General features: G+C 72.9%; 92 protein-coding genes, 2 tRNA genes and 1 riboswitch (2 of these 95 cut by a window edge). Of the genes, 59 read left to right on the forward strand and 35 right to left on the reverse strand.

Annotated features, from left to right (window positions below; genetic code table 11):
- The 4 genes in view from shc to OG753_RS33740 are tightly spaced (at most 5 nt apart) and all read left to right on the forward strand, a layout consistent with a single transcriptional unit that may run on beyond the window.
- Positions 1 to 790 carry the 3' end of a squalene--hopene cyclase gene (shc, locus tag OG753_RS33725; protein WP_405792907.1) on the forward strand. It extends 1,241 nt beyond the left edge of the window, so only the last 790 of its 2,031 coding nucleotides appear in the window; its start codon lies off the left edge, out of view; it ends in the stop codon at positions 788 to 790.
- A complete protein-coding gene (locus tag OG753_RS33730; RefSeq protein ID WP_405791251.1) occupies positions 790 to 1,458 on the forward strand; it encodes a 1-hydroxy-2-methyl-2-butenyl 4-diphosphate reductase in 669 nt (222 codons plus the stop codon). The genes shc and OG753_RS33730 overlap by 1 nt, the downstream gene beginning before the upstream one ends.
- Before the next feature lie 5 nt (positions 1,459 to 1,463).
- Complete coding sequence (hpnH, locus tag OG753_RS33735; protein WP_327265394.1) at positions 1,464 to 2,495, forward strand: adenosyl-hopene transferase HpnH; 1,032 nt, start codon at positions 1,464 to 1,466, stop codon at positions 2,493 to 2,495.
- Positions 2,492 to 3,910: an aspartate aminotransferase family protein gene (locus tag OG753_RS33740; protein WP_327265395.1), complete on the forward strand. Its 1,419-nt coding sequence runs from the start codon at positions 2,492 to 2,494 to the stop codon at positions 3,908 to 3,910. The genes hpnH and OG753_RS33740 overlap by 4 nt, the downstream gene beginning before the upstream one ends.
- A 48-nt stretch (positions 3,911 to 3,958) precedes the next feature.
- On the opposite strand, the gene OG753_RS33745 is transcribed toward OG753_RS33740, so the two are convergent.
- Positions 3,959 to 4,750, reverse strand: coding sequence for a tyrosine-protein phosphatase (locus OG753_RS33745; protein WP_327265396.1), 792 nt, complete (start codon positions 4,748 to 4,750; stop codon positions 3,959 to 3,961).
- Positions 4,751 to 5,042: 292 nt separating this feature from the next.
- Positions 5,043 to 5,239, forward strand: a riboswitch (cyclic di-AMP (ydaO/yuaA leader).
- A gap of 4 nt (positions 5,240 to 5,243) precedes the next feature.
- On the opposite strand from OG753_RS33745, the gene OG753_RS33750 reads away from it, so the two are divergent.
- The 10 genes from OG753_RS33750 to OG753_RS33795 all read left to right on the forward strand — a co-directional run bounded on the left by OG753_RS33750 (position 5,244) and on the right by OG753_RS33795 (position 13,370).
- The gene (locus tag OG753_RS33750; protein ID WP_405791252.1) at positions 5,244 to 6,203 is read left to right on the forward strand and encodes a LysM peptidoglycan-binding domain-containing M23 family metallopeptidase; all 960 of its coding nucleotides are present in this window, start codon (positions 5,244 to 5,246) and stop codon (positions 6,201 to 6,203) included.
- Between the two features lie 163 nt (positions 6,204 to 6,366).
- Entirely contained in the window at positions 6,367 to 7,152 is a 786-nt protein-coding gene (locus tag OG753_RS33755) for an SGNH/GDSL hydrolase family protein (protein WP_327265398.1), read from the forward strand.
- Between the two features lie 97 nt (positions 7,153 to 7,249).
- On the forward strand, positions 7,250 to 8,491 hold the full coding sequence (locus OG753_RS33760) for an MBL fold metallo-hydrolase (protein ID WP_327265399.1): 1,242 nt from the start codon (positions 7,250 to 7,252) through the stop codon (positions 8,489 to 8,491).
- Between the two features lie 288 nt (positions 8,492 to 8,779).
- Positions 8,780 to 10,660 (forward strand): ATP-binding protein, encoded by a 1,881-nt coding sequence (locus tag OG753_RS33765; protein WP_405791253.1) that lies wholly within the window; start codon positions 8,780 to 8,782, stop codon positions 10,658 to 10,660.
- Between the two features lie 35 nt (positions 10,661 to 10,695).
- The gene (locus tag OG753_RS33770; RefSeq protein WP_327266989.1) at positions 10,696 to 11,130 is read left to right on the forward strand and encodes a roadblock/LC7 domain-containing protein; all 435 of its coding nucleotides are present in this window, start codon (positions 10,696 to 10,698) and stop codon (positions 11,128 to 11,130) included.
- Entirely contained in the window at positions 11,127 to 11,540 is a 414-nt protein-coding gene (locus OG753_RS33775) for a DUF742 domain-containing protein (RefSeq protein ID WP_327265401.1), read from the forward strand. Before OG753_RS33770 ends, OG753_RS33775 begins: the two co-directional genes overlap by 4 nt.
- Positions 11,518 to 12,168 carry a GTP-binding protein gene (locus OG753_RS33780; protein ID WP_405791254.1) on the forward strand — a complete coding sequence of 217 codons (651 nt, stop codon included), beginning with the start codon at positions 11,518 to 11,520 and terminating at the stop codon, positions 12,166 to 12,168. Before OG753_RS33775 ends, OG753_RS33780 begins: the two co-directional genes overlap by 23 nt.
- The gene (locus tag OG753_RS33785) at positions 12,165 to 12,746 is read left to right on the forward strand and encodes a GAF domain-containing protein (protein WP_327265403.1); all 582 of its coding nucleotides are present in this window, start codon (positions 12,165 to 12,167) and stop codon (positions 12,744 to 12,746) included. The genes OG753_RS33780 and OG753_RS33785 overlap by 4 nt, the downstream gene beginning before the upstream one ends.
- Positions 12,747 to 12,816: 70 nt before the next feature.
- Complete coding sequence (locus OG753_RS33790; protein ID WP_327265404.1) at positions 12,817 to 13,179, forward strand: MmcQ/YjbR family DNA-binding protein; 363 nt, start codon at positions 12,817 to 12,819, stop codon at positions 13,177 to 13,179.
- A gap of 117 nt (positions 13,180 to 13,296) precedes the next feature.
- Positions 13,297 to 13,370, forward strand: a tRNA-Pro gene (locus OG753_RS33795).
- A 93-nt stretch (positions 13,371 to 13,463) separates the two neighbouring features.
- On the opposite strand, the gene OG753_RS33800 is transcribed toward OG753_RS33795, so the two are convergent.
- Entirely contained in the window at positions 13,464 to 13,913 is a 450-nt protein-coding gene (locus OG753_RS33800) for a hypothetical protein (RefSeq protein WP_327265405.1), read from the reverse strand.
- Between the two features lie 155 nt (positions 13,914 to 14,068).
- Positions 14,069 to 14,875, reverse strand: a complete 807-nt coding sequence (locus OG753_RS33805) for a helix-turn-helix domain-containing protein (protein ID WP_405791255.1) — start codon at positions 14,873 to 14,875, stop codon at positions 14,069 to 14,071.
- A 424-nt stretch (positions 14,876 to 15,299) separates the two neighbouring features.
- Between OG753_RS33805 and OG753_RS33810 the strand changes: the two genes are divergently transcribed.
- The 4 genes from OG753_RS33810 (at position 15,300) to OG753_RS33825 (ending at position 20,917) form a co-directional block, all read left to right on the forward strand.
- Positions 15,300 to 16,718: an AMP-binding protein gene (locus OG753_RS33810; protein WP_327265407.1), complete on the forward strand. Its 1,419-nt coding sequence runs from the start codon at positions 15,300 to 15,302 to the stop codon at positions 16,716 to 16,718.
- Positions 16,715 to 17,629 (forward strand): hypothetical protein, encoded by a 915-nt coding sequence (locus tag OG753_RS33815; protein WP_405791256.1) that lies wholly within the window; start codon positions 16,715 to 16,717, stop codon positions 17,627 to 17,629. Before OG753_RS33810 ends, OG753_RS33815 begins: the two co-directional genes overlap by 4 nt.
- A gap of 106 nt (positions 17,630 to 17,735) precedes the next feature.
- On the forward strand, positions 17,736 to 19,340 hold the full coding sequence (locus OG753_RS33820; protein WP_405791257.1) for a phospholipase D family protein: 1,605 nt from the start codon (positions 17,736 to 17,738) through the stop codon (positions 19,338 to 19,340).
- Positions 19,341 to 19,471: 131 nt separating this feature from the next.
- Entirely contained in the window at positions 19,472 to 20,917 is a 1,446-nt protein-coding gene (locus OG753_RS33825; RefSeq protein WP_327265410.1) for a glyceraldehyde-3-phosphate dehydrogenase, read from the forward strand.
- A 201-nt stretch (positions 20,918 to 21,118) separates the two neighbouring features.
- Here the strand turns inward: OG753_RS33825 and OG753_RS33830 are convergent, their stop codons facing one another.
- The 3 genes from OG753_RS33830 to OG753_RS33840 all read right to left on the reverse strand — a co-directional run bounded on the left by OG753_RS33830 (position 21,119) and on the right by OG753_RS33840 (position 24,105).
- Positions 21,119 to 22,309 (reverse strand): MFS transporter, encoded by a 1,191-nt coding sequence (locus OG753_RS33830; RefSeq protein ID WP_327265411.1) that lies wholly within the window; start codon positions 22,307 to 22,309, stop codon positions 21,119 to 21,121.
- Positions 22,310 to 22,365: 56 nt separating this feature from the next.
- Complete coding sequence (locus OG753_RS33835; RefSeq protein WP_405791258.1) at positions 22,366 to 23,400, reverse strand: NUDIX domain-containing protein; 1,035 nt, start codon at positions 23,398 to 23,400, stop codon at positions 22,366 to 22,368.
- Between the two features lie 81 nt (positions 23,401 to 23,481).
- Positions 23,482 to 24,105 carry a LysE/ArgO family amino acid transporter gene (locus OG753_RS33840; RefSeq protein ID WP_327265413.1) on the reverse strand — a complete coding sequence of 208 codons (624 nt, stop codon included), beginning with the start codon at positions 24,103 to 24,105 and terminating at the stop codon, positions 23,482 to 23,484.
- Positions 24,106 to 24,174: 69 nt separating this feature from the next.
- Between OG753_RS33840 and OG753_RS33845 the strand changes: the two genes are divergently transcribed.
- The 7 genes from OG753_RS33845 to OG753_RS33875 all read left to right on the forward strand — a co-directional run bounded on the left by OG753_RS33845 (position 24,175) and on the right by OG753_RS33875 (position 31,934).
- The gene (locus OG753_RS33845) at positions 24,175 to 25,083 is read left to right on the forward strand and encodes a LysR family transcriptional regulator ArgP (protein ID WP_327265414.1); all 909 of its coding nucleotides are present in this window, start codon (positions 24,175 to 24,177) and stop codon (positions 25,081 to 25,083) included.
- A gap of 30 nt (positions 25,084 to 25,113) precedes the next feature.
- On the forward strand, positions 25,114 to 25,506 hold the full coding sequence (locus tag OG753_RS33850; protein WP_327265415.1) for a TOBE domain-containing protein: 393 nt from the start codon (positions 25,114 to 25,116) through the stop codon (positions 25,504 to 25,506).
- A 189-nt stretch (positions 25,507 to 25,695) separates the two neighbouring features.
- Positions 25,696 to 26,778 (forward strand): magnesium/cobalt transporter CorA, encoded by a 1,083-nt coding sequence (corA, locus tag OG753_RS33855; RefSeq protein WP_327265416.1) that lies wholly within the window; start codon positions 25,696 to 25,698, stop codon positions 26,776 to 26,778.
- 131 nt (positions 26,779 to 26,909) lie between these two features.
- Complete coding sequence (locus OG753_RS33860) at positions 26,910 to 27,725, forward strand: chitosanase (RefSeq protein ID WP_327266990.1); 816 nt, start codon at positions 26,910 to 26,912, stop codon at positions 27,723 to 27,725.
- A 412-nt stretch (positions 27,726 to 28,137) separates the two neighbouring features.
- Complete coding sequence (locus tag OG753_RS33865; RefSeq protein ID WP_327265417.1) at positions 28,138 to 28,491, forward strand: DUF805 domain-containing protein; 354 nt, start codon at positions 28,138 to 28,140, stop codon at positions 28,489 to 28,491.
- Positions 28,492 to 28,713: 222 nt separating this feature from the next.
- On the forward strand, positions 28,714 to 30,933 hold the full coding sequence (locus tag OG753_RS33870) for an NADP-dependent isocitrate dehydrogenase (protein WP_405791259.1): 2,220 nt from the start codon (positions 28,714 to 28,716) through the stop codon (positions 30,931 to 30,933).
- A gap of 224 nt (positions 30,934 to 31,157) precedes the next feature.
- The gene (locus tag OG753_RS33875; protein ID WP_405791260.1) at positions 31,158 to 31,934 is read left to right on the forward strand and encodes a hypothetical protein; all 777 of its coding nucleotides are present in this window, start codon (positions 31,158 to 31,160) and stop codon (positions 31,932 to 31,934) included.
- A gap of 19 nt (positions 31,935 to 31,953) precedes the next feature.
- On the opposite strand, the gene OG753_RS33880 is transcribed toward OG753_RS33875, so the two are convergent.
- Positions 31,954 to 32,415, reverse strand: a complete 462-nt coding sequence (locus OG753_RS33880; RefSeq protein WP_405791261.1) for a hypothetical protein — start codon at positions 32,413 to 32,415, stop codon at positions 31,954 to 31,956.
- 422 nt (positions 32,416 to 32,837) lie between these two features.
- On the opposite strand from OG753_RS33880, the gene OG753_RS33885 reads away from it, so the two are divergent.
- Together OG753_RS33885 and OG753_RS33890 are read left to right on the forward strand one after the other, a co-directional pair.
- Positions 32,838 to 34,505 (forward strand): endo-1,3-alpha-glucanase family glycosylhydrolase, encoded by a 1,668-nt coding sequence (locus OG753_RS33885; RefSeq protein WP_405791262.1) that lies wholly within the window; start codon positions 32,838 to 32,840, stop codon positions 34,503 to 34,505.
- 196 nt (positions 34,506 to 34,701) lie between these two features.
- Entirely contained in the window at positions 34,702 to 35,898 is a 1,197-nt protein-coding gene (locus OG753_RS33890; protein ID WP_405791263.1) for an aminotransferase class V-fold PLP-dependent enzyme, read from the forward strand.
- On the opposite strand, the gene cobF is transcribed toward OG753_RS33890, so the two are convergent.
- Entirely contained in the window at positions 35,885 to 36,637 is a 753-nt protein-coding gene (gene cobF, locus OG753_RS33895; protein WP_327265423.1) for a precorrin-6A synthase (deacetylating), read from the reverse strand. The two genes, OG753_RS33890 and cobF, sit on opposite strands and share 14 nt — an antisense overlap.
- 18 nt (positions 36,638 to 36,655) lie before the next feature.
- On the opposite strand from cobF, the gene OG753_RS33900 reads away from it, so the two are divergent.
- Genes OG753_RS33900 through OG753_RS33915 form a run of 4 tightly spaced genes read left to right on the forward strand, consistent with a single transcriptional unit; the run spans position 36,656 to position 39,918 of the window.
- A complete protein-coding gene (locus OG753_RS33900; protein ID WP_405791264.1) occupies positions 36,656 to 37,411 on the forward strand; it encodes a (Fe-S)-binding protein in 756 nt (251 codons plus the stop codon).
- Complete coding sequence (locus OG753_RS33905; protein ID WP_405791265.1) at positions 37,408 to 38,892, forward strand: lactate utilization protein B; 1,485 nt, start codon at positions 37,408 to 37,410, stop codon at positions 38,890 to 38,892. Before OG753_RS33900 ends, OG753_RS33905 begins: the two co-directional genes overlap by 4 nt.
- Positions 38,889 to 39,518: a lactate utilization protein C gene (locus tag OG753_RS33910; RefSeq protein ID WP_405791266.1), complete on the forward strand. Its 630-nt coding sequence runs from the start codon at positions 38,889 to 38,891 to the stop codon at positions 39,516 to 39,518. Before OG753_RS33905 ends, OG753_RS33910 begins: the two co-directional genes overlap by 4 nt.
- 4 nt (positions 39,519 to 39,522) lie before the next feature.
- A complete protein-coding gene (locus tag OG753_RS33915) occupies positions 39,523 to 39,918 on the forward strand; it encodes a VOC family protein (protein WP_327265427.1) in 396 nt (131 codons plus the stop codon).
- Here OG753_RS33915 and OG753_RS33920 read toward each other — a convergent pair.
- Positions 39,898 to 40,380 (reverse strand): DUF309 domain-containing protein, encoded by a 483-nt coding sequence (locus tag OG753_RS33920; RefSeq protein WP_405791267.1) that lies wholly within the window; start codon positions 40,378 to 40,380, stop codon positions 39,898 to 39,900. The genes OG753_RS33915 and OG753_RS33920 overlap by 21 nt on opposite strands.
- A gap of 109 nt (positions 40,381 to 40,489) precedes the next feature.
- Here OG753_RS33920 and OG753_RS33925 point away from each other — a divergent pair.
- Positions 40,490 to 40,563 (forward strand) — tRNA-Pro (locus OG753_RS33925).
- Between the two features lie 490 nt (positions 40,564 to 41,053).
- On the opposite strand, the gene OG753_RS33930 is transcribed toward OG753_RS33925, so the two are convergent.
- Positions 41,054 to 43,144 (reverse strand): CHAT domain-containing WD40 repeat protein, encoded by a 2,091-nt coding sequence (locus OG753_RS33930; protein WP_405791268.1) that lies wholly within the window; start codon positions 43,142 to 43,144, stop codon positions 41,054 to 41,056.
- A gap of 26 nt (positions 43,145 to 43,170) precedes the next feature.
- Complete coding sequence (locus OG753_RS33935; protein WP_327265472.1) at positions 43,171 to 43,860, reverse strand: hypothetical protein; 690 nt, start codon at positions 43,858 to 43,860, stop codon at positions 43,171 to 43,173.
- 103 nt (positions 43,861 to 43,963) lie between these two features.
- Here OG753_RS33935 and OG753_RS33940 point away from each other — a divergent pair, with 103 nt between their 5' ends.
- The 3 genes from OG753_RS33940 (at position 43,964) to OG753_RS33950 (ending at position 46,494) form a co-directional block, all read left to right on the forward strand.
- Complete coding sequence (locus OG753_RS33940) at positions 43,964 to 44,287, forward strand: CU044_2847 family protein (protein WP_327265473.1); 324 nt, start codon at positions 43,964 to 43,966, stop codon at positions 44,285 to 44,287.
- Positions 44,288 to 44,552: 265 nt separating this feature from the next.
- On the forward strand, positions 44,553 to 45,836 hold the full coding sequence (locus tag OG753_RS33945) for a hypothetical protein (RefSeq protein WP_405791269.1): 1,284 nt from the start codon (positions 44,553 to 44,555) through the stop codon (positions 45,834 to 45,836).
- 130 nt (positions 45,837 to 45,966) lie between these two features.
- Positions 45,967 to 46,494 carry an SMI1/KNR4 family protein gene (locus OG753_RS33950; RefSeq protein ID WP_405791270.1) on the forward strand — a complete coding sequence of 176 codons (528 nt, stop codon included), beginning with the start codon at positions 45,967 to 45,969 and terminating at the stop codon, positions 46,492 to 46,494.
- Positions 46,495 to 46,567: 73 nt separating this feature from the next.
- Here the strand turns inward: OG753_RS33950 and OG753_RS33955 are convergent, their stop codons facing one another.
- Positions 46,568 to 46,936 carry a hypothetical protein gene (locus OG753_RS33955; RefSeq protein ID WP_405791271.1) on the reverse strand — a complete coding sequence of 123 codons (369 nt, stop codon included), beginning with the start codon at positions 46,934 to 46,936 and terminating at the stop codon, positions 46,568 to 46,570.
- A 172-nt stretch (positions 46,937 to 47,108) separates the two neighbouring features.
- Between OG753_RS33955 and OG753_RS33960 the strand changes: the two genes are divergently transcribed.
- Positions 47,109 to 47,756 carry a GNAT family protein gene (locus OG753_RS33960; RefSeq protein WP_327265477.1) on the forward strand — a complete coding sequence of 216 codons (648 nt, stop codon included), beginning with the start codon at positions 47,109 to 47,111 and terminating at the stop codon, positions 47,754 to 47,756.
- 39 nt (positions 47,757 to 47,795) lie between these two features.
- Here OG753_RS33960 and OG753_RS33965 read toward each other — a convergent pair whose 3' ends face one another.
- The 3 genes from OG753_RS33965 to OG753_RS33975 all read right to left on the reverse strand — a co-directional run bounded on the left by OG753_RS33965 (position 47,796) and on the right by OG753_RS33975 (position 50,723).
- A complete protein-coding gene (locus OG753_RS33965; RefSeq protein ID WP_405791272.1) occupies positions 47,796 to 48,725 on the reverse strand; it encodes a DUF4436 domain-containing protein in 930 nt (309 codons plus the stop codon).
- Between the two features lie 49 nt (positions 48,726 to 48,774).
- A complete protein-coding gene (locus tag OG753_RS33970) occupies positions 48,775 to 49,932 on the reverse strand; it encodes an agmatine deiminase family protein (protein ID WP_327265478.1) in 1,158 nt (385 codons plus the stop codon).
- Positions 49,933 to 50,117: 185 nt separating this feature from the next.
- Entirely contained in the window at positions 50,118 to 50,723 is a 606-nt protein-coding gene (locus tag OG753_RS33975; RefSeq protein WP_405791273.1) for a TetR/AcrR family transcriptional regulator, read from the reverse strand.
- 119 nt (positions 50,724 to 50,842) lie between these two features.
- Here OG753_RS33975 and OG753_RS33980 point away from each other — a divergent pair, with 119 nt between their 5' ends.
- From OG753_RS33980 to OG753_RS34030, 11 genes are all read left to right on the forward strand, one after another.
- Positions 50,843 to 52,585, forward strand: coding sequence for a serine/threonine-protein kinase (locus tag OG753_RS33980; RefSeq protein ID WP_405791274.1), 1,743 nt, complete (start codon positions 50,843 to 50,845; stop codon positions 52,583 to 52,585).
- A gap of 115 nt (positions 52,586 to 52,700) precedes the next feature.
- Positions 52,701 to 53,876, forward strand: coding sequence for an agmatine deiminase family protein (locus tag OG753_RS33985; RefSeq protein WP_327265481.1), 1,176 nt, complete (start codon positions 52,701 to 52,703; stop codon positions 53,874 to 53,876).
- 122 nt (positions 53,877 to 53,998) lie between these two features.
- Complete coding sequence (locus tag OG753_RS33990; RefSeq protein ID WP_327265482.1) at positions 53,999 to 54,580, forward strand: helix-turn-helix domain-containing protein; 582 nt, start codon at positions 53,999 to 54,001, stop codon at positions 54,578 to 54,580.
- A gap of 539 nt (positions 54,581 to 55,119) precedes the next feature.
- The gene (gene ureA, locus OG753_RS33995) at positions 55,120 to 55,830 is read left to right on the forward strand and encodes an urease subunit gamma (protein ID WP_405791275.1); all 711 of its coding nucleotides are present in this window, start codon (positions 55,120 to 55,122) and stop codon (positions 55,828 to 55,830) included.
- A complete protein-coding gene (locus OG753_RS34000; protein ID WP_327265484.1) occupies positions 55,827 to 57,563 on the forward strand; it encodes an urease subunit alpha in 1,737 nt (578 codons plus the stop codon). The genes ureA and OG753_RS34000 overlap by 4 nt, the downstream gene beginning before the upstream one ends.
- 129 nt (positions 57,564 to 57,692) lie before the next feature.
- On the forward strand, positions 57,693 to 58,718 hold the full coding sequence (locus OG753_RS34005) for an agmatine/peptidylarginine deiminase (RefSeq protein ID WP_405791276.1): 1,026 nt from the start codon (positions 57,693 to 57,695) through the stop codon (positions 58,716 to 58,718).
- An 87-nt stretch (positions 58,719 to 58,805) separates the two neighbouring features.
- Positions 58,806 to 60,497 carry an ABC transporter substrate-binding protein gene (locus tag OG753_RS34010; RefSeq protein ID WP_405791277.1) on the forward strand — a complete coding sequence of 564 codons (1,692 nt, stop codon included), beginning with the start codon at positions 58,806 to 58,808 and terminating at the stop codon, positions 60,495 to 60,497.
- Positions 60,494 to 61,456 (forward strand): ABC transporter permease, encoded by a 963-nt coding sequence (locus OG753_RS34015; protein WP_405791278.1) that lies wholly within the window; start codon positions 60,494 to 60,496, stop codon positions 61,454 to 61,456. The genes OG753_RS34010 and OG753_RS34015 overlap by 4 nt, the downstream gene beginning before the upstream one ends.
- The gene (locus OG753_RS34020) at positions 61,453 to 62,307 is read left to right on the forward strand and encodes an ABC transporter permease (protein WP_405791279.1); all 855 of its coding nucleotides are present in this window, start codon (positions 61,453 to 61,455) and stop codon (positions 62,305 to 62,307) included. Before OG753_RS34015 ends, OG753_RS34020 begins: the two co-directional genes overlap by 4 nt.
- Complete coding sequence (locus OG753_RS34025; protein ID WP_405791280.1) at positions 62,304 to 63,311, forward strand: ABC transporter ATP-binding protein; 1,008 nt, start codon at positions 62,304 to 62,306, stop codon at positions 63,309 to 63,311. Before OG753_RS34020 ends, OG753_RS34025 begins: the two co-directional genes overlap by 4 nt.
- Positions 63,301 to 64,125, forward strand: a complete 825-nt coding sequence (locus tag OG753_RS34030; RefSeq protein WP_405791281.1) for an ABC transporter ATP-binding protein — start codon at positions 63,301 to 63,303, stop codon at positions 64,123 to 64,125. The genes OG753_RS34025 and OG753_RS34030 overlap by 11 nt, the downstream gene beginning before the upstream one ends.
- 46 nt (positions 64,126 to 64,171) lie before the next feature.
- Here the strand turns inward: OG753_RS34030 and OG753_RS34035 are convergent, their stop codons facing one another.
- Positions 64,172 to 64,807, reverse strand: a complete 636-nt coding sequence (locus OG753_RS34035; RefSeq protein WP_401702084.1) for a TetR/AcrR family transcriptional regulator — start codon at positions 64,805 to 64,807, stop codon at positions 64,172 to 64,174.
- Positions 64,808 to 64,965: 158 nt separating this feature from the next.
- Here OG753_RS34035 and OG753_RS34040 point away from each other — a divergent pair, with 158 nt between their 5' ends.
- The 4 genes from OG753_RS34040 to OG753_RS34055 all read left to right on the forward strand — a co-directional run bounded on the left by OG753_RS34040 (position 64,966) and on the right by OG753_RS34055 (position 71,088).
- Complete coding sequence (locus OG753_RS34040; RefSeq protein ID WP_405791282.1) at positions 64,966 to 66,123, forward strand: agmatine/peptidylarginine deiminase; 1,158 nt, start codon at positions 64,966 to 64,968, stop codon at positions 66,121 to 66,123.
- A gap of 181 nt (positions 66,124 to 66,304) precedes the next feature.
- The gene (locus OG753_RS34045) at positions 66,305 to 68,119 is read left to right on the forward strand and encodes an ABC transporter ATP-binding protein (protein WP_405791283.1); all 1,815 of its coding nucleotides are present in this window, start codon (positions 66,305 to 66,307) and stop codon (positions 68,117 to 68,119) included.
- Positions 68,120 to 68,226: 107 nt separating this feature from the next.
- The gene (locus tag OG753_RS34050) at positions 68,227 to 68,964 is read left to right on the forward strand and encodes a carbonic anhydrase (RefSeq protein WP_405791284.1); all 738 of its coding nucleotides are present in this window, start codon (positions 68,227 to 68,229) and stop codon (positions 68,962 to 68,964) included.
- Positions 68,965 to 69,126: 162 nt separating this feature from the next.
- On the forward strand, positions 69,127 to 71,088 hold the full coding sequence (locus OG753_RS34055; RefSeq protein ID WP_327265495.1) for an FAD-dependent oxidoreductase: 1,962 nt from the start codon (positions 69,127 to 69,129) through the stop codon (positions 71,086 to 71,088).
- Positions 71,089 to 71,095: 7 nt separating this feature from the next.
- Here OG753_RS34055 and OG753_RS34060 read toward each other — a convergent pair whose 3' ends face one another.
- Positions 71,096 to 73,048 (reverse strand): CASTOR/POLLUX-related putative ion channel, encoded by a 1,953-nt coding sequence (locus tag OG753_RS34060; RefSeq protein WP_405791285.1) that lies wholly within the window; start codon positions 73,046 to 73,048, stop codon positions 71,096 to 71,098.
- A gap of 80 nt (positions 73,049 to 73,128) precedes the next feature.
- The gene (locus OG753_RS34065) at positions 73,129 to 73,713 is read right to left on the reverse strand and encodes a hydrolase (protein ID WP_327265497.1); all 585 of its coding nucleotides are present in this window, start codon (positions 73,711 to 73,713) and stop codon (positions 73,129 to 73,131) included.
- A 116-nt stretch (positions 73,714 to 73,829) separates the two neighbouring features.
- Between OG753_RS34065 and OG753_RS34070 the strand changes: the two genes are divergently transcribed.
- Positions 73,830 to 74,390: a DUF6434 domain-containing protein gene (locus OG753_RS34070; RefSeq protein WP_405791286.1), complete on the forward strand. Its 561-nt coding sequence runs from the start codon at positions 73,830 to 73,832 to the stop codon at positions 74,388 to 74,390.
- A 100-nt stretch (positions 74,391 to 74,490) separates the two neighbouring features.
- Here the strand turns inward: OG753_RS34070 and OG753_RS34075 are convergent, their stop codons facing one another.
- Positions 74,491 to 75,153, reverse strand: coding sequence for a response regulator (locus tag OG753_RS34075; protein WP_389869139.1), 663 nt, complete (start codon positions 75,151 to 75,153; stop codon positions 74,491 to 74,493).
- Positions 75,128 to 76,300, reverse strand: a complete 1,173-nt coding sequence (locus tag OG753_RS34080; RefSeq protein ID WP_405791287.1) for a sensor histidine kinase — start codon at positions 76,298 to 76,300, stop codon at positions 75,128 to 75,130. Before OG753_RS34080 ends, OG753_RS34075 begins: the two co-directional genes overlap by 26 nt.
- A 175-nt stretch (positions 76,301 to 76,475) precedes the next feature.
- Between OG753_RS34080 and OG753_RS34085 the strand changes: the two genes are divergently transcribed.
- Positions 76,476 to 78,746, forward strand: coding sequence for an MMPL family transporter (locus OG753_RS34085; RefSeq protein WP_327265501.1), 2,271 nt, complete (start codon positions 76,476 to 76,478; stop codon positions 78,744 to 78,746).
- 97 nt (positions 78,747 to 78,843) lie between these two features.
- Here the strand turns inward: OG753_RS34085 and OG753_RS34090 are convergent, their stop codons facing one another.
- Positions 78,844 to 79,407, reverse strand: a complete 564-nt coding sequence (locus tag OG753_RS34090; RefSeq protein WP_405791288.1) for a dihydrofolate reductase family protein — start codon at positions 79,405 to 79,407, stop codon at positions 78,844 to 78,846.
- Here OG753_RS34090 and OG753_RS34095 point away from each other — a divergent pair.
- On the forward strand, positions 79,301 to 80,545 hold the full coding sequence (locus tag OG753_RS34095; RefSeq protein ID WP_405791289.1) for an enoyl-CoA hydratase/isomerase family protein: 1,245 nt from the start codon (positions 79,301 to 79,303) through the stop codon (positions 80,543 to 80,545). The genes OG753_RS34090 and OG753_RS34095 overlap by 107 nt on opposite strands.
- Positions 80,546 to 80,639: 94 nt before the next feature.
- On the opposite strand, the gene OG753_RS34100 is transcribed toward OG753_RS34095, so the two are convergent.
- Complete coding sequence (locus OG753_RS34100) at positions 80,640 to 82,901, reverse strand: ATP-binding cassette domain-containing protein (RefSeq protein WP_405791290.1); 2,262 nt, start codon at positions 82,899 to 82,901, stop codon at positions 80,640 to 80,642.
- Between the two features lie 95 nt (positions 82,902 to 82,996).
- On the opposite strand from OG753_RS34100, the gene OG753_RS34105 reads away from it, so the two are divergent.
- A complete protein-coding gene (locus tag OG753_RS34105; RefSeq protein WP_327266994.1) occupies positions 82,997 to 83,782 on the forward strand; it encodes a TetR/AcrR family transcriptional regulator C-terminal domain-containing protein in 786 nt (261 codons plus the stop codon).
- Between the two features lie 83 nt (positions 83,783 to 83,865).
- Here OG753_RS34105 and OG753_RS34110 read toward each other — a convergent pair whose 3' ends face one another.
- From OG753_RS34110 to OG753_RS34155, 10 genes are read right to left on the reverse strand one after another with little or no spacing between them, the layout of a single operon-like run.
- A complete protein-coding gene (locus OG753_RS34110) occupies positions 83,866 to 84,789 on the reverse strand; it encodes an SDR family oxidoreductase (RefSeq protein ID WP_405791291.1) in 924 nt (307 codons plus the stop codon).
- 9 nt (positions 84,790 to 84,798) lie between these two features.
- The gene (locus OG753_RS34115; RefSeq protein ID WP_405791292.1) at positions 84,799 to 86,049 is read right to left on the reverse strand and encodes an MFS transporter; all 1,251 of its coding nucleotides are present in this window, start codon (positions 86,047 to 86,049) and stop codon (positions 84,799 to 84,801) included.
- A 20-nt stretch (positions 86,050 to 86,069) separates the two neighbouring features.
- Positions 86,070 to 87,350: an alkaline phosphatase family protein gene (locus OG753_RS34120; protein ID WP_405791293.1), complete on the reverse strand. Its 1,281-nt coding sequence runs from the start codon at positions 87,348 to 87,350 to the stop codon at positions 86,070 to 86,072.
- A gap of 44 nt (positions 87,351 to 87,394) precedes the next feature.
- The gene (locus OG753_RS34125) at positions 87,395 to 88,414 is read right to left on the reverse strand and encodes a galactokinase (RefSeq protein ID WP_405791294.1); all 1,020 of its coding nucleotides are present in this window, start codon (positions 88,412 to 88,414) and stop codon (positions 87,395 to 87,397) included.
- Complete coding sequence (locus OG753_RS34130) at positions 88,411 to 90,300, reverse strand: methyltransferase domain-containing protein (RefSeq protein ID WP_405791295.1); 1,890 nt, start codon at positions 90,298 to 90,300, stop codon at positions 88,411 to 88,413. Before OG753_RS34130 ends, OG753_RS34125 begins: the two co-directional genes overlap by 4 nt.
- Positions 90,297 to 91,469 carry a nucleotide disphospho-sugar-binding domain-containing protein gene (locus OG753_RS34135; protein WP_327266996.1) on the reverse strand — a complete coding sequence of 391 codons (1,173 nt, stop codon included), beginning with the start codon at positions 91,467 to 91,469 and terminating at the stop codon, positions 90,297 to 90,299. The genes OG753_RS34130 and OG753_RS34135 overlap by 4 nt, the downstream gene beginning before the upstream one ends.
- Positions 91,470 to 91,471: 2 nt before the next feature.
- Positions 91,472 to 92,356, reverse strand: coding sequence for an alpha/beta fold hydrolase (locus OG753_RS34140; RefSeq protein WP_405791296.1), 885 nt, complete (start codon positions 92,354 to 92,356; stop codon positions 91,472 to 91,474).
- Between the two features lie 7 nt (positions 92,357 to 92,363).
- Complete coding sequence (locus OG753_RS34145; protein ID WP_383193158.1) at positions 92,364 to 92,684, reverse strand: acyl carrier protein; 321 nt, start codon at positions 92,682 to 92,684, stop codon at positions 92,364 to 92,366.
- Positions 92,674 to 97,404 (reverse strand): beta-ketoacyl synthase N-terminal-like domain-containing protein, encoded by a 4,731-nt coding sequence (locus OG753_RS34150; protein ID WP_405791297.1) that lies wholly within the window; start codon positions 97,402 to 97,404, stop codon positions 92,674 to 92,676. The genes OG753_RS34145 and OG753_RS34150 overlap by 11 nt, the downstream gene beginning before the upstream one ends.
- Positions 97,397 to 104,368 (reverse strand): SDR family NAD(P)-dependent oxidoreductase, encoded by a 6,972-nt coding sequence (locus OG753_RS34155; RefSeq protein WP_405791298.1) that lies wholly within the window; start codon positions 104,366 to 104,368, stop codon positions 97,397 to 97,399. Before OG753_RS34155 ends, OG753_RS34150 begins: the two co-directional genes overlap by 8 nt.
- Before the next feature lie 535 nt (positions 104,369 to 104,903).
- Between OG753_RS34155 and OG753_RS34160 the strand changes: the two genes are divergently transcribed.
- The 3 genes from OG753_RS34160 (at position 104,904) to OG753_RS34170 (ending at position 108,531) form a co-directional block, all read left to right on the forward strand.
- A complete protein-coding gene (locus OG753_RS34160; RefSeq protein WP_327265513.1) occupies positions 104,904 to 105,797 on the forward strand; it encodes a LysR family transcriptional regulator in 894 nt (297 codons plus the stop codon).
- An 88-nt stretch (positions 105,798 to 105,885) separates the two neighbouring features.
- Positions 105,886 to 107,178, forward strand: coding sequence for a putative Ig domain-containing protein (locus OG753_RS34165; RefSeq protein ID WP_405791299.1), 1,293 nt, complete (start codon positions 105,886 to 105,888; stop codon positions 107,176 to 107,178).
- 84 nt (positions 107,179 to 107,262) lie between these two features.
- Positions 107,263 to 108,531: a cytochrome P450 gene (locus tag OG753_RS34170; RefSeq protein WP_405791300.1), complete on the forward strand. Its 1,269-nt coding sequence runs from the start codon at positions 107,263 to 107,265 to the stop codon at positions 108,529 to 108,531.
- A 42-nt stretch (positions 108,532 to 108,573) separates the two neighbouring features.
- On the opposite strand, the gene OG753_RS34175 is transcribed toward OG753_RS34170, so the two are convergent.
- A complete protein-coding gene (locus tag OG753_RS34175) occupies positions 108,574 to 110,163 on the reverse strand; it encodes a molybdopterin-dependent oxidoreductase (protein ID WP_405791301.1) in 1,590 nt (529 codons plus the stop codon).
- Positions 110,164 to 110,367: 204 nt separating this feature from the next.
- On the opposite strand from OG753_RS34175, the gene OG753_RS34180 reads away from it, so the two are divergent.
- Positions 110,368 to 111,615 carry an MFS transporter gene (locus tag OG753_RS34180; protein WP_405791302.1) on the forward strand — a complete coding sequence of 416 codons (1,248 nt, stop codon included), beginning with the start codon at positions 110,368 to 110,370 and terminating at the stop codon, positions 111,613 to 111,615.
- 61 nt (positions 111,616 to 111,676) lie between these two features.
- On the opposite strand, the gene OG753_RS34185 is transcribed toward OG753_RS34180, so the two are convergent.
- Positions 111,677 to 114,001, reverse strand: coding sequence for an alpha-N-acetylglucosaminidase (locus OG753_RS34185; RefSeq protein WP_405791303.1), 2,325 nt, complete (start codon positions 113,999 to 114,001; stop codon positions 111,677 to 111,679).
- 19 nt (positions 114,002 to 114,020) lie between these two features.
- Positions 114,021 to 115,343: the 3' portion of a ricin-type beta-trefoil lectin domain protein gene (locus OG753_RS34190; RefSeq protein WP_405791304.1), read on the reverse strand. 354 nt of this gene lie beyond the right edge of the window; only the last 1,323 of its 1,677 coding nucleotides appear in the window; its start codon lies beyond the right edge, outside the window; the stop codon is at positions 114,021 to 114,023.

Here is a 115,343-nt window from a genome sequence, read left to right on the forward strand (position 1 = left end):
GGTGGTCCTCGCCCTGCGCCGGATCAAGCACCCGGAGCCGGCCCGTGTCGAGGCGGCGATCGCCCGCGGGGTGTCCTGGAACCTCGGCATGCAGTCGAGGAACGGGGCGTGGGGCGCCTTCGACGCCGACAACACCAGCCCCTACCCGAACAAGCTGCCCTTCTGCGACTTCGGCGAGGTCATCGACCCGCCCTCGGCCGACGTCACCGCCCACGTGGTGGAGATGCTCGCCTTCGAGGGCCGGGCGGGGGACGCCCGCACCCGGCGCGGCATCGCCTGGCTGCTCGCCGAACAGGAGGCGGCCGGCGGCTGGTTCGGCCGCTGGGGCACCAACTACGTCTACGGCACCGGATCGGTGGTCCCGGCCCTGACCGCCGCGGGCCTCGCCCCGGGGCATCCCGCGATCCGGCGGGCCGTGCGCTGGCTGGAGTCCGTACAGAACGAGGACGGCGGATGGGGCGAGGACCAGCGCTCCTACAAGGACCCGTCCTGGGCCGGGAAGGGCGCCTCCACCGCCTCGCAGACGGCGTGGGCGCTGATGGCCCTGCTGTCGGCCGGCGAGCGCGACGGCAAGGCCGTCGAGCGGGGCATCGCCCACCTGGTGGAGACCCAGAGGGAGGACGGCACCTGGGACGAGCCGTACTTCACCGGCACCGGCTTCCCCTGGGACTTCTCCATCAACTACCACCTCTACCGGCAGGTGTTCCCGCTCACGGCGCTCGGCCGCTACCTGTACGGGGAACCGTTCGCCCCGGCCGGGGTGCACCCGGCCGCCGCCGGGGAGGTGTGATGTCCGCCGCGGGCGGGGACCGGGCCGCGGGCGGCCCCGGCCCGCTCCTGGTGGCCTGCGCGCTGCGCATCGAGCAGGTCGCGCTGCGCAGCGCGACCCGCGGCCCGGACCGCGGCCGGAGCGGCGGGCACACCCTGCTGCGCACCGGGATGGGCCCGCGCGCGGCCGGGCGGGCCGTCGACCGGGCACTGGAGCGGCCGGGAATGGACCGGGCCGCCGTCCTCGCGACCGGGTTCTGCGCCGGTCTGGTACCCGGCATGCACCCCGGTGACCTCGTCGTCGCCGAGGAGACCCGGGACCCGCAGGGAACCGTCACCTGCACCGGCAGCGCCCTGCTCGCAGAGGCACTGGCCCGGGCCGCTCCGGGCCGGACCGTGCACACCGGCGCGCTGACCGGATCCGACCACGTCGTCCGCGGCCAGGAGCGCGCACAGCTGCGCGCCACCGGCGCCATCGCGGTCGACATGGAGTCCGCGGCCACCCTGTGGACCGCCACCCGGGGCGGCGGCCGTCCGGTTGCGGCCGTCCGGGTGATCGTGGACGCTCCGGAGCACGAGCTCGTCCGTATCGGCACGGTTCGCGGGGGAATATCGGCCTTCCGTGTCCTGCGTGCCGTACTGCCCGCGTTTCATGAATGGCACCGTTCGTTGCTGCTCCCCAGGAGGTGAGCCAGATGGCCATGCCGCTGCGCCAGTCCATCAGGGTCGGGACGTATCTTCTCGAACAAAAGCTCCGCAAGCGCGAGAAGTTCCCCCTGATCGTCGAACTGGAACCGCTCTACGCCTGCAACCTGGCCTGTGAGGGGTGCGGGAAGATCCAGCACCCGGCCGGGGTCCTCAAGCAGCGCATGCCGGTCGCTCAGGCGGTCGGCGCCGTGCTGGAGTCCGGTGCTCCCATGGTGTCCATCGCGGGCGGCGAGCCCTTGATGCACCCGCAGATCCACGAGATCGTCCGTCAGTTGGTGGCGCGCCGGAAGTACGTGTTCCTGTGCACCAACGCGATGCTGCTGCGCAAGAAGATCGAGAAGTTCACGCCTTCCCCGTATTTCGCCTTCGCCGTACACATCGACGGCCTGCGCGAGCGCCACGACGAGTCGGTGGCCAAGGAGGGCGTCTTCGACGAGGCGGTCGCGGCCATCAAGGAGGCGAAGCGGCGCGGATTCCGCGTGACCACCAACTCCACCTTCTTCAACACCGACACCCCGCAGACGATCATCGAGGTGCTCAACTACCTCAATGACGACCTCCGGGTCGACGAGATGATGATCTCGCCCGCCTACGCCTACGAAAAGGCGCCCGACCAGGAGCACTTCCTGGGAGTGGAACAGACCCGAGAACTCTTCAGGAAGGCCTTCGCGGGCGGCAACCGGCGCCGCTGGCGGCTCAACCACTCCCCGCTCTTCCTGGACTTCCTGGAAGGAAAGGTCGATTTCCCCTGCACGGCCTGGGCCATTCCGAATTACTCCCTCTTCGGCTGGCAGCGACCCTGCTATCTGATGAGCGACGGCTACGTACCGACGTACCGCGAGCTCATCAACGACACCGACTGGGACAAGTACGGCCGCGGGAAGGACCCGCGCTGCGCGAACTGCATGGCGCACTGCGGCTACGAGCCCACCGCCGTCCTCGCCACCATGGGCTCCCTCAAGGAATCCCTGCGCGCGGCCCGGGAGACGATCGCCAGCAACCGGGACAAGTCGGCATGAACGCGCGGCCACGGGAGGAGGAGGGCGGCCGGGGCAAGGGCTTCGACCTCGGCGCCCTGCTGGCCGAGCGCGGCGCGGAACGGTACGAGCTGCACGCCCGGCACCTCAACCACCAGCTGCCCCGGATGCTGCACACCATCGGCTTCGACAAGGTCTACGAGCGGGCCGAGGGAGCGCACTTCTGGGACGCCGAGGGCAACGACTACCTCGACATGCTGGCCGGGTTCGGAGTGATGGGTCTGGGCCGGCACCACCCGGTCGTCCGCCGGGCCCTGCACGACGTCCTGGACGCCCAGCTCGCCGACCTCACCCGCTTCGACTGCCAGCCGCTGCCCGGGCTGCTGGCCGAGAAGCTGCTCTCGTACAGCCCCCACCTGGACCGGGTCTTCTTCGGCAACAGCGGCACCGAGGCGGTGGAGACGGCCCTGAAGTTCGCCCGGTACGCCACCGGGCGCCCCAGGATCCTCTACTGCGACCACGCCTTCCACGGGCTCACGACGGGCTCCCTCTCGGTCAACGGGGAGGGCGGCTTCCGGGACGGCTTCGCACCACTGCTCCCCGACACGAGGATCACGCTCGGGGACCTCGCGGCCCTGGAGCGGGAGCTGAAGCGCGGGGACGTCGCCGCACTGATCGTCGAGCCGGTCCAGGGCAAGGGGGTGCTGGCCGCCCCGCCCGGCTTCCTCCTCGCGGCGCAGGAGATGCTGCACCGGCGCGGGGCGCTGCTGATCGCGGACGAGGTGCAGACCGGCCTCGGGCGCACCGGGGACTTCTACGCGTACCAGCACGAGCCGGGCGTGGAACCGGATCTGGTGTGCGTGGCGAAGGCGCTCTCGGGCGGGTACGTCCCGGTCGGCGCGACCCTGGGCAAGGACTGGATCTTCAAGAAGGTCTACTCGTCCATGGACCGGGTGCTCGTGCACTCCGCGAGCTTCGGTTCCAACGCCCAGGCCATGGCGGCGGGCCTCGCGGTCCTGTCCGTCATGGAGGACGAGGAGGTCGTGGCGAACGCCCGGGTCATGGGCGACCTGCTGCGCGGGCGCCTCGCCGCTCTGGTGGACGAGTACGAGCTGCTGCACGAGGTGCGGGGGCGCGGGCTGATGATCGGCATCGAGTTCGGCCGGCCCTCCTCGCTGGGCCTGCGCAGCCGGTGGACGATGTTGCAGGCGGCCCGCAAGGGGCTCTTCGCGCAGATGGTCGTGGTGCCCCTGCTGCAGAAGCACCGGATCCTCACCCAGGTCTCCGGGGACCACCTGGAGGTGATCAAGCTGATCCCGCCGCTGATCGTGGACGAGGGGGACGTGGACCGGTTCGTCGGGGCCTTCCGCGAGGTCATGGACGAGGCGCACGGCGGATCCGGGCTGATCTGGGACTTCGGCAGGACGCTGGTCAAGCAGGCCGTCGCCGCGCGCTGACGGCCCGCCGACCTCGGGGGCGGGGCTCGGGAACCGGGCCCCGCCGCGTCAGACCAGGAGCCGGTCCCGCAGCCGGCCGAGGGTCTCGGGCCGCAGCCCGAGGCCCTCCGCCAGGTAGGGGTCCACCCCGCCCCAGACCTCGTCGATGGTGTCGAAGGCGGCCAGCAGGTATTCGGCGCGGGCGTCGAAGAGCGGCTGGAGCAGCTCCATGACCTCGGGGGAACGGGCCTCGGGCGACTCGTCGCTGCGGCGCACGCGGTAGCGGCGGTGCGGGGCGTTCGACTCCAGGTAGTCCGCCACGATCGCCTCACGCTCGACGCCCACGGCGAGCAGGGTGACGGCGATCGACAGGCCGGCCCGGTCCTTGCCGGCCGCGCAGTGCATGAGGGCGGGGACGCTGTCCTCGGCGAGGGCGTGCACGACCCGGCTGTGCTCGGCGGTGCGCTGCCGGATGATCCCGCGGTACGAGTTCGACATGCGGGCCGCCGCCTTGCCGTCGCCGAGGATCTCGCGCAGCTGGACGAGGTCGCCGTCGCGGACCAGCCGCCAGAACTCCCGTCCGTCGGCCGGGTCCGAGAGCGGGATGTTGAGGTTCCGGACGCCGGGCAGCTCGACGTCCGGCCCCTCCAGCGCGTGGTCGGCGCCGTTGCGGAAGTCGAAGATGGTGTGGAGGCCGAGCGAGGCGAGGAATTCTGCATCGCTTTCGGTGGCATGTGCGAGATGTCCGCTTCGGAACAGTCGTCCCGTACTGACCGTTCGTCCGTCAGAAGTCGGCAATCCGCCCACATCGCGGAAATTGCGCACTCCGGTCAGCTCCGGCTCCTGTATCTGCTGGGTCAAAGCAACTCCTCCGCCACGTCGTGGGGCCTCTGTCCGAATTACACTGTTTGGCGCCAACTTGCCATATCGGGAGGCGAGATCGGGCGCGTCCCCGTGAGCCAGATCATACGGTGACCGTGAGTGCCTGATCGCTAAAGGCGAATGGCCCAGTCGGGGCGGCTGTTGGCCGTGCGGAATGGACGGAGGGTGACGGTAATTCCTTCGGTCCCTCATGTCTGTGATTCCGTCAGGGAATTCGCGGCTTGTTACCCGTGGCCGCAAGGGATTACCTTCGCGATCGATCCGGGTGGACCGCCAAATCCTGCCGCCTCCCGGAAACCGCACCCGACCTATTCGCGCGGCAGGAGCGGGGGAACCAGGTAAGCCGCCGTACCGGAGATCTTTTCGCCGGGACGGCTCGGGGTGAAGCCGTTCATGTCCAGTACATGCACGGCCGGACATCTCCAGTCCGAACCCGACAGCTCACCTCGCAGGCGCCGGAGAGGAATTCGTCATGCCTGCAAAGGGTAAGCACCGCCGTCCCAAGTCCCTTTCCCTTTCGCGCGGTTTCGCCGTCGCGGGAACCGGGGGTGCGGCCCTCGCGCTGCCGCTGATCGGAGCCGCCGGCGCCCACGCCGCCGGTGCCCCGGCCGCCGCGACCGCGGTCGCCCCCGCGGTGGCCCCGCAGGCCCCGGCCGCTCTGCAGGCGGCTCCCGTCGCCGCCACCGCGGCCGCGCCGACCGTCTACACGGTCGTGCCGGGCGACTACCTCTCCAAGATCGCCGTTGAGCGCCACCTTTCCGGCGGCTGGGAGCAGCTGTACGCCGACAACCGCGAGGCCGTCGGCAGCAACCCGTCGCTGATCCACCCCGGCCTGAAGCTGACCCTCGGTGGTCCGGGCGGGGCGAAGCCGGCCGAGGCCGCTCCCGAGGCCGAGGCGAAGCCGGCCGCGGAGCCCGCGCCGGAGTCCGCCGCGAAGTCCGCCCCCTCCGTGCGCAAGCAGGCCGGGAAGGCCGCCCCGGCGCAGCAGGAAGCCGCCGCCGAGGCGCCCGCCGCTCCGCAGTCGGCCGCCGGCTTCGTCGCCCCGGTCGGCGGCGGGATCTCCACCCAGTACAAGGTCGCGGGCGCCATGTGGTCCTCCGGCTACCACACCGGCGTGGACTTCATCGCCTCCATGGGCACCAGCGTCAGGGCCGTCGGCGCGGGCACCGTGGTCTCCGCCGGCTGGAGCGGCTCGTACGGCAACGAGGTCGTCATCCAGCACGCGGACGGCAAGTACTCGCAGTACGCCCACCTGTCCCAGCTCTCGGTCTCCTCCGGTCAGAGCGTGACCGCCGGCCAGTCCATCGGACTCTCCGGCTCCACCGGCAACTCGACCGGCCCGCACCTCCACTTCGAGATCCGTACGACCCCGTCCTACGGCTCGGACCTGGACCCGATCGCGTACCTCCGCTCGAAGGGCGCGAGCCTCTGACGGCACCCGCCGTCGGACCACCGACACACGTGAGGCCGGGACCCGAGGGGGGTCCCGGCCTCACGTGTACTTATTCCTTATCCCCCACGTGGTACAGATCACGGTCCGTCAACCCCTCATTACGTTGGCGTAGGTTGGTTACGGGAGTGAAGTATGGGTTCCCGTGGCAGCGACGACGACCAAACTCAAGACCATCGGCTCGTACGCGGCGATCGGGGACAGCTTCACCGAAGGCGTGGGGGACCCGGGACCCGGGGATTCCTATCTCGGCTGGGCGGACCGGCTCGCCGTGCTCCTGGCCGATCAGCGCGACGAGCACGACTTCCGGTATGCGAATCTGGCGGTGCGGGGGAAGCTCCTGGACCAGATCGTGGCCGACCAGCTCCCGAGAGCCAAGGACCTCGCGCCGGACCTCGTGACCTTCTGCGCGGGCGGCAACGACATCATCCGGCCCGGCACCGACCCGGACGACGTGGCGGAGCGGTTCGAGGCGGCCGTGGCCGACCTCACCGGGTCCGTCGGCCTTGTCATGATCACCACGGGCTTCGACACCCGGGGCGTACCGGTGCTCAAGCACCTCCGCGGCAAGGTCGCGACCTACAGTGCACACGTCCGCGCCATCGCCGACCGCTACGAGTGCCCGGTGCTCGACCTCTGGTCGCTGAAGTCCGTACAGGACCGGCGGGCCTGGGACACGGACCGGCTGCACCTCTCTCCCGAGGGCCACACGCGGGTCGCGCTGCGCGCCGCGCAGGTGCTCGGACTGGACGTACCGGCCGACCCCGACCAGCCGTGGCCCCCGGAGCGGCCGCGCGGCTCGGTGGACGTGACCCGGGACAACATCCAGTGGGCCCGCGAACACCTCGCCCCGTGGATCGGGCGGCGGCTGCGCGGGGAGTCCTCCGGGGACCACGTCGAGGCGAAGCGGCCGGACCTGCTGCCGCTGTAGCGGCGCGGGAGCGACAAGCGGAATCCTTCGGGGCCGGTGTGCGTTGGGATGGTCGTAGAGATACGGCCATCCTGACCCCATCCTCCCTGGAGGCGCTTTGACCGGCTCCCGTCCCTTGCGTCCGCGGCTGCGTGCCCTGCGGCCCGAAGCCTTCGGCGCGGACCCGTCCGGCGCCCGGCTCGAGCGGATCCGCCGCTCGCCGAACTTCGCCGACGGAGTCTTCCAGAACCCGGTCGGGGCCCGGAACAGGCCCTCGGGTTCGATGGCGGAGTTCGCCAAGATCTACTTCCACCGGGAGCAGCGGGTCCGCCGCAGCCCCGCCGCGCCGATCCCGGTGCACCCGACGACCCTCGCGGACCTGGCGAAGCCGCCCGCGAGCGGCCTGCGGCTGACCTGGATGGGGCACTCCAGCGTGCTCGCGGAGATCGACGGGCGCCGGGTGCTGTTCGACCCGGTCTGGGGCGAGCGGTGCTCCCCCTTCCCCTTCGCCGGGCCCAAGCGGCTGCACCCGGTGCCGGTCCCGCTGTCCTCGCTGGGCGAGGTCGACGTCGTGGTCATCTCGCACGACCACTACGACCACCTCGACCTGCCGACGATCAAGGAGCTGGCCGGTACGGACACGGTCTTCGCCGTGCCGCTCGGGGTCGGCGCGCACCTGGAGCGCTGGGGCGTACCGGCCGACCGGCTGCGCGAGCTGGACTGGAACGAGAGCACCAAGATCGCCGGACTGTCCCTCACGGCGACCCCCGCCCGGCACTTCTGCGGCCGTGGCCTGCGCAACCAGCAGCACACTCTGTGGGCGTCCTGGGTCGTCGCGGGCGACGAGCACCGGATCTACCACAGCGGGGACACCGGCTACTTCCCCGGTTTCGAGGAGATCGGCGCCGAGCACGGGCCCTTCGACGCCACGATGATCCAGATCGGCGCGTATTCGGAGTACTGGCCCGACATCCACATGACGCCCGAGGAGGGCATGCGCGCCCACCTCGACCTGCAGGGCGGCACCCCCCACGGCACGATGCTGCCGATCCACTGGGGCACTTTCAACCTGGCCCTGCATCCGTGGGACGAGCCGGGAGAGGGCACGCTGGCCGCGGCCGAGGGGGCCGGAGCGGCCGTCGCCCTGCCGATCCCCGGCCAGCCGTTCGAGCCCGGCACCGCCGGAGCCCCGAGCATGCCGTGGTGGCGCCCGTTCGTGGCCGGGGAGCGGACGGGCGGCCCGGTCGACGGCCCTTCGGCCGTTCCTCCGCTGGGAGCCGGGTCAGTGGCGGGAACGGCGGCGCGCGTGGGTTCCGCGGGAACCGGCGGACAGGAGAAGCCGGAGTCCGTCGGGTCGTAGCGCACCGCGCGGACGGACCTTCCGGCCGCCCCGGCACATCGGGGCGGCCGGCGGCCGTCCCGGGACCGGTCCGGCCGGCGGCCGCGGGGCGGCGCCGGGGCGGTCCGCGGGGTCCGACCGGCGCATTCGGGCGGCTGTACGAGCGCTCCACCGGGAGCGGGAAGCACCCCCGCGAAGTTCGCCAACTGGCCGTCCGGGGCGCGGTAACGAGGTCTAGCGTGGGTATTCGGTGATCAACACCGGACCCCGGGAACGCTGGGGGCCGGGCCCCACGTACCGAGGACGCCGATGTCCGGACCCCGCGCCGCCCGCCACGCCCCGTCGAGACACGCCGTCACCGGTCCCGGTAGGCAGATACGCCCCCAGCTGGTGCGCGCCGCCGTGCTGCCCACGCTCGCCGCCGCGCTCAGCGGGGCAGCCGCGGTGATCTTCACCCTCCAGCTCGGCGGGGGAGCCGGCGACCGCGACGCCCGGCTGTGGCCGGTGCTCACCGGCTGCGCCCTCCTCGTCGTCGGCGCGCTCGCTGCGGCCCTGCTCGGGGCCCAGCGCGCCGCCAAGGCCGTACGGGACCGGTGCGAGGCGCTGCGCCGTTCCAGCGTGCGCGGCCGCCACGAGCTGCGCACGGCCGCCAACCTGCTGGAACGGGGCGAAGCCCCGCCCCGCCAGGCGCGCGGGGGCCCGGGCGCGGCCCCGCCCGGCGGGGATCCGGCCGGGACGGACGAGTTCTGGCTGCTCTCCCAGGAGCTGCGCGGAGCCCGGGAACAGGCGCACACGACCCTCCTGCGGCTGGCCGGACCGGCCGCCCCGTCCGACAGCGAGCGCACCGTCGAGGTCTTCGTCAACCTCGCGCGCAGGCTCCAGTCCCTCGTGCATCGCGAGATCTCGCTGCTGGACGACCTGGAGGACACGGTCGAGGACCCCGACCTCCTCAAGGAGCTCTTCCACGTCGACCACCTCGCCACCCGTATCCGCCGGCACGCCGAGAACCTCGCCGTACTGGGCGGCGCCGCCTCCCGGCGCCAGTGGACCAGGCCCATCGACCTGAGCGAAGTGCTCCGCTCCTCGGTCGCGGAGGTCGAGCAGTACACCAGAGTCAAGGTGGTGCCCCCGGCCGGCGGCAGCGTCCGCGGGCACGCCGTCGCGGACGTCGTGCACCTGCTGGCCGAACTCGTCGAGAACGCGACGGTCTTCTCCGCCCCCGACACCGATGTGGTGCTGCGCGCCGAGCGGGTCACCGCCGGGATCGCCGTCGAGGTGGAGGACCGGGGGCTCGGCATGCCGGCCGAGGAACAGCACCGGATGAACGCCCTGCTCGGCGACCCCGACCAGGTCAGCGTCCGGCACCTGCTGGCGGACGGACGGATCGGCCTGTTCGTGGTGTCGGCGCTGGCCCGCCGGCACGGGATCGCCGTCGAGCTCAAGTCCAACATCTACGGCGGTGTGCTGGCCGTGCTGGTGCTGCCCCAGGAGCTGCTGGGTGCGCAGGCGCCCACCGCGGCCGACGCGGCGGGCGGTTCCCGGACCACGGCGTGGGGGACCGGGCAGGGGGCGTCGTCGCCACCCCTGGAGCCGGTACGGATGCCCCGGCCGGCGCCCGCGCCGGAGACCTGGCAGGCGCCCGGATTCCCGGGCACCGGGGCCCCGTACGAACCGGAGCCCCGCCCCGGGCCCCTGCCGGTGGCGGTCCCGGAGCCCGAGCCGCTGCGCGCGCCCCGGTCCGGTGCGACGGCCGGTACCGTCCCCGCCCCGCGGACCGGTCCCGATCCCGCTCCCGGTCCTGATCGCCGTCCCGATTTCGGCCCCGATCCGGATTCCGCACGCGCGCCCGGCTCCATGCCCGGCTCCGGGGCGGTGTCCTGGTCGGCGCCCGCGGCCGATCCCCGGCTCGGGCCCGCGCCGGTCTCACCGGCCGGGGCCGGGGCCGTGTCCTGGTCCGCGCCGGCTCGGACGCCCGCGGCCGGTCCCGTACCCGGTGCGCCGGCCGAGCTCGCCGAGGGCGACCGGCCGGTCCTGCCCCGGCGCCGCGCCCAGCAGCACCTCGCGCCCCAGCTGCGCGAGGCTCCCGCCCCGCGGCGGGCCGCCGACCCCGAGCAGCCCCTGCACGACCCTGGACTGATGGCCGCCTTCCAACGGGGCTTCGGTCTCGCCCAGTCGGAGAACCAGGCATGACCCCGACCCCTCACCTCAGCAAGGAGCGCACCCCCATGGGCGGCGAAGTGGCGACGAAGACCGGCAGCCGGCTCTCGGATCTCGACTGGCTGCTCAGCGGCCTGGTGCAGCGCGTGCCCTACACGAGCAGCGCCGTACTCCTCACCGCCGACGGCCTCGTGACCTGCGTGCACGGCCTGGACGCCGACAGCGCCGACCACATGGCGGCCCTCGCGTCCGGGCTGTACTCACTGGGCCGCAGCGCGGGCTCCCGCTTCGGGGACGGCGCCGGGGTGCGGCAGGTCGTGGTCGAACTCGACACCGCGCTCCTGTTCGTCTCCGCGGCCGGATCCGGGACCTGCCTGGCCGTCCTCGCCGACCGGCAGGCCGACGCCGGGGTGCTCGGCTACGAGATGGCGATGCTGGTCAAGCGCGTGCGTCCGTACCTGGCGGCCCCGCCGCGGCGGCCCGTCGCCGACGCGGAGCGATGAGGGTCCGCGGGACGGGGGAGTGCACGAAGGGCCGGGACACACCGTGGCTCGACGACTCGGCGGGCAAGGTGATGCGCCCGTACACCGCCAGTGGGGGGCGGACCAGGCCGGGCGTCGCGCTCGACCTGCTGTCGCTGGTGTCCGCGACCGGCGTCCGGCCGGGCATCCCGCTCGGGGCGGAGCACACCCTCGCGCTGCGGATGTGCGCGGGCGCCGCAACGGTCACCGTCGCCGAGGTGGCCGGGCAGCTGCGGCTGCCGGCCGTGGTGGTGAAGGTGCTGCTGTCCGACCTGATGGAACACGGGGCCGTCACGGCGCAGGCGCCGCGGTTCCCCGGCGGCGGCTCGTTCGCGGCCGATGACCGGTCCCTCCTCCTGGCGGTGCTCGATGGCCTACGCAAACGACTGTGACACCCCCGCCCTCGCTCCCGGCCCCGTGCTCGCCCCCGCGCCGGGACCTCCTCCCGCGACGCTGAAGATCCTGGTCGCGGGCGGGTTCGGGGCGGGCAAGACCACCTTCGTGGGGGCGGTGAGCGAGATCGAACCGCTGAGCACGGAGGAACTGCTCAGCGGCCTGAGCGCGCGCGCCGACCCGCTGCTCGGCGTCGAGGAGAAGACCACGACGACCGTTGCCCTCGACTTCGGCCGGATCACCCTTGACCGGGGCCACGTCCTCTACCTCTTCGGCACGCCCGGACAGCACCGCTTCTGGTTCCTCTGGGAGGAGCTGTGCGCGGGCGCCCTCGGGGCGGTGGTACTCGCCGACACCCGCCGGCTGGCCGACTGCTTCCCCGCCGTGGACTTCTTCGAGCGGCGCGGGATCGGCTTCATCGTCGCCGTCAACGAGTTCGACGGCGGTCACCGCTACGGCCCCGAGGAGGTCCGTGACGCGGTGGGGCTCGGACCCGAGGTGCCCGTCGTACGGTGCGACGCGCGCCTCTCGAGCTCCGGGACGGGGGCGCTGGCCGCCCTCGTCCGTCATCTGTTGTGCATGTCCACAGTCAGCTCTTCGTCTTCGGAGCCGGGGGAACCGCCATGACGTACTACGAATCGACCGGACACCTGCTGCTCACACCGGTGGACCGGGAAGCACCCGCGCGCACCCTGCGGCTGCGCGAGCTGGGCCTGGGGGAGCGTCCGGACACCGAACTGGACGCCTTCGCCGGGCGCGTCGCCGACGCGCTCGGAGCCCCGTACGCGGGCGTCAACTTCGTCGGCGAGGAGCGGCAGTTCTTCGCCGGGCTGCACCACGGCGCCGAAGCCCCGGCGAGCGGCTACCCGGCGCGCGTCCTGGCCCGCGACCACGGCTACTGCCCGCACGTGGTGGTACGCCGGAGGGCGCTGGTGCTGGAGGACGTACGGGACTTCGCGCGCTTCGCGGGCAACGCGGTGGTGGACGAGAGCGGGGTGCGGTCGTACGCGGGCGCGCCGCTCACGGACCGGCGCGGGATCGTCCTCGGCACGGTGTGCGCGGTGGACGTGGTGCCGCGGCGGTGGGGGACGGAGGGGCTCGCCACGGTGAAGGCGCTGGCGGCGGAACTGGTGGCGCTGGTGCACGAGCGGGAGGACCGGGGGCAGGTCCCGGGGGCCGCGGCCGGGGAGGACCGGCGGGGGTGAGCGGGATTGTCGGTGGCGGGGGCTACGGTCGTCGCAAGGGTTCACCGGTCGCCAAAGAGGAGTCTCGGGGATGGCCACCACCGCACAGGACGTCCGCCTGATCGCACTGTCGCTTCCGGACAGCAGCGAAAAGCTCGCCTGGGGCATGCCGACCTTCCGGGTGAGCGGGAAGATCTTCGTCTCGCTGGCCGACGACGACGTCTCGATCGGGGTGAAGTGCCCCAAGGAGGAGCGCGCCGAGCTGATCGCGGCCGAGCCGGAGAAGTTCTTCCTGCGCCCTGGCCACGACGACAACTACGCCTGGATCCGGGTCCGGCTGGCGGCCGTGCAGAACGCGGACGAGCTGCGCTCCATCCTGACCGACTCCTGGCTCCAAGCGGCCCCCAAGCGCCTGATCACCGCCCATCCGGAGCTGACGGGCGACGCGGGCTGAGGGGCGCGACCGGGTTCCCGCGGACCCGGAGGCCGAAAGGTGCGCGCAACCACCCCATGAAGTGCGGTATCGTTCTCCTGCGCGTTCAACCAGGGGAAACCCCAGGTCAGCGCGCATCGGGACGTGGCGCAGCTTGGTAGCGCACTTGACTGGGGGTCAAGGGGTCGCAGGTTCAAATCCTGTCGTCCCGACTCGTAAGAGTCGTAGATCGAAGGGCCGTTTCGGAGCAATCCGAGACGGCCCTTCGGTCGTTCGCCGGGCTTTCTGACGTGCTTCCGCCGAGGTCAGGGGGTCGACGGGGCCGTGTCGGCCTCCCGGTGCATGCCGGAGCACAGGGCCCAGACCACGAACAGATTGACGGCGACCAGGGTCAGGGCCCACCAGGGGTAGTAGGGCACCCACAGGAAATTGGCGATCGCGGCGAGTCCGGCGACGAACACGCCGAAGAAGCGCGCCCACAGGGCTCCGGTGAACACGGCGCAGCCGGCGAGGACCAGGGCGATGCCCACGAGCAGGTGGACCCAGCCCCATCCCGTCAGGCTGAATTCGAACACGTAGTGCCGGGTCACGACGAACAGGTCGTCCCTGGCGAGGGCGGCGATCCCCTCGAAGATCGCCATCGCGCCGCCGAAGACCATCAGGGCGCCCGCGGACAGGGTTCTGCCCGATGTGGGCGCATGCCAGGCACTGGGCTGCGGCTGGCTGGTCCGGGGCCTGCTGGCATCACTGGCCATATCGATCTCCTCGATGGCAGAGCCGGCCTGGCGCACCAGGTTCGGCGATCCCCCGATTCAGCGTGTCACGGTCACCCTCCGTCGGCACTCCGACCGGGCGGCAGGGGCGTTCCGGGCCATCCCGCAACGCCCCCGCCGCGACCTAGCTGTCTTGCCTAGCGCGGACCCGCCAGGACGGGGTGCGCGGCCCGAGTGCCCGGCACGGTGCCCGGCGGGTGGGCGGGCCGTTCGTGGTGCGGAGGGGCCGTGGTGGCCGGCAGCCGGGCCAGATTGGCGCTGATCATCGCCGCCGCGCGGGCCACGGACTCGCCGAGTGCCGCGATCCGCCCGGCGTCCAGGCCGGTCGCGGCCACGGCGGCCACCACCTGCCCGGACGCGGAGCGTACCGGCGCCGACACGCACGAGAGCGCGGCCACGCACTGTCCGTACTCGAAGGCGAGCCCCCGCTCCCCGGCCTGCGCCACCTCACGGGCCCATGAGGCCGCCGTCCGGCCCTCGGGCGGCTCGCCCACCGGGGCCGAGGCGGCCAGGATCAGCTCGGCCGCGCTCCCCGGCGGCAGCACGACGCCCGAACGCAGCGGAAAGACGTCGTCCACTTCGCCGCGCAGTCCCCCGACCACGATCGTCCGTCCCGCCTCGGCCACCGACAGGCTGAGGCTCGGCCGGCCGCCCGCCGAAGCGAGCTCGCGCAACGGACGGGCCGATGCCGCACGCAGCGCACGCGCGGGGTGCCACGCCTGTCCCAGGCGGAAGGTCCGCGCCCCGAGACGGTAGCGGCCGGCGCGGCTCTGTACCGCGCCCAGTGCGATCAGCTGGCCCAGCAGCCGGTGTGCGGTGGCCTTCGGCAGTTCGGCGTCGGCCGCCAGGCGGGTCAGCCCGACCTCCTCGCCCTGCGCGAGCACCTCCATCAGTGCGAACGCACCCTCCAGTACGCCCCGCCCCTCTGCACCGGATCTGGCCATGGGCGGTCCCCCTTTCACCCTGGACCCGTCGGTCGGACGAGTCCAGAACTCCCCGTTCGCACCGGGTACTTGGGGGGTCACGGTGTTGCCGTCCCCCGTTCACCGGTCCGTTGAATGGACCAGATCATTGCCCGAGAGGTGCGATCGCGCCACTGTGTTGTCGTCCAAGTGACGGAACGTTACGGCGACCTCAGGGGAGCCCGTAGGACCGTCCGCCCGGAACGGAACAAGGAGGATCCGATGAGTGCGATCAAGACGAGCGCCAAGCAGTTCAAGTACGTCATGGGCGCCATGACGGCGGTCTTCTTCGCCACCTGTTCTTCCAGCTGACGATGAAGTGAGGGGTGGGGGCGGCGCGCCGCCCCCACCCCTTCGCCCCGCCCCACTCACCCCACCCACCCCGCCACACCCCAGGGAGGTATGCGTGCTGGAGACAGGTGTCCGCCAGGTACGGGTGGCCATGGCGATGGTGTTCGGCCGGCGGCTCAGCGTGCGGGCCGTCGAGCGGCTGGTCGCCGACGCCCTCCTCACGCTGGAGGAGTTCGGCTCGCTCGGCGACGACGTCGAGGAACTGGCCGACGGGCCGTTCGCCGATCCCGACGAGCGCCGGGACCTGCAGGACCGTGCGCTGCGAAGGACGGTGCGCAGACTCGCCGGGCACTCCCCGTTCTACCGGGAGCGGCTCGCCGGGATCGACCTCGACGGCCTGACCGCCGAGACGCTCACCGGCATCCCGGTGACCCGCAAGGCCGACCTCGTCGAACGCCCCGCGGACTTCCTGTGCAGCGCCCCCTACCTGGCGACCCAGACGACAGGTACCACCGGGCGCCCCGTGCAGATCTGGCTCTCCCGCTACGAGATGGAGCTCTGGCCCGCGCTCATCGCGCTGTCCCTGGTGCTGCGCGGCGATCTCGGGCCCGGCGACCGGATGCAGATCAACCTCAGCTCCAGGGCGACGGCCGCCGTGCAGGAGGACGTCGAGGTGTGCAGGCTCGCCAACGCCTCGTGCCACGTCGTGGGGCAGATCCCGCCGGAGGAGTCCGTCGAGCACCTGCTCGGCGCCGTCGGCGGCGGCATCCGGCCCACCATCCTGACGGGCAACCCCAGTTACCTCGGCCAGATGCTCACCGCCGCCCGGCAACGCGGGTACGGACCCGACGACTTCGGGCTGCGGGCGATCTACGCCGGCGGCGAGATGCTGTCGCGGAACCTGTCGGACGCCCTGCGCGAGACCTTCGGGGCCCGGACCGTCGGCGACGCCTTCGGCATGACCGAACTGCTGCCCGTCGGCGGCCGTACCTGCAGCAGGCACCACCTCCACATCGACCCGAACATGGGCTACACCGAGGTGCTCGACCTGCAGACCGGTGAGCCCGCCGGACCCGGCCGGCTCGGCGAACTGACCGTCACGCCCTACTTCCCCTACCGGGAGTGCATGCCGGTCCTGCGGTACAACACCGGTGACGTGGTCCGCACCCTGGAGGGCGAGCCGGACTGCGAACTGGCGGTCGTGCCCGCCGTCTCCCACATCCTCGGCAAGGCGGGCACCCTGCACCGCACCGTCGAAGGCCTGGTGACCCCGCGCGACATCGTGGAGGCGCTGGACGGCACCCCAGGTCTGCCGTGGCCGCTGCGCCACCGGGCCGGGGCGGGGGCCGACGGCCGGCTCCACGTGGAGGTCGCCTCCAAGGAGGTGACCGAGGCGGAGGTGGCCGGGCGGCTGCTGGCCCGGGGCATCGACGCCCGCGTCACGGTCCTGCCGGTGGATTCCGAGGAGGCCGCCCGCCTCTTCCCCCTCCGCTGCGACCTGCTGGAGCACACCTTCACGCGGAGCCACGCATGACGGTCTTCTTCCAGCTCACGGTCACCCTCGTCCTCGCGCTCGGGGTGTGCGGCGGCGCGATCGCCTACTTCCGCGCCGTACGCACGCCGCGGCCGCCCGTCGGCGTCTTCAACGGCAGCGACATATTCATGATGATGGGCTTCGTCCTGGCGCTGCCCTACCTCTACCTCGCGCTGCCGGGGGCCGTCCTCCCGGTGGTCCTCGCCCTCGTCTTCGCGGGCGGCCTGTCCGTCGGCTACCAGCCCGTGATCGCGAACGGCCGGCTGCGCCGGACGCTGATCGCCGTACTGATCACGAGCGTGCTCGTCTCGCACCTGGCCTTCGGCGAGACCGCGCCGCCGTACTGGGTGGCGAACAGCGCCGTCGTCGCCCTGGTCGTCGTCTCCGCCACCAACCTGAACGTGCAGGGCGGCATGCGGCTGAAGAACGTCGCGTGGTTCCTGCTCGCGCTCACCGCGTACGACGCCTTCTTCGCCTGGGTCGTCCCGCTGACCCGGGAACTGTCCGATGCCGTCCAGGGATACCCGTACGCCCCCGCCGCGGGCCTGCGCATCGGCGAGGACCTGGGCGCCGTGGTCGGCATGGGTGATCTGCTGGCGTACGCCCTGTTCACCACCACCGCCTACAAGGCGTACGGGAAGCGGGGGCTGCGCACCGGGATCGTGCTGGTGACCCTCTTCGGGGCGGTGGCGCCCGTCGCGACGCTGCACATCGTCGCCGCGGCCACCGGCCATGCGCCCGCCCTGATCCCCGCCCAGGTGTTCTTCGGGCCGGCGGCCTTCCTCGGCCACCTCTTCCTGCGCCGCGGCGGACCGGAGCGGCGGATGGCCGACGTGGTCCTCCGCGGGACCCGCGGGGGCGCCGTACCGCAGGCCCGGGCCCGCGGGGCCGCCGCCGGACCGGTGGCCTGAAGGGGACCCGGCCCGCGGGCCGGGTCCCGCGGCTGCGGCTAGCCTGGGACTGCGGTGTACCAGCGCGATCGGAGGACCCCATGCGCGCGCCCCGGGAGCCGGTACCGTGACGCACGCCGACTGGCTCCTGCTTCCCGGCGAACGCGGCAATCCCGCGACGCGCCTGGACCGGCGCCGCCCGGACGGCGCGGCCTGGTCCCGGGGGAACCACGTACGGCCCCTGGTCCACGGCGCCACGTACTTCGCCGAGCTCCTGAAGTCCGTCCGCGCGATGGGCCCGGGCGACCTCCTCCTGTTCACCGACTGGCGCGGTGACCGCGACGAGCGGCTCGACGGTCCCGGCACGGAGATCGGCACGGTCCTGTGCCGGGCCGTCGAGCGGGGCGTCATCGTCAAGGGACTCCTGTGGCGGTCCCACCTCGACGGCTTTCACTTCAGCGAAGAGGAGAACCTCCGCCTCGGCGAGGAGATCGCGGCCGTCGGCGGTGAGTGCCTCCTCGACATGCGCGTCCGTCCCGGCGGCTCCCACCACCAGAAACTGGTGGTGCTGCGCCACCGCGGCCGCCCGGAGCTGGACGTCGCCTACGTCGGCGGGATCGACCTCTGTCACAACCGCAACGACGACGCCGTGCACAGCGGCGACCGGCAGTCGCTGCGCATGGCCGCCGCATACGGGCCGCACCCGCCGTGGCACGACGTCCAGGTCGCCGTGCGCGGGCCGGCCGTGGGCGACGTCGAGGCCGTCTTCCGCGAGCGGTGGGAGGATCCCGCCCCGCTCAGCCGGAGCCCGCTCACCCGCCTGCGGGAGTGGATGCACCGGGAGGACATCAGCGCGGACCGGCTGCCGCCGCAGACACCCGATCCGGCGCGCTGCGGCACCCACACCGTCCAGCTGCTGCGGACCTACCCGAACCGGCTGCTGCGGGGCTATCCCTTCGCGCCCGACGGCGAGCGGAGCATCGCGCGCGGGTACACCAAGGCGCTGGGGCGGGCCCGGGCGCTGATCTACCTGGAGGACCAGTACCTGTGGTCGCCCCGGGTGGTGGCCTGTTTCGCGGAGGCGCTGGGCAGGCACCCACAGCTGCGGGTGATCGCGGTCGTCCCCTCGGTTCCGGAGGAGGACGGCCCGCTCACCCTGCCCATGAACCTGATCGGTCGGGTCAAGGCCCTGGAGGAGCTGCGCCGGGCGGGTGGCGACCGGGTCGCCGTGTACGGCCTGGAGAACCGGGCCGGAACCCCGGTCTACGTCCACGCCAAGGTGTGCGTGATCGACGACGTATGGGCCTCCGTCGGCTCCGACAACATCAACCTCCGTTCGTGGACGCACGATTCCGAGCTCGGCTGCGTCGTGTACGACGAGCACCCGGACTCCCGGCGCCCGGCCGATCCGGGAGGGCTCGGGGACGGCGCGCGCGCCTTCGCCCGGGAGCTGCGCCTGGAGCTGATGCGCGAGCACACCGAGGCCGCGGAGGGGGAGGCGCAGGCGCTGTGCGATCCCGTGTCCGCGTTCGACGCCTTCGCCACGAGCGCCGCCGTGCTGGACGCCTGGCACGAGGGCGGCCGCCGCGGTCCGCGGCCGCCGGGACGGCTGCGCCGGTACGTTCCCCCGGAGCTCGGCGTGAGGCAGCGGCTGCTCGCGATCCCTCTGCACCGCCTGCTGGTGGACCCGGACGGCCGCCCGCTCGGGATGAGGTTCCGCCGCACCTTCTGACGGCAAACCATTGAAAAAACGTACAAATTAAGGTCACATAGTGCCCGTTCCCGGCACGGCGGGTACCGCTTAAGTGACCAAAACGGCGGCGGGTTAGCATATGAGCACCGCCTAGCTCGAAAGATAATCCTGTGACTGTCAATGAGGACTCGTTCACCAGCTGGAAGAACCGCGAGGAGATCGCGGAGTCGATGATCCCGATCATCGGGAAGCTGCACCGGGAGCGGGACGTCACGATCCTGCTCCACAGCCGTTCCCTGGTGAACAAGTCGGTGGTCAGCATCCTCAAGACCCACCGATTCGCCCGGCAGATCGACGGTGAGGAGCTCTCGGTCACCGAGACGCTGCCGTTCCTGCAGGTTCTGACCACGCTTGATCTCGGCCCGTCCCAGATCGACATCGGCATGCTCGCCGCGGAGTACAAGAGCGACGACCGCGGCCTGTCCGTCGCCGAGTTCACCGCCGAGTCCGTCGCCGGCGCCACCGGCACGAACAAGATCGAGCGCAGCGAAGGCCGCGACGTCGTCCTGTACGGCTTCGGCCGCATCGGCCGCCTCGTCGCCCGTCTGCTGATCGAGAAGGCCGGCTCCGGCAACGGCCTGCGGCTGCGCGCCATCGTCGTCCGCCAGGGCGGCGACCAGGACATCGTCAAGCGCGCCTCCCTGCTGCGCCGCGACTCGATCCACGGCCAGTTCCAGGGCACGATCACCGTCGACGAGGCGAACAGCACGATCATCGCCAACGGCAACGCCATCAAGGTGATCTACGCGAACGACCCGTCCGAGGTGGACTACACCGAGCACGGCATCAAGGACGCCATCCTCATCGACAACACGGGCAAGTGGCGCGACCGCGAGGGTCTGTCCAAGCACCTGCGCCCCGGCATCGACAAGGTCGTCCTGACCGCTCCGGGCAAGGGCGACGTCCCGAACATCGTCCACGGCGTCAACCACGACACCATCAAGCCGGACGAGCAGATCCTGTCCTGCGCGTCCTGCACCACCAACGCGATCGTCCCGCCGCTGAAGGCCATGGACGACGAGTACGGTGTCCTGCGCGGTCACGTGGAGACCGTCCACTCGTTCACGAACGACCAGAACCTGCTGGACAACTACCACAAGGCCGATCGTCGTGGCCGCTCCGCGCCGCTCAACATGGTCATCACCGAGACCGGTGCCGCCTCCGCCGTCGCCAAGGCGCTGCCCGACCTGAAGGCGCCGATCACCGGCAGCTCGATCCGCGTCCCCGTCCCGGACGTCTCGATCGCCATCCTGAGCCTGCGCCTGGGCCGTGAGACCACCCGCGAAGAGGTCCTCGACTACCTCCGCGACGTCTCGCTGCACTCGCCGCTCAAGCGCCAGATCGACTTCACCACCGCCCCCGACGCGGTCTCCATGGACTTCGTCGGTTCGCGTCACGCCTCGATCGTCGACGCGGGCGCCACCAAGGTGGACGGCGACAACGCGATCCTCTACCTCTGGTACGACAACGAGTTCGGCTACTCCTGCCAGGTCATCCGTGTGGTCCAGCACGTGTCCGGCGTCGAGTACCCGACCTACCCGGTTCCGGCGGTCTGATCCGTCGTACGGCCGCACAGCCGAACCGTTCGACCGGCTGCCACGACAGGCGGGGCGGCGGCGGGCGGGTGACCGGTGCCCCTGGGCATCCGGTCGCCCGCCCGCCGTCCCCCGCCTGTCGTGCGTGCGGCCCGCCCCCGTACAGCGCCACGAGACGGCGGGCCGGGGCGGCCGCGGCGGGCAACCGCGTGAGCCGTGCGCTCACGTGCGCGCCGTCGCCGGACGGCGCAGGAGGTATCTGGCCGCGGCCGCGACCAGGACGGCCATGCAGGCGATGAACACCAGCCCGGCCCCCTCCAGGCCGATCGGGTCCACCAGTAGCCCCACCCCGATCACCGGCACCGAGATGCCCGTGTACGCCACGACGAACAGGGCCGAGATGACGGCCGCGCGCCGGTCCGGCGGGGACGCCGCGGCCACCGCGGACAGCGCCCCGCGGAACGCCAGTCCCTGCCCGGCCCCGCCCACCACCGCGCTCGCCACCACCAGGGCCAGCAGGTCCCACCACAGCGCGCCCGCGAGCAGCGCCAGGCCGGCGAGCAGCCCCGCGCAGCCGAGCGGCAGCGACCGCCCCACCCCCACCCGGCCGACAGCCAGCTGTCCGGCGGTCGAGGCGAAGAAGGCCAGCGCGACGATCAGTCCGCTCACGGCGCGGTTGTGCACGTCCAGGGACTGCGCGAGGAAGGCGGGGCTGACCGAGGTGAACACCCCGAACAGCGCGAAGCCCACGAAGGAGGCGATCGCCGCGGGCGCGAACACCGACCGCACCTGCGGGGGCAGGCCCGGCCGCTGCGGTCGTACGGTGCTCAGCGGTTTCCGGTCCCGTACGGTCTCGGGGAGCCGCACGAGGACGACGGCGGAGACGGCCACCAGCGCGAGGTGCACGGCGAACGGCAGGTACAGCGGCCAGGCGGCGTACTGGGCGAGCAGCCCCGCGAGCAGCGGACCGCAGCCCAGCCCGCCCATGTTGGCGGCCGTCGCAACGAAGGTGGCCCGCGAGGCGCCGCCGGGGGGCGCCAGTTCCATCACGTAGGCCGTCGCGGCCCCGGTGAACAGGCCCGCGGACAGTCCCGACAGCAGCCGGCCCGCGTACAGCCAGCCCATTCCGGTGGCGCACAGGAAGCAGACGGCGCTGGCCGCCGAGAAGGCCAGGCCGGCCAGCAGCACCGGCCGCCTGCCGACGGTGTCCGAGGCGTTGCCCGCCAGCAGCAGTACGCCGATCACCCCGAAGGCGTACACCGCGTAGACGACGGTCACCATCAGTTCGGAGAAGCCGAACTTCTCCTGGTAGAGCCCGTAGAGGGGGGTCGGCAGCGTGGTGCCGGCCATGCACACGGCGAAGACCGCCCCGCTGAGCAAGCACTGGCGCCACCCTCGGCGATCACCGTCCATGCCGCCGACGGTAACCCCGCCGCAGCGGCCCGGCGCGGCGGCCGCCGGTCCGCCTCTCAGGGGCGGCCCGCGTGGAGCTCCAGCGGGCCGGTGCCCGTGGCGCGGGCGGTGAGGCAGGCGGTGATCTGGCGCCGCAGGGCCGGTTTGACCAGGCCGGGGAGCTCGGCGGGGCGGACGGTGCGCCACTGGCGCAGCTCGGTCGGGTCCAGCCGGATCCGGGCGAGGACGGGGGCATCGAGGACGCCGCCGTCGTAGAGGAAGCGGATGCGGGCGGGCCGGCCGGCCTTGTGGGACCAGTTCACGGCGAGCAGGCGGCCGGGGGCGAGATCGAGACCCAGTTCCTCGTGGACCTCCCGCCGGGCGCCGGCGCGCGGGATCTCGCCGAGGTCGCTGTCGATGCCGCCGCCGGGCAGGTTCCACCGGTCGGACCGGCCGTACGCGGGCTGGACCAGCAGGATCCGGCCGTCGGCGTCGGTGAACAGCACGCTCGCCGCGGTCACGGCCTTGGGGCGGCTGGCCCGGTGGCTGGCCGCGTCCAGGGTGCCCGAGTGCTCCAGGGCCAGGCGCCGCGCCGGGTCCAGCCCGGCCGGGGAGCCCGGCTGGGGCACGCCGTCGACGAGGTGGGCGAAGGAGCCGGTGTGCAGGGCGGCCAGGGCGGCGCGCAGCCGGGGGGCGATCCGCTCCGGCAGGGCCGCGGCGGCCTCGTCCGGTGTGAGCCAGCGCGCCTCGGTGATCTCCCCGTCGGGAAAGGTGATCGCCGCGGCCTCCTGCGGCGGGAGCGGGCCGACGAGGTGGACGTGCACGACCAGGGAGCGGCCGAGCGGGCCGGGTGGACGCGAGTCCACCGCCAGCAGCCGGCCCGCCGGGAGGGTGAGGCCGAGCTCCTCCCGCAGCTCGCGGGCGAGCCGCTCCTCGGGGGTCTCGGTGTCCTCGACCATGCCGCCCGGAAGCTCCAGGTCCGTCTTGTACGAGGTGGTCAGTACGAGGACCCGCCCGCGGGTGTCCAGGACGATCCCGGTGGCCGCCACGAGCGGGGCGGGCACGGCTGCGTAGTGCGCGCGCACCGCATCGGGGGAGGGGCGGTCGGGCACGGCGGGGCTCCTGGGGGTCGGGGCGTCGGCACGAGCACTATGCCGGGCCGTGACGCGATGCCGGGCGCCGACATGCGGGGCTCAGGCGCGGGCCAGCAGCAGACCGCCCATGGTGACCATGGTCGCGGCGACGAGCCCGTCCATGACCCGCCAGGCGGCCGGGCGTGCGAGGAGGCCGCTCAGCAGCCGGGCCCCGTAGCCCAGACCGGCGAACCAGGTCAGGCTGGCCAGCCCGGCCCCGATGCCGAAGGCCCAGCGGAGGTCGCCGCGGTCGGCGGCGAGGGAGCCGAGGAGCAGCACGGTGTCCAGGTAGACGTGCGGGTTGAGCCAGGTCATGGCCAGCGCGGTCAGCACGGCCCGGCGGGCGGACCCGGCCGTCGCCCCTTCCGAGGTGAGGGCGGCGCCCGGGACCGGTCGCAGCACCCGGCGGGCGGCGAGGACTCCGTAGCAGATCAGGAACCCGCCCCCGGCCAGCCCGACCACCGTCAGGGCTGCGGGCCAGGCGGTGACGAAGGCGCCGACACCCGCGACCCCGAGGGCGATGAGCACCGCGTCGGAGACGGCGCAGATGGCGACCACGGCGAGCACCGCGTGCCGGCGCGCGCCCTGGCGGAGGACGAAGGCGTTCTGCGCGCCGATGGCGACGATGAGGGAGAGTCCGGTGCCGAAGCCGGCGAGGGCCGCGGTGACGATGCCGTAGTTCATGACCCCGACCGTAGGCAGCGATGTCTGTTCAGTACAGCTAAAGATTTTTACGTACCATTAGCGCTTGTGATGGACGAGCTTCCCCTGGACCAGGTGCGCACGCTGCTCGCCGTGGTGGACGAGGGCACCTTCGACGCGGCGGCGGCCGCCCTGCACGTGACCCCTTCCGCGGTCAGCCAGCGGGTCAAGGCGCTGGAGCAGCGGACCGGGCGGGTGCTGCTGATGCGGACGAAGCCGGTGCGGGCGACCGAGTCCGGGGAGGTGGTGGTCCGCTTCGCCCGGCAGCTGGCCCGGCTGGAGCGCGACGCGCGCGCCGAGCTGGGCATGGCGGACGGAATGGGTCCGGTGCGGCTGCCGATCGCCGTGAACGCGGACTCCCTCTCCACCTGGTTCCTGCCCGCGCTGACGCGGGTGCCGCAGGATCCCCCGGTCTGCATCGAGCTCCACCGCGAGGACGAGTCGCACACGACGGCCCTGCTGCGGGAGGGGCAGGTGATGGCGGCGGTGACCTCCTCGCCCGACCCGGTGGCCGGGTGCAGCGTACGGATGCTGGGCCTGGCCCGGTACCTGCCGACGGCGAGCCCCGCGTTCGCGGCCCGCCACCTGACGGGGGATCCCGAGCGGGACCTGCGACGGGCGCCGACGATCGTGTTCGACCGCAAGGACGACCTCCAGGACGCCTATGTCCGCGGGCTGACGGGGGACGGGGCGGCCGGTGCTGGGCCGGTGCGGCACTACATACCGACGTCGGAGGGGTTCCGCGACGCGGTGGTCGCGGGCCTGGGGTGGGGGCTGGTGCCGGAGCAGCAGTCGGCGCCCCTCGTACGGACGGGGGAGCTGGTACTGCTGGAGCCGCTGCGCCCGATGGACGTGCCCCTCTACTGGCAGCAGTGGAAGCTCGACTCGCCGGTTCTGGCGATGGTCGCGGACGTGATCGCAGCGGCGGCCCGGGAGTCGCTGCGCAGCCCTGCGGCCTGATGGGCGGCACCAGCGCCTAAGCTGCCGACCATGGAGTCCTACACGATCGGCCAGGCGGCGCGGCTGCTCGGCGTCAGCGTCGACACGGCCCGGCGCTGGGCCGATGCCGACCGGTTCCCCACCCACCGGGAGGGCACGCGACGGATGGTGGAGGGGCCCGACCTGGCCGCGTTCTGCGTGGAGGTCGCGCAGGAGGGCGCCGAGGGCGAGGAGGCCCCGCACACCTCGGCGCGCAACGCCTTCCCGGGCATCGTCACCGGGGTGAAGCTGGGTACGGTCGACGCCCAGGTGGAGATCCAGGCAGGGCCGCACCGCATCGTGTCGCTGCTGACGCGGGAGGCGGTGGAGGAGCTCGGACTGGAAGTGGGCGCGCGGGCCACGGCGAGGGTGAAGTCGACGAGCGTGTTCATCGACCGGGTCTGAGACACGCTCAGGAGCCTTCGGCCGGACGGGGCCGGCCGGGGACGTCCGGCCGGGGACGGCGCGGGCGGTCGGCGGTGACTGCGGCCGGCGGCGGTGAGAGCAGCCGGTGGCGGTGAGCCCGGACGGAGGCGCTCCGGTGGCGATGGCAGACTGGCCGCTGATCCGCCGAAGGGGAGTACGCCGTTGTCCATGTTCAGCAACCTGCGCCGGGTCGTGCGCCGCAGCTACCGGCGGGCCGTCGACCTCAGTCACCCGGCCCGCTCCCCGCTCGGCAGCGCGGTGGTCAACTGCGTGATCTACCGCGACGGTGTACGGCAGGACGACTGCGCCGAGGTCGAGGAGGCGCTGCGCCGGGTCCGCAAGACGGGTGACGGCTTCGTCTGGATCGGCCTGCACGAGCCGGCGACGTCGGAGCTGGCCGGGCTGGCCGAGCTGTTCGGCCTGCACCCCCTCGCCGTCGAGGACGCCGTCAACGCGCACCAGCGACCCAAGGTCGAGCGCTACGACGACACGCTCTTCTCCGTCTTCAAGACCGTGCGTTACGTGGAGCACGAGGAGCTGACGGCGACCAGCGAGGTGGTGGAGACCGGCGAGCTGATGGCCTTCACCGGCCAGGACTTCATCATCACCATCCGGCACGGCGGCCGCGGCACCCTGGGACCGGTCCGCGAGGAGCTGGAGGCGGCCCCGGACCAGCTGGGACACGGACCCGCGGCGGTCCTGCACGCCATGGCCGACCATGTGGTCGACGACTACGTGGCCGTCACGGACGCGGTGCAGAACGACATCGACGCCGTCGAGACCGCCGTGTTCAGCGAGGACGGCGGCCGCGGCGACGCCGGCCGGATCTACCAGCTCAAGCGCGAACTCCTGGAGCTGCGCCGGGCGGTGGGGCCGCTGAGCCGCCCGCTCCAGCAGCTGGCCACGCAGCCGATACCGGTCATCCCGCCGGAGACCCGCGCGTACTTCCGCAACGTGGCGGACCATCTGACCCGGGCGACGGAGCAGATCGGCGCCTACGACAACCTCCTCGACTCCATCCTCCAGGCCCACCTCGCGCAGGTGACCGTCGCCCAGAACGAGGACATGCGCAAGATCACGGCGTGGGCGGCGATCGTCGCCGTACCGACCATGGTCTGCGGGGTGTACGGCATGAACTTCGACCACATGCCCGAACTGCACTGGACCTACGGCTACCCGCTCGTCCTCGGCGTCATGGCGCTCGCCTGCTTCGTCATCCACCGGGGCTTCCGGCGCAACGGCTGGCTCTGACCGGACGCGGGCATTCCCTGGGGTGCGCACGGGTATTGAGCTGTCGTCAGCTCTGGTAGTAAAGTTTCCTAACGAAGCTGGGACCGCCTCAACCACCCGATGGAGGCCTTGTGTTCACCCCCCACCGCAAGATGCTGGCGATCGGCGCGCTGCTCGGCACCGCGCTGATCGCCGTTCCCGTCGCCGCCCATGCCACCGCAGCTCCCGCCCCCACGGCGGGGACGGCGGTGGCGGCGGCCGCAGGGCTCGACGATCCGGCGAAGAAGGAGATCGCCATGAAGATCGTCTCCAGTGCGGAGAACTCCTCGCTGGACTGGAAGGCGCAGTACAAGTACATCGAGGACATAGACGACGGCCGTGGCTACACGGCCGGCATCATCGGCTTCTGTTCCGGCACCGGAGACATGCTCGACCTCGTCGAGTACTACACGCAGATCAAGCCGGGCAACGTCCTCGCCAAGTACCTCCCCGCCCTGCGCCGGGTCGACGGAAGCGACTCGCACGCCGGCCTCGACCCGAACTTCACCAAGGACTGGGCGAAGGCGGCCCAGGACGCCGAGTTCAGGAAGGCGCAGGACCACGAGCGGGACCGGGTCTACTTCAACCCGTCCGTGAGCCAGGGCAAGGCCGACGGGGTCGGTGTGCTCGGCCAGTTCATCTACTACGACGCCATCGTCATGCACGGCGACGGCACCGACTCCACCAGCTTCCGCAACATCCGCAAGCGGGCCCTGTCCAAGGCCAAGCCCCCGTCCCAGGGCGGCAACGAGACCGCGTACCTCAACGCGTTCCTCGACGCCCGGGTCTGGGCGATGAAGCAGGAGGAGGCGCACAGCGACACCAGCCGGGTCGACACCGCGCAGCGGGTCTTCCTGAAGAAGGGCAACCTGAACCTCAATACGCCGCTCGACTGGAAGGTCTACGGGGACTCCTTCCACATCGGCTGACGGACGAACTGCCGCGAACCGGGGGCGAAATCCTCCCTTCTGTCCCCGGTCGCGGCGGCCCAGGCTGCAGTGAGGTAACGATCCGTGAGGCGGTCGAGCCGCTTCCCGCAGGGCGGCTCCGCGAACACCCCGGACATTGCGGTCTTTTCGCCACCCGCGAGCGGTCCTGCGCCTCAGGGCAGGACTTCCGTCCCCCCTGAACACGGCCTGTTTCGTCACGCCTTGTGGTCAATGGCGATCCATGGGTGTCAAGTGACGTCAGGTACCAGAGGGTTTGGCAGGAGAAGCGAAGGAAAGTTCCCATTCCGGCGGGTTGTGAACTCGCTTGACCGCGCCGTAAAGGGGGCATAAGTTCTGCCCCGGCTTGCTCCACCAGGACGGGCCGAACCAACCGTCCTCTGGGGGGACCCTCATGAACCACTACACCGATGTCCTGAAGAAGTACGCCGTCTTCTCCGGCCGCGCGCGCCGCCAGGAGTACTGGATGTTCACCCTCTTCCAGGTGGCCGTCGTCATCGTCCTCGCGATCATCGACGCCGTCATCGGCGCCAGCTCGATCATCGTCGGCCTGTACGTCCTCGGCACCCTGGTCCCCACCCTGGCGGTCACCGTCCGTCGTCTGCACGACCTCGGCAAGTCCGGCGCCTGGTACTTCATCGCCTTCGTCCCCTTCATCGGTGGCATCTGGCTGCTCGTCCTGACCGCCACCGCCGGTCAGCCGCAGCCGAACCAGTACGGCCCGGACCCCAAGGTCCTCGCCGCCTGATTCGCGGTACAGGCCTGATCAGGGCCGAAATGCCTGAGCGCCGCCCCGGCCGGGAACAGCCGGGGGCGGCGCTCTCGCCTTTTCCGGGGTCCGCCGGCGCCCGCGTGACACGCGTCTCCCGGACTGGCGGCAGGGGGCTGTCCAGACCGGCCCGATCACGAGATATCTTGATGTCGAGCAATGTTGCAGACGAGAGACGCAGACTGTGGAGCGGAGCATCCGGTGACTGACTCGACCATCATCTACACGCACACTGACGAGGCCCCGGCCCTCGCGACGTATTCCTTCCTGCCTGTGATCCAGGCATACGCGTCGACGGCCGGTGTGAATGTCGAGACCCGTGACATCTCCCTGGCCGGTCGGATCATCGCCGTCTTCCCGGAGTACCTCCAGGAGAGCCAGCGGATCGCCGACGCCCTCGCCGAGCTCGGCGAGCTGGCGAAGACCCCGGAAGCCAACATCATCAAGCTTCCGAACATCTCGGCCTCCATCCCGCAGCTCAAGGCCGCGGTCGCCGAGCTCCAGGGCCAGGGCTACGCCCTCCCGGACTACCCGGACGACCCGAAGACCGACGAGGAGCGCGACGTCCGCGCCCGCTACGACAAGGTCAAGGGCAGCGCCGTCAACCCGGTCCTGCGCGAGGGCAACTCCGACCGACGCGCCCCCGCCTCGGTCAAGAACTACGCCAAGACGCACCCGCACCGCATGGGCGCCTGGGTTCCCGAGTCGAAGACGAACGTCGCCACCATGGGCGAGAACGACTTCCGCTCCACCGAGAAGTCCACCGTCGTCGCCGAGGCCGGAACCCTGCGCATCGAGCACGTCGCCGCCGACGGCGCCACGACCGTGCTGCGCGAGTCCGTACCGGTCCTCGCCGGTGAGGTCGTGGACGCGTCCGTCCTGCACGTCGACGCGCTGCGCACCTTCCTCAACGACCAGATCGAGCGTGCCAAGGCCGAGGGCGTGCTGTTCTCCGTGCACCTCAAGGCCACGATGATGAAGGTCTCCGACCCGATCGTCTTCGGCCACGTGGTCCGCGCCTTCCTCCCGAAGACCTTCGCCCGCTACGGCGAGACCCTGGCCGCCGCCGGCCTGTCGCCCAACGACGGTCTGGGCGCCATCCTGAACGGCCTGGGCGCGCTGCCCGACGGCGACGCGATCAAGGCGTCCATCGACGCCGAGATCGCCGAGGGCCCGGCCCTCGCGATGGTCGACTCCGACAAGGGCATCACCAACCTGCACGTGCCGTCCGACGTCATCGTCGACGCCTCGATGCCGGCCATGATCCGCACCTCCGGCCACATGTGGGGCCCGGACGGCGCCGAGGCCGACACCCTCGCCGTCCTCCCGGACAGCAGCTACGCCGGCGTCTACCAGGTCGTCGTCGACGACTGCCGCGCCCACGGCGCTTTCGACCCGTCCACGATGGGCTCGGTCCCGAACGTCGGTCTCATGGCCCAGAAGGCCGAGGAGTACGGCAGCCACGACAAGACCTTCGAGATCGCCGGCGCGGGCACCGTCCGCCTGGTCGACGCCGCGGGCAACACGGTCCTGGAGCAGGAGGTCGCCGCCGGCGACATCTTCCGCGCCTGCCAGACCAAGGACCTGCCGATCCAGGACTGGGTCAAGCTCGCCGTCACCCGTGCCCGCGCCACCGGCGTCCCGGCCGTCTTCTGGCTGGACGAGAACCGCGCGCACGACGCGCAGCTGATCGCCAAGGTCAAGACGTACCTCGCCGAGCACGACACCGAGGGTCTGACCATCAAGATCCTCTCCCCGGTCGAGGCCACCGCCTTCTCCCTGGAGCGCATCCGCCGCGGCGAGGACACCATCTCGGTGACCGGCAACGTGCTGCGCGACTACCTGACCGACCTCTTCCCCATCCTGGAGCTGGGCACCAGCGCCAAGATGCTGTCGGTCGTCCCGCTGATGAACGGCGGCGGCCTCTTCGAGACGGGCGCCGGCGGCTCCGCCCCGAAGCACGTCCAGCAGCTGGTCAAGGAGAACTACCTGCGCTGGGACAGCCTGGGCGAGTTCTTCGCGCTGGCGGCGAGCTTCGAGCACCTCGCGACCACCACCGGCAACGCCCGCGCCCAGGTGCTGGCCGACACCCTGGACCGCGCGACCGGCACCTTCCTCAACGAGGACAAGTCGCCGAGCCGCAAGCTGGGCGGCATCGACAACCGCGGCAGCCACTTCTACCTCGCCACCTACTGGGCGCAGGAGCTGGCCAAGCAGACCGACGACGCCGAGCTGGCCAAGGCCTTCGGGCCGGTCGCCAAGGCGCTGTCGGAGCAGGAGGAGACCATCGTCGCCGAGCTCGTCGCGGTGCAGGGCTCCCCGGCCGAGATCGGCGGCTACTACCAGCCCGACGCCGTGAAGGCCGCGGCGATCATGCGCCCGTCGGCGACCCTCAACGAGGCACTCGCCCTCCTGGGCTGATGCCCGCAGCCGTACCCACGCGTCCCTGACGGCGTGATCCGCTCCGCCCCGGCCGGCCCCGTGCCCGGCCGGGGCGGAGCCGTGTCCGGGCACGGGCCGCTTCGGGGCAGGGGCTTCAGAGGTCTGCCGGCCGGGGAGCGGGCCCTGCGCTAGCGTTCGGATCCGTGACACCCGGGTGCCCCTGCGGGCGGGCCGGGGCTTCGCCGAAACGCTCTGGGGGTTCCGTGGCACGCCGTTCCGACACGTCCTGCGCCGGCATCGGGTGCGCCGGGCTCCTGCTCGTGCTGTTCGTCCTGCCCGCGGTCGGCTACCTGCTGGCGGTACCGCTGGCCCTGCCCGATCTGCTGGCGGAGCAGTCGCCGCCGCAGCAGCTGAACGGCTTCGGCCAGTACCTGATCGTGTATGCCGTCCCGGTCGTCGTGGCCCTGCTGGTGGCGGTGTTCGCGAGCCGCCGCCGGACCGGCCCCCGGTGGCTGGTCCCGGCGCGGGCGGCCGCGCTGCTCGTCCTGGTGGCCGGGGCGCTGTGGTGGACGGAAGGCAGGGTCGGCGACCACCCGGTGTGGAACGTCCGGGCCACGGCCGAGAGCCTGGCCGCCGGACTCGTGGCACTCGCCTTCGTCGTGGCGGTGCGCCGGTGGGACTCCTCCCGCGGCGGCCCGCGCGTCGCCGCCCAGGTCCAGCGGCCGGCCCCTGGGGAGATCTGGCTGGCCATGGTGCCGCTGCGCGAGGATCCGGCGCGGCAGCTGAGGCACTACTGCGTGGTGCTGGCCGTCCACGAGGGCCACGCGGAGGTCGCCCAGATCACCACCAAGGACAAGGGCGGGCGCGGCGACCACATCCCGATGCCGAACGACGGCTGGGACAAGGCCTCCGGCCGCGCCCACTGGGTGGAGTTCGGGCGGCCGCCGCGCCGGGTCGACTACGGGATGTTCCTCAAGTCCCGGCCGCAGGGGCGCTGCCCGGCGCCGGTGTGGCGCCGGCTCAGCCGGGAGCTGGGCTGAGGTCTGCGGCCCGCAGGGGTCAGAGCCGGTGGATGCGCTCCTGCTCGAAGGCCAGGGGGGACCGCCCGGCCGCCAGGATGCGCAGCCCCGGGGCCACCGCCAGCAGGTTCCGCAGCCAGGCCAGGGCGTCCGGGCCGAGCTGCTCCGCGCCGTCCAGGACGAGCAGCATGTCGCGTTCGGCCAGCCACGACGCGGCGTTCACCGTGCCGCACGGCTGTGCGGGCATGTCGGGTACGCCGACCAGCTCGGCCGTCAGTTCGCGGACGCCGTAGCCGCCGTGGAGCGGGTTCATGGCGACGACGGACACCCCGTCGTAGAAGTTGGACGCGATCCGCCGCGCGATCTCCCGTACCAGCAGGCTCCGAGGCTCTCGGAACGCCCCCGCCACGGTCAGCACGCGCCCCCGCCGGACGGCGGTGAGCAGACGCGACATCTCGGCGGACGTCGCCGGCAGCTGCGCGGCCGACCCCTTTTCCCTCATCGGCCCGGCGTTCCCCATGGCCCAGGATTCCCTCATCGGCACGATGCCCCCCATTGCATGCGTGACCAACTGCGGCAGCAGGGTTCATTCGAGCCGCGTGACGTCGATTATGCGCCAGTTGCACCGTAAGGCTAGGGGAATGTCGTATTCCGAACGGCGGGTTCGCTGCTGCCCAGGTGGGGGCCGTGCGCGCGCCGCCGGACGGTCGGCGTAGTTCCCGTAATCCGTGTGACGTACGTACCCGAACTCCGGTTCAGGGGAACGGTTGTCCGGAGGCCGGGATTGGGCTCTACTGCTGTGCAGCCCCCACTCGGGGCATATTCGCGGGAGGGACCAGAATGACAGCGGACCGGCGAACGGACCGGCGAGCACAGCGCCGTGCGGTGGGGCGGGCACGGCGCGGGGGAGGCGCCGCCCGGCCCGTGTCGCACCGGCGCCGATCGGCCGTCCGCGGCCGCAGGCCGCTGCTCACCCTGCTGCTCTCCGCCTTCTTCCTGGTCGGCGTCTGCGCGGCCACCGGAATCGCCTGGGACCCCCGCGACGGGAGCGCCGTACAAGAGGCTTCGGCCCCCGGCGCCGGCCTCCCGCCGGCCACCGGCCCGGGCGACGCGACCGGCACCCCTGGAGAGGCCACCCCGTCACCCGTCGAGCCCCCGGCCCCCACGAAGGGCGCCGCCGGCAAGGGCAATCCCGAGGGAGCGGTCGACTCCGGGGCCGAACGCCCCACCGGCGCCCTGCCCTTCGACATGCCCCAGCCGGCCGCCCTGCGCTCCGGCGAGGCGGGCAGGAAGCTGGTGTTCGCCCACTACTTCACCCCGTACCCGCTCTCCCTCGACAACGCGGCCGCGGACCGGGACTACTACACCCGCAACTACCTCAGCCCCGACGGCGAGAACGGCAAGCACGGCAGGTACGGCGGCCTGCTGCGCGACCGGCCGCTGCCCGTGACCCCGAAGAGCGGCGACTGGGAGTACGCCAACCTCCAGCAGGAGGTGCGCACGGCGCGCGCGGCGGGCATCGACGGGTTCACCCTCGACCTGCTCTCCCTCTCCGGCAAGAACTGGGACCGCTCCAACCTGCTGATGGCCGCGGCCCGTTCGGTGGACCCGGAATTCAAGATCATGCTGATGCCGGACATGACCTCCCTGAAGACCGACGACCCCGCGGTGCTCGCCGAAGCGATCGCCACGCTCGCCGACGCCTCCGCCGCACACCGGCTCCCCGACGGCAGGCTCGTCGTCTCCCCCTTCAAGGCGGAGGAGAAGAGCGTGGCCTGGTGGACCGAGGTCATCGGACTCCTCGAGTCCCAACACGGCATCCGCACCGCCTTCGTCCCGCTCTTCCTCGACTTCGGCGCCCACAGCGGCGAGTTCGCCCCGATCAGCCACGGGTTCTCCGAGTGGGGCAGCCGCAGCTACGTCGGCCAGGAGAGCTCCACGCGCGACGTCCAGCGGGCCCACGGCATGGGCAAGATCTGGATGCAGCCCGTGTCGGTCCAGGACGCGCGCCCCAACCAGGGCATCTACGACGAGGCGGGCAACACCGCGACCCTGCGTTCCACCTGGACGCGCGCCATCGAGGACGGCGCCGACTGGGTGCAGCTCACCACCTGGAACGACTACTCGGAGGGCAGCCAGTTCGCCCCCTCCCTGCACAACGGCCACGCCTACCTGGACCTGACCTCGTACTACCTGACCAAGTTCAAGACGGGCAACTGGCCGAAGATCGTCCGGGACACGCTGTACCTCTCCGCGCGCACGCAGTTCGCGGGCACCGACCCGACGGGCGACCAGTCGCTGCTGATGATGCTGCGCAAGGGCAGCGCCCCGCCCCGGGACAAGGTGGAGGTGCTCAGCTTCCTCACCGGGCCCGGATCCGTCCGGACCATCGTCGGATCCGTCCGAGGCAGCCACGAGGCTCCCGCCGGGATCCACTCGCAGCTCCTGCCGCTGAAGGTGGGCACCAGCTCGGCGCAGGTCGTACGGGAGGGGAAGAGCGGGGTGCAGGTCGATCTGCCGTACCGGGTGGACTACGACGCGGAGGTGCAGGACCTCCAGTACTACGCGGCGACCAGCGGGCGGGAACCCTAGGTCGGCGACCGCGGTCCGGCCGCGGTCCGCCGCGGGCCGGCCGCGGACCGGTCGAGCGGGCGCGGCGCGCCCCGCCCGCCCCGCCCGGTCCGGCCCGCCGCGCACGGACGCCGGGGGTTCGGTGGCGCGGTCTACCGGCATCGGCGGCGGCGGGAGATGATCCGGACGACAGCCGCGCCGCATCCCCGGAGGAGCAGTGACCGAGCCGACCCGTCCCGCCGACGCCGAGTCTCCCGCCGACGCCGACCGCCAGGCCGGGCCGCCCGGCGAGTTCCCCGGCGGGCCCGCCCTGTTCCGCCTGGACCCCCGCGTCGCCCATCTGAACCACGGCTCCTTCGGCGCGGTCCCCGTCCCCGTCCTGGAGGCCCAGGCCGCGCTCCGCGCGCAGGCGCACGCCGACCCCGACGCCTTCTTCGTCTCCGTCGCGGACCGGCTCGCCGAAGCCCGTACGCGGATCGCCGTACACCTCGGCGCCGACCCCGACGGGATCGCCTTCATCGCCAACGCCACCGAGGGTGCCAACCTCGCGCTGGACGCCGTCCCGCTCGCCGACGGCGACGAGATCCTGGTCACCGACCACGGCTACGGCACCGTCGTCGCGGCGGCCGCCCGCCGCGCCCCGGTCACCACCGTCGCCCTGGATCCCCGGCTGCCCGACGAGGACGCCGTACGGGAGGCCGTGCTGGCCGCGCTGACCCCCCGTACCCGGGTGGCCGTACTCGACCACGTCAGCTCGCCCACCGCCCGGATCATCGCCTCGCCCCGGCTCCTCGCCGACCTGCGCGCACGCGGGGTCACCACCGTCGTCGACGGCGCCCACGCCCCGGGCATGCTCGCCGACCCCCTCGCGGGCGGCGCCGACTTCTGGTTCGGCAACCTCCACAAGTGGGGCTACGCGCCCTCCGGCAGCGCCGTCCTGGCCGTCGCCCCGCAGCACCGCCGCCGGATCCGGGCGCTCGTACCGTCCTGGGAGGACCACTACGGCTTCCCGCGCTCCGTCGAGAACCGGGCCACCGCCGACTACACCGGCTGGCTCGCCGCCCCCGACGGACTGGACCTCCTCGAACGCCTCGACGCGGCCAAGGTCCGGGCCCACAACAGCGCGCTGGCCGCCCACGGCGCGGCGCTGCTCGCCGAACTCCCCGGGCTCACCCCGCTCCCGCACGGCGAGGACCTCGCCATGCGCACCCTGCGCCTGCCGCCCGGCGTCGCCGACACCCCCGACCGGGCCCGCGAGCTGCGCGAGCTGATCGCGGCCGAGCAGCGCATCCGGGTCCTGGTCTGGCCCTGGCCGGGCGGCGGCGGCATCCGCGTCTGCGGTCAGATCTACAACCGCCCCGAGGAGTACGAACGCCTCGCCGCCGTCCTCCCGTCCTACCTCAGCCGCGCCTGAGCAGGTACGTGTCCATGATCCAGCCCTTGCGGGCTCGGGCCTCGGTACGCAGCTCCTCGATCCGCCCGGCGACCTCCGCGAGCCTGCCCTGCACCAGGATCTCGTCCGGGGTGCCCACATAGGCGCCCCAGTAGATGTAGAGGTCCCGGTCCAGGTGGGCGGTGAAGGCGTGCCGCGCGTCCAGCATCACCACCACGTCGTCCACGTCGTCCGGCCAGCCCTCGGCCAGCCGGCGGCCGGTGGTGATCTGGACCGGGCGCCCGACCCGGTTGAGGTTGGTCCGGTGCCGCGCCAGCAGCGCCGAGATGCTGCTGATGCCGGGCACGACCTCGTGCTCGAAGGCCACCCGGCCGCGCTCCAGCACCTCGTCGAGGATCGCCAGCGTGGAGTCGTAGAGGGAGGGATCGCCCCAGACCAGGAACGCCCCGGTCTCACCGTCCGCCAGATCCTCCGCGATGAAGCGCTCGAAGAGCGCCGCCCGCGCGCTGCGCCAGCCGTCCACCGTCGGGGTGTAGTCGGCGGGCGTCCGGTCCCGGTCCGGGTCGCGGCCCTCCACCAGCCGGTGGCCGGGGCGGGCGTGCGCGTCGAGCATCGCGCGCCGCAGCCCGGTCAGATCCGCCTTCTCCTCGCCCTTCTCCAGGATGAGGAATGCGTCCGCCGCGCCGATCGCCCTGACCGCCTGGAGGGTCAGATGGTCCGGGTCGCCCGCGCCTATGCCGATCACTGAGAACTTCTTCACCGGGCTATTGTGCCCATCATGCGAGCCGCCCTGTTCGTCACCTGCGTCAATGACGCTCTCTACCCGCGGACCGGCATCGCCGTCGTACGCCTCCTGGAGCGGCTCGGCGTGGACGTGGACTTCCCCGCGGCCCAGAGCTGCTGCGGGCAGCCGCAGTACAACACCGGCTACCGGCACGAGACCGAACCGCTCATGCGGCGCACCGCGCGGGCCTTCGCGGGACACGAATTCGTGGTCACCCCGTCCGGATCCTGCGCCGCGATGATCCGCGAGCACTACCCGCGCATCGGCCGCAAGGCGGCCGCGGAGGGCCGCGGCGGCGAGCTCGCCGAGGCCGCAGCCTCGCTCGCACCGCGCGTGTACGAGCTCACCGAGTTCCTGGTCGACGTGCTCGGGGTGACCGACGTCAGCGCGTACTTCCCGCACACCGTCACCTACCACCCCTCCTGCCACGGCCTGCGCGGCCTGGGCCTGGGGGACCGGCCGCGTCGGCTGCTGACCGCGGTCAAGGGCCTGGACCTGGTCGAGCTGCCGGGCGCCGAGGAGTGCTGCGGCTTCGGCGGCACCTTCGCCGTCAAGAACCCGGACGTGTCCACCGCCATGGGGGCCGACAAGACCGCGGCCGCCGCCGGCACCGGCGCCCAGGTGCTCTGCGGCGCCGACAACTCCTGCCTCGCCCACCTGGACGGCCTGCTGCGCCGCGCGGACAGCCCGATGCGGACCCTGCACCTCGCGGAGATCCTGGCCGCGACCGAGGAGGAACCGCTGCCGTGACGGGCACCTACCTGGGCATGCCCGCCTTCCCCGAGGCGGCCCGCGAAGCCGTACGGGACGAGGTGCTGCGCGCCAACCTCCGGCACGCCACGCACACCATCCGCGACAAACGCGCGCGGTCCGTCGCCGAACTGGCGGACTGGGACCGGCTGCGCGCGGCGGGCAAGGCCGTCAAGGACCACACCCTGCGCCACCTCGACCGCTACCTCCTGCAGCTGGAGGAAGCGGTCACGGCGGCCGGCGGCACCGTCCACTGGGCCGCCGACGCCGACGAGGCCAACCGCATCGTCACGGACCTGGTCCGCGCGACCGGCGAGCGCGAGGTCGTCAAGGTCAAGTCCATGGCCACGCAGGAGATCGGACTCAACGAGGCCCTGGAGGCCGCGGGGATCGCCGCGTACGAGACCGACCTCGCCGAACTCATCGTGCAGCTCGGCCATGACCGCCCCTCCCACATCCTGGTCCCGGCCATCCACCGCAACCGGGCCGAGATCCGCGACATCTTCCGTACGGAGATGGGCAGTTGGGGCCGCCCTGCGCCCGAGCCGCTCGGCGACGACCCGCGGGAGCTCGCCGAGGCGGCGCGCCTGCACCTGCGCGAGAAGTTCCTGCGCGCCAGGGTCGCCGTGTCCGGGGCCAACTTCATGGTCGCCGAGACCGGCACCATGGTCGTCCTGGAGTCCGAGGGGAACGGCCGGATGTGCCTGACCCTGCCCGAGACCCTGATCTCCGTCGTCGGCATCGAAAAGGTCGTCCCGACCTTCCGCGACCTGGAGATCTTCCTCCAGACGCTGCCGCGCTCCTCGACGGCCGAGCGGATGAACCCGTACACGACGATGTGGACCGGGCTGGGCCCGTCGCGAGGGGCGGACGGCGACGGACCCGCCGCCTTCCACCTCGTCCTCCTCGACAACGGCCGCACCGACACCCTCGCCGACGAGACCGGCCGCCAGGCCCTGCGCTGCATCCGCTGCTCCGCCTGCCTCAACGTCTGCCCGGTCTACGAACGCGCCGGCGGCCACGCCTACGGCTCCGTCTACCCCGGCCCCATCGGTGCGATCCTCAGCCCCCAACTCCGCGGCACCGGCAGCGAGATCGACGCCTCGCTGCCCTACGCGTCCACCCTGTGCGGGGCCTGCTACGAGGTCTGCCCCGTCGCCATCGACATCCCCGAGGTCCTCGTCCACCTCCGCGAGCGGGTGGCCCAGGGCGGCCCGGTGACCCGCGGCGGCGTCCGCGTCACGCTCCGCCCCGCGGACGGCCGCACCGCCGAACGGGCCGCCATGCGCGCCGCCCGGCTGCTCCTGGACCACCCGGGGGCCCTGCGCGCCGGGGAGCGCCTGCTGGCCCGTGCCCGGCGGCTGGCGCCCCGCCGGCTCCCCGGGGCCGGGCGGGCCTGGACCGACAGCCGCGAACTGCCCACCGTACCGGCGGAATCCTTCCGCGACTGGTGGGCCCGGGAACGGGGGGACACGCAGTGAGCAGCAAGGACCGCATCCTGGGCCGGATCCGCCGCCCGTCGGCGAACGCTCCTGACGCGGAGATCCCCCGCGACTACCTGCAGGTCCACGGCACCCGCACCCCCGCCGAGCGCGTGGACCTGCTGGCCGCCCACCTCGCCGAGTACCGGGCCCTGGTCCACCGCACGGACGGGGACGGGCTGCCCGCACTGCTCACGCGGCTCCTCGCCGAACGGGGCGCCCGCACGGTGCTCGTCCCGCCCGGCCTGCCCCCGCACTGGCTCGCGGCCGCAGGCCCCGTCCTCGTCCCCGACCGGGCGGACTCCACCCCGCACGAGCTGGACCTGGTCGACAGCGTGGTCACCGGCTGCGCCCTGGCCGTCGCCGAGACCGGCACGATCGTCCTCGACGCGGGCCCCGACCAGGGCCGGCGCCGCATCACCCTGATCCCGGACCACCACATCTGCGTGATCCGCGTCCCGGACCAAGTGGTCGACTCCGTCCCGCAGGCCCTGCCGCTCCTCGACCCGTCCCGCCCGCTGACCTGGATCTCCGGCCCCTCCGCCACCAGCGACATCGAACTCGACCGGGTGGAGGGAGTCCACGGCCCCCGCACCCTGGAGGTGGTCCTCGTTGGCAGAGAATGAGGGCATGTCGTCCTACATCGCCCTCACGGCCCTCCTCGTCCACGACTACGACGAGGCCATCGACTTCTACACCCGCGCCCTCGGCTTCGACCTGGCCGAGGACACCGCCCGCCCGGACGGCTCCCGCTGGGTCGTGGTCCGCCCGCCCGGCGCCACCGAATCCGCCCTGCTGCTGGCCCGCGCCAAGGACGAGGCGCAGCGCTCCCGGGTCGGCGACCAGGCGGGCGGCCGCGTCGGCCACTTCCTGTACACCGACGACTTCGCCCGCGACCACGCCCGGATGACCGCCGAGGGCGTCCGCTTCCTGGAGGAGCCGCGCCACGAGGCGTACGGCTCGGTCGCCGTCTTCCAGGACCTGTACGGCAACCGCTGGGATCTGCTAGAGCCCGCCGCGCGATAGCCGGGGAGCCTCCCGTACGGGATCGGCCGGCGGGCCCCCGGCCGCCACCCGCCCGGCCAGCTCCCGGGCCCAGAGCACCAGCCCCGGCACGTCGATCCCGTACGGCCCCCCGTCCAGCCCCTCGATCCCGGCGGCCCCGCGCCGCAGCAGCCGCGCCCCGCCGACCGCATTGCCGCGCGCGGCGTGCGTCAGCCCGACCGCGAGCTGCGCGAGCCCCCGCCAGAGCGGGGCCGCGGCCTCGGGCCCGGACTTCCAGGCATCCTCGAACACCTCGTGCGCGTGGAACGGCATTCCGGCGTCCAGCAGCCGCTGCGCCTCCCGCACGGTCTCCCCGGGCGAGCGCACCACCCCTTCGGGCTGCCGCTCCACCCCGGCCGCCCCGTAGCCGAGCGGCCGCCCCAGCCCGTCCCTGGGCCGCGCACTGCGCGCCCGACCTTCGACATCCCGATCCCGTGCGTTCACCACCTCATCCTCCCTCCCGCCGATTACTGGTGCATGCACACCCCTCGGCGTGGGGTAATGTTCTGCATGTGCCGCCGAGCACGGGGAAACCCGCAGGTCGCAGGCACAACGGGACGTGGCGCAGCTTGGTAGCGCACTTGACTGGGGGTCAAGGGGTCGCAGGTTCAAATCCTGTCGTCCCGACTCGAAAGAGTCGCAGATCAGGGGCCGTTTTGGATTACTCCAAAACGGCCCCTTGATCGTTTTCGGCGACCGGTCGGGGACCGGTGGGGCCGGCCTCCTCGGCTTGTCCTTCAAGGAGTTGGCGGGTGGTCATTACCGCGATGCGCGGCGGGACTTGCCTGTGGATGCCGAGCGCAGCTGCTGTACCGGTGTCACTGCCGTGGATCAGGATGCCCCACGGGCGGCTCCGTCAAAGAATCTGATTCCGGCCACGGCAAGGGGCAAGGAAAGCCCTCGACGCCTCCTTGCATTCTATGCCGCCGATTGTCCATCTGCATCATGACAGGTCGTTTATCCGGCATCTATAGGCGCGATTCAAGGTTGAACTCGCAACGGTCGAACGCGCAAGCAATTCCGGCCGTGTGTGCGGCAGACTCTATTCGGTCGACCGCGGCGGCCGGAAAGCAGTTTGAATGCTCGAATGTGGTTTTCCGAGGAGGGTTATGTGCGCTCACGGGCCGATCTCGGGAATCCTGGTGTTGCGTACCACCTTGTCTTCACCCGCGCTGGCCAGGAACCGGCCGCCCGGGTAGAACGCCAGGGTGTTCACCGAGCGGTTGTGCTTGAGGCTGAACAGCGAATCCCCTGTGTCGGCCCGCCATACGCCTACGGTTCCGTCCGCACAGCCGGTGGCCATCAGGCTGCTGTCGGAGCTGAAGGCCACCGCTCTCAGACCACTTATGTGCTCGACATGGAAGAGCTGAGTCCATGTCTCCGTCTCCGTTATCTGAGCGGTGTGGTCCTCGCTGCAAGTGGCGATTTTTTGCCCGTCGGGGGAGAAGGCGACGCCGAGGACGAAATCCCCATGCGGAATCTGCGCCAGCTCATAGCCGGTGTCGGCGTCCCAGACATACGCCTTACCATCTGCGGATGCCGTGACCAGCAGGCGCCCGTCCGGGCTGAACTGCACGTCCTTGACCGCCCGGGCGTGGCGCAGGGACAGAATCCGGGTTCTGGTGCTGAGATCCCAGACGCAGGCCGTCGCGTCTGCACCCCCGGTGGCCAGGTATCTCCCACTGTGGTCGAAGTTGACCGCGTCGACGAAATGGCCGTGGGGCAGCTCTGCAACCAGGGATCCGGTCGGCATCTCCCAGATGCGTGCGAGGTTGTCCGTGCTGCCCGCCGCCAGCTTTCCACCGTCGGGGCTGAAGGCGACGGTGTTCACCATCGTGCTCCACCCGCTGATCCTGCGCTCCCACGTCGGCTGGCCGGTGATCACGTCCCAGACCCGCACCAGCTTGCGGGCGCCGGTCGCCAGGAGCCGCCCCTGCGGATGGACGGCCAGACTGACCACCCAGCGTCCTGTGTCGATCTCAGGACGTGGCGTGGGGTCGGGGGGTGGTGGGGGAGGCGGCTCGGGGCCCCTGCCGGTGGGGTCCTTGTCCTTGTCCTTGTCCTTGTGCTTGTGCTTGTGCTCGGGCGGTGGCGGTGGCGGAGGCGGCCGCCGTGAAGAGGTGAGGTCGAAGAGCCTGGCATCGCCACTGCGCTGGTACAGGACGGGGGTGAAACACTCCAGGCTGTCGTCCTTGTCGGCCCGCAGCGCGATGCGGCCCGTGCGCACCGCTTCGTCTACCGGCCGGTTGGCCGCGAGGGCCTGGTAGAAGGCCCTGGAGAAGAGAAGGGCGGCCTTGTCGGTCACCGCGAACTGCATCGCCACCACGGCCGGCACCGTGAACTCCAGTTCGGCCGCCGTACTGGAGAACAGATCCTGGGCATGTGAGGTTCCCGTCTCACAGCTGTTGAGCACGACCAGGCGGGGGGCGGGCTCGGCGATGCTGATGAGCGAGCCGAGCGCCTCTGCGTGCAGCGGATCCGGACGGCCCTGTTCATCGGCGAGGATGATCATTCCCTCGCGCCTGAGCTCGTCGAACTTTCCGTGACCTATGAAGTGGAAGATGTGGCACCCGTGGAGCAGTGCGTCGAAGAGGTGCCGTTTGGTCTGACCGTGCACCCAGTCGAGCTGCACCATCCCCTCGTTGAGGAGTGGCTTGAGCGCGGTGCTCAGGCTCTCCTTCTCGGCTTCCGCGTCCAGCGCGCCCAGCGAGCCGGGAAGGGACACCATGCCCAGGATGCGTAGCGGCGGCTGCACGTGCAGTGGCGAGACGGGCTCGAGGATCTCGACGTAGCGGATGATCGGGTGGTGCAGACACAGATAGCCGCCGAACTTGGCATCGTGCAAGAGTTCCCAGGGCAATGCGGCGAGTTCCGGGGAGCGGACCCGAAGAACCATACGCAGTCTCTGCCCGTGCTCTCGCGCCTTCTGTCGGCTGGAAAGGTAGAGCGCTTGGACCGAGCTTTGAAACACGGCCTCGAACAACATGCCGCCGACCTGACGTGCGGGCGCCTCCAGTTCCGTCCCCACGGACCGTGAGCGCGAGGCGGACCCGAGCACGGCAGCCTGGAGCGAGGGCAGTCTGCCCAACAACTCGTGCGCGTCGATATCGGCGATGGCACGGTCCTCACCGCAGGGCGAGGACACTTCGACGCAATAGCCTCCGGGCGCCTCGCTCATTTCGAGTACAAAATCGAACTCTGCCGACATGGCGCCCTTCTCTCCGCGCAGCCGGATCAAGGCTCCGCTGTGGGCGAGGGGGTAGCGGGCGCTACGTCTGAATCCCCTATGGGCTGGGAGGTATCCCGGACCCAGGTGAGAAAGTCGGAGAAGTGCTTCGGGTCCGAAATCTCGGCCCAGACAACGATGTTGAAACGCCGGTCCGTGTACACGGCTACCGTGCTACCTTCGGACACATAGCAGGCGAGATCGCCAACAGTTACGGACGCATCGTCCAGATAGTACTCAGTATGGCTTCCCTTTTTATAGTCATCAATTTTGTTGCATTCGGTTCCCGGCTGGCTTTCGGGGGCAGTCTGCTTCACCCAGTAGGCATGCATGGAATGCACGTCAGGGAACATGGTGTACCACACATATTCCGGGATCATGCCTTCCGTGCTGCAGTTCGCGCTGACCGCTCCCTTGGGGGCTTCAGCGGATTCCGTGCACACCAGGGAAGCCTTGACGTCGGGCGGAATATGGGCCTTGAGATCGGCCAGCGAAAGCTCATGCTTTTCCGGCTCGGTCGATACGCCCCACATTCCGCCCGCCAGCAGCAGCACGCCGAGAATGGCGACGATAACGCGAGGTGCCCGATGCATCTTCGGGATGGTCATCAAGCGCCTGGATATTCCGCTGCCGATCAGGGCGGCCACCAGGAGGACACAGCCGATGACAATGAGAATGATCTCCACGACGAGTGGCATGACCTAGCTCCTTCGGGCGCCTCGATTCGATCTACGCGCTCAGGAGATGGGGGAACAGTCAACTACCTGGCAACACCCCATATTTCGTGCTAATCCATAGCTTATGAGCATCATAGAGTTTTCGCTAGACGATGGCAGCGCCGTGCTGGTCAGGGTCCCCGACGAGCTGGCGTCCAGCTCCGTGCTCACCCGGGGTGCGTCGACCTCTGCGGTGATCGAGAAGGCCGAGGCCACGTTCGACTCCGTCATGCACGCCGTGCGGGCCGTAACCCGTGGCGTGGCCGGGCAACTTGAGGACTTCGCGCAGCGACCGGATGTCCTCGTTGTGGAGTTCGGTGTCGAGCTGAGCGCCCAGGCGGGGGCGATCATCACGGCAGCCGGCGCCTCGGCTCACGTGAAAGTCAGCCTGACGTGGAGCAAGCAGTGACTGACGGTCAGCCGTCAATTTCGGTACGCCGGAGGCAGGCAGCGCCTGCATCCACACCGAACCAGATCTTCGGGTGCGTGGAGCCGATGAGCGAGAACGGCCCCGACCGGGTCCTGAGGACCGAGCTGACCACAGCGGGCGTGGGGACCCCCCCCGGAAAGTGATGTCACACCCATCATGACAGGTCAGAGGGTGTTTTCGTAGGAGGAACAGCACAGGGAACCAGCCTTGTCCAGCCCTCTGCGGGGCGCCCAGAATCGCCGCTATGAATCGCTCGGGGAAATTCGATCAGGACGACATCGTGCGGGCGCGGAACGTGCTGCTCGCGTCGGGGTACCGCTCGCCGCGCGAGGAAGTCGACGCCTACCGGGTGCTCGCGCAGGTCGGCCCGGCCTCGTACCTACCGCTCCTGGCCAAGGCACTGCAAGGTCTGAGCTACGACACCCGTATCGGCAAGTGGCATCCGTCCGCCCTGGCGCTCTGCGAGGAGGCGGTGGCCGTGGCGCGGTCCATGGATCCGGCCGAGCCCACCCGTGCGGACGCTCTGTACGGGGCTCTCAACTCGTGCCAGAGACAGCTGTACCGCGTGGGCCGCCGCGCCGAAGGACTCGCCATGCGCGCCGAGATGCTCGCCATCAGCCGTGCACAGGCCGAACTGTCCCGAACCCCCGTGGCCGGTGGGCTGCACGAGTGGGCTGCCGGACTCTCCGTGGAAGGCCGGTACGCCGAGGCTGCCGATGCCATGACCGAGTTGGTGGCAGCGCTCGTGCCCCACGGGCCCAGTAGCGGGGGTCTCGCCTGGTCGCTCCTCGACTGGATCGCCGCTCTCCACAACGCCGGCCGGTCCGGCGAAGCGCTCGCCGCGTTCGAGACGCTCTTCAGCATGCAGGACGTCGAAGCCGCGAACGGCCGCGGTCTGTCGGCCTGCCGTCTCTACTCGCTCATCTGGTACGCGCAGATGCTGGACATGTACGACCGGGGCGAGCAGGCGGCACTCGTGCGGCAAGAGGTGCTGGCCCTCCTGACGGAGCTGGCCGATACAGGTGAGCGGACGACCTGGGGCAGCTACGAGGCGGCGTTCTGGGCGGTCCTGCTGACCTTCTCCGGCGCCGAAAGCGACCGACTTGCGTCCGATGGACCGTGTACGGCGTCGGGGGCTGCGCCCCTGCAGTGGTCGCCCGACGGCAAGCCGGGCTATTTCGACAGCCGTCATGCCCTCCGAGAAGAGGTGGACGCCCTCGCTCCGCGAGCCACCGCGGATCCGGACCGGCATCTCGCCGAACTGGTGCGCCTGCATCGGGCCCTCACCATCCGCTCCGCCGTCTACTGGCAGAACCGCACCCACATGTTCGGGGAGGAGGTGCGCTCGCTGTTCGACGACGGAGTGGACCTGGCCCGCCGGCTGTTCCGGCACGACCCGGCAGGAGGAGCACGGACACTGGCGAGGATCCTGATCGACCGATCGACGTTCCGTATCGCGGACTGTGAGTTCGGGCCCGCCCTCGATGACTTCCGCCAGGCCCTGACTCACCTGGGGGAGGCCGCCTGACCCGAATCGGCCGGCGTCCCGGGACGCAGGTCCGCGGGGCCGGGGGAGGCGATCCGGCACGGTGTCGGTGTCGGTGTCAGTGGCGGCTGGCAGGGTGCGTGGTGAACATGATCGTGAGAGAGGTGTGGCTGTGACTGGTCTGGGTCGGCTCAGGGAGCTGCTCGGGGAGCCGGAGGTCTGGGGATGGGCGCGGCCGGGACTGTGGGATGCGTCCGAGGCGTACCTCGGGGTGGCGCTGCCGGCGGACTACAAGGCCTTTCTCGATCTCTACGGGCCGGGTGCCATCGACGGGTACCTGTGGCTGAACCGGCCGATCGACGGCACCGAGGAGGAAGCGGAGGGACTCTGGCCGTCGCAGGGGTCCGAGGAGAGGGATCCCGACCGCTACCCGTGGCCGTTTCACCCCGAAGAGGGTGGCCTCATCTGGTGGGGATCCGACGAGGAGAACTTCTACTACTTCCTGCCCCTGGAAGCGGATCCCGCTGAGTGGCGCATCGTCGTCCAGGGCGAAGGCGGCAGCTGGTTCGAGACCGCCGGAACCTTCACCGACTTCCTCCTGCGGTGCTTCGACCGGATCGACCGCCCGCCGTTCATCGCCCGTGACTGGCCCGGGACCGACGCGAAGTACGTCCCGTACGAGCCGGACACCGGGAGCTGACCCGGCGGGTGTCCGCAGACCCGGCCCGGTGCTCCCGCCGATGGCGCACCGGCACCGGCACCGGCACCGCGGCTCAGGCCGTGCGCCGGGCCGCATCGAGGGCGTCGGCCCGTCCTTCCAGGGCCGCCGCGATGGCGTTCCCGTCCGGGGCGTGCACGGACAGGCTCCGGGCCGCCTCACGCAACAGCGCCGGCTCGTCCGGCCGTTGCAGGAGGACGAGCCGATAGGCCAGGTTCCGGATCCGGGCCGGCAGGTATCCGTCGGCCGCATCCGGACACAGCTCCCGCAGCATGGTGAGGAGGGCGTCGGGGTCGGCGAAGGTCAGTGCTTCGACGAAGTAGAACTCGGCGTGCTCGCTGGTGCACCCCGGCGCGGGTCGGTAACCGTCCCCGTCTGCGTCCTCGTACAGACACCGGGCGTGCTCCGTCAGCGTGTTGTGCATGCCGGGCAGCCTACGGTGCCGTGCTCCTGCCGGGCTGCACGCCCCTGCCCGAGCCGTATGCCCACGGCTGCACGGCGGACAGTGACAGGGAGTCGGTCCCTTTCGAACGGGATGACGACGGGCCGGATAGGGTCGGTGCGTCGTGGTGGACGCGGGGAGGGGACAGCCGGGCATGGAGCGGGCGACGGGGGCGGTCGAGCCGGTGGAATCGGTGCATCTCGTGGGGGAGCGGGTCCGGTTGGAGCCGCTGGAGCTCCGGCACCACGACGGGCTCTGCGAGGCGGTCCGCGACGGCAGTCTGTGGGAGCTCGCGGTGACGAGCGTCCCGCACCCGGACGATGTCCGCGGCTTCATCGAAGAGGCGACGGCGGCCCGCGTCGAGGGTACGCAGATCCCGTACGCGACGGTGGACGCTGCGACGGGACGGGTACTGGGATCGACCCGGCTGATGATGATCAACACTGCGCAGCGGCGGCTGGAGATCGGCTGGACCTACCTGGCGGCGTCGCGGCAGGGGACCGGTGCGAACACCGAGGCGAAGCTGCTGATGCTGACGCACGCCTTCGAGGCGATGGGGATGAACCGGGTCGAGCTGCTCACGGATGTGCGCAACGCCAGGTCGAGGGCCGCGATCGCCGGGCTGGGCGCGACGCTCGAGGGCGTGTTGCGGCACCACATGGTCATGCGGGACGGCTGGATCCGCGACACGGCGGTGTACAGCATCACCCGGCCGGAATGGCCGGAGGCGAAGCAGGCGTTGGAGGCGCGCCGGGCGGGCCGCCGCCCGACCGCCCTGCCGCCCGCCCCGGACGAGCTCTGAGCGCTCCTCCGGCGCGAGGGCGCTCGCCGCGGACGGCGGTCAGGGGGACTGCGTCGTGGATCCCTCCGTGGGCGCGTCCGCAGGTGCGGCGGCCGGGGCTCCGGTCCGGGGTTCGGCCCGGATGCCAGTGATGACCACCGTGATGAGGCAGAACGCGATGACCGTCTCCGCCCAGAGGAAGGCGATGTAGTCGAGCAGGCAGCCGATGGGCGGGGCTCCGGGGGCCGTGTTGCGGAAGGCGGCCAGGGCGAAGAGCGTTGCGGCCATCCAGCCGAGCGCGGGCCAGGTGAGGCCCTTGCGGCGGGTGACCAGGTACCAGCCGCCGATCAGCACCGAGACGGCGAGCGCCCACATGGCCAGCATCATGAAGACCGCGAAGACGAAGACGCTGTTGGACCGGGCCAGCCCGATGTCGAGGACCGCGATGTCCTGCGCCGTCGAGGCGTCGACGGTCGCGGAGAACAGCACGTCGTTGTTGGAGAGCGTGACGCGGACCGGAACCTTCTCGCCGCCGAGCACCGCACCGAACTCGACGTCCGCCCCGTAGGAGTCGAAGGGGTAGTCCGTGATCGACCCGCCCGTCAGGGCCACGGGGACGTCCATGGTGGAGATGCGCTGGTGGGCCTTGAACGCGAGGTCGCCCCGGGTGGCCGTCGAGGTCTGAACCGTCAGGTCCTCCACGGGGGAGACCCCGCCGGCCTCGGCCAGGGTGCCCCGGGGCGTGACCAGGACGCGCAGGGTCATCTCCCGGCCGGCGGCGTCCACGCGCTGGATCGTGGCGTCGACGTCGATGCGGTCCCGGTCGGAGCGCCCCGCCGTGTACACCGTGTCCAGGGCCTGGCGTTCCCCGAACTGGAGCCAGGCTCCCACGGTGACCGCCGCCACGATGGCGATCACGAGGAGGCCCGGCAGCAGCGGGACGCGGCGCGGCAACGGCGCGCTTCGTACGGTGCGGTGGGAGTCGGACACGGACGCTCCGGTGGTGCGCGGGGTACGGGGATCTCGGGCGGCGGGGAGGTCAGGCTGCGGGCTTGCCGGGCTGGTCGTGGGTCGAGCAGTGGATGCCGCCGCCGCCCGAGGCGATGGTGTCGATCTTCACCGGTACGACGTCCCGCTTGGGGAAGTGCTCGCGCAGGATCCCGCGGGCCCGGTCGTCCGCCTTGCGGTCCCCGAACTGCGGCATGAACACGGAGTCGTTGGCGACGTAGAAATTGGCGTACGTGGAGACGAAGTCGTCGCCCTCGCCCGTGATCCGGTTCAGGTCGGGCTGCGGCAGGTCGATGACCTCGAAACGGCGGCCGCGGGCGTCCGTGGCCTTCGACAGGACGGACTTCGCCTGGTCGGCGGAGCGGGACCAGGAGTCCGCCGGAGTGCCGGGGTGGGCGCGGTCCAGCAGGACCACGCCGGGGGCGGTGAAGCGTACGAGGCTGTCCACATGCGCGTCGGTGATGTCCTCGCCGCGTACGCCGGCCAGCCAGATGACCTTCTCGACGCCCAGGGTCTGCTTGAGCTCGGCCTCGATCGTGTCCCGGGACTTCCCCTTGTTGCGGTTGTCGTTGACGATCGAGCTCTCGGTGATCAGCAGGGTGCCCTCGCCGTCGGTCTCGAAGGAGCCGCCCTCGGCGACGAGCGGGGCCTGAACCCGGGGGATCCGGTACTTCTGGAGCAGGAGGCGGCCGACCTGGCCGTCGTTCGTGTGCTCCTGCTTGTTGCCCCAGCCGTTGAAGTTGAAGTCGACGCCGACGACCTTGCCGCCCTCCTCGACGAACACGGGGACGGTGTCGCGGGCCCACAGGTCGTCGACGGCCAGGGGGATGACCTCGACCTGGGAGCCGCAGGCGCGCTGGGCGGCGTCCGCCTGGTCGGGGCGGGCCATCATGATCACCTCTTCGTAGCCGCCGACGGCGCGGGCGATCCGCGCGATGTCCTCGCGTACGTAGGGCAGGTCCTGCTCCCAGACCGAGGTGAGGGCCGGCCAGGACATGAAGGTGCGGGTGTGGCTCTCCCACTCGGCGCCGAGCCGGCGCTCACCGCCCGAGCCGGGCTGCGGGGAGCCGTCGGCGCCGGGCTGCGCGCCGGATTCCGCGGGGCCGCAGGCCGCGGCGCCGAAGACGGCGGCGCCGATCCCGGCGAGGGTACGGAGAACGGTCCGGCGGGTGGGGGGAGTGAACGACACGGGGGGACTCCGATCGTGTGCTGGCGGAGCGCGAGGGGCGTCCGGCCAGGGCGGGCACGGGAGGCGTGGCACAGGCAGGCGGGCCGGGCCCTATCCAAAGGGTGCACGCTTTGCACCGAGAACGTCCGGTACGCACGGGTAAGTGGTGCGCCCGGATGTCGTCCACTGTTGCACTGACTGGAAATTCAGTCAATTTGCGATTCGAAGGAACGGAGCAGGGCGATCTCGACTCCGATCGCCCCGCGCATCAGGTCGCGGGCGTGCCCCACCGGCAGCAGACCGCTCAGCCAGCGGCCGCTCAGCCCCTCCAGGAGGGCGGTCAGCCGCTCCGCGGCGGGGGTGACGGCGGCGGGCGGCGCTGCGGGGCACACCGCGGCCAGCAGGCCGGCGACCTCCTCCACCCAGGCCGCTCCGGCGGCGCCGAGCTCGTCGCGCAGCTCCGGGTCGAAGATCGTGTGGGCCCGCAGCTCCCCCCAGGCCGTGCTGTTCTCGCGCACCTCGGGCAGGTCCTGGAACTCGAGCAGCAGGATCCGCTCCAGGAGCTGCCGGGGGTCCGTGGTGGCGGGCGGGGATCCCGCCGCGTCGGCGGCGCCCGTATAGCGGTCGGCCCGGTCGGTGATGAAGGCCAGGGCCTGCCGCAGGATGCCGGTCCGGTCCTTGAAGTGGTAGTAGATCAGGGCGGTCGACACGCCGGCCTCGGCCGCCAGGTCGCTCACCCGCAGTCCCCGTACCCCGCGCCGCGCGATGACCCGGGCGGCGCCCTCCAGGATGGCCCTTCTGCGATCCGACACTCGGCGATCCTCCCTTCCGGCGGTGTGCGTCTCGCATTGTCACACATTGACTGAAACTTTAGTTAGCGGCACGATGCGCCCCAGGTCAGTCATTGCCGCATCGTTGAAAGAGCCGCCGCATGTTCGCACCGCCCCCCGGCGCACAGTCCGCCCTCACGGCCCTGTCCGCCGACGACCCCCACGAGATCGGCGGCTACCGCCTCCACGCCCGGCTCGGCTCCGGCGGCATGGGGGTGGTCTACCTGGCGTACACGCCGGGCGGCCGGCCCATCGCGCTGAAGGCGGTGCGGCGGGAGTTCGCGGCGGACCCCGAGTTCCGCGAGCGCTTCGCCCGGGAAGTGGCGAGCGCCCGCCGGATCCACGGCCTCTTCACGGCGCAGGTGGTCGACTCGGGGGAGGACGACCACACCCCGTGGCTCGCCACGGCCTACGTACCCGGCCCCTCGCTGCACCAGGTCGTCCAGCGCCACGGACCGCTGCCGGTGCGTACGGTGCTCCTGCTCGTCGCGGGCATCGCCGAGGCGCTCCAGGAGATCCACCGGGTGGGCGTCGTCCACCGGGACCTCAAGCCGGCCAATGTCCTGATCGCCGGGGACGGCCCGCGGGTGATCGACTTCGGGATCGCGCGCGCCGCCGACGCCGCCGCGCTCACCGGGGTGGGTCTGAGCATCGGCACCGCCGCGTTCATGGCGCCCGAGCAGGCCCTGGGCCGCCCGGTGACCTCCGCGACCGACGTCTTCGCGCTCGGGGCGCTCGCCGGGTACGTCGCGGGCGGGGTGCCGCCCTTCGGCAACGGGCCGGAGTCCGGTGCGCTGTACCGCGTGGTCCACGAGCACCCGGACCTCGGCCGGATCCCCGGGGAGCTGCACGAACTGCTGTCGTGGTGCCTGGCGAAGCGCCCGGAGGACCGTCCCACGACCGCCGGTCTGATCGCGGCCGTCCAGGCCCACCCCCTCGTGGGTCCGCGGCCGGAGTTCACCGAGGGCTGGCTGCCGCGGCCCGTGCGGGAGGAGGTCGGGGGGCGGGCGGACGCGGACCGGTCCGGCCGGTCGGAACCGCCCGTACCGGAACACCTCCGGGCGACCGCGATCGCGACCGCAACGGCGTCCGTATCCGCGTCGGTGCCGGTGCCGGGAGCTGCGTCGGCATCTGCGCCCGCAGCCGCGTACTCCGTCACGGGGCCGGGCGGGACGATGCCGTACGCCCCGAGCCCGAGCCCGGTCCCGGGGCTGAATCCGGATCCGGCTGCCGGTTCGGCCCCGAGCCGGGTGCCGGGCCCGGCCCCGGTTCCGGCGGCCCCCGCGGGGCCGGTACCCGCCCCCGCGCGCGGCGACCGGCGCCGCTCGCGGCGGCTGCCGGTGATCGGCCTGGCTCTCGCGACCCTGCTGGCCTGTGGTGGCGCGGCCTACTGGTTCGGCTTCCCCCCGGAGGAGGGCGACGCCCCCGCGGCCGAACCCGCCGCCTCCCCGCCCCGGCCGCCGACGGCCTCCTCGTACGCGCCCGGATACCCGCAGGCCGAGCTCACCGTTCCGGATTCCGGTTACGAGTTCGACCTTCGCGCCGGGAAGGTGGTCCCCGTCGAGACGGCCGCCTGGTACCTCGCCCGCGGCTCCGACGCGTTCCTGCTGTCCGAGGAGTCCGACGCTTTCGTCGCCGACGGAAACGGAGAGCTGACCCCGGACGACTGCGCGCGGGGGATCGAGACCCGCCCCGTGACGACCCTGCCCTTCAAGGCGCTCGCGCAGGAGCGTCCCTTCTGTGTGCGAAGCCCTGACCTGCAGGAAGTTGCGATCGTCCGGCTCGTCGAGACGACCGCCGCAGGCTCCGTCACGATCTCCGTCGAGCACTTCCGCAAGGGCTGATCCCGGGAAGTGGAACCGGTTCTGTCCTCCCGGGTGACACGCGGGAGAGGTTGACTGAATTTTCAGTTAGGGCGAGGATGCCGTTCATCCCGCCCCTCCTCATCAGGGAGTCACCATGGATACGAACCCCCGCACCTCTCGCCGCCGAGTACTCCAGTTCGGCGCGGCCGCCCTTCCCCTCGCGGCCCTCGGCTCCGCCGCCCTCCCGTCCCTGGCGCCGACGGCCTCGGCCGCGCAGGCCGGCTCGGGCGCGACGCTCCGCATGCCCGCCGAGACCGACCGGCACGTCCGTACGTACATGGCCTGGCCGGCCCTCGCGTCGGTGTGGGACAGCGGACTCGGTGCGGTGCGCAGGGACATCGCCGAGGTGGCCCACGCGATATCGCGCTACGAGCCGGTCGTGGTGCTGGCCCGCCCCGGCCAGGCCGCCGAGGCCCGCTACCAGTGCGGAATGGGCGCCTACTACGGCATCCAGGTCATCGACATCCCCAACGACGACCTCTGGATCCGGGACTTCGGCCCCACCTTCGTCGTCGCCCCGGGCGCAGTCGCCGGTGTGGACACCAACTTCAACGGCTGGGGCAAGGCCGGTACGACGTACGCCCAGCCCTTCGCCAACGACGCGGCGGCGGCCCGCACGCTCCTCGCCGAGTACGAGGTGAACCGGATCCGGGCGGGCTTCGTCGGCGAGGGCGGCTCGCTGGAGACCGACGGCGAAGGAACCCTGCTGGCCACGGTCAGCTCGATGGTGAACGCCAACCGGAACCCGGGCATGAGCCAGGCCCAGGTCGAGCAGGCGATGAGGACGGCGCTCGGCATCGACAAGGTGATCTGGGTGCCGGGCCTCGCGGGCCAGGACATCACCGACTGTCACATCGACTGCCTGGCCCGGTTCATCTCCCCGGGCCGGGTCATCCTCGACAAGCCCGGCCCCGGCGCGGACAGGAAGTGGGTGGCCGTCTACGAGGAGACGAAGCGGGCCCTGCAGAGCGCCACCGATGCCCATGGCCGCCGCCTGGCCATCACCGAGCTGCCCGGACCGGACCGCCGCGAGATCCGCGGCCGGGGCGAGGAGTTCCTGTCGAGCTACACCAACTACTACACGGCGAACGGCGCCGTGATCGCGCCCCAGTTCGGCGACGGATACGCCGACGGCGTCGCGTACGCCATCCTGCAGGCCGCCTACCCGGGCCACCGGGTGGAACAGCTCTCCATCGACGGCATCGCCTCCGGAGGCGGCGGGATCCACTGCGCCACCCAGTCGCACCCGGCCGTGCCGCCGGCGCTCTGATGGCCGGGCCGCCCCGGCCCGCGCGGACGGTCCCGCCCGCCGGGGCGGCCCGCCCGCCGGTCGGCACTCCTGGTGACGGGCCGCGTACATACGCGGCCGATCACCCCGGTAGGGTGCGGAGCATGGCGTCTCGTAGTACTCAGATCCTCGAAGCCGCCGCCCGGGTGATCGCCCGGCGCGGTGTACGCGGGCTGCGCGTGGAGGAACTCGCGGCCGAGGCCGGCGTGTCCACCGCCCTGATCTACTACCACTTCAAGGACCGTACGGGCGTCCTGCGCCAGACGCTCGAGTTCATCAACGACCGCGCCGAGCGCTACACGACCGAGCGCGACCCGGACGAACCGCCGCTCACCCCGCGCGAGGAGCTGGAGGAGACCCTCCTCCTTGAGCTCCAGGACACCGTGCACGTACGGGAGAACAGCTCGGCCTGGGGCGAACTGCGGGCGAGCGCCGTCTTCGACGAGGTGCTGCGAGAGGACCTCGCACGGGCGACGCTGGTGTGGGTCCAGGAGGTGGCCGCGCTGCTGGGCCAGGTCCAGCCGATGGTCCCGGCCTCCGCGCTCGCCGCCGCCGCCGAGCGGCTCACCGCCCTGCTGGAGGGCCTGAGCATGCGCTGGCTGAGCGGGGGCATCAGGATCGACCATGCCCGCGAGCTGATGCGGGGCGCCATCGCGGCCGAACTGGCGGGTCTCGGGCGCGGCTGACCCCCGCCGGACCGGGTCCGTGCCGTCGCTGCGCCCCGGCTCGGCCGGGGCCGGCTCCGGACGGGCCCGCGCAGTTCCCCGCGGCCGCGCGCAGGCTCCGTACGCGCCCCGTGCCGGCCCCTGCAGGACCCCGCGCAACTCCCCGCCCGCCCCTGTGCGTCTCGCGCAGGTCTCCCACGCGACGCCTGGGTGACTCCCGTGAAACCTTGCGGACCCGGGCCTGTCCAGCCTCTTGACTGAATTTTCAGTCAATGCCAGAGTGAGGATTCCGAGCAGGCGGGCCGAACCTCCCGCCCGTCGGACCGCCGGCCGGCCCGTGCCACCTCACGGGCCCGGTCCCGGCCCGCATCTCCTCGACGCACCCCTTGAGGCGTCCCCCCGGCGCGCCACCGGCCCTCGGCCGCCGCCTCGTGCACCACACATCCGGACGGGCGACGCCCCGGCCCCCGGCCGTACCCTCGCCCGCCCTTCCGGAGGAAGGAAATGACCATGATGGTTTCGACCGGCCCCGACGCCGGGCGGGACGGCCGGGGGACGTCATGCCCCTGACTCCCACCGAGCGTGACCGGCTGCTGCTCTTCACCGCCGCCGAGCTGGCTCGCGCCCGGCGCGCCCGCGGCCTGCGGCTCAACGTGCCGGAGGCGACCGCGCTGATCGCGGACACGGTGTGCGAGGCGGCGCGCGACGGCCTTCGCCTGGCCGATGCCCTCGAGCGGGGCCGTGGCGTCCTCGGCCCTGACGACGTGCTCCCCGGGGTCGTCGACATCGTGACCGAGATCCAGGTCGAGGCCGTCTTCGAGGACGGCACCCGGCTGGCCGCGATCAGTGAGCCCTTCGGCGCCGTGGAGCGCGACGACTGTGCCCCGGGCGCGGTCCTGCCCGCCTCGGACGCCGTGGCCGCGCCGGAGCCGGTGGTCACCCTCACCGTCCGCAACACCGCCGCGGTGCCGGTGAGCGTGACCTCGCACTTCCATTTCTTCGAGGCGAACCCTCGGCTCGACTTCGACCGGGCCGCGGCCTACGGGATGCGGCTGGCCGTGGCCGCCGGTTCGTCCACCCGCTTCGACTCCGGCGCGAGCGTCGAGGTCGGCCTCGTCCCCGTGGGCGGGGACCGGATCGCGATCGGCTTCGCGGGACTGGTCGACGGACCCCTGGACGCACCCGGAGCCAAGGCAATTGCGCTGGCGAAGGCGGCGGCGTGCGGCTACCTGGGAGTCGTCGCCGAACACGAGGACGGAGACCGGGCGTGAGCAAGAAGACCCCGCACAGCGATCACTGTGCGCCGGGCAGCCGGCACATCGACCCGCACGAGTACGCGTCCGTCTTCGGCCCCCGTGCCGGGGACCGGGTGCGGCTGGGCGACTCCGGGCTGACGGTCCGCGTCGAGCACGACGCGCAGAGGCCCGGCGACGAGTTCCTGGCGGGTTTCGGGAAGACGGCCCGCGACGGCCTGCACCTGAAGGCCGCCGCGGTCCGCGGGACCTGCGACGTCGTCATCAGCAATGTGCTGGTCATCGACGCCGTCCTCGGTATCCGCAAGGTCTCCATCGGTATCCGCGAGGGCCGGATCCACGCGATCGGCCGGGCCGGCAACCCCGACACCCTCGACGGCGTCGACGTGGTCGTCGGCACCGGCACGACGATCGTCTCGGGTGAGGGCCTGATCGCGACCGCCGGGGCGGTGGACACCCACGTCCACCTGCTCTCCCCGCGGATCATGGAAGCCTCCCTCGCGAGTGGCGTGACGACGATCATCGGGCAGGAGATCGGGCCGAGCTGGGGTGTCGGAGTCAACTCGCCCTGGGCACTCAGACACGGGTTCAACGCCTTCGACGCCTGGCCCGTCAACATCGGCTTCCTCGCCCGCGGCTCCTCCTCCGACGCCGCCCCGCTGGTCGAGGCGCTCGCCGAGGGCGGTGCCTGCGGTTTCAAGGTCCACGAGGACCTCGGGGCGCACACCCGGGCCCTGGACACGGCGTTGCGGGTGGCCGAGGAGTACGACGTGCAGGTGGCCCTGCACAGTGACGGTCTGAACGAGTGCCTGTCCGTCGAGGACACCCTGCGGGTGCTGGACGGCCGGACCATACACGCCTTCCACATCGAGGGCTGCGGCGGCGGTCACGTCCCGAACGTGCTGAAGATGGCGGGCGTGCCGAACGTCATCGGCTCCTCCACCAATCCGACGCTGCCGTTCGGGCGGGACGCGGTGGCCGAGCACTACGGAATGATCGTCTCGGTCCACGACCTCAAGCCCGACCTGCCCGGTGACGCCGCCATGGCCCGTGACCGGATCCGGGCCGGGACCATGGGCGCCGAGGACGTGCTCCACGACCTCGGGGCCATCGGGATCACCTCCTCCGACGCCCAGGGCATGGGGCGGGCGGGTGAGACCATCCGCCGCACCTTCGCGATGGCCGCCAAGATGAAGGGCGAGCTCGGCCCGATGGACGGCGACGGTGACGGCGACGACAACGCCCGCGTCCTGCGCTACATCGCCAAGCTCACCATCAATCCCGCCATCGCCCACGGCCTCGCCCACGAGATCGGCTCCATCGAAGTCGGCAAACTCGCCGACATCGTGCTCTGGCGCCCCCCGTTCTTCGGCGCCAAGCCCCAGATGGTGCTCAAGTCCGGTTTCCCGGCCTACGGCGTCACCGGCGATCCGAACGCCGCCACCGACTGCTGCGAACCGCTCGTTCTCGGCCCCTTGTTCGGCGCCCACGGCGCGGCGCCCGCCGACCTCTCGGTCGCCTTCGTCAGCCGCGCCGCCGCCGAGTCCGGCAGCTCCGGCGCCATGGCGACCCGGCGCCGCCGGGTCGCCGTACGCGGCACGCGCGGCATCGGGCCGAAGAACATGATCGGCAATGACCGGCTCGGCAATGTCGACGTCAACGCCCGGACCGGGCTCGTGACGCTCGACGGCGAGCCCCTGCGCTCCGAGCCGGCCCAGCAGGTCTCCCTGAACCGCCTCTACTTCCTCTAGTCACTTCTCCGGCCACTTCCTCCAGGCCCCGCTTCCCCTCCCGTGCTCCCTTCCTTGCCCCCACTTCGCTCTTGACTGAATTTTCAGTCGAGTGGAAGACTCCCACCTACGCAAGAAATGAGACATCTGATGACCGAATTCCGTATGCCCGCCGAGTGGTCCCCGCACGACGGCTGTCTGATGGCCTGGCCCACCCGCGAGGACCTGTGGGGCAGCGTGCTCGCCGAGGTGAAGGAGGAGTACGCGAACGTCGCCCGCGCCATCGCCGCGTTCGAGCCCGTGACGATGGTCGCCCCGCCCGGCTTCGGCGAGGACGCCCGTGCGCTCTGCGGCGACGGTGACGGTGACGGTGTGACCGTCGTGGAGCTGCCGCTCGACGACTCCTGGTTCCGCGACTCCGCCCCGCTCTTCGTCCTCGACGGCGACGGCAACCGGGCCGGAGTCGACTTCCGGTTCAACGCCTGGGGTCGCAAGCACCACCCGTTCGACGCCGACGACCGCATCAGCGGCCTGCTGTTGGAACACCTCGGCGTCGACCGCATCCCCTCCGGCATGATCCTCGAAGGCGGGGCGATCACCGTCGACGGCGAGGGCACGCTGATCACCACCGAGCAGTGCCTCCTGCATCCCAACCGCAACCCGGGCATGAACCGCGACCAGATAGAGGCCGAGCTGAAGTCCCGGCTCGGGGTCTCCAAGGTGGTGTGGCTCCCGTACGGCGGCCTGCTCGACACCGAGACCGACGGTCACGTCGACGGGGTCTGCGCCTTCGCCGCCCCCGGCACGGTCGTCGTCTCCCTGCCCTCCGACCCGGACCACCCCGACTACGCCCGGATGCGCGCCAACCGCGCGGTGCTGGAGGCCACCACCGATGCCCGCGGCCGCCGGCTGGAGATCATCGACGTGCCGCAGACGGCCTTCGCCGACGTGGCCGAGGGCGAGATCGAGGTGTCGTACCTCAACTACTACGTCGCCAACGGTGGCGTGGTCGTCCCGGTGGCCGGTGTGCCGCAGGACGAGGAGGCCCTCGCCGTGATCGCCACGGCCTACCCGGGCCGCAAGGTCGTCGGGGTCCGGGCGCTCGCCATCGCGTTCGGCGGTGGCGGCGTCCACTGCATCACCCAGCAGATCCCCACCGCGCGGACCACCGTCTGACCCGGGAAACCGGCCGCTCCCGGCGGACCGCTCCGGCGGTCCGCCCGCTCCTCCCCCCGCAACCCTCACGGAATAGAGAGCGCGACGATGACCACCTCCCCGCCCGGCACCCGCACCGGCACCCGCACCGGCAGACGCCGCCACGGCCGGCGCGCCCGGCTCGGCTCCGCCGCCGCGGCCGCGACTGCCGCCCTGACGTCCATCTCCCTGCTCGCGGCCTGCTCCGGCCCGCCGAAGGACAAGGCCGCCGGTATCACCGACGTGAAGCTCGCGGTCTCCACCCCCGAGGCCCGCGGTGAGATCGACTCCTTCACCTGGGCGGTGTACGCCGAGCCGCCCACCCTCGACTACACGGTTGCCTTCGACTACCCGCAGAACACCGTCCTGTCCAACGTGTGCGAGAGCCTGATGCGCTGGACCCCGGGCCTCACCACGGAGCCCGGTCTCGCCCAGAAGGCGTCCAACCCGGACCCCACCACCTGGGTCTACGACCTGCGCCCCGGCGTGCGCTTCCACGACGGCAAGGAGATGACCGCCGACGACGTGGTCTTCAGCCTCGGCCGCCAGAAGGACCCCGACAACGCCGCCGCCTGGGCCCAGGTGTTCCAGAACGTCGCCTCGATCACCAAGAGCGGCCCGCTCCAGGTCACCGTCAAGCTCAGCAAGCCCGACTCGCAGTTCCCCCAGTACATGGCCACCGCGGCCGGAGTGATCGCGTCCAGGGCCACTGTCGAAGCGGCCGGCAAGGACTACGGCACCACCGGCGGCCTCGGCTGCACCGGCCCCTTCAAGCTCGGCACCTGGAACAAGGGCCAGTCGATCGAGCTGGAGCGCTTCGACGGCTACTGGGGCACCAGGGCCAAATCGAAGAAGGCCGTCTTCCGCGTCCTGACCGACCCCTCCGCCCGTACGAACGCCCTGCTCAGCGGGGAGGCCGACGGCGGCTACCTGATCCCCACCGAGAGCTACGCCCGTCTGAAGGGCAGCGGCGCCGGCACCCTCTACTTCGGCGAGGGCCTGAGCACGGTCAACGTCAACATCACCAACATGCAGGGCCCCCTCGGCGACATCCGCGTCCGCCGGGCGCTGTCCCTGGCGCTGGACCGCACCGGCTTCGTCAAGGCCGGACTGGGCGGGGCGGGCACCGTCACCAACTCCCTCACCACCCGCGCCGCGTGGGCCGCCGCCCCCGAGCGCACCCTGAAGACCGCCTTCGACAGCCTGCCGCCCACCGGCCAGGACCTCGAGAAGGCCAAGGCCCTGGTCAAGGAGGCCGGCGCCACCGGCAAGACCCTGACCGTGGCCACCAGTTCCATAGGCCAGGACGTCTCCCTCCTCGCCACCGCGGTCCAGGCGGCGGGCACCCGGATCGGCCTGGACATCCAGCTGAAGACGATCGCCCCGAACGCCTTCACCGCGCTGTTCACCGACCCCCAGGCGCGCGAGGGCATCGACATGTTCCCGCTCACCTACTACGACTCGATCACCGACCCGCTCGACCTGCTGCAGAACTTCAAGACCGGCGCGTACATGAACTTCGCCGGCTACAGCGACCCCGGGTACGACAAGCTCGTCGACCAGGCGAGCGCCGTCTACCCGACCGAACAGCGGATGGACATCGAGGCGAAGCTCCAGCACCACGCCTCGGAGCAGCTGCTGTGGATCCCCGTCGCCGAGTGGCCCACCGCGCTGTTCCTGAACAAGCGGATCACCGGCGCCCCCACCACGATCTCGTACATGTACTACCCGTGGGCCGCCGACGTGGGGGCCTCGCAGTGAGTTTCGCCAGATTCGCGATACGGCGGGTGGCGGAGATGGCCGCCACCCTCCTGACCGCCTCGTTCGTGGTCTTCGCGGCCATGTACCTGGCACCGGGCAACCCGGCGAGCTTCCTGCTCGCCGGCCGCTCGGCCTCCCCGGAGGCCCTCGCTTCGATCAACGCCCAGTACCACCTGGACGATCCCTTCCTGCTGCGCTACTTCCGGTGGCTGGGCGACGTACTCCAGGGCGACTTCGGACGGTCCATCACCTACCGCACCGACGTCTCGCGCCTGCTGGCGGACCGCCTGCCCACCACCTTGATGCTCATCGTGATGTCGCTCGTCGTGGTCGTCGCCGTCGGCCTGTTCCTCGGCAGGGTCGCCGCCGTCCGCGGCGGGGCCACCGACTCCGCCATCCTCGTGACCACGACGTTCGCCGTCGGAACCCCGTCCTTCGTCGCGGCGGTCCTGCTCCAGGGCCTCTTCGCCGTCAAGCTCGGCTGGTTCCCCAGCAGCGGCGCGGGCGACGGCGGCCTCGGGGACATGCTCTGGCACCTCGCGCTCCCCTCGATCGCCCTCGCGCTCTACCTGATCGGCATGCTGGCGCGGGTCACCCGCTCCGCCATGCTCGAAGCCCTCGACAGCGAGCACGTCACCGTCGCCCGCAGCCGGGGCGTCCCCGAGCGGCAGGTCATCCGGCGCCACGTCTTCCGCAACTCGCTGGGCACCGTCCTGACCACCGGCGGCCTGATCGTTTCCACGCTCCTGGTGTGCACCATCCTGGTCGAGACGGCCTTCAGCATCGGCGGCATCGGCCAGCTCCTCGAACTGTCCACCACCACCAAGGACTTCCCGACCGTCCAGGCGATCTCCCTGATCATCGTCGCCCTCTTCATGATCGTGAACCTGATCGTGGACCTCCTGCTGCCCCTGGTCGACCCCAGGGTCACCCTCGGATCGAGGAGCGCCGCCGTATGACCGCCGTCCTGACCCGCCGGCCGGGCCTCTCCCGGATCCGCGCCGCCGGTTCCCCGCTCCATCTGGTCTGCCTGGCCCTCGTCGCCGTCGTCGTGCTCGCCGCCCTGCTCGCACCCTGGCTCGTGCCCCACGACCCCAACGCCGTCGACCTCGGCAACGCCCTCGCCGCGCCCTCCGCCGCGCACCCGTTCGGCGTGGACGCGGCCGGCCGGGACACCCTCTCCCGGCTGCTGCTCGGCGCGCGCACCTCCCTGCTCGGGCCGCTCGGGGTCGTCGCCTTCTCCACCGTCGCCGGCATCGCCATCGGCATGGCGGCGGCCTGGCGGGGCGGCTGGATCGACTCCGTGCTCTCCCGCAGCACCGAACTCGTCTTCGCCTTCCCCGGGATGCTGCTGGCCATCCTGATCATCTCGGTCTACGGAGAGGGGCTGCTCGCCCCGGTCATCGCCCTGGCCGTGGCCTACCTGCCGTACGTCAGCCGCCTCACCCGCTCCCTGGTCCTGGCCGAACGGGCCCGGCCGTACGTCAGCGCCTACCAGGTCCAGGGCCACTCGGCGCTGCAGATCTGCCTGCGCCACATCCTGCCCAACATCGCCCCCGTCGTCCTCGCCCAGTCCACCATCAACTTCGGCTACGCCCTGATGGACCTCGCCGGACTGTCGTTCCTCGGGCTCGGCGTGCCGGCCCTCACCCCCGACTGGGGCCGCATGGTCTTCGACGGCCAGACCGCCATCCAGCACGGCTACCCGCTGTCCGCGATCCTGCCCTGCGTCCTGATCGTGCTGACCGTGGTCGCTTTCAACGTGGTCGGCGAACGCTGGGCCGACCGTATCGCCAGGAGGGCCCGATGAGACCGCCGCAACCCACGAAACCGGTGCACACCCTCGACATCCAGGGACTGCGGATCACCCTGCCCGGCACCGCCCGGCCCGTCCTCGACGGAGTGGACCTCACCGTTGCCACCGGTGAGATCGTCGCCCTCGTCGGCGAGTCCGGCTCCGGCAAGAGCCTCACCTCGCGCAGCGCGCTGCGCCTGCTGCCGCCCGGCGCCGTCACCGAAGGGGCCGTGCGGGTCGGCGGCGAGGACGTCCTCACCATGAGCGCCGACCGGCTGCGCGCGGTACGCGCCTCCGCCGTGGCCATGGTCTTCCAGGACCCGCGCGCCACCGTCAACCCACTGCGCCGCATCGGCGACTTCCTCACCGAGAGCGCCACACTGACCAAGGTCATGGGCAGGGCGGAGGCGACCGGGCGCGCCGCCGAACTGCTCGGTGCGGTGGGCCTGGACCCGTCCGTGATGCGCAAGTACCCGGGCCAGGTCTCCGGCGGCATGCTGCAGCGCGTGGTGATCGCCGCGGCCCTCATGGGCGACCCCGCCCTCCTGCTGGCCGACGAGCCCACCACGGCGCTCGACGTCACCTCCCAGGCCGAGGTCGTCGCGCTGCTCGCCGGGCTCCGCGCACGCTTCGGCACCGGACTGCTGTTCGTCACGCACGACCTCGACCTGGCCGCGGCCATCAGCGACCGCGTCTACGTCATGTACGCGGGCCGGATCGCCGAGAGCGGGCCCGCCGAGGCCCTCTTCGCGCGCCCCCGGCACCCGTACACGGCCGCGCTGCTGGCCTCCACCCCGCGGATGGACGGCCCCCGCGGCCGGCTCGCCGCCATCGAGGGCCAGCCGCCGGACCTGCGCCAGGCACTGCACGGCTGTGCCTTCGCCGCCCGCTGCCCGCTCGCCACCGAGGTCTGCGACCAGCAGGTTCCCCTGCCGGTGGCCGCGCCGGGCCGGCCGGGACACCTGGCCGCCTGCCACCACAGCGACCGGCTCGAAGGGAGCACCGTCGATGCCCGATAACGGACCGGGAACGCCCGGCAACGTCCTGGAGGTCACGGGGCTGCGCCGCTCCTACGGAGCCGTGCGCGCCGTCGACGACGTGTCCTTCGTGCTGCCCGAGGGCGGCTCGCTGGGCATCGTGGGGGAGTCCGGCTCCGGCAAGACGACCACCGCGCGGATCATCGTCGGGCTGGAGCGCGCCGACGGGGGCGAGGTCGTGGTCGCGGGCCGCAACCGGACCGCGCGCGGCGAGGGCCGCGGCCGTGCGCGGCGCCTGGCGCGCGCCCGCGAGGTCCAGATGGTCTTCCAGGACCCGTACCTCTCCCTCGATCCGCGCACCTCCGTCGAGGCGGTCCTGCGCGAGACCCTGCGCCTGCACTTCCCGGACCGTGATCACACCCGCCGGATAAGGGAGTTGCTCGACCAGGTGGGGCTCGGCACCCGGGCGGCCGACGCCCTGCCGCGGCAGCTGTCCGGCGGCCAGCGTCAGCGCGTCGCCATCGCACGGGCCCTGGCCGTCGAGCCGTCCGTCCTCGTCCTGGACGAGGCGGTCGCAGCGCTCGACGTCTCCGTACAGGCGCAGATCCTCAACCTGCTCGCGGACATCAGGGAGCAGACCGGCATCGGGTACCTCTTCATCACCCACGACCTGGGGGTCGTACGGTGCGTCACCGACGAGATCGTCGTGATGCGGCACGGCCGGATCGTCGAGGCGGGCGCCACGGCAGAGGTGCTGGCCGCGCCGCAGCACCCGTACACGCGCCTGCTCCTGGAGTCGGTGCCGCGCCCGGGATGGGACCCGGAGGCGATCGCCGCGGCCCGCAGGGCGCTGTAGGCAGGGGGGCCTCCCCACGGGTCGTACCGCCGGGGCGCCCCACGGGTCATACCCCCGCGGCGAGCGTACGGAGCAGCGTCCGCAGGACCGGCCCGGTACCGCCGTCGGCGCCGAGGGAATCCATGGCCGCCAGGCCGTCCACGGCGGCGGCCACGGCCAGGCCCAGCGGGCGCGGGTCCACGTGGCCGCCGCGCTCGTCGGCCAGGACCTGGAAGAGGGCGACGAAACAGGCGCGCCAGCGCCGGTACTCGGCCTCCAGGCTCTCGCGGACCCGGGCGTCGTTCAACGCCTGCCAGTGCAGGGCGGAATGGAGGTGGGACAGTTCGGCGCCCTCGGGCCGGCCGAGCAGTTCGACGACCCGCTCGGCGCGCTCGGCGAACGGTCCGGGACCGGACACCGCCGCCTCCAGGGGCGTGATCCACTCGGGGCGGATGTCCGTGATGACCGCGAGGACGAGGTCGGTCCGGTCCTGGAAGTGGTAGTGGCACATCCCGTGCGAAACGCCGGACAGGGCTGCGACGTTGCGGGTGGTGAAGCCCTCGCTCATCTCGCCTGCGAGGAGGGTCCGCGCGGCGGCGATCAGCCGTGCCCGGGTCTGCTCGCCCTTCGCCGAGGCCCGTGGCCGGCCGGCCCGTCCGGGGGGAGCGGGCCGGTCTGCGGAGTCCTTCGCGACAGCTGCCATGACGTCACTCTAACGAGCCTTCCGTCCGCGACCTGGGGCTTTCCGTGATCCACCGGAATGACCTCGTCCAAACTATTGACCGAGCGCTTGGCCAGTTTTAGCTTTCCGGTCAACCCCGCAGTCTCCGCGGGTAGTTGAGCCATCGGAGGAACCCCCACATGAACGATCACGCAGTGAACCGGCCCGCGGGCGAGGGCATGGGCAGACGCAGATTCCTGGCGGCGGCGGGACTCACCGCCGCAGCGGCCGCGCTGGCGGCGACCGAAGGGCGGGCCGGGGCGGCGGCCGCGCTCCGGCCGGCGGCGGCCGGAGCCTTCCGCGTGCCGATCGAGGACGTCCGGCACACCCGCACCTGGATGGCCTGGCCGGACAGCACCTCCATCTGGGGCAACACGCTCGGTGGCGTCCAGCAGGACATCGCGCTCATCGCCCGCACCGTCGCCAAGTACGAACCGGTCTACATGTGCGCCAACTCCGGCAGCGCCGCCAAGGCCCGCTCGATGTGCGGCTCCACCGTCACCGTCATCAGCACCATCCCCGTCGACGACTGCTGGATGCGCGACACGGGGCCGGTCTTCCGCACCGACGGATCCGGCGGACTGGACGCCGTCGGCCTGAACTTCAACGGCTGGGGCAGGAAGCAGGCCCACTCCAGGGACAATCTGGTCGCCGGACGCATCGCCTCCTACGTCGGAGTGCCGTTCACCGCCGCCGCCCTGGTGGGCGAGGGCGGCGCGATCGAGCAGGACGGTGCGGGCACCCTGATGGCCACCCGCAGCAGCCTCGTGAACAAGAACCGCAACCCCGACAAGACGCAGGCGCAGATCGAGTCCGCGATGCTCTCCGCGTACGGCGCCACCAAGGTCATCTGGTTCGACGGGGTGAAGGGCCAGGACATCACCGACGACCACGTCGACGCGACCTCGCGCTTCCTCGCCCCCGGCAGGGCCGCCGTCCAGATGCCCCTGGCCTCGGACAACGACGTGTACGCCAAGGACGCGCGCCAGCAGTACCAGATCCTGTCCGCGGCCACCGCCGCCGACGGCACGCGCATGTCCGTCGAGCGGATCCAGGGCCCCGACTACTACAAGATCCGCTCCTCCAACCCGGACTTCCTCGCCTCCTACGCCAACTACTACCTGTGCAACAACGCCGTCATCAGCGCCCACTTCGGCGACACCCGGGCCGACACCGCCGCGAAGGCCACCCTGGCCCGCCTCTACCCGGGCCGCACCATCGAGCAGCTCAACATCGACCGGCTCGGCACCGGCGGCGGCGGGATCCACTGCGTCACCCAGCAGCAGCCCGTCCCGTAACCGGCACCCGCGCGCACGGGCCGTTCCGGACCACTGCGGAACGGCCCTCCGGCGTTCCGGGCGGGGGGCACGAAGGGGTACGACATACCGCCATCCGGGAAAATCCTTGGACCGCGCCGTCGCCGTCGCGGGACACTTCCGTTCCTGTAAGCCTCCCGCCACACGACAGCACAGGGTTGCCATGGGAACGCCAGGATCGCCCGAACATTCACCGGGCAGGGGCCCGGTACTGCTCGCACTTCGCTACTACGGACGGGAGCTGGCCCGCCTCCGGCGGCTGACCGCACCCGCGATGCTGCTCCCGGCACTGGGCAACATCGGCATCAACTACATCGCGCCGCTCATCGTCGCCAAGCTCGTCGGCCGCATCTCCGGCGGCGGCAGCACCACCGTCGACGCCATGCTGCCGTACGTCCTGACCTTCGCCGGGGTCCTGCTGCTCGCGGAGGCGCTGTGGCGGGTCGGGCTGCACTGCCTCAACCGCCTCGACGCCCGGGGCATCGAGCACCTCTACGTGGTCGGCATGGACGAACTGTTCGCCAAGGACGCCGCGTTCTTCCACGACAACTTCGCCGGATCGCTCACCAAACGCGTGCTGAGCTTCGCCTCCCGCTTCGAGGAGTTCGTCGACACCCTCACGTTCTCGGTGATGGGCAGCTTCGTACCGCTGGTGTTCGCCTCGGTGGTGCTGTGGCAGTACGACCCGCTGCTCGTGGCAGGCCTGCTGGTCATGATCGCGGTGACCGCGCTGATCGTGGCGCCGCTGATCCGGCGCCGCCAGACCCTCGTCGCCCAGCGCGAGGAAGCCATCGCACGGGTGTCGGGCCACGTCGCCGACAGCCTGATGAACATGGACACGGTCCGGGCCTTCGCCGCCGAGGAGCGCGAGGCCGCCGAACACCGCTCGCGCGTCGCGGAGTCGCGCCGGCTCACCCTGCGTTCCTGGGACTACGGGAACCTGCGCATCGACACGGTGGTCGCGCCGATGTCCGTACTGACCAACGCGCTGGGCCTGCTGCTCGCCGTCACGCTCGGCGGCGGCGAGCACGGGGTGGAGGCGGTCATCGTCGCCTTCACCTACTACGCCAGCGCGACGCGGATCATGTTCGAGTTCAACCAGATCTACCGCCGTCTGGAGAGCTCGATGACGGAGGCGGGGCAGTTCACCGAATTGCTGCTGACCCCGCCGACCGTGCTCGACCCGGCAACGCCCGAGCCGCTGCGGCCCGGGGCCTCGGACGTCCGCTTCGAACGGGTCACCTTCGCCCACGGCGGCGGCAAGCCGCTCTTCGACAGCCTCGACCTCGACGTGCCCAGCGGGACGAAGATCGGCCTCGTCGGCCGGTCCGGCGGCGGCAAGACCACCCTCACCCGGCTCCTGATGCGGATGACGGACATCGAATCCGGCCGGATCCTGATCGGCGGCCAGGACATCAGCCAGCTGCGCCAGGCCGACCTGCGCAGCCTGATCGCCTACGTCCCCCAGGACCCGGCGATGTTCCACCGGTCGCTGCGGGACAACATCGCCTTCGCCCGGCCGGGCGCCACCGAGGCCGAGATCCGTCGCGCGGCCGAGGCCGCGCACGTCACGGAGTTCACGGACACCCTGCCGGACGGCTTCGACACCATGGTGGGCGAGCGCGGCGTCAAGCTGTCCGGCGGACAGCGCCAGCGCGTCGCGCTCGCCCGGGCGATCCTGCGCGACGCGCCGGTCCTGCTGCTCGACGAGGCCACCAGCGCGCTGGACTCCGAGAGCGAGATCCTCGTCCAGGAGGCGCTGTGGAGGCTCATGGAGGGCCGCACGGCCCTGGTGGTGGCGCACCGGCTGAGCACGGTCGCGAACATGGACCAGCTTGTCGTCCTCGACCGCGGACGCATCGTCGAGAACGGTACGCACCAGGAGCTGCTCGCCTCCGAGGGTGCCTACGCGAAGCTGTGGCAGCACCAGTCGGGTGGCTTCCTCGACGGCACCGCCGCGCGCTCCCAGGTCAACTGAGTGCGGGCCGAGCCGCCGGGCCCGTTGGCCAAAGATTTCGCCAAAGGACGGACGGGCCCCAAGCGGCGCCGACCCTTCACGGCTGGATGTGCATAGTTTGTCCTGATATGACCCCTCAATCTGAAAGCCACGGCGGCCCGGGGCGGCGCCGGCTGCTCCGGGTGGTGCTGACCGGGACGGTGGCCCTGGCGGCCGGCCTGGTGGCCGGTTCCCCCAGGATCCCGACCGCCCCCCTCGCCGGGGGACCCGAGAGGGTCCGGCCCGCCGGTCCCGAGGCGGCGCTGCGGGAGCTGGAGGCGGGCAACGCGCGCTGGCGGACCCTGCACGAACGGCACCCCGACGAGACCCGGACGGTGCGGCAGACGCTGGTGGGCGGCCAGCACCCCTTCGCCGTGGTGCTCGGCTGCGTCGACTCGCGCGTTCCCCCGGAACTGGTCTTCGACCAGGGCCTCGGCGACCTGCTGACCGTACGGTCCGCGGGCGAGGTCCTGGACGAGGCGGTGCTCGGGAGCATCGCCTACGGGGTCCTCGAACTCGGCATCCCGCTCATCGTGGTGCTGGGGCACCAGTCGTGCGGGGCCGTCGCCGCGGCGGTCCGGGCCGACGGGGGAGGCGCCCCGCTGCCGGGCCACATGCAGTACCTGGTCGATCAGATCCGCCCGGCGATCGACCGCACGCTCGACGGCGCCGCGCGCATCGACGCGGCGATCACCGCGAACGTACGGCTGGTGCGGGAGCGGCTGGCGGCGGAACCGGAGCTCGCGGCCAAGGCCGCGGCCGGCGAGCTGGCCGTCGTCGGAGCCCGGTACGAACTCACCAGCCAGCGGGTACGCGGCATCGGCTGACCCGCACCGGCCCCGGCACCGGCCCCCGCACCGCCACCCTGCGCCGCGGTACGAATCCCAGTTCGTCAGCATCGCGCGACCCGCACCGCACATCCGGGTGATTGTTCCCCACCCGGGTGCCTTTGGGCGTTCAAGGCGCATGCGGGCCGGGAGAGTTGGTACATGATCATCGAACCCGTTCCCACACCCGATCCCGCGCCCGGCACCTCGGACGAGCCCGACCGGGCGCCCGCCCGGCGCCCGTCCCGCCGGACCGTGATCGCCGGTGCGGCCGCCGTCGCGGGAGCCGGCGCCCTGTCCGTCGCCGCCGCGTCCGCCGGGACCCCGCAGGCCCCGTCCGGCTCGGCGCGCCCCGACTGGGAGACCTGCCTCACGATCGCCCGGGCCATCCTCGTACGGGACGATGACGACGAGCCCCTGGTGCCCCGTTACTCCGACATCCTCCTGAAGCACGGCCTGCCGCGGTCCCGCACCCGCAAGAAGGTGCTGATCGTGGGCGCCGGGCCCGCCGGGCTCACCGCCGCCCACCTGCTGCGCGAGGCCGGACACGAGGTCACCGTCATCGAGGCCAACGGCAACCGGGTGGGCGGCCGGATCAAGACCTTCCGGACCGGCGGCCACGAGAAGTCCGCGGCCCCCTTCGCCGACCCCAAGCAGTACGCCGAGGCCGGCGCGATGCGCATCCCCGACAGCCACCCGCTGGTCACCGGACTGATCGACAGCCTCGGTCTCAAGCGGCGGCGCTTCCACCTGGTCGACGTGGACGGCTCCGGCCGCCCCGCCTACCGCACCTGGATCTACGTCAACGGCATCCGCGTCCGCCGCGCCGACTACGCGCGCAGCCCGCACACCCTCAACAAGTCCTTCGGGGTCCCGGCGGCCTTCGAGGGCCTGCCCGCCGCGCAGATCGTCCGCAACGCCTTCGCCCCCGTCCGCAAGGAGATCGAGGGCAAGAAGGACAAGCAGCTCGTCGAGGGCTGGGCGCGCGTCATCCAGCGCTACGGCCACATGTCGATGTACCGCTACCTGACCGAGGAGGCGAAGCTCGACGAGCGGACCATCGACCTGATCGGCACCGTCGAGAACCTCACCTCCCGACTGCACCTCGCCTTCGTGCACAGCTTCATCGGTGCCTCGCTGATCAGCCCGGACACCGCCTTCTTCGAACTGCCCGGCGGCACCGCCACCCTGGCCGACGCCCTCTACGCCCGCGTCGAGGACCTCGTACGGCTCGACCGCCGCGCCACCCGGATCACCCACGGGGAGGGCAGGGTCAGCATCGAGACCGTCTCGGAGGGCCGCGGCGGCAGCCCCGTGCGGCGCGAGACCTTCACCGGCGACACCGCGATCATCACCGTGCCCTTCTCCGGGCTGCGCCACATCCCCGTCGCCCCCGCGCTCTCGTACGGCAAGCGGCGCGCGATCACCGAGCTGCACTACGACGCGGCCACCAAGGTGCTGCTGGAATTCAGCCGCCGCTGGTGGGAGTTCGACGAGGCCGACTGGAAGCGCGAGCTGGAGGCGGTACAGCCCGGCCTGTACCGCAAGTACCAGCTCGGGCAGACCCCGCAGGACGGCGGTCTGCTCGGCGCCCACTCCTCCGTGTCGAACCGCGGTATCTCCGGCGCCCAGCGGGCCCACTACGCGGCCTGCCGCGCGGTCGGCCGTGACCAGCCCGAGGCGGCCCACGTCATCGGCGGCGGCTCGGCCACCGACAACCCCAACCGCTTCATGTTCCAGCCCTCCTACCCGGTCGAGGGCAGCGCCGGCGGGGTCGTGCTCGCCTCCTACAGCTGGTCGGACGACGCCCTGAAGTGGGACTCCCTCGACGACGAGGAGCGCTACCCCCGCGCGCTCGCCGGGGTGCAGGAGGTGTTCGGGCAGCGCATCGAGGTGTTCTACACGGGCGTCGGACGCACCCAGTCCTGGATGCGCGACCCGTACGCCTACGGCGAGGCCTCCGTACTGCTGCCCGGCCAGCACACCGAGCTCTTCCCCCACGTCCGCAAGGCCGAGGGGAACCTGCACTTCGCCGGATGTCACACCTCCATCAAGCCGGCGTGGATCGAAGGAGCGGTGGAATCCGCGGTGCGCACCGCCCTGGAGGTCCACTCCACCCTCTGAGCCCGGCTCAGCCCTCGGCGAGCACGATCAGCCAGTCGTGCTCGCCGAACCGGACGGGGCACCGCTTGTCCGGGTTGAGGTGGACGCCGTACCCGGGGCCCGTGGCGGCCTGCGCGCGCAGCCGGTAGCCGACCGCGCATTCGCCGCGACGGCGCGCCGACTCCACGAGGGTGGCGAAGGCCACCTCGTCACCGGTGCGCACGTAGTCCGCGACCGGCTTGAGGTGGAGCTCGCTCCCCTCCGCCTGGAACAACTCCTCGAAGACGTCCGCGAGGTAGGGGCTCTCCGAGATCTGGGTCATCAGGAGGCTGATCAGCCGGCCGCTGACGATGAAGTCGGCGCCCTCCCGGGCGGGGGCGAGCAGCCTGTTGCCGTCGTCGGACATCTCGGTGGTGAGCGACAGCTCGCGCTGCGCCGCCTCCCCGATCGCCCGCAGGTGCAGCAGGGTGACCAGCGTCCGGTCGTCCGTCTCCGTCCCGGTCTCCGGGGCGAGCGTGAGGTCGACCGCGCGGGTGGGGCCCGGGGCCGTCCGGGAGGCGGACTCGACGTCGGTCTCGCCGATGACGATCACGCTGTCGTACGACGGCACGTCCAGCTTGGCCAGCAGCTGGGGATCGGTGATGTCCCCGCTGCGGAAGGCCACTTCGAGACGGCTGTACGCACCCGCGATCGCGGAGGTGGTGCACATCGTCGGTTCGTCGCCGAGCGATACGACGTCCAGGGTGCTTCCGGGGCTCACGAACCGGTCGAGCTGCTCGACCATGAGCGGAGCGCGGCGGTTCCAGCCGAGGAGGAGCAGCCGTTCGGCCTCGGGCGTCCGGGGGCGGGCGGTGACGATCGCGTCCCGGTCGACGTACGGGGACGCGTCCGCCCGCAGGGCCGTGTCGTCGTCCTGCGAGATGAGGACGATCCGGTCGTCAGGGCCGATCGTCGTCGTGGGGTCCGGGTTGAGGGCGACGCCGCCCCCCGCGTGCAACAGGCCGACCACGGAGGACGTGGTGAAGGCCAGCAGGGCCTCGCCGAAGGTGCTTCCGGCGAGGTCCCCGGCCGCGGCGGTGTAGAACTCGTCGCCCGCGAAGTCGAGCAGTTCCTGGTAGACGAGCGAGAGGCCGGGCTGGCGGGCGGTCTGGACGAGGAGCCGGGCGATGATGTCGTCGACGCACAGGACGTGGCCGCCGGGCCCGGCGGCCAGCCGGGCGGTGACCTGGTTGCGGGTGTCGCGGACGGCGGCGACCACCACCGCGCCACCGGGCTCGGGGTCCGCCGCGTAGAGGGCGAGCAGGGTCTTCACCACGTGGGCGTCACCGGTGTCCGCGTCGGGCGGCAGCACGAGCACGGCCTTCGCGGTCCGCGGACTCACCCGGGCCAGTTCGGCGGGGTCGGTGGTGCGGCCGTTGCGGCAGATGATCCTGGTCGTGCCGGTGTCGGTGACGGAGGTGAGGATCTCGTCCTCCATCTCCACCTTGTCCTTCGGGGCGAGGACGGCGATGGCCGACCTGCGCCGGTTGGCGTTGGCGGCCACCAGCTCCCCGACCACCGGGAAGATCTGGTCGGACCAGCCCAGCAGGACGGTGTGCCCGGACTCCAGCACGGTGGAGTGGCCGCGGCGGAGCAGCATGATGCGCCGGTTGATGCCGGTGGTGATCAGACTGACGAGGGTGGACACGAACAGCAGGGCGACCAGGGCGAGGGCCACGGAGGCCAGCACGTAGAGGGGGGACCCGACCGCGCCCCCGATCTTGAGGGTCTGTCCGACACTGACCCACACGGCGGTGAGCCGGCCGGAGAGGGTCGCGGGGGCGGCCCGGTCGGCCCATACGAGGACGGTGCTCGCCGGGACCACGACGGCGAGGCAGGCCAGGGCGAACCAGCCGATGAGCGCGGTGGTTCCCCCTGCCACCAGATTGTCGAACCGGTACCGAAGGCGCAGCCGTAGGGACGTCGTGTGCCGCTGCGCCATGAGAACTCCCTCGCCTTCCGCGCTGCTAACCCGCGGACGCCCGCACGGTTACGGGTGAACCGCCGTCGGCGCGCGGCCGGTCAGGGGCCCAGGGCCGCGATGACCTCGTCCGTGCTGCTGACCTTGCCGATGCGGGGGAAGATCTTGCCGAAGGTGTGGGCGTGCGAATCGGCGTCGGTGTCGGCGGTGGCGTCCTCCGCGAAGACCAGGTCGTAGCTGAGCTCCCAGGCCGTACGGGCCGTGGATTCGACGCCGACGCTCGTGGAGATGCCGGCCAGGACGATGCGGTGGATGCCGCGCCGGCGCAGCTGGAGGTCGAGCTCGGTGCCGGTGAAGGCGCCCCAGTGGCGCTTGGTGACGACCACGTCCCCGAGGGCGGCGAGCTCGGCGGGGATCTCGGAGAAGGCGGCGGGCGGGGCGGCGGCCGGCCCCGGGCGGTCCACGTTCGCGGTGGGCAGGTCGCCGCCGTCGGGGGACCACGCCACCTTGACCAGGACCACGGGCAGCCGGTGGGAGCGGAACGCCTCGGCGAGCGCGACGCCCTTCTCGAGGATCTCGGTGGCCGGCTTCGCGGTGGGCCGGGCGAGGATGCCCGTCTGGAGGTCGATGAGGACCAGGGCGGTGTCCTGACCAAGGGCGAGGGGGGTCGGTTCGGTGACGGTCATGAACTCTCCTGCGGATCCGGTGCGGGCAGGTACCGACACTAAGGGGAGCGCATTCGACTTCCGGGGAGCCCCTGCCGGTCTCCTCGCCGCATCCGCATCCCGATTAGGATGGGAACGTGAGTACGAATAACGGAGAATCCCGACCCTCCCTGACGTCCGCGCTGACCGGGGCCGAGCTGCTGCGCTGGTACTGGACGCTGGCCGAACTGGCGGCGCTCGCACGGCAGATGGGGCTCCCGGCCGGCGGGGGCAAGGTAGCCGTCACCGCGCGGCTCGCCGCCGCGCTCGACGGACTCCCCGCACCCGCCGCCCCGGCGGCCCCCGCACCCCGCCGGGCCGGACGCCGGCTCACCGCGCCCGTCACCGGCGCGAGCGTGATCCCGCCGGGCCAGAACTGCAGCCAGGTGCTGCGCGCGTACTTCGTCCGCGAGATCGGACCCGGCTTCCACTTCGACGCCTTCATGCGGGACTACATCGCCGGGCATGCGGGCCACACCCTGGCCGAGGCCGTCGCCCACTGGCACGCGACCCGCGCACGCGCGGCCGAACCCCAGCAGATCGGCGCGCAGTTCGAGCTCAATCGGTTCCTGCGCGCCTGGCACGCCCGGCACCCGGACGGAACCCGCACCGAGGCCCTGGCGGCATGGCGGGACCATCGGGCCCGCCCCCGCGACTGACCACCGGCTCCGGCGCGGGTGAGGCGCGTGGAGCCGACGTGAGCCGACCGGTGCACTGATGTCCGGGCGGGGACTCAGGGGACATGGCCCGGCACCCGGCTCAGGTTCCGGGGAGGATGCGGCGCGTTTCGTAGGCCCACATCGCGATCTCGACCCGGTTGCGGGCGCCGAGTTTGGCCATCAGGCTGGCCAGATGCGTCTTCACCGTGCTGAGGCTGATGTGCAGTGCATCGGCGATCTCGGTGTTGGTCAGCCCGCGAGCGACGGCGAGGAGCACCTGCTCCTCGCGGGCGGTGACGGGGGAGACCGGCTGGGCCACGGGCCGGCCGGCGGGCAGGTCCGCGAATGCCTGGAGCAGACGGACGGTGACGCTGGGCGCAATGAGCGCCTCACCGCCGGACGCCGACCGTACGGCCTGGGCCAGAAGGTCCGGTCCCGTGTCCTTGAGGAGGAATCCGCGGGCGCCGGCACGCAGCGCGCCGTAGACGTACTCGTCGAGGTCGAACGTGGTGATGACGACCACGGCCAGCGGGTCGGCGACGCCCGGGCCGGCGACCAGCCGGGTGGCCTCGAGCCCGTCGAGTACGGGCATGCGAATGTCGAACAGGCAGACGTCGGGGCGCAGTTCGCGGGCCAGACGTACCGCCTCCCGTCCGTCGGCGGCCTCGCCGACCACCTCGATGCCGGGCTGGGCGTTCAGTATGATCCGCAACCCGGTGCGGATGATCGTCTGGTCGTCAGCGACGAGGACGCGAATGGACACGGCTCTCGCTCCTCGCTCTCGGCAGTTCGGCGTCGACATGCCAGCCCCGGTCGGTACCCGGGCCGGCTCGTAGTGTGCCGCCGAGCAGCGTCGCGCGCTCGCGCAATCCGGTAAGTCCGTATCCGTCGCGACCCCGGCCGGTGCGCCGGCCGTTGTCGCGCACGCTCACCCGCACCATGTGCCGTTCCGCGGCGACCCGGACGACGACCTCGGTCGCGTCGACCGCATGGCGCAGCGCGTTGGTCACCGACTCCTGCACGATCCGGTAGACGGCCGCGTCCACGGCCGGGGGCAGCGCGTCCAGCTCGCCGTCGAGCCCCAGGTCGACCTTGAGGCGACCACGCGGGGTGCGCACCAGGCGCTCCAGATCCGCGACACCGGCAGGCGGCGCCAGCTCGGCGCCGACCCCGCGGTCGCGCAGCGCGGCGACCATGGCGCGCATTTCCTCCAGCGTGCGCGCCCCTTCCTCCTCGACCCCCTCCAGCGCCTCCACGGCGGCGGACGGGTCGGTGCCCGCGAGCACCCGGCCCGCCTGGGCGATGATCACCATGGCCGACACGTGGTGGGCCACCGTGTCGTGCAGTTCCCGGGCGAGCTGCTCGCGCTCGCGGGAGCGCACCTGCTCCAACTGCCTATCGCGAGCGGTCACCCGGAACCGCACGGCAGCCCCGACCACGCCGGGCAGCAGCAGGAAGGCGAGGCCCACGACGTTCTCGACGACCGGGGTCTCGTCCGTGACGGAACACAGCGCGCCGGCCGCGAGGATCACCGCGCCGCCCAGCACGATCTCCCGTCCCGATCCCCACCGGGGCAGCGCGTACACCAGCACGAGCACGACCGCGCCGGTGTACAGGCCGACGGGCTCGCGCGGTGCGGCGACCAGCGAGGCCACCGGAAGCACGATCACCGAGCCGAACGCCAGCGTCACCATCGCCAGCGGGCGGGTCCGGCGCCACAGGGGCAGCAGGCACAGCCATACGGCGAGCACCACCGCCACCGGCCGCCACACGACGTTCTCGCGCAGGGTGGCCTCCAGCGCCACACCGGCAAGGCCCGCGGCGAGCAGCGCCCAGTCCCGCCGCACCCGGGCGGGCGCGTCGGGCGGCCGGGGTTCGGTCCACAGGGTTCGCAGGTCGTCTCGGAGCACGGTTCTCAGCCTAGGGACCGCGGCGTGCCGCGCATCGGCCGAAAGGATGGGTCGTCACTCCGCCCCGGGGCCGACGGATCCGCGGCCCGCGGGCCGATGCCGCGGAGCGCCGTGGCGACGAGCCTCGGTATCGGCGGCCGTACAAGGACGGCCGACGAGGTGGTGGGAGGAACAGATGCTCTCGAAAGTCCTGTTGCGCCTGGGCGGGGGTGCGGCCCGCCATCCCTGGCGGGTGATCGCGGCATGGCTGATCGCCGCCACGCTCGCCGTCCTCGCCGCCGTCGCCTTCGGCGGGCGGACCGCGGACTCGATGACCGCTCCAGGACTGGACTCCCGACGGGCCGCGGAACTGATCGAGCGGGCAGGCACCGGCCAGGAGGGGATGACCGCCCAAGTGGTCGTCACCCCCCTCGATGGCGGTGCGACGTTCTTCGACGACGACGGCGCGCGCACCGCTCTCACGCGGCTGCGGACCGAGGTGAACCGGCTGCCGCACGTGCTCGGCACGAGCGACCCGGCGGGGGCGCTCGACGCGGGCGGGGACACCGCCGTGCGCGGCGGCCTCGTCTCGGCCGACGGGCGGATCGCGGTCGTCCGGGTGCAGTACCCCGACCAGAGCCGGCTGTCGGGCGAAGACCTCGACGCCCTCGTCGATCTCGGCGACCGGCTGCGCGCCGAGCTGCCCCTGCGCATCGAGATGGGCGGGAACCTCTTCTACGCCTTCTCCGACCCCGACGGCGGCGTGAGCGAGCTGATCGGTCTCGTCGCCGCGGCCGCGATTCTCTTCCTGGCGTTCGGTTCGCTCGTCGCGGCCGCGCTGCCGATCGGCATGGCGGTCTTCGGACTGACCGTCGGGGTCGCCACGATGACGGTACTGGCGGGGGTCACGGACGTCCCCACCTTCGCACCGGTCCTGGGCAGCATGGTCGGGCTCGGAGTGGGCATCGACTACGCGCTGTTCGTGCTCGCCAGGCACCGGGAGTACCTCGCGCGCGGGCTCGATCCGCACGAGGCGGCCGGACGAGCGGTGGCCACGGCGGGGCGGCCGGTGGTCTTCGCCGGCGGAACCGTCGTCGTGTCGATCCTCGGCATGGCGGTCGCGAACGTGCCGTTCATGACAGTGGGCGGGCTTGCCGTCTCGATCGTCGTCCTGACCATGGTGCTCGCGTCGGTGACGCTGCTGCCGGCCCTCCTCGGCGCCGCCGGCCCACGCCTGGCCCGGGCCGGCCGGATCGGCCGGGCTCTGCAGACCGGGAAGCCGGGCCGACTCGCACGGCGGCGGGACCCGGCGGCGGGCGCCGCTCCCGCCGCCGGCTGGCGGCGCTGGATCGGGCACGTCAACCGGCACCCGGTGCCGTACGCGATCGGCGCGGCGGGGCTGCTGCTGACCGCGACGCTGCCCGTGCTCGGCCTGCGCGTCGGCCTGCCCGACGACGGCTCACTGCCCCACAGCCGTACCGAGCGCCGCGCCTACGACCTCGTCGCCGAGGGGTTCGGCCCGGGCACCAACGGTCCCCTCGTCATCGCCGCGGACCCCACCGGTGATCCGGGAGTGCTGGACCGACTCGTCGGGGCGGTCGCGGCGGATCCGGGCATCGCATCCGTCGCGCCGACGCACATCGATCGGGCCACCGGCATCGCGACCCTCGTGGTGTTCCCGACCACCAGCCCTCAGGACAAGGCCACGGCCGACACCATCGCCCGGCTGCGCACCGACGTGCTGCCCACGGCGATCGGGCACGGCCCGGCCAGGGCCCACGTCGGCGGCGCCACCGCGAGCCTGTCCGATGTGGGCCGACGCACCAGCCAACGCCTGCCGGTGTTCGTCGCCGCCGTGCTGGCGATGTCGTTCCTGCTGCTGATGCTGGTCTTCCGCTCGATACTCGTACCGCTCAAGGCGGTCCTGCTGAATCTGCTGAGCATCGGCGCGGCCTACGGCATCATGGTCGCGGTCTTCCAGTGGGGCTGGGGAGGCGCACTCATCGGGCTGGAAGCGACGGTTCCGATCGTGTCGTTCATCCCGATGTTCCTCTTCGCCATCCTGTTCGGCCTGTCGATGGACTACGAGGTGTTCCTCCTCTCCCGCGTACGCGAGGAGTACCTGCGCACCGGCGACAACGGCACGGCGATCGTCGAGGGCGTCTCGCGCACCGCCCGGATCATCACCTCGGCCGCCCTCATCATGGTGGCGGTCTTCCTGTCCTTCGCCGTCGCCGAGGACCCCTCCACCAAAATGTTCGGGCTCGGCCTGGCCACCGCGATCTTCATCGACGCCACGGTCGTACGCATGGTGCTGGTACCGGCGACCATGACACTCCTCGGCCGGACCAACTGGTGGCTGCCGAAGTGGCTGGACCGGATGCTTCCCCGCGGCCCGGTCGGCACCGACGACACCGACGCGGAATCCACGGGTGAGGCCCCGCGTCCACGGCTGGTCGACCGTTGACCCGACTCCTGCCCGCCGTTGGCGTCCGGCACCTCAGCACGTCACCCAGGGGCATATCGGGCGGCACCCGCACATTGATCACGACTCGATGCGCGCCCTAAGCGCGCTCGTAGCGCAGCAGGACCACGCCGTTGCCGAAGGTGTGGGTGTCGGTGTGCCGCAGGGTCACCGGACGGTAGTCGAGGGTCTGGAAGAGCGGCGTGCCACGCCCGATCCGTACCGGGTGCACGTAGATCCGGAAGGCGTCCACGAGGTCCTGGCGCAGGAACGAGGTGGCGAGATCCGCCCCGCCCAGCGTCAGGTCGCCGCCCGGGGCCGCCTTGAGCGCGGCGACCTCCTCGGGCACGACGTCCCGTACGATCGTGGTGTTCCACTCGGCCGACCGCAGGGTGCGCGAGTACACGTACTTGGGCTTGGACCGCCAGATCTCGGCGAACTCGGCCACCGCACCGGCGTTCGCGGGATCGGCGTCGGCGGTCGGCCAGTAGTCCGCCATCAGCTGGTGCGTCACGCGCCCGCTGAGGAAACCGCCCGCCGCGCTGAGCACGTCGTTCATGTGCTGGTGCAGCTCTTCGTCCACCTGGTGCCAGCCGATGTCCCGGTCCGGCCCCTCGATGAACCCGTCGAGCGACACCCCCGCCATCAGCACGATCTTCCTCATGGCCGACCACGGTACGCCCCGGGAGCGCCCGGCGCCGGGAGCGGCGCGGGCCGCGGCGATACTGGCCGGTGTGAAGACCGAAGACGCCCAGACCGAAGACGCGAACACCGTGCTGTTCCACACCGACGGCCGGACCGGGGTGATCACCCTCAACCGCCCCAGGGCCATCAACGCCCTCACCCACCCCATGGTGATCCGCATCGACGAGGCCCTCGCCGCGTGGGCGGACGATCCCGCCGTCCAGCAGGTCCTGATCCGCGGCGCCGGTGAGCGCGGTCTGTGCGCGGGCGGGGACATCCGGGCCATCCACGACGACGCCAAGGCCGGGAACACCGCCTCGGCCGACTTCTGGCGCGACGAGTACCGCCTCAACGCCCGCATCGCCCGCTACCCCAAGCCGTACGTCGCCCTCATGGACGGCATCACCATGGGCGGCGGCGTCGGCGTCTCCGCGCACGGCTCGGTCCGGATCGTCACCGAACGCTCCCGCGTCGCCATGCCCGAGACCGGCATCGGCTTCGTCCCCGACATCGGCGGCACCCACCTGCTCGGCCGCGCGCCCGGCGGACTCGGCACCCATCTCGCCCTCACCGGCACCGCGGTCGGCGCCACCGACGCGCTGCTGTGCGGGCTCGCCGACCACTTCGTACCGGCCGGCCGGCTCCCGGAACTGACCGCCGCCCTCGGCGGGGCGCCCGCACACGAGGTGCTCCCGCGGTACGCCGCCACCCCCGGGCCCGGTGAACTCGCCGACCGGCGCGGCTGGATCGACCACTGCTACGCGGCCGACACCGTCGAGGAGATCGTGGAGCGGCTGCTCGGCCAGGGGGAGCCCGCCGCCAAGGAGGCCGCCGAGACGATCCTGGCCAAGTCCCCGACCGCCCTCAAGGTCACCCTGGCGGCGCTGCGCCGTGCCGCGGCCCTCGGCACGCTGGAGGGGGTGCTGGTCCAGGAGTTCCGCATTTCCTGCAACGCGCTGGCCTCGCCGGACCTCGTGGAGGGCATCCGGGCGCAGGTCGTCGACAAGGACCGTGACCCGCACTGGTCCCCGGCGACCCTGGCCGAGGTGAGCGGCGCGGACGTGGAGCGCTTCTTCGCCCCGCTCGGCGAGGACCGCGAACTGCGCCTGCACTCCTAGGAGACCCGCCCACCGTCGTCTCGCCACGGCCGGCGCGCGCCGTACGCAGCCTGCCGCATCCGGCGGGCGGCCGCGTACGGCGTACGGCCTCGCGCTACGAGCCGACGTACTCCCGCAGGTGGCGGGCGGTCAGGGTGTCCGCATCGGCCACCAGCGTCGCCGGAGTGCCCTCGAAGACGACCCGGCCGCCGGCGTGGCCGCCACCGGGGCCGATGTCGATCAGCCAGTCGGCGTGCGCCATGACCGCCTGGTGGTGCTCGATGACGATCACCGAGTTCCCGTCGTCGACGAGCCGGTCCAGCAGGGCCAGGAGCTTGTCCACGTCGGCCATGTGCAGGCCGGTCGTCGGCTCGTCCAGGATGTACGTCGAGGACTTCTCGGCCATGCTGATGGCGAGCTTGAGGCGCTGCCGCTCGCCGCCCGACAGGGTGTTGAGCGGCTGCCCGAGCCGCAGGTACGACAGGCCGACGTCGACCAGGCGCCCGAGGACGGCGCGTGCCTGGCCGGTGGGGAAGAACGCGTGCGCCTCCGCGACCGGCATGTTCAGCACCTCGCTGATGTTCTTGCCGCGCAGCCGGTACGTCAGCACCTCGGGGGTGAAGCGCTTGCCCTCGCACTCCTCGCAGACCGAGGCGACCGCGGCCATCATGGCCAGGTCCGTGTAGACCAGCCCGAGACCGTTGCACTTGGGGCAGGCGCCCTCCGAATTGGCGCTGAACAGCGCCGCCTTGACCCCGTTGGCCTTGGCGAAGGCCGTCCGGATCGGCCCCAGCAGGCCGGTGTAGGTGGCCGGATTGGAGCGGCGCGAGCCGCGGATCGGCGACTGGTCGGCCACCACCACACCGTCGCGCCCGGCCAGGTACCCGTGGATCAGCGAGCTCTTCCCGGAGCCCGCGACCCCGGTCACCACGGTCAGTACCCCGAGGGGCACCTCCACGCTGACGTCCTTCAGGTTGTGCAGATCCGCGTCCTTGACCGACAGCTGGCCGCGCGGGGTGCGCACCGACTCCCGCAGCCGCGCCCGGTGTCCGAGATGGCGCCCGGTGAGGGTGTCGGAGGCGCGCAGCCCGGCCACGTCCCCGGTGTAGCAGAGCTGTCCGCCGGCCGTGCCCGCGCCGGGGCCGAGGTCGACGACGTGGTCCGCGATCGCGATGACCTCGGGCTTGTGCTCGACGACGAGGACGGTGTTGCCCTTGTCGCGCAGCCGCAGCAGGAGGTCGTTCATGCGTCGGATGTCGTGCGGGTGCAGGCCCGTGGTCGGCTCGTCGAAGACGTAGGTGACGTCGGTGAGCGAGGACCCCAGGTGCCGCACCATCTTGACCCGCTGCGCCTCGCCCCCGGACAGGGTGCCGGAGGGGCGGTCCAGGCTGAGGTATCCCAGGCCGATCTCCACGAGCGAGTCGAGCAGGTCCCGCAGGTTCGCGAGCAGCGGGGCCACGCTCGGGTCGTCGATCCGGCGGACGAAGGAGGCCAGGTCGCTGATCTGCATCGCCGAGCACTCGGCGATGTTCATTCCGTCGATGCGCGAGGACAGTGCCGCCGCGGACAGGCGGGTGCCGCCGCAGTCGGGGCAGTCCGTGAAGACCACGGCGCGGTCCACGAAGGTCCTGATGTGGGCCTGCATCGACTCGCGGTCCTTGGACAGGTACGTCCGCTGGATCTTCGCGACCAGGCCCTCGTAGGTGAAGTTGGTGGCGCCGGCCTTCACCTTCACCGGGCTCTTGTGCAGGAAGTCGGCCCACTCCTGCTCGGAGAAGTCCTTGAGCTTCGTGTCGGGGGAGTAGAAACCGGAGTTGGCCATGATCTGCCAGTACCAGGTGTCCACGGCGAAGCCGGGGACGGTGATCGCGCCCTCGTTGAGGGAGAGTTCGCGGTCCACCAGCTGGTCCACGTCGATGTCGGAGACCTGCCCGATGCCCTCGCAGTGCGGGCACATGCCGTCCGGGGCGTTGAAGCTGAAGGCGGTGGACGAGCCGACGTGCGGGACGCCGAGGCGGGAGAAGATGATCCGCAGCATGGTGGAGGCATCGGTGGCGGTGCCGACCGTGGACCGGGAGTTCGCCCCCATCCGCTCCTGGTCGACCACGATGGCGGCGCTCAGGTTGTGCAGCCCGTCCACGTCCGGCCGGCCCAGGCTCGGCATGAAGGACTGGATGAAGGCGGTGTACGTCTCGTTGATCATCCGCTGCGACTCGGCGGCGATGGTGCCGAAGACGAGGGAGGACTTGCCGGAGCCGGAGACACCGGTGAAGACGGTGAGCCGGCGCTTGGGGATGTCGAGGGAGATGTCCGTGAGGTTGTTCTCCCGCGCTCCGCGGACCTGGATGACCTGATGACTGTCGGCGGCGATCTGCACGGAACTCCTCGCGTGGCGGTGTCTCGAGCTTACTTTGTACACTGTACTCTATACGCTGTAGTGAGTTATTGGCCGCGCGATCGGAGGACCCGGACATGGTGAAGGACCGCAGTGGGGCGGGCGACCCCGTCCGCACGCTGGAGCTGCTGTGGCGGGACACCGGGCAGCCGGCCCAGCCGGGGCGGCGCGGCCCCCGGCAGGGCCTCACGGTGGACGCGGTCGTCCGGGCCGCCACCGAGCTGGCCGACGAGGCAGGGCTGCCCGCGCTCACCATGCGGGCGCTGGCCCAGCGCCTGGGCGTGACGCCGATGACCCTCTACACCTACGTCCCCGGCAAGGCCGAACTCCTCGATCTCATGCTGGACGAGGCGTACGAGCGCATGGAACGCCGCACACCGGGCGACGGGGACCCCTGGCAGACGAAGGTCACCCGCGTGGCCGAGGACAACCGGGACCTGCTCACCCGGCACCCCTGGATCGCCGACCTGGCCGTCACCCGCCCGCCGCTGGGCCCCGGAGTGATCGGGAAGTACGACTACGAACTGGCCGCCTTCGAAGGCATCGGGCTCACCGACATCCAGATGGACGCGGCCCTGGCCCACCTCCTCGGCTTCGTCCACGCGCACGCCCTGGGGGTTGCCGACGACGCGGCGCACAACAGCCGCCAGAGCCAGGAGGACTGGTGGGCCGTCAGCGAGCCGCTGCTCGGAAGGGCCCTGGACCCCGAGCGCTACCCGCTCGCCGGCCGGGTGGGCAGCGCCGTCGCCGGCTACCACCCCCAGACGCTCTGGACCTTCGGCCTCCAGTGCGTCCTCGACGGACTGGCCCGCCTGATCGACTCCGGCCCGCGGCACCGGAGCCAGCTCCCTGATCCGGCCTGATCGGCAGGACACCCCCCGGGGGGCGAAACCGCCCCGGCGGACCTGCCGTTCGCCCGCAACACTGCGTCGGGCACCGCCGTCGCTCAGCGGTAGCCGGTGGTGTCCGCCGGCCGGTCCGGGTCCTGGACCTCGACCATGTAGCGCCAGGCGTCCGGGCGGCTGCCGTCGAGGTCCGTGAAGCCGTAGACGCCCGCGAGCTGCCCGCTGGAGAGGGACTGGCCGTTCCAGCGCGCCACCTCCGGGTCCCCGGCGAGCGCCGCGACCGCCCGGCCCACGTACGCAGGGGTCTCGGAGATGGCGAAGTGCGGGACCTTGGTGAGCGCGTCCCGCCAGTTCGCCTCCGTCACCCCGAAGGTGTCCAGCATCATCTCCGAGCGCAGCCAGCCCGGGGTCAGCGCCACCGCCGTCGCCCCGCGCGGTCCCAGCTCGTGCCCCAGCGCGAACGCCATGCGCAGCACCGAGGACTTGGCGATGTCGTAGAAGAAGGACACCCGGTACCGGCTCGCGTTGTACTCGGCGGTGCCGTCCGTCATCTCCACCACCAGCCCGCCCGGCTCGCGCAGCAGCAACGGCACCGCGAAATGGCTGGTGACGGCGTGGGTCTCCACCGCCAGCCGCAGCAGCCGCAGCCCCTTGTCCAGGTCGTGCTCCCAGACCGTGCTCTCCCACTCGAAGAGCAGCTCCCCGCCCCAGATGTCGTTGACCAGGACGTCCAGGCGGCCCTGTTCGGTGTCGATCCGCCGGACCAGCGCCTCCACCTCCGCCGGGACCAAGTGGTCGGCGACCACCGGGATCCCCTCGCCGCCCGCCGCGGTGACCAGCTCGGCGGTCTCCTCGATCGTCTCGGGCCGGTCGTACTCCGAGCGCCTGCCCCGGGTGCTGCGCCCCGACACGTACACGGTCGCGCCCCGTGCGCCCAGCTGGACCGCGATGCCCCGGCCCGCGCCGCGCGTCGCCCCGGCCACGAGGGCCACCCTGCCTTCGAGAGTTCGCTGTGTTTCCGGCATGCCCCGACCCTACGACGACCGCCGTGCCCGGATCCCGCCGAACACGGCGACCGCCGCCAGGGACAGCAGCAGCCCGGCCGCCGCCAGGCCGAGCGCCCGGCCCGGCCCCCACAGCGTCCACGCCGCCCCGAACAGCAGCGAACCCGCGAACCGGGCCAGCGCCTGCGCGGTCTGGAGCACCGCGAGCCCGGTCGTGCGCAGCTCGGCGGGCAGCAACGGCCCGGCCGCGGCCATCAGGACCCCGTCGGTGGCGGCGTAGAACAGGCCGAGCGGCGCGAGCACGCCGGCGACCAGCAGCGCCCCGGCCGGGACCGGGGCCAGGAGCAGCAGGCAGGACCCGAGCAGCAGGACGTGCCCGCAGAGGAACACCCGGCGCCGGCCGAGCCGGTCGGCGAGCCGGCCCACGGGCAGCGCGGCCAGCAGGAACACGGCCGCCGTGCCGACGGGCAGCAGCGGGAAGTACGCGGCCGACAGCTCGAGCCGGCGCTGGAGCAGCAGGTAGAGGAAGGCGTCGCCGACGGTGAACAGGCCGAGTGCGGCGGCCGTCAGGCACAGCCGCCGCAGGCCGGGGAGGCGCAGCAGCGTGCGTACGGGCGGCAGTGCGGGCCGGGCCGGGGCCGGGGCGGGCGCCGGTGCCTCCCGGACGAAGAGCGCGAGCAGCAGCACGCCCAGGACGGCGATGCAGCAGCTCACCGTGAAGACGGCCTCGTAGCCGTCCACCGCCACCCACAGGATCCCGAACGCGGCCAGCGGGCCCAGCAGGGCGCCCGCCGTGTCCAGCGCCCGGTGCACCCCGAAGGCGCGGCCCTGATCGCCGGGCGGAACGGACAGCGAGATCAGCGCGTCGCGCGGGGCGGTGCGCAGCCCCTTGCCGGTCCGGTCGGCGGCGAGCACCGCTGCCACCGACCAGGGGGTGGCGACGAACAGCAGGGCCGCCTTGCAGGCGGCGGACAGCGCGTAGCCGGTGCCCGCGACGAGCTTGCGGCGCCGGGTGCGGTCGGCGATCCGCCCGCCCGCCAGGCGCAGTACGGCGGTGGCGCCCTGGTGCAGACCGTCCAGGGCGCCGAACGCGAGCGGGGACATGCCGAGTCCGGCCATCAGGTACAACGGCAGGATGGCGGTGACCATCTCCGCGGAGACGTCCGTGACCAGGCTGACCAGCCCGAGCGCGAACACCGTGCCGGGGACGGCCCGCAGCGGGCCCTTCGGGGCCGGGGTGTCCCCGGCGATGTCCGAGGCCCGGCTGGTCGAGAGGTACACGGATGCCTCCGGGGCCGGTGCTAGAACCAGTTGACGGTCAGCGGGAACGCGGCGGTGACGGTGGCGCCCGTGGCATCGGTCGCCGTCGCCGTGATCTGGACGGTGCCGCTGCCCCACGGTTTGCCGGTGATCCGGCCGGAGCCGGCGTCGACGGTCAGCCCCCAGGGCAGGCCGGTGGCCGCGTACCGGACCGGAGCGGTGCCGCCGGTGGCACTGAGCCGGATGGTGCACGACTGGTTGAACTTGCAGGTCTGCGGACCGGGGTTGGCCAGTTGGAGACCGCCCGAGGTCGGGGTGGGGGTCGGCGTGGGAGTCGGAGTGGGGGTGGGGGTGGGTGTCGGCGTGGGAGTCGGGGTCGGGGTGGGGTTCGTGGAGGTGTCGAACACCTCGGTGATCGGCTGCACGTTGGCCGCGTTGCCCGCGTGCGTCGCCGTGCCGAAGAGGTCCTCGAAGGTCCGCAGCAGGTGGTGGTGGTTGAAGGCGGTGGCGTACTTGCCCGTCTTGACCTTCGCCCCGTAGAAGACGGTCGCGATCTGGTTCGAGCCCAGGTAGTTGTCCTCGTCCCAGGTCAGGACCAGGAGGCTGTTGTTGGCCTTCGCCCACTGCGCGTAGGCGTCGATGTTGTTCCTCGTCCAGGTGTCGCCCGTACCGACGGAGCACGAGTGCATGTCGTTGCACTGGTTGGGCACCACGAAGGACAGGCTCGGCAGCGCCGCGAAATTGTTCTGCGGGAACTGCGCCCAGGTCTTGCCGGTGTTCAGCGGCACGTTCCTGAAGGCGAACCACGGGTTGTGCTTCTGCGCGTACTGGCCGTTCGTGCAGGCCGTGGACCCCTCGCTCGGCAGGTCCTCGTTGTACGTCGCGAAGGTCCTGCCGGCCGCGATCAGCTCCTGGCCCAGGTTCGGCGCCGTCATCGACTGCGGTGTGTAGCAGCCGTCCCCGGTGATGCCCTGCGTGGCGCCGGAGAAGAGGTTGAAGTAGTTCGGCTGGCTGGGGTGGGTCAGCGCCTTCATGCCGGTCAGGCTCGCGCCGCCGTTCGCCAGCTGGTTGATGTACGGGGCGTTCGAGCTGCCGATGATCTCCCCGTACTGCTTGTTCTCGTAGACGACGACCACCACGTGGTCGTACGCCGGCAGCGCGGCGGCCGTGGCCGACGCGGCGGCCGAACGGGGCTCCGCCGCCACGGAGTTGGCCACGGTGAACGCGCCCAGCAGGCCGAGCGCGCCCAGCCCGGCCACGAGCGCGGACCATCGGGACCCGCGTCTCGCGCGCGCCGTCGGTGAGGGTCGAGAGGTGGGCATGGGCGTTCTCCTCGATGTCGCCCGGGGCCGTCCCCGGGACGTGGTCATTCCTCGCGCCGGGCCGCACCGGCCACGGCGATGTTCAGGAACCGCGGTACGGGCCGCCCCCGGTCGCGGAAGTCCTCCGCCACCGCGGCCCGCACCGCCGCCAGACGTGCCTCGGGCAGCAGCACCAGCACGCTCCGCCCCGGCCGCTGCCCGGGCGGCCAGGCGCTCAGGGCCCCGGCCCGGCGGGCGCAGGCCACGGCCCGCGCCAGCTCCCGCGACCGGTCCGTGGCCTCCCCGCGTACGGCGACCAGCACCAGCCGCGCTCCCGAGGCCGCCGGGTCGAAGGCGACGTACCGCTGCCGGCGCCGGGGCTCCGCGCTCAGCAGCAGGGCTCTGCCGGACCGGGCGAAGAGCACCGCCCGGCGCAGTCCGTCGTCCCCGTCCGGCACCGCCCCGGCCAGCAGCCGGGCCAGCTGTTCGCGGTCCGGCGGCTCACCCGCCCCCGTGTGCACGTCGGCCACCGCCAGGGCCACCGCGCAGTCCGCGGGCTCCGCCGTGGCGAGCCCGGCGGCCCCCGTCAGGGAGCCCTGGACGTGCAGGTCGGTGCCGCCGCGGCCGAACCCGGCCCGGGCCAGGGCCCGCAGCACGGCGTACGGGCGGGTGGCCCAGGCCGGGGCGACGGGCGGCGGCCCGGACAGGGTCAGCGGCAGATCGCAGCTGTCGGCGGGATGGCCGAGGGAGCTGAGCCGCACCAGGCCGTCGGTGCGCGGCGCCGCGGCGGCGGCCGTCGGCCAGCCGGCCGCCGCGACCAGCCCGGGGGAGCCCAGGCGGAAGGCGTACGGGGCACTCCACACGGCGGCCGGTGGCCTCCCGTGCGCGGCCTCCAGGGCGTAGGCGACCAGGCGGTACAGCGGGTCGGCCGTCGCCCGCCGGGCCAGGTCGCCTCCGACGCGGTCGGCGGTGACGGGGGCGGGCCCCGGCACGTCCGCGGTGGTGCCGCCGCAGCCCGCGGTACGTGATGCGGTGACGCCGGCTCCCGGCCTCACGCGGCTGCCGGAGGGGTCCGCGCCCGTCACGGGATGTCCTTGCGGGCCAGCATCCGGTAGGCGTTCCCGCCGTCCGTGCGCCGGGCCGCCGCCGTGCGCAGCGTGTCGAGCACCGCCGCGGCGGCGAAGCACGGCAGCGCGGCCACCCGTACCGCGTGGGCGCGGAGCCGGGCGCCCGGGGTGGCCGGCGGGCCCCACGGCCGCTCCGGGTCCGGAGCCAGCCGCGTCGCGACGAGGGCCACCGCGCCGAAGAAGTCATTGCCCTGGTGCGCCGGTCCGTGCTCCTCGGCGACGACGGTGAACCCCCGGTCGGCCAGCGCCTCGCGCAGATTGGCCGCGGGCACGAGGTGCTGGTGCTGGGGCTGGAACCAGGGCAGCCAGGCCGGTCCGAGGAGCCGCGCCATCCGCGATTCCGGGTCCGGCAGCTCGATGGCCAGGAACCCGCCGGGGGCGAGCACGGTGGCCGCCGCGTCCAGCTCGGTGAGCGGATCCCGGGTGTGCTCCAGATAGTGGTACATGCTGACCACCTCGTACTGGCCCGCCAGCTTCGACGCGAACTCCGGGAACTGGCCGAGGTATCCGGTCTCCACCCAGCCGCGGCGCTCGGCCCCGCGCACCCCGTCGCCCATGTCCAGCCCGTCGAACCGGGTCCGCGGCCAGACGTCCCGCGCCGCGTTGCAGAAGTGGCCGTGCCCGGTGCCGACATCGAGCCAGGACGCCGGGTCCGCGTGCGGGAGGAGCATCTCCGCGCGCCCCCGGTAGGCGGCGCCCAGCCTGCCGAAGACGGTGCCCGCGCCCTCGCCGCCGCGCCCGTCGTAGAAGTCGCGGTAATAGAACTCCAGCCCCTCCAGGGTCAGCCGGGGGTTCTGGAACACGTGCCCGCAGTCCCCGCACTGCTCCAGCGTGAAACGGCCGGGCTTGCCCTGGAGCAGGTCGCGCACCCGGACCCGCACGGTGAGCCGGGCGGAGCCGCACCACGGGCAGTCCGTGCGGCGCGGTTCGAGGAAGCGCCCGGGGCCGTCGGCCAGGTCGGCCCGGTAGGCGGCGGCCCGCGCGGCGTCGGATGCGGTGCCCGGAGCGGCGTCCGGAGCGGCGTCCGGGGCGGAGCGCCGGCCCGCCGCCGCGGCCGTACGCAGACCGGCGTCCAGGGAGCGCACCGGCCGGGCCGCCGTGGCGCGGCCCAGACCGGCCGCGCGCAGCGGAGCTCCCGGCCCGCCGAGGACCAGGTACGGCTGCAGCCAGTACAGCCCGGCCGCGGCGGCCCCCCACCGGCCCTGGCGTACGGCGACGCCCGCGAGCAGGGCCAGCCCGCCGAGCTGCGCCGCGGCCAGCGCACCCGGCGGCAGCCCCTGGGCCCGCAACTCGGCGGCCCGCGCGGGCCCCCGGCGCTCCTCGGCCCCGCCGCAGCTCAGACTGGGGGCGATGGCCAGGCCCGTGGCGTCGGCGGCGTACTCCTTCAGCCGGCGGGTCAGCGCGAGGAGCCCGGCCGGATCCGGGCGCGGCCCGCCCGGATCCACCCCCGCCCGGGCCAGCACGTCCTCGGTGACGAGCACGGCGAACCCGGCCCCGCGCCCCTCGGCGAGCCGGTCCTGCCGGTAGCGAGCCGGGTCGACCAGGCGCAGCAGCCCCAGCAGCCGCTCGGCCGCCAGGTCCGCGGGGAGCAGGTCCAGCACCCGCAGTCCCTCCGCTTCGGCGTAGGCGCAGGCGGCGAGGAACGTGGCCGCGTCGGGTTCCACGCCGCGGGCGGTGAGCAGCCGCCACCCGGCGGCGCGCGGCACTCCGGCCGCCGCGGGCGGGGTCACCGGCAGCACCGGGATCGCCCGCAGCCGGCGCCTGGCGCGCACGGTGCCCGCACCGAGGGCGGCCAGTATCAGGGCGGAGGTCCACGGGACACGGGAGAACGGGGGTGGTGTCATAGCAGCTTCTCCAACCGGTCGGCCGCGGCGGCAGCCCCGCCCGCAGCGGCGAATGAGGCCTGGATCCGCCGGGCGGCCCGGCGGGGGCCGGGGTCGTCCAGCACGGCCGTGAGCGCGTCACGCATTTCCTCGGCCCGGGTCCTGCCGAAGCGCACCCGGACGCCGGCGCCGGCCTCGACCACCTGCCGGGCCACGATCGGCTGGTCGTCCCGGATCGGGGCGACGACCAGCGGCAGCCCGTGCGCGAGGGCCTCGCAGACGGTGTTGTGGCCGGCGTGGCAGACCACCGCGTCCAGGTGCGGCAGCAGCTCCAGCTGCGGCACGCGCTCCTGGAGCAGGACATGGGCCGGCGCGGCCCCGATCAGGGCCGGGGGCGCCGCCAGGACGAACTGCACGTCCTCGGCGAGCCGTTCGGCGGCGCCCAGCACCGCCCCGTAGAACCGTGCCCCGGCGGCCTGGTTGAGGGTCCCCAGGGACACCAGCACCCGCCGCCGCGCCGGGTCCAGCCGTTGCCACGGGAATCCGGGCGTGGCCGGACGGGCGCCGAAGGCCGGGCCCACGAACGCGTGGTGCGGCGGGAAGTCCGCGCCCGCTCCCACCAGTTCCGGGGTGGAGAAGACCAGCACCAGCCGCTTCGAGAAGCGCGGGTCCCAGCCCACCCGGCCCCCCGGATCCCCGGCCGCGCCGAACTCCGCGAGCAGGCCCGATATCTGCCCCGACACCCACTCCCCGACCTTGGGGAAGTCCGCGAAGGGCCGGGTCAGCTCGGCCGAGGTGCTGGCGGACGTGACCCACGGGACGCCGAGCCGCCGGGCGACCAGCGGCCCGGCCAGGGCCTGCTGGTCGGCGACCAGCACATCCGGGCCGAAGGCACGGACGGCCCGGGTCACCCCCGGCACCATCGCCCGCGCCAGCGGCACCAGCGCCTCCTCCCACAGGAACCGCAGCGCACCGACCCCGCGCAGATCGCGCCAGCGTTCGTGCAACTCCGCGTACCCGCCGCCCAGGTCCTCCCCGGCGGGCAGGATCCGGGCCTGCGCGGGCAGCAGCCGGGCGAGTGCCGAGGCCGGTCCCGTCCAGGCGATCTCGTGTCCCCGGGCGGCCAGTTCGGCCCCGACGGCGACGGTCGGATTGACGTGTCCCGCCAGCGGCGGCACGGTGAACAGCACCTTCACCGGACCAGCGCTCCCCGCCGCGGCCACGCCGCCGACGGTCCCGCGGCCGCCGCACCGGACACCGCTCTGGACGCCGCACCGGCCGGCGCGTCCGCTGTCGCGTCGAGATGGGCCAGCACGGTCTTCCGCAGGACCCCGCTGCTCTCCTTCAGGACGTCGTGCCCCAGGCCCGGCAGGATCCGCAGCTCACCGTACGGCGCGTACTGCGCCAACTCGCGTCCACCCGGCATGAGTTCGGAGTGCTCGCCGCAGACGATCAGGACCGGGCAGCGCAGCCGGGCGTAGTCCGCCGGGGTGAAGGCGCGGCTCGCGGCAATGTCGTCGATGAGCGTGGTGCGGTTCAGCAGGGCGTCGGCGATGGCCGTCAGATTGGCCGCCTTGCGCAGCCGCAGGGTGAGCAGTTCCGTGGGGACCGTGCTGTCCTCCAGGCTGAGCGCGGCGGCGGACAGGGTGTCCACCATGTTCTCCACCCACGCCCCGCTCAGCGGGGGTTCGAGGAGGGTGAGCCCGGTGACGAGGTCGGGCCGGGCCAGGGCGGCGTGCAGGGCGAGGGTCGCGCCGTAGCTGTTGCCGACCAGATGGACCGGGCGCTGCCCGAGGTCCAGCGCGCCGAGCAGGGCGAAAAGGTCCCGTACGGCGGTGCGGCTGTCGTAGCCGGACCCGGGGCGCTCGGTGCGGCCGTGGCCGCGCAGGTCGTAGAGGACGGCCTCGTGGCCGGCCCGGGCCACCGGCACGGCCAGCGGACAGTAGAAGGAGGAGAGGTTGTCGACGACCAGTCCGTGCAGGAACACCACGACGGGCCGGCCGGGGGCCGCGGCACCGGCGGTGGCCGGGAGCCGCTGGACATGGAAGCGCAGGGAGCCTGCGCGGACGAGGGCCACGGCGGGCTCAGCCGGCCGACGCGGGCGAGGTCCCCGCCGCGGCCCGGGCCAGGGAGGTGTGCGTGATCCGGCCGATGTGGGTGACGAGCTCGCCGACGGACATGGCCAGGATGGCGTCCATGTCCTTCTCGGCGAGGAAGCCCATCAGGTCCACCTCGGCGCCGTAGCGGTGGTGGAGGAGCTCGGCGAGGGCGACGAACTCGATGCTCTCCAGGGCGAGATCCTCGTTGAACGTCGTCTTCATCGTGACCTCCTCCGCGAGCAGGTACTCGTCGCCGACGATCTCCACGAGCATTCCGGTGATCTCGGCGAGGATGTCAGTTGCCATGACGGGCCTCCATGAGGGGGAAGGGGACGGGGGAGGGGCCGGGGGTGGGCGCCGCGGGGTGAGCGGTCCAGGCGACGACGTGGTCGGGTGCGGCGTCCGAGGGCGCGGTGTCGGTGTCGGTGCCGGCGAGAGCGGATCCGGGGAGGAGGCCGCCGCCGGTGAGGGCCGTGGTGCGGACCGGGTACGGGTCCCCCTCCGGGGAGGTCACCAGCAGCCCGCCGGAATTCGGGTCCGCGGCCACCCGCCAGTCCCGCGGTCTGCCGCCGAGCCCGCTCCCGGCCGCCTTGGCCGCGGCCTCCTTGGCACACCACAGGGCGGTGAGCGCGGCGGGCAGCCCGGTGCCCCCCTGGGCGGCCAGCCGTTCGGCGAGGCGGACCTCGGCCGACCCGAGGGCGATCCGGATCAGCGCGTCCGGGTCGGCGGTCACCTGCTCCACATCGATCCCGACGGGCCGGTCCCGGTGGGCGAGGGCGACCGCGATCCGGTCCTTGTGGGCGATCGACAGCCGAAAGCCGCGGGTCAGCGGGGACCGGGCCACCGGGCGCCCGGCCGGGTCGTTGCCGACGGCCACCTCCACGGGGAACACCGGCCCTGCCCCGCCGTCCCAGAGCAGCTGCCGCAGCGCGTCCTTGGCCGCGATCCGGCCCAGCAGCCAGGGCGCCCGGGCGCGCGGCGACAGCCGCTCGTAGACCGCGCGTTCGGAGGCGCCGAGGTAGCGCCGCATCACCAGTTCCTGTGAGGCGGGATCGCTCCAGCGGCGCCGGGCCAGGCACCAGCCCTCGGGCCGGGGTTCGCCGATGCCGCACACCTCCGGGGTGAACTTCATCGGCCACACCCGGTCGTCGGCCCCGAACCGGCGGTACGTCCACCCCTCGATCCGGGCCCATACGGCGCCGCCCGCCCCGCGCAGCTCGATGTCGCCGCGCACGGTGACGTCCTGCACCGCGCGGATCCGGGCCGTGGCGGTGACCAGGTCCCGCGCGGCGGGCGGGGGCCCGTAGAACCGGATGCGGTCCACGGTGGCCGGGAAGACCAGCCGGTCCACCGGCAGGCGCAGTTGCATCCAGTGCCCGAACAGCTGCCCGGCGGCGTCGAGCAGGGCGCCCGGGTCGGGCAGGGCCCGCAGGACCCCGCGGATGCCGTCCGAGCCGACGGACCGCACCTCGTGGACCCCGGCGAAGCGCGGGCCGTGGAACATCCACCGGTCCCGGTACAGGGCGGCCGCGCCGACCGGGGCGGGGCCCGGGTCGCGCAGGGGCGAGTCGTCGGGGACGGGCGGCTCCCCGTACCGCTCACCGAGCAGCACGACCACGGAGGCGTACGCACCGAGATCCACCCGCAGCCGGCCGGGCCCGTCACCGCGGACGGTGACCTTGACCTCGACGGCCGGCTCCACCGCGAGCCACCGCAGGGCCCGCACGTCCTCGTAGCCGGTGACGGCGAGGCCGGGCGGGGCGTGCCGCCGGGCGGCCTCGGCGGCCAGCTCCAGCATGGTGGTCATGGGCACGACGGGGAACCGGTCGGAGTCCTCGGGCCAGCCGTCGGGCTGGAGGTACACGCAGTGGTCCCGTACGTAGGGGAGCGAGGCGAGGGACAGCCGCAGGGCATGGCTCCCGGAGACCGGTGCCGGTGCCGGTGCAGGTGGCGGTGCCGGCGTCGGCGCCGCCGCTCCACGTGCTTCGCGTGCTTCGTCTGCCCCCCTCGACCAGGCCTCGGTGACGGCCCGGGCGGCCGAGCCGGTGTCGGTCAGCACCGCGTCCAGGGCGGACAGCAGCACCGGCCGGGGACCGGCGGGCCGCGCGGGCCCCGGGCCCGGCGCCGGTGCCAGGAGCCCGGCCAGCGCGGCCCGGGCCGCCTCGCCGAGCCGCACCAGCGGGGACCCGAGGTCCAGCGGCGCACCGCGCCCGGCGGAGCGCACCGGAGCCGGCGCGGCCCGCACTCCGGCTGCGGCGTCGGCGTCGGCTTCGGGTTCGGCCCCGGCCCGTACCCCGGCCAGCCGGTCCCACCGGGGTGCGTACCCCTCGGCCCACAGCGCCGCGCAGGTGCGGCCCAGCGCCGCAAGGCCCGACAGGCGCGGGGAGGACGCGGACACCGAGAGGTGGGGTCGCTCGCGCAGGGTGTCCTCGACGAAGCCCGGCAGACCGCCCGGGCCCAGCGTGACGAAGCTGCGCACGCCCTCGTCCTCGTACAGCCGCAGCGTCAGCTCGCGGAAGCGGACCGGCTCCAGCAGGTGCCGTACGACCAGGTCCCGGACGTCCTGCGACGCCGCCGGGAACGGCGCGCACGTGGTGGCCGACCACACGGGGAGCCCGCCGGGCCGCAGCGGCAGCCGGTCGAAGGCGGCGCGGACCTGGCCGAGGTACGGCTCCCACATCGGAGTGTGGAAACCCGAACGGAACGGCAGCTCCTGACCGAGCACCCCCTCGCCGCGCAACCGCGCCACGACCGCGGCGACCTGCTCGGGATCCCCGCAGATCACCGACTGGTGCGGGCAGTTGTCGTGGCTGACCACCACCCGGTCCAGGCCGTGGAGGGCGGCCTCCGCCCGCGCCGCACCGCAGCCCAGCGCTGCGTACACGAGATCCGGGACCCGCAGGTCCTTGGGACGCAGCGAATCGAGGAAGGTGTCGGCCGCCTCCCGCGGGTACATGCCGGCGGCCACCATCGCCGCCCACTCGCCCAGGCTGTGGCCCGCCAGTACATCGGCCTCGATGCCCAGTTCGGGCAGGGCACGGGCGAAGAAGCGGCCCGTCGCGATCGCGTCGAGGGCCCGCTCCATGAGCGACGTGCCACGGGTGAGCCGGGGCGCCTCCAGCGCGAGCCGGTCCGCCACGTCGTCCGCCACGGGTGCGAACTCCGGCTCCAGGCCCGGGAAAAGAAACGCCACCCGGCCGCCCAGCGGCTCCGGCGTGAACCACACGTCCCCGCGCCCCCGCCACGGCCGGCCGCGCGCCACCGCCTTCGCGGCGAGCGCGAGCCGCTGGGGCGTGGGCCCGACCACCGCGAGCCGGCAGGGCCCGTCGCCGCCGGACACCGGGGTGGCGCACGCCAGCCGGGCCGAGATCTGCGCCGGAGTGTCCGCACCGATCAGGAGTACGTCGCCCCCCGCGGCCGGCCCCACCAGCGCGGCCGGGCCCCCCAGCGGCAGGAACCGACGCACCGGAGCCACCCGGCCCGCGACGGAGACCGGAGCGGGGGCCGACGCGGAGCTCCCGGTGCGGGCCCGCACCGGGAGCGGGGCCCGAGCGGGGGCCGCAGTGACCGCCGGACGCGCGGCCCCCGGGGCCTCCTCCAGCACCACATGCGCGTTGATCCCGCCGAAGCCGAACGCGTTGACCCCGGCCCGGCGCGGCTGCGGGCCCCGCTCCCACGGCTCCGCCGCGCTCACCGGCCGCATCCTGGTCCGGGCCAGGTCCGGGTGCGGCTCCTCCAGGTGCAGCGTCGGCGGCAGCACCCCCTCGTACACGGCGAGCGCGGCCTTGATCAGCCCGGCCATGCCCGAGGCCTGCATGGTGTGCCCGAGCATCGACTTCACCGAGCCGAAGCCGATCCCGGGCATCCCGCGCCCCGCCGCCGGGCCGCCGAACACCTGGGCCAGGGTGTCCAGTTCGGCCGCGTCCCCCACCGGGGTGCCCGTGCCGTGCGCCTCCAGCAGGCCCAGTGCCCCCGGTGCCCGCGGGTCTAGTCCGGCCTCCCGCCAGGCCCGTTCCAGGGCCTGGACCTGGCCCGCGACCAGGGGGCTCATCAGGCTCGCCGCGCGGCCGTCCCCGGCCACTCCCGTGCCGCGGATCACCGCGTACACGCGGTCGCCGTCGCGCTCCGCGTCCGCCAGCCGCTTCAGCAGCACCACCCCGGTGCCCTCGGACAGCAGGGTCCCGTCGGCCCTGCGGTCGAAGGGTCGGATCCGCTCGCTCGGGCTGAGTGCCCGCAGCTGCGTGAACACGCTCCACAACGTCGCGATGTGGCAGTGGTGGACCGCCCCCGCGACGACCGCGTCGCAGCGCCCGGCGGCCAGCAGCCCCACCGCCTGGTCCACCGCCAGCAGGGATGAGGCGCAGGCCGCGTCCAGGGTGTAGGCGGGACCGCGGAAGTCCAGCCGGTTCGCGGTCCGGGCGGCGGTGAAGCTCGGCACCAGCCCGATCGAGGCGTCCGGCCGCTCGGGACCGAGCGCGTCCTGGAACGCGGTGCGCACCGCCGTGATCCTGTCCTCGCCCAGCTCCGGCGCCAGCTCCCGCAAGGTCTGCGCCAACTGATGTGCCGTGCGCACCCGTTGGTCGAGCCGGGCGGTGGCCACCCCCATGAAGCCGCCCCGGCCCAGGACCACCCCGATCCTCGACCGGTCGGCGGGCAGCCGGGCCTCGCCGCCCGCGTCGGCGATCGCCTCGGCCGTCGCGTGCAGGGCCAGCATCTGGTCCGGCTCGGCCCCCTCCGCGGCGGCCGGCATGATCCCGAACCGGGTCGGGTCGAAGGTGGCGAGACCGTCGACGAACCCGCCGCGCCGGCAGTAGAACCGGTCGCCCGCCACCGGTCCGGTGGCGCCCTGCGGGTCGTAGTACACCTCGGGATCCCAACGCCCCGGCGGGACCTCGCCGATGGAGTCCGTACCGGCGAGCAGGTTGCGCCGGTAGGCGGCCAGATCGGCGGCCCCCGGGAACACCGCGCCCATCCCGACGATCGCGGCGTCGGCCGGGCGGGGCCCGCTCCGCTGTCCGTCACGCATCGCCCCGGCCCTCCTCCGCCATCAGGACCACCTGCACGTCGCTCCCGTGCGCCAGCTCGTCGAGGAACGCGGCCGTACCCGCGTCCGGCGCGATGAGCGGGATCCCGCGCCGGGCGTAGGCGCGCTCCAGCTCGGGGGTGACCATCCCGCCGGCCTCCGCCGCCCAGGGGCCCCAGTCGACGGACAGCACCCGGCCGGGGAAGGACTCCGCCCAGGCGTGCGCGAGGCCGTCGAGGGCGTCGTTGGCCGCGGCGTAGTCGCACTGGCCCCGGTTTCCGTACACCCCGGCGACGCTGCCGAACAGTGCCAGGAAGCGGGGCGCGGGCCAGGTCCCGTGCTCGGCGGCCGCGGCGGCCAGGTGGCGGGCCCCGGCCACCTTGGCGGTGAACACCGCGGCGAAGTCCGCCGGTTGCTTGTCGCGCAGGAGCCCGTCCCGCAGCACCCCGGCGCCGTGCACGATGCCGTCGAGGCGGCCGTGGCGCTCCCGTACGTCGGCCACGACGGCCCGCACGGCCCGCTCGTCGGTGACGTCCGCGCGGTGGTACCGGACGGAGGCCGCTGTCGTCCTGAGCGCGGCGAGGGTGCCCCGTACCTCGCGCTCCGCGAGGATCCGCGAGGCCGCCGCCTCGATCTCCACGGGCGTACGGAGCCCTGCGGCGATCAGGGCGGCACGCAGCGCGACCCGGTCCTGGGCCTGCCCGAACTCGTCCGCCGCGGCATCCGGCTCGGGGGTGCGGCCGACGAGTTCCACGTGGCATCCGGTGGCGCGGGCCAGTGCGAGCGCGGTGCGGGCGGTGATGCCGCGGGCCCCGCCGGTGAGGAGGACCACCGAGTTCCGGTCCAGCGGCGGCCCTTCGGGCGCGAGGGGAGCCGGCAGGGGTGCCGGTACCGGGCGGCGGGTGACGCGGGCGCCCTCGGCGGTGTATCCGACGGAGGCGGGGGCGTCGCTGCCACCGCTGTCGTCGCTGCCGCTGTTCAGTTCCGCCAGGAGCTGCGCGGCGATGCGTTCCGGGTCCTCCTTGGGCTGGATGTCCACGGCCCGGACCAGCGTGCCGGGGAATTCGAGGGCGGCGCTGCGGGCGAAGCCGTGCAGGCCGGCGCCAGGGGCGCCGGGCCCGGTGACGAGCAGCAGCCGCGGGGTTCCGGTCGTCAGGGCCTCCCGCAGCCCCGGGAAGGCGTCGGGCAGCACGGGCTCGGAGGTGGTCCGCAGCGCGGAGAGGTCGACGAGGCCGTCGAAGCCCGCCGCGGCGGTGGGGAGGACGGTCGGCTCGGCACCGAGGGCCTCCAGGGCGGTCCCGAGGGCGAGGGCGATGCCCTGGCCGTCCTCGACGAGGCCGATGCGCCGGCCGCGCAGGGCTTCGGGGGAGCCGCCGGGGGCGGGGAGGGGGAGGAGGTCCACCCGGAGCCGGCTCAAGGGGGGTGGCGCGGGCTGCGGATCGGGTGCGGATGCGGATGCGGATGCGGATGCGGATGCGGATGCGGATGCGGGGGTGGGGGCGGGCGCGGGGGCGTCGGGAGTGCGGGAGGTGACCCAGTCGACGATTCCGCGCAGGGTCTTGATCCGGGACAGCTCCTCGACCGCGGACTCGGCGGTGCCGCCCGGGTCCTGGGGCAGTCCGATGCGGTCGGCGAGTGCTCCGATGATCTCCACCCGCTTGATGGAGTCGATGGAGAGGTCCGCCTCCAGGTCCAGCCCGGGGTCGAGCATGTCCCGGGGATATCCGGTGCGGGTGTGGACGATCTCCAGGACGACCTCCATGACCTCCTCGGCGGTGCGGTGGCCCTGCGGTGCGGTGCCGGGATCGGCTTGATCGGCGGCTGCGGCCGCGGCTGCGGGTGCGAGTGCGGCCGCGGGTGTGGTCGTGCCGGGGCCGGGCGCGCGCCGGTGGGACTCCCAGGGCGCCGCATGCGACGGGGTGTCCGAGGCTGCGGCGGGGGTGTGTCCGGTGCCCTGCGGGGATCGCCCCGGCACGCTCCCGGCCCGGTCGAGACCGTGGCCGGCCCCGGCCCCTGCCCCGGCGCCCAGGTAGCCGAGGAGGACGTCCCGTTGGGCCTCGATCAGGGCGCGGGTTCCGCGGAGGTACTCCAGTACGGCTTCCTCGCGCCGGTCGGAGCCGGGCGCCACTGCTCCCGCGTCCTGCCGCCCGTTGCCGCCGGGAGCCGGGGCCGGGGCCGGGTCCGCGGCCGGGACCCGGCGGGCCGGGCGGAGGCCGCCCGGGACCGGGGAGCCGTCCGCGGTGCGCACCAGGTGGCCGTCCACCAGCCAGCCGGGCCGTCGCGGGGCGCGGTCCGGGAGGCGCGAGGCCCGGCCGCGGAAGAGGGATTCCGGCTCCACCGGTACGCCCGCCGCCATCAGTTCCGCCAGCGCGGTGACCAGCCGGACCAGGCCGTGCTGGCCCGGCACGTCCAGCGGGACCACCGTGTGCGGCCGGCCGTGCAGGATCCGGCCGACCAGACCCGAGAGGACCCGGCCGGGGCCCGTCTCCACGAAGGTCCGGACACCGGCCGTGTACATGGCCTCCACCTGCTCGACGAACCGGACCGGCTCCGCGACCTGGCGCGCGGCAAGGCTTCGTACCCCTTCGGCCGTCGGCGGGTACCGGTCCGCCGTGGTGTTGGACCAGACCGGGGTGTGGGGCGTCGACATCGGCGTCGTCGCCAGTTCTGCCGCGAGGGTGTGCGACGCCCCCGCGACCACCTCGCTGTGGAAGGCGCAGGCCACGGGGAGGGGGTCGGCCGCCAGGCCCGCCTCGCGCAGGGCCGCCACCGCCGTGTCGACGGCCGCCGTCGGGCCCGAGATCACGCACTGCCGGGGCGCGTTGTGGTTCGCCACCACGCATCCGGCGCGGTCCGCGATCTCCCGTACCTGCTCCGGTGCGGCCGACACCGCCGCCATCGCCCCGGGATCCGCGCCGGCGGCCGCCACGATCGCCTCGGCCCGGCGCGCGCTCAGCCGCAGCAGGCTCTGCGTGTCGTAGGACCCGGCCGCCCACAGCGCGGTGAGCTCTCCGTACGAGTGCCCGGCCACGCAGTCCGGCCGTACGCCGAGTTCGCCGAGCAGCAGGTGCGCCGCCGCCCCGGCCAGACCCAGGGCCGGCTGTGCCACCCGGGTGTCGGTGACCGCCGCCCGCTGCGCCGCCCGGCCCCCGGCAGTGAAGGCCGCCGGCGGGAACATCGCCGAGACCACCCGGGGCGGGGCCTCGTCCAGGAGCCGGCGCAGGGCGGGGAACGCCGTGAACAGCTCACCGAGCATGCCGGGGCGTTGGCTGCCCTGGCCGGGGAAGAGGAACGCGACCCGGCCCGGCTCCGCCGCCTCCTCGCGTACGTGGACCCCCGCGCCCGGGGTGAAGGCGCGGGCCCGCTCCAGCCGGGCCGCCAGCTCGTCCGCGTCGGCGGCCACGACCGCCACCTGGACCGGGCCGGAACCCGCGGCCGTCTCCGCCGCGAGGTCCCGCAGGGGCCAGGGGCGCCCGGCCGCGTCGTTCTCCTCCAGGCGCGCCGCGAGCCGGGCCATCGCCCGGCCCGCCGCCCGCCGGTCCTCGCCGCGGAAGCAGAACAGCTCCCCCGGCCACTCCTCCACGCCGTGCCGGGGTTCCGCCGAGCCCCCGTAACCGGCCAGCACCGCGTGGTAGTTGGTGCCGCCGAAGCCGAAGGCGCTCACCCCGGCGATCCGCCGCTGCGCGGGCACCGCCCAGGGCCGGGCCTCGTCGTCGAAGGAAAAGGGGCTGGTCTCCGCCCGCCAGGCCGGATTGGGCGTGTCGATGTGCAGGGTCGGTGGCCGCACGCCCGTGTGGACCGCACGGGCCGCCTTGATCAGGCCGGCCAGCCCGGCCGCGCACTTGGTGTGCCCGAGCTGCGATTTCACGGAGCCCAGCGCGCAGGCCCCCGGCTCGGCCCCGGACGCGGTGAACAGATCGCTCAGCACGGCCAGTTCGGTGCTGTCCCCGACCACCGTGCCGGTACCGTGCGCCTCGATCAGGCCCACCTCGTCCGGCCCGATGCCGGCCCGGGCGTAGGCGCGCTCCAGCGCCCGGCGCTGCCCTTCCGGCCGCGGCGCGGTCAGGCCGAGGGACCGGCCGTCGCTGGCGGCGCCCACCGCCTTGATCACGGCGTACACCCGGTCGCCGTCGCGTTCCGCGTCCGCGAGCCGCTTCAGGACGAGCGCGCCCACGCCCTCGCCGAGCGCGATCCCGTCGGCGGCCGCGTCGAAGGGCCGGCAGCGGCCGCCCGGCGACAGGGCGCGGACCGAGGCGAACATCAGGTAGTCGTTGATGCCGTTGTGCACATCCGCGCCCCCGCACAGCACCATGTCGCTGTCGTGGTCGCGCAGCTGGCGGCAGGCGAGGTCCAGTGCGGCGAGCGAGGAGGCGCAGGCGGCGTCGACCGTGCAGTTCGCGCCGCCCAGGTCGAGGCGGTTGGCGACCCGACCGGCGATGACGTTGGCGAGGATCCCGGGGAAGGAGTCCTCGGTGAGGCGCGGCAACTGCTCGTCCAGCCCGGCCGGGAGCTCGCCCAGGTAGGCGGGGTGCAGGGCGCGCAGCCCGTAGGCGCCCGCCAGTTCCGTACCGGCCTCCGCGCCGAAGACCACCGAGGTCCGCGAGCGGTCGAAGGCGCGGTCCTGGCCGTAGCCGGCGTCCCCGAGGGCCCGCGCCGAGATCTCCAGGGCCAGCAGCTGCACGGGCTCGATCCCGGCGAGGGAGGCGGGCGGGATGCCGTGCGCGAGGGCGTCGAAGGGCACCGGCCCGAGGAAGCCGCCCCACCGGGAGGGGGTGCGCTCACCGGCCCTGGCCGGGTCGGCGTCGTAGTAGAGTGCCGGGTCCCAGCGTTCGGCCGGCACCTCGGTGACGGCGTCCGTCCCGGCGAGGACCATGGCCCAGTAGGCGGCGAGGTCCGGGGCGCCCGGGTAGGCGCAGGCCATTCCGACGATCGCGATGTCGAGCGGGTCGGCCGACTGCGGGGCCCCGGTGTGCTCCGTCGACGGCCCGGCTCCGGCGAGTTCGCGGGCCCGACGCTCCAGCAGCGCGGTGGCCCCCTCGGTGACCTGGGCGTGCAGCGCGGCGATCGTGGTGGTCCGCGTGCGCAGGGTGGCGGCCTGCCCGAGCATGAACAGCCCTTCGGTCTGCTGCTGTTGCTCCGGTACCGGCTCCAGCGCGCTCCCGTCGGCGCTTCTGCGCAGCCCCTTGCTGGCGATCCGCAGCCGCCCCAGATTCAGCCGCTCCAGCTCCTCCCACGCCGTGCGCGGCTCGATGCCGCTCTCGGCGAGCCGCCGCCGGGTCGCCTCGAAGGTCTCGGCGTACGGGGTGGCCGCGCACCGGGTGGCGTGCCCGGGCGCGGTGTGCAGCAGGACGGTGTCCGTGCATTCGACCGCCGCCCGCTGGAAGCCCGGCAGGACCGCGCCCGCCGCCACCGCCTCCTCGGTGAACAGGTACGCGGTGCCCATCAGTACGCCGACCCGCGCTCCCCGGGCGGCCAGCGGGGCCGCGGCCGCCATCGCCATCGCGGCGGACCGTTCGTCGTGGATCCCGCCCGCGAACAGCAGGTCCAGGGCCTCCGGTTCGGGGCAGGCGAGCAGCCGCTCGATCTGCTCCTCCCAGAGCGGGAAGGAGGCGCGCGGGCCGACGTGCCCGCCGCACTCCAACCCCTCGAAGACGAACCGCCGTGCCCCCTCTGCGAGGTAGCGCTCCAGCAGGCCGGGCGAGGGCACGTGCAGATGGGTCCGGATCCCGGCCGCCTCCAGCGGGGCCGCCTGCGCCGGGGTGCCGCCGGCGATGATCGCGTACGGCGGACGGGCCGCGGTCACGGCCGCCAGTTGCTCCTGCCGCAGCTCGGGAGGGGCGAAGCCGAGCAGCCCGACGCCCCACGGGAGGTCGCCCAGCCGCTCGGCTGTCTCCGCCAGCAGCCGTCGTACGTCCGGGCCCTCCATCACCGCGAGCGCCAGGTACGGGACCCCGCCCGCGGCGGCCACCGCCGCGGCGAAGGCCGCCTGGTCGCTCACCCGGGTCATCGGGCCCTGCGCGACGGGCAGCGGCCGGGCGAGCGGCCGGGCGCGTACCGCAGCCTCCAGGTGCCCGGCGACGGCCGCGCGTACGGCCTGCAGAACGCCGCCGGTGGTCCGGTACCGCGCGGCCAGCCGGGCCGTGGCCGCCCCGTCCTGGCCTACGGGCAGCAGCTGTGCCCGTAGGCCTCGGGCGCCGAGCAGGGTGTGCGCGGGCCCCTCGGGCGGTGTCAGGTCGGGGCGTGCGAAGACCCGGTGCCCGTCGGCGATCCGGGTCTCGGAGCCGTCCATCGCCCGCAGTGCGGCTGCGACTTCCGTCGGCAGTCCGGCCTCGCCCTCGGTGGTCAGGGCCAGTTGCGCGTCGAGCAGCACCCCGGCCGCTCCGCCCGCGACGGCCGCGGCCGCCGTGTGCGGCCCGATCCCGCCGCAGGCCCGTACGGGTACGCGGATCGCCGGGTCGGCGAGGAGCTGCTGGAGCAGGACGAAGGTGGTGGCCGAGCCCACCCGGCCGCCGCCCTCGTGGCCCTTGGCGACGAGCGCGCCCGCCCCGGCGGTCACGGCGGTGCGGGCCTCGGCCGCGCAGGTGACCTCGGCCCACACCCGGGGCCGTCCGGCCGCCCCGGCCCATGCGGCCACACGCTCGGGGGTATGGGCGGCGGGGTCGGCGAGCAGTACGGTGTCCACCGCGGCGGGCAGCCCGTCGGGCCCGAGCGGGCAGTCGGCGGGCACCCGCACCCCGTACCGGGCGCCGTCCGCGAGCCGGCGGCCCAGCTCCGCGAAACCGCGCCGTGCGGCGTCGGCGTCCCGGCCGAGGTCGAGCAGCCCGAGGGACCCGGCGCGCTCGGCGGCGGTGACGACGGCCGGGTGGGGCTCCTCGAACGGACTGACCGCGACGACCAGATCACGGGTGGCGGCGGGCTGCGGGTGCGTGGGGGTCACGGGCGCTCCTCTTCCAATGCTGTGTGACATGGCGCGGTCCAGGACGGAAGAACGGACGAGCAGGCGAACGGCCGGGCCGAAAACTGACGGCCCGAAAACCGGCGAGCCGAGGAACCGACGAGCCGACGAGCCGTGCAACGGCAGTGCGGGGCAGGGCGGAGGACGGGGGGAGTGTGGCGGTCACGCGCACCGGCCGGGGCACCCGCCGCGGGTACGGCGGGCTCGAACCGTGGTCGAACACCCGCATGCCGCGATGAATCGTGCGGTGGCCACCCTGCACTGTCAACAGCCATGCGGAATACGGCGCTTCGCACCGGCCACCTCCGCGGAGGACGCGGAATCCGGCCCGGGCGGAGCCACGACACACCCCGGCCGAGCCCGTGGCCTGCGGTGTTCCCCGCCCGGCCGGGCCGCCCCCGCGGCGCGGGCCGGCGCACCGCGCCCTCGCGGACATGCCGCACCGGCATGCCGATCCGCCGACCGGGCATGACCCTTACACGGGCCCGGTCAGTTGTTCACCGGACGAGCCCTTACAGGTACAGCCCCACGCGGTTACCGTCCGGTCATGACCCCCACCCTCGCGCAGCTCCGCTACCTCGTCGCCGTCGCCGACTGCCGCTCCATCACCGGCGCCGCCGCCTCGGTCTTCGTCGCCCAGTCCGCGCTGTCCCGGGCCGTCCAGGCGATGGAGCGCGATCTCGGCGTCGAACTCCTGGCCCGCCGGGGAAGGGGGGTGGACCTCACGCCGGAGGGGGCCCGGGTCGTCCGGCTGGCCCGGACCGTGCTCAACGCGGTGGAGGCCATCGACGACATCGGGACCCCGCACGGCAGCGACACCCGGGCCGTCCTGACCCTCGCCACCACGCCCACCCTCGCCCTTGACCTGGCCACCGACCTGATCGCGGCCTTCACCGGACGGCATCCGACCGTCGACGTCCGGCTGCAGCAGCACGGCAGCAGGGAGGCGCTGGCCGAGGAGGTCACCCAGGGGCGCTCGGAACTGGCCCTGGTCGACCTGCCGATCGACAAGGAGCTCTCCACCCATTTCATCCAGGAGCGCGAGGTGGTGCTGATCTCCCCCCTCGGCTCCCGACTGCCGCACCCGATGCCCCTGCGCATGCTCGACGGGCTGCCCATGGTGCTGCCCACGCCGGGGACGGGCCGGCGCACCGAGATGGAGGCCATGTTCAGCTGCCTCGGGGTACGGCCCGTCCCCACCCTGGAGGTCGATGAACGCCTCGCCTGGGTGACGGGTGTGACGGACGGCCGCGGCTCGCTCATCTGGTACCGGGACGTGGTGCTCCGGGCCTTCGGCAGTCGGGCCGAAATTCGCTCCTTCACACCGCCGTTGCTGCGCCCGGTGGGCATCGCCCACGCACGGCGTCCGCTGAGCCGGGCCGCCCGCGCGTTCATCGCACAGGCCGGGCACAAGGCACCGGTCCGGGAGCCGGTGCGCTGACGGGACATGCCCCCACGGCATTGAACGATGCTCGAACGGGAGGAGGACGGGCCTGGCACACGAACTGATGGCCCCTCACATTGTGTGCATGTCCCGACTCCCTACACCCCCATGGGCCGCCGCCCTCGTGACCGCGGCGCTCGCCACGATCCTGCCCGCACTGGCCTGGACGTCCAGCGCCGGCGCCTCCACCGCCCCCACCCCGCTCCTCGCCCCGCGCGCGGCGGTGGCCGCGGCCGCGGTACCCCTGGCGCCCGAGAAGAAATGCACCCTGCCCGGCGGCCTCGCCGAACTCAGCGGCCTCGCCATGAGCCGCAAGCACCCCGGCGTCTTCTACGCCGTCAACGACAGCGGCAACACCCCTCAGGTCTTCGCGATCGACTGCAGCGCCGCCGCCGGCCGGCTGGTGGCCACCTTCACCCTCTCCGGCGTCGGCAACACCGACTGGGAGGGCCTGGCCCTCGGCAAGGACGGGGGCGGCGGCCCGGCGATCCTGGTCGGCGACATCGGGGACAACCTCAGCGCACGCGCGGAGATCACCGTGCACCGCTTCGCCGAACCCGATCAGCTCACGAGCGCCACGGTCACGCCCGTCACCTTCCGTTTCGCCTACGCCGACGGAAAGCACGACGCCGAGTCACTGCTCGCCGATCCCGTGACCGGTCGGCTCTACATCGCCAGCAAGCTCATCGGAGCCGCCGGGCAGCTCTACCGGGCTCCGCTGGAGCCGGTGACCGGGCAGGTCAACACCCTCACCGCGGTCCGGCCCGGCCCCGTGTTCGCCACGGACGGCGCGTTCTCGCCGTCGGGCGCCTCGTACGTCCTGCGCAGCGGCGGACCGCTCGGCGCCAACACGGCTTCCGTGTACGACAACGCCGGGGTCAGGCTCGCGGACGTCGCCCTGCCGGCCCAGTCGCAGGGGGAGACGGTGACGTACGCCGACTGCGCGAACCTGCTCGTCGGGTCCGAGAACGACCCGCAGATCTGGCGGGTGCCGCTGCCGCCGGAGGCCACCCCGGGCTGCGGCACTCCCACCCCGACGCCCACTCCCACCCCGACGCCCACCCCGACCCCCACGCCGACCCCCACCCCCACCCCGACGCCGACCCCCACCCCCGGCGGGCTGAAGTTCACCGACCCCGGCCCGCAGACGTGCAGGTTCAACCAGTCCTGCACCATCCAGCTCACCACCACCGGCGCCGTGCCCCCCGTCCGGTACGCCGTCACCGGCCTGCCCTGGGGCCTCACCCTCGACAGTGCCTCCGGGCGGATCACCGGCAAGCCCTGGGGCAGCGGCGAGTACCGGGTCACCGCCACCGCCAGCGACTCCACCGGAGCCACCGCGGGCACGGCCTTCACCCTGACGCTCAACTGGTTCTGAGACGGGACGGGGGCGGGCTTGTCCAACCAGCCCCCGAGACCGCACTGTTGACCGAGTTTCGTCCATCAGGTCAGGAGAACCGGCTTGTCGTCCCACATCTCGCCCACCCCGCAGGGCCCGCGCACCCCGCACGTGATCGACCCCGTCGGCGGCTGCCCGCACGCCCTCAACGCCCGGCTGCGCGCCGAGTACGGCGCGGTGGCGGAGGTAGTCCTCCCCGGAGGGGTGCCCGGAGCGGTCGTCCTGGGGCACGACGCGCTGAAGGAGTTCCTCGCCCACTCCGAAGTGGCCAAGAACGCCCAGCACTTCCCGGCCCTGCACGACGGCACCATCCCCGCGGACTGGCCGCTGCGCGTCTTCGCCAACGCCCAGGGCATGCACACCGCGGACGACGCCGACCACCGCCGCCTGCGCGGGCTGGTCGGCAAGGCCTTCACCGTCCGGCAGGTGGAGCGGCTGCGGCCGCGCATCGAGGAGCTCACCACCGGACTCCTCGACGACCTCGGGCTGGCGGCGGCCGCAGCCCCCGACGGGGTCGCCGACCTGTACGAGCACTTCGCCCTCCCGCTCCCGATGAACGTCATCTGCGAGCTGCTCGGCGTGGACCCCGAGCACCGGGGCCGGCTGCACCACCTGACCAACACGGTGGTCATCGCCACCGACATCTCACCGGCCGACAAGATGGCCGCCCTCCACGAACTCATGGCACTGACCGGTGCGATCGCGGCCGCCCGCGCCGAGAACCCCGGCGAGGACCTCACCAGCGCCCTGATCGCCGCCCGCCAGGACGACGGCGACCGGCTCACCGAGATCGAACTCATCGGCACCATGCGGCTGATGCTCGTCGCAGGCCACGAGACCACCCTCAACCTCATCATCAACGCCGTCCGCGCCCTGTGCGCCCACCGCGACCAGCTCGCGCTCGTCCTGGACGCCAAGGCCACCTGGTCGGACGTGGTGGACGAGACCCTGCGCTGGGACACCCCGGTCAGCTGGTTCCCCTTCCGCTACCCCACCCGCGACCTGACCCTCGACGGGACCGTCATCGCGCAGGGCACCCCTGTGCTGGCCGGCTACAGCGCGGCCGGCCGCGACGCGGCCTTCCACGGTCCGGACGCCGACCGCTTCGACATCACGCGCCCCACGGCCGCCCGCAGCCTCTCCTTCGGCCACGGCGCCCACTACTGCACCGGAGCCCCGCTCGCCCGGCTGGAGGCCACGATCGCCCTGGAGCGGCTCTTCACCCGCTTCCCCGACCTCGACCTCGCGGTCCCGGAGGCCGAACTCCCGTACCAGCGCAGCTTCATCAGCAACAACGTCCAGTCGCTCCCGGTCCGCGTGACGCGCCGCTAGGTCCCGGACAAGTCCCTGGGCTGATCCGGGGGCGTCCCCGGATCAGCCCAGGGCCCGGACGTCGACGTCCACCGTGTGCCACCCGGTCGCCCCGTCGGGCACGGTCCCGGTGCGGTCCCCCGTCTGCACGGCGCCCGTGCCGTCCGTCGCGCGGACCTCCAGCCTGTGGCGGCCGGGGGTCGCCTCCCACGGCCACACCCACTGCCGCCAGGTGTCCACGCCGTCCGCGGAACCGAGCCGCGCCTCCTGCCAGGCGCCCCCGTCCACCCGCACCTGGACCCCGTCGATCCCGCGGTGCTGGGCCCACGCCACCCCGGCGACCGCCACCCGGCCCGGCGCCAGGCCGGCGTACGGGCGCGGGGTGTCGATCCGCGACTGCGTCTTGACCGGGGCCTGCTGGGCCCAGGACCTGCGCACCCAGTAGGCGTCGTAGGCGGCGAAGGTGGTCAGCCGCAGCTCATCGATCCACTTGCAGGCCGAGACGTAGCCGTACAGGCCCGGTACGACCATCCGGACCGGGAAGCCGTGCGCGAAGGGCAGGGGCCGCCCGTTCATGCCCACGGCCAGCAGCGCCGCCCGGCCGTCCATGACGGTCTCGACCGGAGTGCCGATGGTCATGCCGTCCACCGAACGCGCCACCAGCTGATCGGCCGGACCACCCTGGGACGGCGGCCGCACCCCCGCCTCGCGGAGCAGGTCCCCGAGGCGTACGCCGAGCCAGCGGGCGTTGCCCGCGTACGGGCCGCCCACCTCGTTGGACACGCAGGTGAGGGTGATGTCGTGCTCGACGACCGGGCGGGCCAGGAGCTGACGCAGATCGAGGGTCAGGGGCCTGCTCACCCCCTCGCCATGGATGCGCAGCCGCCAGGTGTCCGCGTCCACGCGGGGGACGACGAGCGCGGTGTCCACCCGGTAGAAGTCCTGGTTCCCAGTGATGAAGGGGCCGAGCCCGGGCACCCGCAGGTCCGCCCCGGCGGGCACCGGGGGCGCGGGCACCGTGGGGCGGGGGAGCACGAAGTCGGCCCGGGAGGCGGTGGCCCCGGCCGCACCGTGGGCCCCCAGACGGCGCGCGCCGAGGCCGACCCCGGCCGACACCGCCAGGACGGCGGCGACCAGCCGGCCGAAGCCGCGCCGGTCCATCGCCCAGGCTCCTTGCTGCGGCGCTCCGGCCGGGCGGGGCCGCGTCCCCGCCGTGATCAGCAGGTACAGCACGCCGGCCGAGGCCAGTGCGCCCACCAGCGCTGGCAGCGCGTCCCGCCAGGAGGCCTCCGGCCGACTGAGCGCCGCCAGCGCCCCCACCAGTCCGAAGCCGCCCACGACCGCGATCCCGGCCGCGAGGTGGCGTGCGGCGAGCAGCCCGGACCCGACGGCGGCCACGGCCAGGACGGCGAGGATGCCGAGGCCCAGCACCAGCTTGTCGGCGGTGCCGAACAGCCCGATCGCCCATTCCCGGACGGCCACCGGCGTCAGGTCGACCACCGCACCGCCGACGGCCGTGACCGGCGAGGCTTCGGGCCGGCCGGCCGCGGCGGTCAGCTGCGCGAGCGCCAGCCCGGCGACGGCCGCGACGATCCCGCTGACGGCGCCCACCGCGCGCCGCGGCCGTGCGGGACGGCTCGGGTCTGCCTTCACACCGCCAGTGTGCCGCGCTCCGGCGGCTCCGCGGCGATGCCGTGCCGCAGTGCCGCCAAGGGCCGGCGGGGAAGTGGGGGAGTGCGGGCGGCTTACGCCCAGGGTGAAGGGGCCATGCCCAGAGTGAACCGGCCGTGTCGGGGTCCGGGCGCGTGGTGAGGATGGCGTCATGAAACCCCGTGATCTCTCCGAAGAGCAGAAGCCATGTCCGTGAAGCCGGCCCGGAGCGTCAGCACCTCGCCCTACTGGCCGGTGATCACCCACTCGACGCTGCGCCGGCTGTTACCCGGGTTCACCGTCTCGTCCCTCGGCGACGGCATGGCCGTGGTCGCCGTGAGCTGGCTGGCGATCGAGATCGCGCCTGCGGCGGAGCGCGGAATGTGGGTCGCCCTGGCGGCCGCGGCCTACACCCTCTCGGGCGCCGCGGGCGCCGTCCTCCTCGGGCGCTTCCTGAGCCGCCGCTCCCCGGCGCGGCTGGTCGCCTGGGACGCGGTGCTGCGCGCCACCGCTCTGGGTGCGATACCCGTGTGCCACGCCCTCGGGATGCTGAGCATCGAGCTGTACGTCGTGCTGCTCGCCGCGTCCTCCGTCCTCCACTCCTGGGGCCAGGCGGGCATCTACACCCTGCTCGCCCGGCTGCTGCCGGAGCGCGACCATCTGGCCGGCAACGCCGTGCTGTCCGGCATCGGCTCGCTCTGCACCGTCTTCGGCCCGCCGCTCGCCGGCGCCCTCATCCTCTGGGGCGGTGCCGCGACCGTGATCGCCGTCGACGCGGCCACCTTCCTCGTCCTGGCCGCGACCTTCTTCCTCGCCTTCCCGCGGGGCGACGGGCCCGCACCCGGGGCGAGTGCTTCGCGCAGCGCGGGCTTCGCCGTCATCCGCCGCACCCCGGCCCTGCTGGGGCTGCTCGCCCTGAGTTTCGTCTTCTTCTGCCTCTTCGGCCCCGTGTACGTGGCTCTGCCGCTGTACGTGTCGGACGGCCTGGGCGGTCCCGCGGGTCTGCTGGCCGCCTTCTACACCGCGTTCGGTGTCGGCGCCGTCCTCGGCTCCGTGCTGACCGGATACCTGCGCCGCCTGCCGATGTGGCCGGCCACGACCGGCATCGTCCTCGCCTTCGGACTCTTCATGCTGCCGACGGGGCTGGGGGCGCCGACGGCCGTCGCCGTCGTCGGGTTCGCCGCCGCCGGACTGCTCTGGCCCCCGTACGCCTCGCTCTCCACCGCCCTCTTCCAGCGCTCGGCCCCACCGGAACTGCTTCCCCAGACCCTGGCCGCGAGCTCGGCGGTCCGGGTGCTCGCGGTCCCGCTCGGGACGGCACTGGGCGGACCGCTGGTGTCCGGGCTCGGGGCCCGGGAGACCCTGCTGGTCTCGGCCCTCTCGATCGCCGTCCTCGGTCTGGCGGCCGCCGGGGCCGTGCGGGGCGCACGTGCCCGGCGCGGGCGACGGCCGTGACCCGTGCCGAGGGCCGGCCCCGGCACCCGGAAGGGGCGCCGGGGCCGGCCCGTGGCGCAGGTCAGCGGGTGGCGGCCGGCGGGGGCAGGGCTGCCGCGACCTGCTCGGCCAGCCGGTACGGGTCCCCGCTCGGCCGGTCCGGATGCCGGGTGGTCCGCCCGGCCCACTCGGCCTCGAAGGCGTGCCAGTCGATCTGCCGCGGGGCCGCCTTCCGGACCAGCGCCTCGTCCAGCGAAGCGAAGTAGTGCGCCCACCGGGGGGCGTACAACTCCGAGATCAGGCCGCTCCATTCACGGTTCGCGTAGTCGTGCAGGAAACCGCCCTCGCTGGTGCTGCGGCGGCCCCACACGCTCAGGAGCGAGCGGGCGTCGTACTCGTACCGGTCCTGCTCGGCCCGGTCGGTCCCCCAGGAGCGGGCCCCGGAGAGCCAGCCCCCGAGGAGGAAGGCCGGATCGGAACCGGTGACCGCGTCCAGCTTCCGCATCCCGTCCTGCCATTCGGCCGTCAGCGCACGGAAGCGGGTCAGGTCCTTGGCCTCGTAGGCCGCCCTGATCCTCGGCAGCAGTACCCGCGAGTGGTTGGCGAGGGCCTGGCGGGCGGTGTCCACCAGGTCGAAGCGGTAGGCGCTGGAGCCGCGCAGCGCCGGGTCCACCTTCAGCAGGTGGTCCAGGGCCTTGCGCACCGAACCGGCCGGATAGCGCATGGACCGGGGGCTCCAGTACGCCGCCCCGGCCGCGGTCAGCGCCGGCCTTGCGGTGAACAGGCTGTCCTGCGACTCCGACCACAGCCCCGAGGAGGTGCTGTACGGGCCCTTGCGGAGCTCCTCCCAGGCCGCCGCGGCCTCGGCGTCGGGGCGGCCGTAGCGGCGGGCCGCGAAGTCGGCGAACCACTTGCGCTGGTCGATCGGCCCGCGTTCCCAGGCCAGGTCGGTGAAGAGGTCGAAGGCCGCCGGGTTGGTCCCCGTGGCCTCCGGCAGGTAGGCGGTCCCGGCGAGCGCACTGTCCGCCTTGTCCCGCCAGGGGCCGAACCGCTCGATCCAGACCGAGCTGTTCGCACCGACCGTGGTGTGCCCGCCGAAGTTGTAGATGGTGCCCATCGCGTACGGGGCTCCGCCCCAACGGGCCTCGCGGTCCAGCCGGTTGTAACGGTCGGACAGCCCGTCCAGGATCAGCAGCTTCGAGGTGTCCACCCCGGCCAGCAGCTCGGCGGTGGGGTCGTCCTGCCAGCCCAGCACCGCCCACAGCGCGCCGGGGCGGGCGGCGTGCAGCGCGTCCTGGATGGCGCGCGCGGCGGCGCCGACGTCGACGGAGCCGGTCTGGCCGCCCTCGTGCAACGGGCTCATCCGGTACATCGTGCTGTCCCCGAACACCGCGCGCTGCTCGGCGTAGTAGGCGGCGGCCAGCTTCGCGAACACGGGCGAGGCGGGGTCCAGCCAGTCCGGGCGGTCGAAGCCCGCCCAGTCGCCCTGCGCCACCGTCGACGATCCCGGGTTGCGCGCGGCGAACCCGGGCGGCACCGTGCCGAAGTAGCCGGGCAGCACCGCCGTCATGCCGAGCCCGCGCAGCTGCTCGGCGATCCGCCCGCCCAGCGCGGCGCGCTCGCGCATCAGCCGCTCGGGGACCGGGCCGCCGAATTCGCTCAGGTTCTGCAGCAGCCACCAGCTCTGGTGGCCGGGGCCGGGGATCCACCGCCGCAGTTCCTCGGCGGAGTAGCCGAACCCCTGGAGCGCCCGGTAGTACGGGTACTCGGCGCCCACCTGCACGAACACCTCGTTGATGCCGTGCAGGGCCATCAGGTCGATCTGCCGCTGGTGCTCCTCGAAGGAGCGGTAGGGGCCGGAGTACCCGTCGTCGGTGTCGTTCAGCGCGTACCGGTGCGGGACCTGGGCGCTGCGGGTGACCGGTGACGGCACCGCCGGCAGCCGGGCGGGCAGCATGCCGATGCTGTCGCCGGGCCAGCCGATGTCGACCCCGGCGACGTGCTGGAGGTACCAGCCGACACCGGTGAGCAGGGTGGCTCCGGTGCTGCCGCGCACGGTGATCGCGCCGGCGGTCCCGGAGACCGTGAAGGTGTCGGGGCCGGCGGTGGTGTCGGGTACGAGCGTGAACTGCCGCCAGTGGCGCGGAAGGAGCCGCCCCAGAGCCGCCCGCGCGGGCGCGACGTCGAAGGCCCGGGCCCGGGGCGCGGTGGCGTGCGCGTCGGCCCGTACGGCGGTGCGTACGTCCGTCGTCACGCCGGCGCGTGCGGGCGACCCCGCACCCGGGGCGGTGGCCCCGGGCGCGGGCCCCGCGCAGATCAGCGCCAGCAGCGCCGCGGGAAGAGCGGCGAGGGCGAGCGGGCGCCGGGTCCCGGGCCTGCGCCCGCTATGGTGCGTCGGGTTCCTCATCCGTTCGTCGCCCGGGCCGTCAGACCGGCAGGGCCCAGGCCTGGTCGACCCGGTGGTCGCCGCAGTCGGTCAGTCGCAGGCGCTCGGCCGGGGCGGTGGCCGCGGGAGCGGTCAGGCACAGTCCGCTGACCTCCTCGACGAGGGTTCCGTCACGGCGCTGCGACCAGCTCTGGCCGGGCTGTTCGGCGGGCCGGTTCGAGCAGTCGGCCAGCTCCACGAGGCGGCCCTCGCCCACCGACAGGCACTCGCCGGACAGGCGAAGGCGTGCGTCCTCGCCCACGGTCCAGCGCTGGTCGGGCGCTCCGGTGCAGACGGCCATCACCACGGCGCCGACACCGCTCGTGCTGGCCCCGTCGGCGCACCTGGCGCCGTCACCGACGATCTGCCCGGTCGGCACGGCCTCGGCGCAGCCGCGCGGGCTGAGCCGCCAGACCCCGGTGTCGTGCCCGGCCACCTTGCCGGTCAGCGTCCCGGAGATGTCGCGGCTCGCGCCGCTCCACAGGTCCTGGGCGCCGGCCGTGCAGTCGGCCAGGCCGATCTCGGCGAGCGGTACGTTGATGTCCCGGGTGGTGGCCGAGCGGTTGAGCACGGCCACCGCGCGGTCGCCGTTCGCGAGCGGCCGCACCAGGATCTCGAAGGTGGCGTTGGAGGAGACCACCGCGCCCTGACGGCCCATCGGGTCCTGGTCCAGCTGGATCATCCGGGTGTTGCCGAGGGCCGCGAGGCCGGCGGGGGTCAGCCTGGAGACGTCGGAGGACAGGATGAAGGGGGAGGCCATCATGGCCCAGAGGGCGACCTGGCTGCGGCTCTCGGTGGCGGTGAGCCCGGGGGCGCCCGCGATCAGGAAGTCGGGGTCGTTCCAGTTGCCGGGGCCCGCGTAGCGGCCGAGCCAGCGGTTGTAGCCGTAGTTGCCGAGGACGGCACTCCACCGGGAGGTGGCGGGCGACGCCGGGTTGTAGACCTTGATGTCCTTGCCCTCGCGCCACAGCTGGCCGGTCTCGCCGACCCAGCCGAGGACCTTGTGCCAATCGGAGCCGCCCCACTCGCCCTGCTGGAAGTAGGCGGGCGCGGAGGCCGACAGGACCATGTCCCGGCCGCTCTCCCGCAGGGCCTTCGCCACGCCGTTGTAGGCGTCCCGGTACGCCTGCTCCTTGGTCGCGCCCTCCGGGACCCACAGGTTGCAGCCGTCCATCTTGACGTAGTCCACCTTCCAGGAGGCGAACTGGCGGGCGTCCTGCGCGTAGTGGTCCTCGCCGCCGCCCTGGGGTGCGCCACTCCCCGGATACTTCTCGCAGGTCAGGGAGCCCGCGTCCTGGTAGATGCCGAACTTCAGGCCCTTGGC

The sequence above is a fragment of the Streptomyces sp. NBC_00029 genome, from assembly GCF_045160505.1.
In the GTDB taxonomy this organism is placed as follows: Bacteria; Actinomycetota; Actinomycetes; order Streptomycetales; family Streptomycetaceae; genus Streptomyces.

Bases quoted from the DNA above. Each gene is read 5' to 3' on its own strand.
- OG753_RS34095 (WP_405791289.1), top strand. From the start codon at position 79,301: ATGTGCTGGTGCAGCTCTTCGTCCACCTGGTGCCAGCCGATGTCCCGG.
- ureA (WP_405791275.1), top strand. From the start codon at position 55,120: ATGCCCCTGACTCCCACCGAGCGTGACCGGCTGCTGCTCTTCACCGCC.
- OG753_RS34120 (WP_405791293.1), bottom strand. From the start codon at position 87,350: ATGCCCACCTCTCGACCCTCACCGACGGCGCGCGCGAGACGCGGGTCC.
- OG753_RS34050 (WP_405791284.1), top strand. From the start codon at position 68,227: ATGACCCCTCAATCTGAAAGCCACGGCGGCCCGGGGCGGCGCCGGCTG.
- OG753_RS33940 (WP_327265473.1), top strand. From the start codon at position 43,964: ATGAGCATCATAGAGTTTTCGCTAGACGATGGCAGCGCCGTGCTGGTC.
- OG753_RS33960 (WP_327265477.1), top strand. From the start codon at position 47,109: ATGGAGCGGGCGACGGGGGCGGTCGAGCCGGTGGAATCGGTGCATCTC.
- OG753_RS33770 (WP_327266989.1), top strand. From the start codon at position 10,696: ATGGGCGGCGAAGTGGCGACGAAGACCGGCAGCCGGCTCTCGGATCTC.
- OG753_RS33945 (WP_405791269.1), top strand. From the start codon at position 44,553: ATGAATCGCTCGGGGAAATTCGATCAGGACGACATCGTGCGGGCGCGG.
- OG753_RS33850 (WP_327265415.1), top strand. From the start codon at position 25,114: ATGGAGTCCTACACGATCGGCCAGGCGGCGCGGCTGCTCGGCGTCAGC.
- OG753_RS33930 (WP_405791268.1), bottom strand. From the start codon at position 43,144: ATGTCGGCAGAGTTCGATTTTGTACTCGAAATGAGCGAGGCGCCCGGA.
- OG753_RS33815 (WP_405791256.1), top strand. From the start codon at position 16,715: ATGACGGTCTTCTTCCAGCTCACGGTCACCCTCGTCCTCGCGCTCGGG.
- OG753_RS33765 (WP_405791253.1), top strand. From the start codon at position 8,780: ATGTCCGGACCCCGCGCCGCCCGCCACGCCCCGTCGAGACACGCCGTC.
- OG753_RS34055 (WP_327265495.1), top strand. From the start codon at position 69,127: ATGATCATCGAACCCGTTCCCACACCCGATCCCGCGCCCGGCACCTCG.
- OG753_RS33830 (WP_327265411.1), bottom strand. From the start codon at position 22,309: ATGGACGGTGATCGCCGAGGGTGGCGCCAGTGCTTGCTCAGCGGGGCG.
- OG753_RS34025 (WP_405791280.1), top strand. From the start codon at position 62,304: ATGAGACCGCCGCAACCCACGAAACCGGTGCACACCCTCGACATCCAG.
- OG753_RS33800 (WP_327265405.1), bottom strand. From the start codon at position 13,913: ATGGCCAGTGATGCCAGCAGGCCCCGGACCAGCCAGCCGCAGCCCAGT.
- OG753_RS34005 (WP_405791276.1), top strand. From the start codon at position 57,693: ATGACCGAATTCCGTATGCCCGCCGAGTGGTCCCCGCACGACGGCTGT.
- OG753_RS33985 (WP_327265481.1), top strand. From the start codon at position 52,701: ATGGATACGAACCCCCGCACCTCTCGCCGCCGAGTACTCCAGTTCGGC.
- OG753_RS34105 (WP_327266994.1), top strand. From the start codon at position 82,997: ATGGTGAAGGACCGCAGTGGGGCGGGCGACCCCGTCCGCACGCTGGAG.
- OG753_RS33865 (WP_327265417.1), top strand. From the start codon at position 28,138: ATGAACCACTACACCGATGTCCTGAAGAAGTACGCCGTCTTCTCCGGC.
- corA (WP_327265416.1), top strand. From the start codon at position 25,696: ATGTTCAGCAACCTGCGCCGGGTCGTGCGCCGCAGCTACCGGCGGGCC.
- OG753_RS34060 (WP_405791285.1), bottom strand. From the start codon at position 73,048: ATGGCGCAGCGGCACACGACGTCCCTACGGCTGCGCCTTCGGTACCGG.
- OG753_RS34160 (WP_327265513.1), top strand. From the start codon at position 104,904: ATGACCCCCACCCTCGCGCAGCTCCGCTACCTCGTCGCCGTCGCCGAC.
- OG753_RS34155 (WP_405791298.1), bottom strand. From the start codon at position 104,368: ATGTCACACAGCATTGGAAGAGGAGCGCCCGTGACCCCCACGCACCCG.
- OG753_RS34010 (WP_405791277.1), top strand. From the start codon at position 58,806: ATGACCACCTCCCCGCCCGGCACCCGCACCGGCACCCGCACCGGCAGA.
- OG753_RS34040 (WP_405791282.1), top strand. From the start codon at position 64,966: ATGAACGATCACGCAGTGAACCGGCCCGCGGGCGAGGGCATGGGCAGA.
- OG753_RS34035 (WP_401702084.1), bottom strand. From the start codon at position 64,807: ATGGCAGCTGTCGCGAAGGACTCCGCAGACCGGCCCGCTCCCCCCGGA.
- OG753_RS33840 (WP_327265413.1), bottom strand. From the start codon at position 24,105: ATGAACTACGGCATCGTCACCGCGGCCCTCGCCGGCTTCGGCACCGGA.
- OG753_RS34085 (WP_327265501.1), top strand. From the start codon at position 76,476: ATGCTCTCGAAAGTCCTGTTGCGCCTGGGCGGGGGTGCGGCCCGCCAT.
- OG753_RS33780 (WP_405791254.1), top strand. From the start codon at position 11,518: ATGGCCTACGCAAACGACTGTGACACCCCCGCCCTCGCTCCCGGCCCC.
- OG753_RS34180 (WP_405791302.1), top strand. From the start codon at position 110,368: ATGTCCGTGAAGCCGGCCCGGAGCGTCAGCACCTCGCCCTACTGGCCG.
- OG753_RS33990 (WP_327265482.1), top strand. From the start codon at position 53,999: ATGGCGTCTCGTAGTACTCAGATCCTCGAAGCCGCCGCCCGGGTGATC.
- OG753_RS33935 (WP_327265472.1), bottom strand. From the start codon at position 43,860: ATGCCACTCGTCGTGGAGATCATTCTCATTGTCATCGGCTGTGTCCTC.
- OG753_RS34165 (WP_405791299.1), top strand. From the start codon at position 105,886: ATGTCCCGACTCCCTACACCCCCATGGGCCGCCGCCCTCGTGACCGCG.
- OG753_RS33845 (WP_327265414.1), top strand. From the start codon at position 24,175: ATGGACGAGCTTCCCCTGGACCAGGTGCGCACGCTGCTCGCCGTGGTG.
- OG753_RS33860 (WP_327266990.1), top strand. From the start codon at position 26,910: ATGCTGGCGATCGGCGCGCTGCTCGGCACCGCGCTGATCGCCGTTCCC.
- OG753_RS34185 (WP_405791303.1), bottom strand. From the start codon at position 114,001: ATGAGGAACCCGACGCACCATAGCGGGCGCAGGCCCGGGACCCGGCGC.
- OG753_RS33740 (WP_327265395.1), top strand. From the start codon at position 2,492: ATGAACGCGCGGCCACGGGAGGAGGAGGGCGGCCGGGGCAAGGGCTTC.
- OG753_RS34150 (WP_405791297.1), bottom strand. From the start codon at position 97,404: ATGCGTGACGGACAGCGGAGCGGGCCCCGCCCGGCCGACGCCGCGATC.
- OG753_RS33790 (WP_327265404.1), top strand. From the start codon at position 12,817: ATGGCCACCACCGCACAGGACGTCCGCCTGATCGCACTGTCGCTTCCG.
- OG753_RS34130 (WP_405791295.1), bottom strand. From the start codon at position 90,300: ATGACACCACCCCCGTTCTCCCGTGTCCCGTGGACCTCCGCCCTGATA.
- OG753_RS34065 (WP_327265497.1), bottom strand. From the start codon at position 73,713: ATGACCGTCACCGAACCGACCCCCCTCGCCCTTGGTCAGGACACCGCC.
- OG753_RS33805 (WP_405791255.1), bottom strand. From the start codon at position 14,875: ATGGCCAGATCCGGTGCAGAGGGGCGGGGCGTACTGGAGGGTGCGTTC.
- hpnH (WP_327265394.1), top strand. From the start codon at position 1,464: ATGGCCATGCCGCTGCGCCAGTCCATCAGGGTCGGGACGTATCTTCTC.
- OG753_RS33775 (WP_327265401.1), top strand. From the start codon at position 11,127: ATGAGGGTCCGCGGGACGGGGGAGTGCACGAAGGGCCGGGACACACCG.
- OG753_RS34145 (WP_383193158.1), bottom strand. From the start codon at position 92,684: ATGGCAACTGACATCCTCGCCGAGATCACCGGAATGCTCGTGGAGATC.
- OG753_RS34020 (WP_405791279.1), top strand. From the start codon at position 61,453: ATGACCGCCGTCCTGACCCGCCGGCCGGGCCTCTCCCGGATCCGCGCC.
- OG753_RS33955 (WP_405791271.1), bottom strand. From the start codon at position 46,936: ATGCACAACACGCTGACGGAGCACGCCCGGTGTCTGTACGAGGACGCA.
- OG753_RS34090 (WP_405791288.1), bottom strand. From the start codon at position 79,407: ATGAGGAAGATCGTGCTGATGGCGGGGGTGTCGCTCGACGGGTTCATC.
- OG753_RS33750 (WP_405791252.1), top strand. From the start codon at position 5,244: ATGCCTGCAAAGGGTAAGCACCGCCGTCCCAAGTCCCTTTCCCTTTCG.
- OG753_RS34030 (WP_405791281.1), top strand. From the start codon at position 63,301: ATGCCCGATAACGGACCGGGAACGCCCGGCAACGTCCTGGAGGTCACG.
- OG753_RS33785 (WP_327265403.1), top strand. From the start codon at position 12,165: ATGACGTACTACGAATCGACCGGACACCTGCTGCTCACACCGGTGGAC.
- OG753_RS33900 (WP_405791264.1), top strand. From the start codon at position 36,656: ATGCGAGCCGCCCTGTTCGTCACCTGCGTCAATGACGCTCTCTACCCG.
- OG753_RS34110 (WP_405791291.1), bottom strand. From the start codon at position 84,789: ATGCCGGAAACACAGCGAACTCTCGAAGGCAGGGTGGCCCTCGTGGCC.
- OG753_RS33980 (WP_405791274.1), top strand. From the start codon at position 50,843: ATGTTCGCACCGCCCCCCGGCGCACAGTCCGCCCTCACGGCCCTGTCC.
- OG753_RS34045 (WP_405791283.1), top strand. From the start codon at position 66,305: ATGGGAACGCCAGGATCGCCCGAACATTCACCGGGCAGGGGCCCGGTA.
- OG753_RS33730 (WP_405791251.1), top strand. From the start codon at position 790: ATGTCCGCCGCGGGCGGGGACCGGGCCGCGGGCGGCCCCGGCCCGCTC.
- OG753_RS33880 (WP_405791261.1), bottom strand. From the start codon at position 32,415: ATGAGGGAAAAGGGGTCGGCCGCGCAGCTGCCGGCGACGTCCGCCGAG.
- OG753_RS33915 (WP_327265427.1), top strand. From the start codon at position 39,523: ATGTCGTCCTACATCGCCCTCACGGCCCTCCTCGTCCACGACTACGAC.